Source organism: Corynebacterium sp. MSK218 (genome assembly GCF_030232655.1).
GTDB lineage: Bacteria > Actinomycetota > Actinomycetes > Mycobacteriales > Mycobacteriaceae > Corynebacterium.
In genome coordinates this window covers 1-115343 of record NZ_JASPGN010000005.1, presented here as the reverse complement: position 1 = coordinate 115343, position 115343 = coordinate 1, and the positions used below count along the sequence as shown (strand labels likewise).

Annotated in this window: 105 protein-coding genes, 8 tRNA genes and 1 pseudogene (1 of these 114 running past the window's edge); 82 read left to right on the top strand and 32 right to left on the bottom strand. The window is 59.2% G+C overall.

Annotated elements, in window-relative coordinates; genetic code table 11:
- From QP922_RS05600 to dxs, 4 genes are all read left to right on the top strand, one after another.
- On the top strand, positions 1-308 hold the 3' end of the coding sequence (locus QP922_RS05600) for a DUF3710 domain-containing protein (protein ID WP_284808254.1). The gene continues 601 nt to the left of window position 1, outside the view; the window shows 308 of its 909 coding nt (coding positions 602-909); its start codon lies beyond the left edge, outside the window; its stop codon occupies positions 306-308.
- Positions 309-335: 27 nt separating this feature from the next.
- Positions 336-1106, top strand: coding sequence for a DUF3159 domain-containing protein (locus QP922_RS05595; RefSeq protein WP_502869588.1), 771 nt, complete (start codon positions 336-338; stop codon positions 1104-1106).
- Positions 1099-2409: a class I SAM-dependent RNA methyltransferase gene (locus QP922_RS05590; RefSeq protein ID WP_284808253.1), complete on the top strand. Its 1311-nt coding sequence runs from the start codon at positions 1099-1101 to the stop codon at positions 2407-2409. Before QP922_RS05595 ends, QP922_RS05590 begins: the two co-directional genes overlap by 8 nt.
- Before the next feature lie 99 nt (positions 2410-2508).
- Positions 2509-4425 (top strand): 1-deoxy-D-xylulose-5-phosphate synthase, encoded by a 1917-nt coding sequence (dxs, locus tag QP922_RS05585; RefSeq protein WP_070672054.1) that lies wholly within the window; start codon positions 2509-2511, stop codon positions 4423-4425.
- On the opposite strand, the gene QP922_RS05580 is transcribed toward dxs, so the two are convergent.
- Together QP922_RS05580 and QP922_RS05575 are read right to left on the bottom strand one after the other, a co-directional pair.
- The gene (locus tag QP922_RS05580) at positions 4422-5654 is read right to left on the bottom strand and encodes an HRDC domain-containing protein (protein WP_284808252.1); all 1233 of its coding nucleotides are present in this window, start codon (positions 5652-5654) and stop codon (positions 4422-4424) included. The two genes, dxs and QP922_RS05580, sit on opposite strands and share 4 nt — an antisense overlap.
- 37 nt (positions 5655-5691) lie before the next feature.
- Positions 5692-6357, bottom strand: coding sequence for a DUF3000 domain-containing protein (locus tag QP922_RS05575; RefSeq protein ID WP_070672050.1), 666 nt, complete (start codon positions 6355-6357; stop codon positions 5692-5694).
- A 125-nt stretch (positions 6358-6482) separates the two neighbouring features.
- On the opposite strand from QP922_RS05575, the gene hemQ reads away from it, so the two are divergent.
- Positions 6483-7184, top strand: coding sequence for a hydrogen peroxide-dependent heme synthase (gene hemQ / locus QP922_RS05570; RefSeq protein ID WP_284808251.1), 702 nt, complete (start codon positions 6483-6485; stop codon positions 7182-7184).
- A 33-nt stretch (positions 7185-7217) separates the two neighbouring features.
- On the opposite strand, the gene msrB is transcribed toward hemQ, so the two are convergent.
- From msrB to QP922_RS05550, 4 genes are all read right to left on the bottom strand, one after another.
- Complete coding sequence (gene msrB / locus QP922_RS05565; RefSeq protein WP_070672046.1) at positions 7218-7631, bottom strand: peptide-methionine (R)-S-oxide reductase MsrB; 414 nt, start codon at positions 7629-7631, stop codon at positions 7218-7220.
- On the bottom strand, positions 7628-8824 hold the full coding sequence (locus QP922_RS05560; RefSeq protein ID WP_284808250.1) for a glycosyltransferase family 87 protein: 1197 nt from the start codon (positions 8822-8824) through the stop codon (positions 7628-7630). Before QP922_RS05560 ends, msrB begins: the two co-directional genes overlap by 4 nt.
- 11 nt (positions 8825-8835) lie before the next feature.
- Positions 8836-9486, bottom strand: a complete 651-nt coding sequence (locus QP922_RS05555; RefSeq protein ID WP_284808249.1) for a dihydrofolate reductase family protein — start codon at positions 9484-9486, stop codon at positions 8836-8838.
- 129 nt (positions 9487-9615) lie between these two features.
- Positions 9616-9690: transfer RNA gene (locus tag QP922_RS05550), tRNA-Val, on the bottom strand.
- Positions 9691-9906: 216 nt separating this feature from the next.
- On the opposite strand from QP922_RS05550, the gene QP922_RS05545 reads away from it, so the two are divergent.
- The 16 genes from QP922_RS05545 to QP922_RS05470 all read left to right on the top strand — a co-directional run bounded on the left by QP922_RS05545 (position 9907) and on the right by QP922_RS05470 (position 21591).
- A tRNA-Gly gene (locus tag QP922_RS05545) sits at positions 9907-9982 on the top strand.
- Positions 9983-10021: 39 nt separating this feature from the next.
- Positions 10022-10093, top strand: a tRNA-Val gene (locus QP922_RS05540).
- A gap of 43 nt (positions 10094-10136) precedes the next feature.
- Positions 10137-10212: transfer RNA gene (locus QP922_RS05535), tRNA-Gly, on the top strand.
- A 31-nt stretch (positions 10213-10243) separates the two neighbouring features.
- Positions 10244-10314 (top strand) — tRNA-Cys (locus tag QP922_RS05530).
- Positions 10315-10346: 32 nt separating this feature from the next.
- Positions 10347-10418: transfer RNA gene (locus tag QP922_RS05525), tRNA-Val, on the top strand.
- A 44-nt stretch (positions 10419-10462) separates the two neighbouring features.
- Positions 10463-10538: transfer RNA gene (locus tag QP922_RS05520), tRNA-Gly, on the top strand.
- 185 nt (positions 10539-10723) lie between these two features.
- Entirely contained in the window at positions 10724-12811 is a 2088-nt protein-coding gene (locus tag QP922_RS05515) for a vWA domain-containing protein (RefSeq protein ID WP_284808248.1), read from the top strand.
- 192 nt (positions 12812-13003) lie between these two features.
- The gene (locus tag QP922_RS05510) at positions 13004-13591 is read left to right on the top strand and encodes a copper resistance CopC family protein (RefSeq protein WP_284808247.1); all 588 of its coding nucleotides are present in this window, start codon (positions 13004-13006) and stop codon (positions 13589-13591) included.
- Positions 13592-13667: 76 nt separating this feature from the next.
- Entirely contained in the window at positions 13668-14339 is a 672-nt protein-coding gene (locus tag QP922_RS05505) for a copper chaperone PCu(A)C (RefSeq protein WP_284808246.1), read from the top strand.
- A 19-nt stretch (positions 14340-14358) separates the two neighbouring features.
- Positions 14359-15630: a Dyp-type peroxidase gene (locus tag QP922_RS05500; RefSeq protein ID WP_284808245.1), complete on the top strand. Its 1272-nt coding sequence runs from the start codon at positions 14359-14361 to the stop codon at positions 15628-15630.
- A 94-nt stretch (positions 15631-15724) separates the two neighbouring features.
- A complete protein-coding gene (thrS, locus tag QP922_RS05495; RefSeq protein WP_284808244.1) occupies positions 15725-17788 on the top strand; it encodes a threonine--tRNA ligase in 2064 nt (687 codons plus the stop codon).
- A 65-nt stretch (positions 17789-17853) separates the two neighbouring features.
- Positions 17854-18432, top strand: coding sequence for an ATP adenylyltransferase (locus QP922_RS05490; protein ID WP_284808243.1), 579 nt, complete (start codon positions 17854-17856; stop codon positions 18430-18432).
- Complete coding sequence (gene pgsA / locus QP922_RS05485) at positions 18425-19051, top strand: phosphatidylinositol phosphate synthase (protein ID WP_204099980.1); 627 nt, start codon at positions 18425-18427, stop codon at positions 19049-19051. The genes QP922_RS05490 and pgsA overlap by 8 nt, the downstream gene beginning before the upstream one ends.
- A gap of 38 nt (positions 19052-19089) precedes the next feature.
- Entirely contained in the window at positions 19090-19995 is a 906-nt protein-coding gene (locus tag QP922_RS05480; protein WP_284808242.1) for a phosphatidylinositol mannoside acyltransferase, read from the top strand.
- Positions 19996-20013: 18 nt separating this feature from the next.
- A complete protein-coding gene (locus tag QP922_RS05475) occupies positions 20014-21132 on the top strand; it encodes a glycosyltransferase family 4 protein (protein ID WP_284808241.1) in 1119 nt (372 codons plus the stop codon).
- Positions 21133-21591 carry a hypothetical protein gene (locus QP922_RS05470; RefSeq protein WP_284808240.1) on the top strand — a complete coding sequence of 153 codons (459 nt, stop codon included), beginning with the start codon at positions 21133-21135 and terminating at the stop codon, positions 21589-21591. It abuts the gene before it with no gap.
- Here QP922_RS05470 and QP922_RS05465 read toward each other — a convergent pair.
- Together QP922_RS05465 and QP922_RS05460 are read right to left on the bottom strand one after the other, a co-directional pair.
- Positions 21588-22766, bottom strand: a complete 1179-nt coding sequence (locus QP922_RS05465; protein ID WP_284808239.1) for a glycosyltransferase family protein — start codon at positions 22764-22766, stop codon at positions 21588-21590. The two genes, QP922_RS05470 and QP922_RS05465, sit on opposite strands and share 4 nt — an antisense overlap.
- Positions 22767-22836: 70 nt before the next feature.
- On the bottom strand, positions 22837-23319 hold the full coding sequence (locus QP922_RS05460; protein WP_284808238.1) for a DUF3817 domain-containing protein: 483 nt from the start codon (positions 23317-23319) through the stop codon (positions 22837-22839).
- A gap of 105 nt (positions 23320-23424) precedes the next feature.
- Here QP922_RS05460 and QP922_RS05455 point away from each other — a divergent pair, with 105 nt between their 5' ends.
- On the top strand, positions 23425-24291 hold the full coding sequence (locus tag QP922_RS05455) for an acyl-CoA thioesterase (RefSeq protein ID WP_284808237.1): 867 nt from the start codon (positions 23425-23427) through the stop codon (positions 24289-24291).
- 113 nt (positions 24292-24404) lie between these two features.
- Positions 24405-25160: a YebC/PmpR family DNA-binding transcriptional regulator gene (locus tag QP922_RS05450; protein ID WP_070672020.1), complete on the top strand. Its 756-nt coding sequence runs from the start codon at positions 24405-24407 to the stop codon at positions 25158-25160.
- Positions 25161-25172: 12 nt separating this feature from the next.
- On the opposite strand, the gene QP922_RS05445 is transcribed toward QP922_RS05450, so the two are convergent.
- On the bottom strand, positions 25173-25871 hold the full coding sequence (locus QP922_RS05445) for a nitroreductase (protein ID WP_284808236.1): 699 nt from the start codon (positions 25869-25871) through the stop codon (positions 25173-25175).
- Between the two features lie 104 nt (positions 25872-25975).
- Between QP922_RS05445 and ruvC the strand changes: the two genes are divergently transcribed.
- The 11 genes from ruvC (at position 25976) to QP922_RS05390 (ending at position 39366) form a co-directional block, all read left to right on the top strand.
- Positions 25976-26590, top strand: coding sequence for a crossover junction endodeoxyribonuclease RuvC (gene ruvC, locus QP922_RS05440; protein WP_070672018.1), 615 nt, complete (start codon positions 25976-25978; stop codon positions 26588-26590).
- Between the two features lie 9 nt (positions 26591-26599).
- The gene (ruvA, locus tag QP922_RS05435) at positions 26600-27205 is read left to right on the top strand and encodes a Holliday junction branch migration protein RuvA (protein ID WP_284808235.1); all 606 of its coding nucleotides are present in this window, start codon (positions 26600-26602) and stop codon (positions 27203-27205) included.
- 13 nt (positions 27206-27218) lie between these two features.
- Positions 27219-28304, top strand: a complete 1086-nt coding sequence (gene ruvB / locus QP922_RS05430; RefSeq protein ID WP_284808234.1) for a Holliday junction branch migration DNA helicase RuvB — start codon at positions 27219-27221, stop codon at positions 28302-28304.
- 39 nt (positions 28305-28343) lie between these two features.
- Positions 28344-28676 carry a preprotein translocase subunit YajC gene (yajC, locus tag QP922_RS05425; RefSeq protein WP_070672010.1) on the top strand — a complete coding sequence of 111 codons (333 nt, stop codon included), beginning with the start codon at positions 28344-28346 and terminating at the stop codon, positions 28674-28676.
- A 162-nt stretch (positions 28677-28838) separates the two neighbouring features.
- The gene (secD, locus tag QP922_RS05420; protein WP_284808233.1) at positions 28839-30734 is read left to right on the top strand and encodes a protein translocase subunit SecD; all 1896 of its coding nucleotides are present in this window, start codon (positions 28839-28841) and stop codon (positions 30732-30734) included.
- Positions 30735-30737: 3 nt separating this feature from the next.
- Positions 30738-31874 carry a protein translocase subunit SecF gene (secF, locus tag QP922_RS05415; protein ID WP_284808232.1) on the top strand — a complete coding sequence of 379 codons (1137 nt, stop codon included), beginning with the start codon at positions 30738-30740 and terminating at the stop codon, positions 31872-31874.
- 3 nt (positions 31875-31877) lie between these two features.
- Positions 31878-33491, top strand: coding sequence for an ABC transporter substrate-binding protein (locus tag QP922_RS05410; protein ID WP_284808231.1), 1614 nt, complete (start codon positions 31878-31880; stop codon positions 33489-33491).
- Positions 33488-34042, top strand: a complete 555-nt coding sequence (locus QP922_RS05405) for an adenine phosphoribosyltransferase (protein ID WP_284808230.1) — start codon at positions 33488-33490, stop codon at positions 34040-34042. Before QP922_RS05410 ends, QP922_RS05405 begins: the two co-directional genes overlap by 4 nt.
- Positions 34043-34076: 34 nt before the next feature.
- Positions 34077-36371 (top strand): RelA/SpoT family protein, encoded by a 2295-nt coding sequence (locus tag QP922_RS05400; RefSeq protein ID WP_284808229.1) that lies wholly within the window; start codon positions 34077-34079, stop codon positions 36369-36371.
- Between the two features lie 169 nt (positions 36372-36540).
- Entirely contained in the window at positions 36541-38700 is a 2160-nt protein-coding gene (locus QP922_RS05395) for a bifunctional metallophosphatase/5'-nucleotidase (protein ID WP_284808228.1), read from the top strand.
- Between the two features lie 114 nt (positions 38701-38814).
- A complete protein-coding gene (locus QP922_RS05390) occupies positions 38815-39366 on the top strand; it encodes a DUF421 domain-containing protein (RefSeq protein WP_070671996.1) in 552 nt (183 codons plus the stop codon).
- 156 nt (positions 39367-39522) lie between these two features.
- Here the strand turns inward: QP922_RS05390 and QP922_RS05385 are convergent, their stop codons facing one another.
- The 4 genes from QP922_RS05385 to QP922_RS05370 form a co-directional block, all read right to left on the bottom strand.
- On the bottom strand, positions 39523-40662 hold the full coding sequence (locus QP922_RS05385) for an HNH endonuclease signature motif containing protein (RefSeq protein ID WP_284808227.1): 1140 nt from the start codon (positions 40660-40662) through the stop codon (positions 39523-39525).
- A gap of 91 nt (positions 40663-40753) precedes the next feature.
- Positions 40754-41005, bottom strand: a complete 252-nt coding sequence (locus tag QP922_RS05380) for a hypothetical protein (RefSeq protein ID WP_039675689.1) — start codon at positions 41003-41005, stop codon at positions 40754-40756.
- A 38-nt stretch (positions 41006-41043) separates the two neighbouring features.
- A complete protein-coding gene (locus QP922_RS05375; protein WP_070669993.1) occupies positions 41044-41445 on the bottom strand; it encodes a hypothetical protein in 402 nt (133 codons plus the stop codon).
- 287 nt (positions 41446-41732) lie between these two features.
- A complete protein-coding gene (locus tag QP922_RS05370; protein WP_284808226.1) occupies positions 41733-42593 on the bottom strand; it encodes a peptidylprolyl isomerase in 861 nt (286 codons plus the stop codon).
- A 102-nt stretch (positions 42594-42695) separates the two neighbouring features.
- On the opposite strand from QP922_RS05370, the gene tpx reads away from it, so the two are divergent.
- From tpx to hisS, 3 genes are read left to right on the top strand one after another with little or no spacing between them, the layout of a single operon-like run.
- Positions 42696-43193, top strand: coding sequence for a thiol peroxidase (gene tpx, locus QP922_RS05365; RefSeq protein WP_284808225.1), 498 nt, complete (start codon positions 42696-42698; stop codon positions 43191-43193).
- Complete coding sequence (locus QP922_RS05360; RefSeq protein WP_284808224.1) at positions 43194-43838, top strand: MBL fold metallo-hydrolase; 645 nt, start codon at positions 43194-43196, stop codon at positions 43836-43838.
- Positions 43839-43843: 5 nt separating this feature from the next.
- Entirely contained in the window at positions 43844-45121 is a 1278-nt protein-coding gene (hisS, locus tag QP922_RS05355) for a histidine--tRNA ligase (RefSeq protein ID WP_284808223.1), read from the top strand.
- Here the strand turns inward: hisS and QP922_RS05350 are convergent.
- The 6 genes and pseudogenes from QP922_RS05350 to ypfJ all read right to left on the bottom strand — a co-directional run bounded on the left by QP922_RS05350 (position 45118) and on the right by ypfJ (position 51829).
- Positions 45118-46527: an L-serine ammonia-lyase gene (locus tag QP922_RS05350; protein WP_284808222.1), complete on the bottom strand. Its 1410-nt coding sequence runs from the start codon at positions 46525-46527 to the stop codon at positions 45118-45120. The genes hisS and QP922_RS05350 overlap by 4 nt on opposite strands.
- Positions 46528-46595: 68 nt before the next feature.
- Positions 46596-47276, bottom strand: a complete 681-nt coding sequence (locus tag QP922_RS05345) for an FMN reductase (protein ID WP_284808221.1) — start codon at positions 47274-47276, stop codon at positions 46596-46598.
- Positions 47277-48106 (bottom strand): annotated as a pseudogene (locus QP922_RS05340) (LLM class flavin-dependent oxidoreductase). It lies immediately after the preceding gene.
- A 45-nt stretch (positions 48107-48151) separates the two neighbouring features.
- On the bottom strand, positions 48152-48874 hold the full coding sequence (locus QP922_RS05335; protein WP_284808220.1) for a CBS domain-containing protein: 723 nt from the start codon (positions 48872-48874) through the stop codon (positions 48152-48154).
- Between the two features lie 107 nt (positions 48875-48981).
- A complete protein-coding gene (locus QP922_RS05330; RefSeq protein ID WP_210388144.1) occupies positions 48982-50571 on the bottom strand; it encodes an inorganic phosphate transporter in 1590 nt (529 codons plus the stop codon).
- A gap of 364 nt (positions 50572-50935) precedes the next feature.
- Entirely contained in the window at positions 50936-51829 is an 894-nt protein-coding gene (gene ypfJ, locus QP922_RS05325) for a KPN_02809 family neutral zinc metallopeptidase (RefSeq protein WP_284808219.1), read from the bottom strand.
- A gap of 204 nt (positions 51830-52033) precedes the next feature.
- Between ypfJ and aspS the strand changes: the two genes are divergently transcribed.
- From aspS to nusB, 15 genes are all read left to right on the top strand, one after another.
- A complete protein-coding gene (gene aspS / locus QP922_RS05320; protein WP_284808218.1) occupies positions 52034-53857 on the top strand; it encodes an aspartate--tRNA ligase in 1824 nt (607 codons plus the stop codon).
- A gap of 227 nt (positions 53858-54084) precedes the next feature.
- Positions 54085-55242 carry a phosphotransferase family protein gene (locus QP922_RS05315; RefSeq protein ID WP_284808345.1) on the top strand — a complete coding sequence of 386 codons (1158 nt, stop codon included), beginning with the start codon at positions 54085-54087 and terminating at the stop codon, positions 55240-55242.
- Positions 55242-56600: a replication-associated recombination protein A gene (locus QP922_RS05310; protein WP_284808217.1), complete on the top strand. Its 1359-nt coding sequence runs from the start codon at positions 55242-55244 to the stop codon at positions 56598-56600. Before QP922_RS05315 ends, QP922_RS05310 begins: the two co-directional genes overlap by 1 nt.
- A gap of 67 nt (positions 56601-56667) precedes the next feature.
- On the top strand, positions 56668-59355 hold the full coding sequence (alaS, locus tag QP922_RS05305; protein WP_284808216.1) for an alanine--tRNA ligase: 2688 nt from the start codon (positions 56668-56670) through the stop codon (positions 59353-59355).
- Positions 59356-59384: 29 nt separating this feature from the next.
- A complete protein-coding gene (gene ruvX, locus QP922_RS05300; protein WP_070670019.1) occupies positions 59385-59933 on the top strand; it encodes a Holliday junction resolvase RuvX in 549 nt (182 codons plus the stop codon).
- 22 nt (positions 59934-59955) lie between these two features.
- Positions 59956-61149 (top strand): endolytic transglycosylase MltG, encoded by a 1194-nt coding sequence (gene mltG / locus QP922_RS05295; protein ID WP_284808344.1) that lies wholly within the window; start codon positions 59956-59958, stop codon positions 61147-61149.
- Between the two features lie 5 nt (positions 61150-61154).
- On the top strand, positions 61155-61955 hold the full coding sequence (locus QP922_RS05290; RefSeq protein ID WP_284808215.1) for a shikimate dehydrogenase: 801 nt from the start codon (positions 61155-61157) through the stop codon (positions 61953-61955).
- A gap of 73 nt (positions 61956-62028) precedes the next feature.
- Positions 62029-62421 (top strand): A24 family peptidase, encoded by a 393-nt coding sequence (locus QP922_RS05285; RefSeq protein WP_284808214.1) that lies wholly within the window; start codon positions 62029-62031, stop codon positions 62419-62421.
- A 51-nt stretch (positions 62422-62472) separates the two neighbouring features.
- Positions 62473-63684 carry a chorismate synthase gene (gene aroC, locus QP922_RS05280; protein WP_284808213.1) on the top strand — a complete coding sequence of 404 codons (1212 nt, stop codon included), beginning with the start codon at positions 62473-62475 and terminating at the stop codon, positions 63682-63684.
- On the top strand, positions 63681-64190 hold the full coding sequence (locus QP922_RS05275; RefSeq protein WP_284808212.1) for a shikimate kinase: 510 nt from the start codon (positions 63681-63683) through the stop codon (positions 64188-64190). The genes aroC and QP922_RS05275 overlap by 4 nt, the downstream gene beginning before the upstream one ends.
- Before the next feature lie 41 nt (positions 64191-64231).
- Positions 64232-65302 (top strand): 3-dehydroquinate synthase, encoded by a 1071-nt coding sequence (aroB, locus tag QP922_RS05270; protein WP_284808211.1) that lies wholly within the window; start codon positions 64232-64234, stop codon positions 65300-65302.
- A gap of 43 nt (positions 65303-65345) precedes the next feature.
- Positions 65346-65771: a type II 3-dehydroquinate dehydratase gene (aroQ, locus tag QP922_RS05265; protein WP_284808210.1), complete on the top strand. Its 426-nt coding sequence runs from the start codon at positions 65346-65348 to the stop codon at positions 65769-65771.
- Positions 65772-65815: 44 nt separating this feature from the next.
- A complete protein-coding gene (locus QP922_RS05260; RefSeq protein ID WP_284808209.1) occupies positions 65816-66907 on the top strand; it encodes a M24 family metallopeptidase in 1092 nt (363 codons plus the stop codon).
- A gap of 124 nt (positions 66908-67031) precedes the next feature.
- Positions 67032-67595 (top strand): elongation factor P, encoded by a 564-nt coding sequence (gene efp / locus QP922_RS05255; RefSeq protein ID WP_039675637.1) that lies wholly within the window; start codon positions 67032-67034, stop codon positions 67593-67595.
- A 1-nt stretch (position 67596) separates the two neighbouring features.
- Complete coding sequence (gene nusB / locus QP922_RS05250; protein ID WP_284808208.1) at positions 67597-68157, top strand: transcription antitermination factor NusB; 561 nt, start codon at positions 67597-67599, stop codon at positions 68155-68157.
- A 58-nt stretch (positions 68158-68215) separates the two neighbouring features.
- Here the strand turns inward: nusB and QP922_RS05245 are convergent, their stop codons facing one another.
- The 6 genes from QP922_RS05245 to QP922_RS05220 form a co-directional block, all read right to left on the bottom strand.
- A complete protein-coding gene (locus QP922_RS05245) occupies positions 68216-68980 on the bottom strand; it encodes an amino acid ABC transporter ATP-binding protein (protein WP_284808207.1) in 765 nt (254 codons plus the stop codon).
- Entirely contained in the window at positions 68980-69918 is a 939-nt protein-coding gene (locus tag QP922_RS05240; RefSeq protein WP_284808206.1) for an amino acid ABC transporter permease, read from the bottom strand. The genes QP922_RS05245 and QP922_RS05240 overlap by 1 nt, the downstream gene beginning before the upstream one ends.
- A complete protein-coding gene (locus QP922_RS05235; protein WP_284808205.1) occupies positions 69911-70792 on the bottom strand; it encodes an ABC transporter substrate-binding protein in 882 nt (293 codons plus the stop codon). Before QP922_RS05235 ends, QP922_RS05240 begins: the two co-directional genes overlap by 8 nt.
- 3 nt (positions 70793-70795) lie before the next feature.
- Positions 70796-71611, bottom strand: a complete 816-nt coding sequence (locus QP922_RS05230) for a DUF368 domain-containing protein (RefSeq protein WP_070670044.1) — start codon at positions 71609-71611, stop codon at positions 70796-70798.
- A 142-nt stretch (positions 71612-71753) separates the two neighbouring features.
- A complete protein-coding gene (locus QP922_RS05225) occupies positions 71754-72041 on the bottom strand; it encodes a hypothetical protein (RefSeq protein ID WP_284808204.1) in 288 nt (95 codons plus the stop codon).
- 66 nt (positions 72042-72107) lie between these two features.
- Positions 72108-72184, bottom strand: a tRNA-Leu gene (locus tag QP922_RS05220).
- A 134-nt stretch (positions 72185-72318) separates the two neighbouring features.
- On the opposite strand from QP922_RS05220, the gene polA reads away from it, so the two are divergent.
- Positions 72319-74982 (top strand): DNA polymerase I, encoded by a 2664-nt coding sequence (gene polA / locus QP922_RS05215; protein WP_284808203.1) that lies wholly within the window; start codon positions 72319-72321, stop codon positions 74980-74982.
- A 3-nt stretch (positions 74983-74985) separates the two neighbouring features.
- On the opposite strand, the gene QP922_RS05210 is transcribed toward polA, so the two are convergent.
- Together QP922_RS05210 and QP922_RS05205 are read right to left on the bottom strand one after the other, a co-directional pair.
- Complete coding sequence (locus QP922_RS05210) at positions 74986-75456, bottom strand: RDD family protein (RefSeq protein WP_284808202.1); 471 nt, start codon at positions 75454-75456, stop codon at positions 74986-74988.
- A gap of 46 nt (positions 75457-75502) precedes the next feature.
- The gene (locus tag QP922_RS05205; protein WP_284808201.1) at positions 75503-76243 is read right to left on the bottom strand and encodes a class I SAM-dependent DNA methyltransferase; all 741 of its coding nucleotides are present in this window, start codon (positions 76241-76243) and stop codon (positions 75503-75505) included.
- A 229-nt stretch (positions 76244-76472) separates the two neighbouring features.
- Here QP922_RS05205 and rpsA point away from each other — a divergent pair, with 229 nt between their 5' ends.
- Positions 76473-77936: a 30S ribosomal protein S1 gene (gene rpsA, locus QP922_RS05200; RefSeq protein ID WP_070670054.1), complete on the top strand. Its 1464-nt coding sequence runs from the start codon at positions 76473-76475 to the stop codon at positions 77934-77936.
- A gap of 119 nt (positions 77937-78055) precedes the next feature.
- Positions 78056-78658 (top strand): dephospho-CoA kinase, encoded by a 603-nt coding sequence (coaE, locus tag QP922_RS05195; protein ID WP_284808200.1) that lies wholly within the window; start codon positions 78056-78058, stop codon positions 78656-78658.
- On the opposite strand, the gene QP922_RS05190 is transcribed toward coaE, so the two are convergent.
- Entirely contained in the window at positions 78655-80025 is a 1371-nt protein-coding gene (locus QP922_RS05190) for a glycoside hydrolase family 183 protein (protein WP_284808199.1), read from the bottom strand. The genes coaE and QP922_RS05190 overlap by 4 nt on opposite strands.
- Positions 80026-80129: 104 nt before the next feature.
- Between QP922_RS05190 and QP922_RS05185 the strand changes: the two genes are divergently transcribed.
- The 4 genes from QP922_RS05185 (at position 80130) to QP922_RS05170 (ending at position 83690) form a co-directional block, all read left to right on the top strand.
- Positions 80130-80492 (top strand): DUF4259 domain-containing protein, encoded by a 363-nt coding sequence (locus QP922_RS05185; RefSeq protein WP_284808198.1) that lies wholly within the window; start codon positions 80130-80132, stop codon positions 80490-80492.
- A gap of 21 nt (positions 80493-80513) precedes the next feature.
- The gene (uvrB, locus tag QP922_RS05180) at positions 80514-82613 is read left to right on the top strand and encodes an excinuclease ABC subunit UvrB (protein WP_284808197.1); all 2100 of its coding nucleotides are present in this window, start codon (positions 80514-80516) and stop codon (positions 82611-82613) included.
- A 75-nt stretch (positions 82614-82688) separates the two neighbouring features.
- Positions 82689-83138, top strand: coding sequence for a universal stress protein (locus QP922_RS05175; protein ID WP_070670064.1), 450 nt, complete (start codon positions 82689-82691; stop codon positions 83136-83138).
- 111 nt (positions 83139-83249) lie between these two features.
- Positions 83250-83690: a universal stress protein gene (locus QP922_RS05170; protein WP_070670066.1), complete on the top strand. Its 441-nt coding sequence runs from the start codon at positions 83250-83252 to the stop codon at positions 83688-83690.
- 76 nt (positions 83691-83766) lie between these two features.
- Here the strand turns inward: QP922_RS05170 and QP922_RS05165 are convergent, their stop codons facing one another.
- The 4 genes from QP922_RS05165 to QP922_RS05150 all read right to left on the bottom strand — a co-directional run bounded on the left by QP922_RS05165 (position 83767) and on the right by QP922_RS05150 (position 88769).
- Complete coding sequence (locus QP922_RS05165; protein WP_284808196.1) at positions 83767-84777, bottom strand: App1 family protein phosphatidate phosphatase; 1011 nt, start codon at positions 84775-84777, stop codon at positions 83767-83769.
- A gap of 10 nt (positions 84778-84787) precedes the next feature.
- On the bottom strand, positions 84788-87007 hold the full coding sequence (locus tag QP922_RS05160) for a HelD family protein (protein WP_284808195.1): 2220 nt from the start codon (positions 87005-87007) through the stop codon (positions 84788-84790).
- 163 nt (positions 87008-87170) lie between these two features.
- A complete protein-coding gene (locus QP922_RS05155) occupies positions 87171-88094 on the bottom strand; it encodes a DoxX family protein (protein ID WP_284808194.1) in 924 nt (307 codons plus the stop codon).
- Positions 88095-88166: 72 nt separating this feature from the next.
- Entirely contained in the window at positions 88167-88769 is a 603-nt protein-coding gene (locus tag QP922_RS05150; RefSeq protein ID WP_284808193.1) for an MBL fold metallo-hydrolase, read from the bottom strand.
- Between the two features lie 76 nt (positions 88770-88845).
- Here QP922_RS05150 and uvrA point away from each other — a divergent pair, with 76 nt between their 5' ends.
- The 23 genes from uvrA (at position 88846) to tyrS (ending at position 114918) form a co-directional block, all read left to right on the top strand.
- A complete protein-coding gene (uvrA, locus tag QP922_RS05145; RefSeq protein ID WP_284808192.1) occupies positions 88846-91683 on the top strand; it encodes an excinuclease ABC subunit UvrA in 2838 nt (945 codons plus the stop codon).
- The gene (locus QP922_RS05140; protein ID WP_284808191.1) at positions 91680-92690 is read left to right on the top strand and encodes a serine hydrolase; all 1011 of its coding nucleotides are present in this window, start codon (positions 91680-91682) and stop codon (positions 92688-92690) included. The genes uvrA and QP922_RS05140 overlap by 4 nt, the downstream gene beginning before the upstream one ends.
- Positions 92691-92956: 266 nt before the next feature.
- Complete coding sequence (gene infC / locus QP922_RS05135) at positions 92957-93478, top strand: translation initiation factor IF-3 (RefSeq protein ID WP_080550383.1); 522 nt, start codon at positions 92957-92959, stop codon at positions 93476-93478.
- Between the two features lie 36 nt (positions 93479-93514).
- Positions 93515-93709, top strand: coding sequence for a 50S ribosomal protein L35 (rpmI, locus tag QP922_RS05130; protein ID WP_284808190.1), 195 nt, complete (start codon positions 93515-93517; stop codon positions 93707-93709).
- 57 nt (positions 93710-93766) lie between these two features.
- Positions 93767-94150 carry a 50S ribosomal protein L20 gene (rplT, locus tag QP922_RS05125; RefSeq protein ID WP_005323264.1) on the top strand — a complete coding sequence of 128 codons (384 nt, stop codon included), beginning with the start codon at positions 93767-93769 and terminating at the stop codon, positions 94148-94150.
- A 214-nt stretch (positions 94151-94364) separates the two neighbouring features.
- Positions 94365-96029, top strand: a complete 1665-nt coding sequence (locus QP922_RS05120; protein ID WP_284808189.1) for an alkaline phosphatase — start codon at positions 94365-94367, stop codon at positions 96027-96029.
- Between the two features lie 128 nt (positions 96030-96157).
- Positions 96158-96958, top strand: a complete 801-nt coding sequence (locus QP922_RS05115; protein WP_284808342.1) for a TrmH family RNA methyltransferase — start codon at positions 96158-96160, stop codon at positions 96956-96958.
- Positions 96959-97055: 97 nt separating this feature from the next.
- A complete protein-coding gene (gene pheS / locus QP922_RS05110) occupies positions 97056-98102 on the top strand; it encodes a phenylalanine--tRNA ligase subunit alpha (protein ID WP_284808188.1) in 1047 nt (348 codons plus the stop codon).
- A gap of 27 nt (positions 98103-98129) precedes the next feature.
- Positions 98130-100652, top strand: a complete 2523-nt coding sequence (gene pheT, locus QP922_RS05105) for a phenylalanine--tRNA ligase subunit beta (RefSeq protein WP_284808187.1) — start codon at positions 98130-98132, stop codon at positions 100650-100652.
- A gap of 150 nt (positions 100653-100802) precedes the next feature.
- Complete coding sequence (locus QP922_RS05100) at positions 100803-101255, top strand: hypothetical protein (RefSeq protein ID WP_070670084.1); 453 nt, start codon at positions 100803-100805, stop codon at positions 101253-101255.
- A gap of 175 nt (positions 101256-101430) precedes the next feature.
- On the top strand, positions 101431-102474 hold the full coding sequence (gene argC, locus QP922_RS05095) for an N-acetyl-gamma-glutamyl-phosphate reductase (RefSeq protein WP_284808186.1): 1044 nt from the start codon (positions 101431-101433) through the stop codon (positions 102472-102474).
- Positions 102475-102528: 54 nt separating this feature from the next.
- Positions 102529-103686 carry a bifunctional glutamate N-acetyltransferase/amino-acid acetyltransferase ArgJ gene (gene argJ / locus QP922_RS05090; protein WP_284808185.1) on the top strand — a complete coding sequence of 386 codons (1158 nt, stop codon included), beginning with the start codon at positions 102529-102531 and terminating at the stop codon, positions 103684-103686.
- A gap of 20 nt (positions 103687-103706) precedes the next feature.
- Positions 103707-104642 carry an acetylglutamate kinase gene (gene argB, locus QP922_RS05085; protein ID WP_284808184.1) on the top strand — a complete coding sequence of 312 codons (936 nt, stop codon included), beginning with the start codon at positions 103707-103709 and terminating at the stop codon, positions 104640-104642.
- Positions 104639-105817 (top strand): acetylornithine transaminase, encoded by a 1179-nt coding sequence (locus QP922_RS05080; RefSeq protein ID WP_284808183.1) that lies wholly within the window; start codon positions 104639-104641, stop codon positions 105815-105817. The genes argB and QP922_RS05080 overlap by 4 nt, the downstream gene beginning before the upstream one ends.
- Positions 105814-106731, top strand: a complete 918-nt coding sequence (gene argF, locus QP922_RS05075; protein WP_284808182.1) for an ornithine carbamoyltransferase — start codon at positions 105814-105816, stop codon at positions 106729-106731. The genes QP922_RS05080 and argF overlap by 4 nt, the downstream gene beginning before the upstream one ends.
- Before the next feature lie 5 nt (positions 106732-106736).
- Positions 106737-107222 carry an arginine repressor gene (locus tag QP922_RS05070; protein ID WP_039675572.1) on the top strand — a complete coding sequence of 162 codons (486 nt, stop codon included), beginning with the start codon at positions 106737-106739 and terminating at the stop codon, positions 107220-107222.
- A 77-nt stretch (positions 107223-107299) separates the two neighbouring features.
- A complete protein-coding gene (locus QP922_RS05065; RefSeq protein WP_070670097.1) occupies positions 107300-108514 on the top strand; it encodes an argininosuccinate synthase in 1215 nt (404 codons plus the stop codon).
- 7 nt (positions 108515-108521) lie between these two features.
- The gene (argH, locus tag QP922_RS05060; RefSeq protein WP_284808181.1) at positions 108522-109946 is read left to right on the top strand and encodes an argininosuccinate lyase; all 1425 of its coding nucleotides are present in this window, start codon (positions 108522-108524) and stop codon (positions 109944-109946) included.
- A gap of 124 nt (positions 109947-110070) precedes the next feature.
- Entirely contained in the window at positions 110071-111198 is a 1128-nt protein-coding gene (locus QP922_RS05055; RefSeq protein ID WP_284808180.1) for a hypothetical protein, read from the top strand.
- Positions 111199-111234: 36 nt separating this feature from the next.
- Complete coding sequence (locus tag QP922_RS05050) at positions 111235-112800, top strand: vWA domain-containing protein (protein ID WP_284808179.1); 1566 nt, start codon at positions 111235-111237, stop codon at positions 112798-112800.
- A gap of 36 nt (positions 112801-112836) precedes the next feature.
- On the top strand, positions 112837-113430 hold the full coding sequence (locus tag QP922_RS05045; protein ID WP_284808178.1) for a hypothetical protein: 594 nt from the start codon (positions 112837-112839) through the stop codon (positions 113428-113430).
- An 11-nt stretch (positions 113431-113441) separates the two neighbouring features.
- Positions 113442-113621 carry a Trm112 family protein gene (locus QP922_RS05040; protein WP_284808177.1) on the top strand — a complete coding sequence of 60 codons (180 nt, stop codon included), beginning with the start codon at positions 113442-113444 and terminating at the stop codon, positions 113619-113621.
- Positions 113622-113658: 37 nt separating this feature from the next.
- On the top strand, positions 113659-114918 hold the full coding sequence (gene tyrS / locus QP922_RS05035; RefSeq protein WP_284808176.1) for a tyrosine--tRNA ligase: 1260 nt from the start codon (positions 113659-113661) through the stop codon (positions 114916-114918).
- Positions 114919-115343: the final 425 nt, after the last annotated feature.

The following is a 115343-nucleotide window of genomic DNA, read 5'->3' as shown; positions in this document are numbered from 1 at the left end:
GTCTCACGCTGGCAGCCCCAGCGGGGAAGGAAGAGGAGCTGGCTAAACTCGGCCGCGAAGTCGTTGCCCGCACCTTCATCTACCGTGGTGAGGACCCGATCCTTGCGGGTAGCTCCCTGCCCGTGATGTTGCCGCAGCAGCTGGCGGAACAGGTTTCGCAGGCTCTTCAGCAGCGCCAGCAAGAAGCGGCGGCCAACAACGCAGACGCCGGCTCCCCAGAAGCTTCCAACAGCCGCGAGAACGAAACTTCTGCCGAAGCGCAGGCTCGCGAGCAGCTGAGTGAGCTCGACGATACGGATAAGAACTAACCCCACCGACAAGGACCACTCACCACCGTGACCACACCTAACCCTGACGCGGATAAGCATGAGGCCGCTACAACTCTGGACAACGAAGGCACTGCGTTGGACACATCGCAGGAAGAGTTGGCGACGGCAGAGCCAGAAGCTGAACCTTCCCTTTTGGAGCAGATGGGCGGACTAACGGGCCTGGTCTCAGCGACCCTGCCGGTCCTCGTCCTCATCCCGGTGAATAACGTTTGGGGCTTGGGGCCAGCGCTCATCGCTGCCTTGGGCGTGGCGTTGCTTATTAGCGTGTGGCGCCTCCTGCGCAAGGAAACTCTCCAGCCGGCCTTGTCGGGTCTGCTCGGAGTAGGTATTTGCGCGGGCATCGCGTGGTTTACAGGGGATGCCAAAGGTTACTTCCTTTACGGAATTTGGATGTCATTGGCGCTCTTTATCGTCGCGGTGATATCCATCATTGCGCGCTGGCCATTGGTTGGCGTGGTGTGGAAGGGCCTCAACGGCGATGACATGAGTTGGCGGACGATTCCGAAGGCTCGCCGCGCTTATGCGTGGGCTACGGCCGGCTGGGCTGTGGTTTTCATCGCCCGGTTCGCTGTGCAACGCGCGCTGTACGATGCCGACGCGACGACCACCCTAGGTATCGTCCGCATCATCATGGGCTGGCCGCTGACCGGTGTCGTCACCCTGCTCACCGTGTGGATGGTGCGCCGCGCCAATGCGGCCGTGGACGAAGCGTCAGAAAACACCGAAGACGCCATTACTGAGGACGCCACCACTGAGAAAGAGACCATCGATGACTAATCCTGACGCCACCGCATCTGCCGCTGAAGCGGCTCAACGCGTCACAAAGGAGCAATCCTTCGATATCACCATCGAGCGGATGGCGCATGGCGGAGTCGGCATCGGTGCCGCACCGGATGGCCGTGTGTGCTTCGTTGCGGGAGGCTTTCCCGGAGATCGTCTCACCGTGACCGCACGGAAGGTCAAGAAGGCATTTATAGAGGCAGAACGTGATGCGGTAATCGAGCCAGGGGAGTACCGCGTGGAGTCCTCGTGCCCGGCAGCACAGCAAGGAGCCGGTTGTTGCGATTTCGCCGAATTGGACCCAGCCGCAGAACCGGGAATCAAGGTTGAGGTCTTGCATGACCAAATTCGCCGCGTTGCGCGGATTGAGCACACTCCCGAGGTTGAGAGCATCGACTTAGAACCGCAACGAGGATGGCGAACTCGGGTACGGTTGGGCGTCGACAAGCAGGGGCGTGCTGGTACCAGAAAACGTGGTTCGACCGAACTCATCACGGACGTTGCCTGTAGCCAACTAGTGCCAGGCCTGGTCGACGGTCTCGTTGGCCCTGATGCCCGTACCTTCACACCTGGTGCGGAGGTCATTGCCGTTATGGACAGCGACGGCAACCGCCACGTCGTCGAGTCTCGTAAAGCACCGCGCGGACGCCGCATCGAAACCGTGCGAGAGGTCATTGAAGCCCCGACAAAGAATGTGGTGCAACGTGCGGATGGCCACGAATTCCATTTCCCGCCCACGGCATTTTGGCAGGCACATATCGCAGCGCCTGATACCTATACCCGTATTGCACGTGAGTGGCTCGCACAAGCGAGCGGTGATTCTGCGCAGCGAGACGACGCACGAGTGGATGCCAACGAACCGATCGTGGCCTGGGATCTCTATGGCGGTGTGGGGCTGTTTGTACCAGCTCTAGCGGAGGTCACGGCCCCGCAGCGAGGACGGGCCACGGTGTATTCCGTTGACTATTCGCCCGCAGCTTCTGGCTCGCAACCAGGCCTTGAGGGAATCGATGTGGAGTTTCGCACCGCCAAAGTCGAGGAGATTGCGGCCCAGCTACCGAAGCCAACCACTGTCATTTTGGATCCTCCGCGCACCGGTGCAGGAGCAGACGTTATCGCTGCGGTAGCCACGGCGGAGCCACGCAACGTGCTGCACGTTGGCTGCGACCCCGCCACCTTTGCCCGTGACCTGGCTTCGTGGTCGGAACACGGCTACCGCCTACACCGCTTAGCCATGGTCAACGCTTTCCCGGGAACCCATCATTTTGAGACTTTGGCACTCCTCGTCCCTGCGGCCTAACGCGGATGAGATGCATGGACTAGTGATTGTCGTGTCACGTACATAAGCGGGTACGGTGGTAAGGAAAGTACGAACGATGAAGGGGTTGACGGCAGCGCTATGAGCATTCTGGATTCCATTGAATCGCCAGCCGATCTCAAGGCTCTGAGCAAGACGCAGCTGGCCGAGCTCGCGGCGGATATCCGCCAGCGCCTCATTGAGAAGGTATCTGTCACCGGTGGCCACCTCGGCCCGAATTTGGGCGTGGTTGAGCTCACCGTGGCGATTCACCGCGTTTTTGATTCCCCACGAGACCCCATCGTCTTCGACACTTCCCATCAGTCCTACGTGCACAAGATGCTGACCGGCCGCACCGCGCAGTTCGATACACTGCGACAGAAAGGTGGCTTGTCTGGCTACACCGACCGCACTGAGTCAGAACATGACTGGACCGAGTCCTCGCATGCGTCTGCTGCACTGTCCACGGTGGATGGCCTCTCTAAGGCCTTCAAGATTCGCGGTGAATCGCACCGCAACGCTGTGGCAGTCGTGGGCGATGGTGCTTTGACCGGCGGCATGTGCTGGGAAGCACTGAACAATATTTCCGCTGATAAAGACCGCAACGTGGTCATTGTGGTCAATGACAATGGTCGTTCTTATTCGCCCACTATCGGCGGTTTATCAGAAAACCTAGGTCGTATCCGTGCACAGCATGGGTATGACGAGTTCATGGAATTGGGCAAAAAGCGCCTAAAGTCCATGGGCTGGGTTGGTGAGCGTACTTTTGATGCCCTTCATGCCATGAAGGAAGGCGTTAAATCCACCGTGATGCCCACGGAGATGTTCCCAGAGCTCGGAATCAAGTATGTCGGCCCTATTAATGGCCACGACATTGATGCCGTTGTCCGTGCGCTGAGCTATGCCCGCGATTATGAGGGACCCATCATCGTCCACACGGTGACGGAGAAGGGGCACGGCTTTGCTCCGGCTGTCAATGAGCCGAAGGACCAGATGCACTCCACTGGTGCTATTGACCCGGTTACCGGTGTGTCCAAAGGCCAGAAGCAGCCGGGGTGGACCGCAGCCTTCTCCGAAGAGCTTATCAAGGCCGGACAGGCCCGTGAAGACATTGTGGCAATTACGGCAGCGATGGCTGGACCTACCGGTTTGGCACCTTTCCAAGATGAATTTCCGGACCGCTTCTTTGACGTCGGAATTGCTGAGCAGCATGCTATGGCCTCTGCTTCCGGTTTGGCTTTGGCCGGGATGCACCCGGTGGTGGCGGTGTATTCCACCTTCCTCAACCGCGCGGTGGACCAGGTCATTATGGACATTGCCTTGCTCAAACAGCCGGTGACCATCGTGCTCGATCGCGCGGGCGTGACCGGTTCCGATGGCCCGTCGCACAATGGCGTGTGGGATATGGCGTTTATGAGCATTGTGCCGGGTATGCGCATTGCCGCGCCACGTGATGGTGCTCGGCTCCGCGAGCTCTTCAACGAGGCTATCGCTATTGATGATGGCCCCACTGTCGTCCGGTTCCCCAAGGGCAATCTGCTTGAGGATACAGATGAACTCAAGCGCTTGGATGATGGCGTGGACATCCTGCGCTATTCCGACGACGCTGACGGCGCGGCGACCGATGTTCTGATTGTCTCTGTCGGCGCTATGAGCACCCGTTCCCTGGGTGCTGCTGAACTGCTTGAGGCACGCGGCTTCAACGTCACGGTGGTGGACCCGCGGTGGCCAGTGCCCGTTCCGCAGTCCATTGTGGCGCTCGCTGCCGACCATGACCTTGTCGTGACTGTCGAAGACGGCGTGCTGCGCGGCGGCGTGGGCTCCATGGTCGCTGAGGCTCTTGATGCAGCAGACGTGGATACTCCGGTGCATCGCCTCGGCATACCGAGCACCTTCCCGCGCCACGCCAGCCGTGGAGAAATCCTCGAAGAGTTCGGTATTACCCCGCAAGGCATTGCGCAGTCGGTCGAGGAGTGGGTTGCTGTGCGCAGCGACGAGGAAGGCTCAGGCGAGGCCTAACCACGGAAGGCGTGGAGGCCGTCTGCGATGAGCGGGGCGGCAAGCTCTACTTGCCACTCGCGGGCGCCTTGGGAGAGCAGGAAACCTGGAATGTCCTCCGAACCAGAAATCTCACCGGCCACTCCGCCTTCAGGTCCTAGGGCAGCCCATACGGCTGCGCGGACCAGGCGGGGCTTGAGGATGAGCTCGTAGCTCATGGTGAGCTCGTCACCAAGTTCTTCAAAGCTCCCGCGTATGTCTTGATATACCGACCAGAGCTCGGGGAACTCGCGGGTAAAGACCGATTTTGAGGGCACCGGTTGCGGGCTGCGTAGCTGTACCGGCCACTCTTCTTTGGGGCGCTCTAGCGCCGTGGTGACGGCATCGAGCCACTGCAGCGTCGCTCCGCCGCGGCGACGTGGAAAGCCCTTGACTTTGTTGATCTCGTAGGGCGTGGTGGGAACGCGGCGCGCGATCTCCACGAGCACGCGATGGGGAAGCAGACGATTGGGAGCGATGTCCTGCGAACGCGCACTAGATTCGCGGCGTTGCCACAGCTCACGGGCTACGGCAAGCTGCTCGCGTGAACGCAGGGAAGATATGCCTTTGAGCTCGCGCCACGAACGAGGCTCTGGTGCGGTGATGCCAGCATGTTCAGCAGCGATGTGGTCGAATTCTGCGTAAGCCCAGTCCAGCTTCTCCTCCTCTGCGAGGATGTCGCGCAATGCTACTGCTAGTTCGTTGAGAAGCTCGACGTCGAGTGCAGCGTAATTGCGCCATTTCTGTGGAATGGGAGTTTCGGACCAGTCGGAATCGCCGTATCCTTTTTCCAACTCGACGTCGAAAAGCTCCAGCACCATGGCACCCAGGTTTGGGTGGGCAAAACCTGCGAAGCGGGCGGCTAGCTCTGTATCGAAAAGCGTTCCCGGGTAGAGTCCCAACCACGCCAACGAGGGAAGATCAGAAGGCGCGGCGTGGATAACCCAGTCTTGGCCAGTGAGAACGGGGGCGAGTGCGGCGCTAAACTCCGCGCGGCGATTCTCTGGGGCCAGCAAGACCGTTCCCGCACCTTCCCGGCGAATCTGCACGAGGAAGGCGCGGTCATCGAAGCGGTAGGCGGAGGCACGCTCGGTATCGATAGCAAAAGGGCCAGTACCGGCTGCTAGCAGGTCAGCAGCTGCGCGGAAGTCACGCGGGGAAGTGAGGACCTTCGGAGTACCATCTTTGGGCACTTGGCGCAGTTCGGTCATCCCTGAGCCTCCTCAGTGAAATTGTGTTTCGCAGTGCTTAGCGGCCGAGCTCGGCCACGCCCTCCGGCGGCAGGCCGGCCACGAGAGCAAGAACCTGGGAAAATGCTTCGACGTGAGGTGCCAAGTCGAGTCCCTCAGCAGTCCAGGACGCACGCATCTCAAGCTGGTAAGCGCGCGGTGGGCCGCCGATTTCACCAAAGCGCACCGAGGAGGTTGACGTTACGGTTCCACCCAGATTGGTGTGGGTAGCCTCGCGAAGCTCGAGGGATTCGGTGAGCCACTCCCAGGCGACGTCGGGAAGCAGCGGATCGCCTGCTACCGAATCCTCCAGGTCAGCCTGAATGTAGGCGACCAGACGCATGGCACCTTCCCACGCTTCTTCAGCGCCCGGGTCGTGGAGAAGGATGAGACGACCGAAGGCATCGCCCTCGGAATCGGTAGGAACGATGTCTGCGTCGTGGTGTCCGCGCTCAACCTCCAAGCCAATGGCATGGCTAAACGGCGCGAGGCGCTGTGGAGGACGGATGGTGCCCAACGTGATCTCAGGGCGCAGCTGCGCAGCATGGAGGGACTCAACGGCCTCTGTGAAAGCGGCCGGAGTCGCCGGCTCTGCAGACTGGGAGCCGTTGGCGGACGAAGCACGGTCATGCAGGTTGGTCGGTGCCCCTGCCAAGGTGCGCGAAGAAACGTCGGAATTGCTCACGGGAAACAACGTATAAGTTCTGTGCCGCAAGCGGGGGAAGGCGCGCCGTGGGCTAGTGGCGCACGGCAAGGTCTACAACTTATGATGGATAGGAATTTTAGTCGCTTCCGAGCAAGGAGAAAAGCATGTCGAAGGTCAACTTCAACGAGCTCAATAAGGTCCAGCGGTATTCGCAGCACGCAGTGTTTCAGGTTATTCCTGGCGCGCTGGGTACCGAGCGTGAGCAGGCCATTGCGCAGGCGCAGAAGTTCTTTGCTGACCTTGAGCAGGCCGGCGTCGTGACCGTGCGCGGCATCTATGACCTGTCCGGCATGCGCGAGTCTGCTGACTTTATGATTTGGTGGCATGCGGAAGAATTCGCCGACATTCAAAAGGCGTTCGCTGATTTCCGCCGAGAGACCGTCCTGGGTCAGGTGTCTGAGGTGACGTGGGTAGGTAATGCCTTGCACCGTCCGGCGGAGTTCAACAAGTCCCACCTGCCGTCCTTCATCATGGGTGAAGAACCAGGCGAGTGGATTTCTGTGTACCCCTTCGTGCGCTCTTATGACTGGTACACCATGGATGAAGAAAAGCGCCGCCGCATCCTCATGGAGCATGGCATGCAGGCCCGAGACTATCCGGACGTTCGCGCGAACACCGTGCCGGCCTTCGCTCTTGGTGACTACGAATGGATCCTTGCCTTTGAGGCTCCTGAGCTGCACCGCATCGTCGATCTGATGTACCTCATGCGTTACACCGAGGCGCGCCACCACGTGCGTGAGGAAATCCCGTTCCACACGGGCCGCCGCGTCAAGGATGTGGCAGAGCTTATCGCGATTTTGCCTTAAGGGCAGCGATAGCGCCGATAGCCGGTTGACGGTTTAGCCTTCGACCGGCTTTTCTTCGAGGGTAAGGCAGATGGAGTTGATGCAGTAGCGCAGGTCGGTAGGGGTATCGTAGCCTTCGCCTTCGAAGACGTGGCCCAAGTGCGACTCGCAATTGGCGCACAGCACCTCGACGCGGCGCATGCCAAGCGAGTTGTCTTCGCGCTCGATGATGTTGTCTCCCGCCAAGGGGGAGAAGAAGGACGGCCAACCGCAGTGTGACTCGAACTTTTCGGTAGATCGGAAAAGCTCGGTGCCGCAGGCCTTGCAGGAATACACACCTTCGGTGGTGGTGTTGGTGTATTCGCCAACGTGAGGGGGCTCGGTACCGGCCTCACGTAGGACGTAGTATTCCTCGGCGGTGAGGCGCTTGCGCCATTCGGTATCCGCAATGAGCTTGAAATCGGTCATGCGGGGATTTTATCGCTTATGCTCGCCTTCCGGCCACCATCGCGTTCAGACATCCACCAGCCGACCACCGACGCAGCAGTGACCACAATGAGCAAACCCCACCCGATGGTGGCGATGAACACACTCATCCAATGTGCGGCGGTGGGCATGCTTGTCGACGTCCACTCGAACGGCACCAAGAATAAAAATGCCGCCAACCATGCGCCCCACGTGTGGAAAACCGAGCGATGCAACAGAACCGTGAACATCATGGGGAAAAGCCACATGGAGTAGTACTGCTGTCCTAGCGATGACAGGAAAAAGATTCCCGCCATGATGATGCCGGTGGTGCTCAGTGCCCAGAATTCGGGCTCGGAGTCGCGCCAGCGCAGCAAACCCAGGATGGCCACGGCGCACAAGACAGCGAACAGCAGCCATATGGGGTAGTAGAGGCCACCTGGCATATCGAAGTAGGCCCGTACACCCGGCCACGAGGCATTCGCGTAGTCACGTGTCGTGGAAAGATAGGGCAGAAGTTGCTCGCGGAATCCCTCAGCGCCCGGAATGAGCGGCCAGGCGATGAGGTTGGCAGTGATGGGCACGGCTAGGCCGAGGCCCAATGCCCACCACCGGGTGCGCACGAGTGCGAGGAAAAGCAGCGGCGCGAATTGGGGTTTGACCAGAATGGCTAATCCGAGACACAGGCCTGCTGCCCAGCCGTGCTTTTCCACAAGGACGAGAAAGGCTGCCATGGCCAGCAGCAGTAGGCCGTTGATGTTGGTGAACACCAAGGTGTTGATGACGGACTCGGAGGCAAAAGCAGCCGCGATGCTGATGGGCAATACTGGGCCGCGCAGGCTGTGGCCCACATAACGAGTGAGGAGCGCCAGTGCGGCGATGATGGCCACAGCATTGGCGAGGATAAAGGCGTAGCGTGCGTGCTCCTCAGAAACGATACCCATGGGGGAGAGCAGTGCCGTTGCTCCTGGGGTGTACAGGTAAAGCGGTTCTACGGAGTAATAATCCTGCTCATATACTGGCGCACCATCCCAGAAGCGGCGAATCGCGCGATACACCGTGCCGAAGTCATCCGTGACCGTCCCGGTAAAAGCAAGGACGACAACGCGGTGAAACACAAGAACGACGGCTGCCGGCCACGCGGCGGCTGTCCACAGTCGGGCAGGGGGCGGGGGAGAGGAGGCCAGAGAAGTCACGGCAAGAGAGTTTACGGGGTTGATATGCGCCGGTAGCGCAGAAACACCGTGCTGTCGACAGGCGTGACGTTCTCGAGCTCTAAACGAAGTGCTGGCGACGTCGCGCTGCCGTCGACAACGGGTTTTTCCACTGAGGGTGACAAATGCGGATCCATTGTTAGGTACAGCTTGTCCATAAGCCCAGCTTCGATGAAGGCTGAATAAACCGACGGTCCACCTTCGCAGGATATTCGTGTGGCGCTGCGTGCACGAAGGGCTTCGATGGCCTCAGTGACCGTGCCAGTGCCAGTGCTCACAATCTCCGCACCAGCTGCAGCCAAGGCGCATGCTTCTGCGGAGTCCGCACGTTCCTCTGGGGTGAGGATAATGGGACTGCCGGCGATGAATTCCTCGAATCCCTGAAAATTGAGGGAGTGGCTGAAGACGGCGAGGCGCGTGCTTGTCGACGCCTCATACCCTTCCGCCTTCACCGTGCCCGAGCCAACCACGGCAACGTCGGCCCACTCGCGTAGCGCGGCGAAGAGCTTGGCATCGGCGTCATTGCCCATAGGGTCTGACGTTCCGTCAATAGTGGCCGAGCCATGGAGAGTGCTGACTGCGATAAGGCGAATGCCCTCACTATCGGGGCCTAGCAACGTGTCAATGAGTGCGGTGTCATCCATGACGCCCGAGGGTACGTGGGCTAGCTGCGGCCAGCTACTTTGTATCCATGGTCCAGCTACTCTGTATCCATGTTGTCCCCACATGCCGTACTACAAAAACAACAAAACCCGCAGCATAGCTGCGGGTTGTGGTGGTTCTAGCTGGGATCGAACCAGCGACCTTTCCGGTGTGAACGGAACGCTCTCCCACTGAGCTATAGAACCTCGGTGCAGCCCTTAAGCTACACCGCAGTTGGACTAACCCCCTAATCGCCCAGCTCAACCAGATTTTCGCCGAAAATGAGTCTCAATCACATCGGTGTAATCTTCGCTCTTTGGTAGTTGGTGGAATTATTGCCGTGGGCTGCGGATTTGGAAACTGGGACGGTGCACGATAATGTCTTTACTCGCACCACGGCACACTAGCCGGGAAGATGCAATGCGGATGTAGCGCAGTTGGTAGCGCATCACCTTGCCAAGGTGAGGGTCGCGAGTTCGAGTCTCGTCATCCGCTCCAAGACCTCCACTTAGTTGGATGGCCTTGACAATTACATAAGCGCGATTAGCTCAGTGGGAGAGCGCTTCCCTGACACGGAAGAGGTCACTGGTTCAATCCCAGTATCGCGCACACGGACTTCTTAGTCCTAGAAAACCGGGCCTGGTTTTCGAATGCGGATGTAGCGCAGTTGGTAGCGCATCACCTTGCCAAGGTGAGGGTCGCGAGTTCGAGTCTCGTCATCCGCTCCAGCACATGTAGTGTGTGAGGCGGTATCGCCACGGTGGAATGGCCGAGTGGTGAGGCAACGGTCTGCAAAACCGTGCACACGGGTTCGATTCCCGTTTCCACCTCAAACTGTTAGTGCCCACTCCATGGGCACTGCGCGCGTTTAGCTCAGCGGGAGAGCGCTTCCCTGACACGGAAGAGGTCACTGGTTCAATCCCAGTATCGCGCACAAGGTTTCCTTAGGGAGACCGTGGCAAACTTAAGGTTTGCCACGCGGATGTAGCGCAGCTGGTAGCGCATCACCTTGCCAAGGTGAGGGTCGCGAGTTCGAGTCTCGTCATCCGCTCCACGCATAGGGCGTCTTTTCTACTGAGGGAAAGGCGCCCTAAATTTTTTCTCACGTACTCGCGTGGGCATCGCGCGCCGTGTGGGGTACGAGTAGGGGGAGCCTTCCCCGCAGCCGAGCCCGCTTCCGTGTCTTTATCTATGGTGTTAGTCACAACCATCTCGGCTCAAGGAAGTGGACACCCTTTCATGACATCTCTGCCCACACGCACAACACCAGTCCAGCGATTGCTGGCTCTTTTTTCTGTGACGGTACTGGTTCTTCTGGGCGCACTCGGGACAGCAGGTATTCCTGCCCGTGCGCAGAACCCCACCGGTGTACCTGGTTCGGATTCTCCGACATCGGAATCGCCTTCTGCTCCTCCCTCCGAGGATGCTGCCCCCGTTGAGGAAAATAGTGGCGCAACGATGTTGGTCTTGGACTCGTCAGGATCGATGAATGTGCAGGATGCTGGTGGTCAGACGCGTCTTGACGCAGCAAAAGACGCTACCAAGAGCTTTGTGAATGAGTTGGGCGGAACAATTCCGCTGGGGCTTGTTACCTACGGCGGAACGGTTGATGAGGCCCCAGAGAATCAAGAAGAAGGCTGCCGCGACATTCACGTTGTGAGCGGACCTAAGGAGGACGTCGGGGATTCCTTCACCGGCCCGATTGATGCACTCCAGGCAAAGGGGTATACCCCGATTGGTGATTCTCTGAAGAAGGCTGCCGAGGAATTGGGTGGCCAGCACGGCACCATCGTGCTTGTCTCGGATGGAATCGACACCTGCGCACCGCCGCCAGTATGTGAGGTGGCCAAGGAACTCCACGAGCAGGGCATCGACCTAGTCATCAACACCATCGGCTTCAATGTCGATGAGGAGGCACGCAAGGAGCTGTCCTGCATCGCAGATGCTGCAGGGGGCGAATATCTCGACGCCGATGATGCAGACTCACTAGCAGCAATGATTAAGAAAGCCGCTGGGCGTGCTGCGGATATTTATGAGTCCAACGTGGAACAAATCGAGGGAAGCGAAGACATTTCAACGCCTACGGAGCTGCCGCGTTGGGAGTCCGGGGAGGACTTCATCTTCCGTGCTAAGTTGGATGCCCCGCCGAACGGCGGCGAAGACACCCACAAGGATTTTCACGCTGAGTCGTGGTCCATTCCCGTCAAACCAGGGGAGCGGTATGTAGCGACGATGTACAAGACTTTGGACGGCGCGGTGGTTAAGCCGCGAAGTCTCGGAATGAAGATTTTCTTTGGTGACGGTTCCGAGCCACCGACCGGTAATCATGGAGGTGAACAAGGCTCCATTGAGTGCACTGCTGATCAGGACAATTTCCATACCTCCATTCGCACAGATGCTTTGCCGAGCGCAAGCGCTTTTACGCGAGAAATGGGCTCCGAAAAGTGTCCAGATGACGAGATTGTCTTGACCGCGATGCGAGCGATGACCTACAAGGCAGAGGAGCCCCTAGACGTGGAAATCCTCCTCCGCCGAATAGATCCTGTCTCCAACCTCGATGATCTGGAAAGCGGATTAGACAGCGAGATAGAGGGCGAACTGCACGCAGATTTTGAAGGTGCCGAGAAGGTTCGCGCAGCAAGCTGGTTCGGAAACGCCGTTGAGCTGGAAAGCGGAGACACCATCGAGACCGACATTGTGCGAGGGGAGGCACAAGTTTTCAAGGTTCCCATGAAGGAAGGACAGCAGCTTGCCGCTGCCTTGAAAGTAGGCGAGATGTCTGATGAGAATGCCTTGAAGTACTCGTCCCTGAATTTGGAGATTCTTAACCCCGCGCGCGAGCGAGCTGGTGACAACGATTATATGTCGGCGTTGAACGAGGGCCAAGAAGTTGCAGCACACTCAGTTATACCGACGGCCTTCGCTAACCGTTTCGGTCAAAGTCAGGCAAACGGGCAAGGAGCTCAAGCTAACTGGTTGGAGGGTGACTATTACATCTTGGTCACCCTGGATGCAGGTACGGGGTCCGAAAAGGAGGATGAGGTATTCGATGGCAAGCGAGACACGGCGAAATACGCTCTCACAACAAAGGTGCTGGGGGAACCAATCCAAGGGCCAATCTATGAGCCCGTTAAGGACAAGACTGAGGCTCCGAAGGACGACGGTGGCGACGCAGTGAAGGACCAATCGGACCAAGCCGCTGGCGCCGACGAGGATAAAGGCATAGGGCTTGGCATGCTTGGCTATCTGTTGGCTGCAGCGCTGGGCATTATCGCTCTTGCCGTAATTATCCTGATGGTTATCCTTCTGCGCGGTCATCGCCGCTAGAAGGACCCCGGCAAACCGGGCATAGCTGCTGTTGAAGGAGAGACAGGGAACTTTTCTGCCACGTGCAACGACTACTTGATAACCTCGCGCACGTGTCGCGGGGTAAGGATTAGCTAGCGCGTCCCTCCCGGCTATAGGATGAGGGAATATCCATCAAAAGTTTCATCCGACCAACAAGGAGTTGTCCGCACGATGCAGCTGCGTCAGGTCTCCACCGCCCTCGCCGCCGGAACCACAGGCCTCATTCTTGGCCTTTCTGCGCCGATGGCGGTGGCCCACGATTCGGTTATTGGCGGCAACGTGGTGAGTGATACCCCGCTTGAAGAATTTCCGCGTGAGATCACGCTGGAGTTCTCCGGAATTCCAAAGGACACCTTCAACACCTTCGCTGTCAGTGACCAAGGCTCGGGCGAGGTGCTTTTCGACGCCGAACCGACCATCAACGGCCGCAATCTCACCGTTGAGGTTCCTGACAACATCGAGCCTGGTGATGGTGATTACCAGGTGGGATTCCGTATCACGTCCTCTGATGGACACTCCACGCTTGGTTCGGTGGAGTTCAGCGTTGCTTCCGGTGTTGATGCTGCAGCTGTAGGGAATTCCACCGGCAGCGCCGGCGACGCCGACAACAGTGATAGCCAAGAAGGTGACTCTGATGCACCGCTCGGCGCCCTATCGGGGCCGGCTAAATGGATTGTCGGCCTCGGTGCGGTACTCGTCGTGGTGGCGATGGTCTTCGTCTTCAGTGCGAAGACACGCCGAGCGAATGGTGACTCCTAAGAAACATATCAACGCGCTAGCGGCCTTGACTTTCCAATTCCTGGAGAAATCCCCTTAGTACAGAAAGGCATGTTCCATGCTGATGTCCCGTACCGCCCTTCGTGCTTCCGTGGCGGCCCTTGCCGCAGCTAGCCTGGCTTTGACTGGTTGCTCTAATAGCGAGGAAGACTCAACCGCAGCGTCCACGGAGGCTGCCTCGAGTGCTGCTGCGACAGTCGAAGAGTCGGCGTCCGCCAGCTCAAGCCAGGCCCACGATGCCAACGAGGAAGCTGTGACCTTCGAAGATGGCGTCGTGCGTGCGATGGAAGAAGGCTCTGATATGACCGCCATCTTCGGCACGCTGCACAACACCACCGACAAGAACATCTCGGTCGTGGGCTTCACCTCCTCTATTGAGGCAAAGCAGTACCAGATTCATGAGGTCGTCGATGGCGTCATGCAGGAAAAAGACGGCGGTTTCGATATCCCTGCCGGCGGGTCTGTGAAGCTGGAGCCAGGCAGCTACCACTTCATGCTGATGGGCGTGGCTGAGCCGATTATGGCTGGTGAACACGTGACGATGACGTTGGAGCTTGGCGACGGTTCCACGGTCGAACTCGGCGACATCCCTGTGCGTTCCATCGGTGCAGGCGACGAGAACTATGGCGATATGGGCCACATGGATCACGGCGACCACATGGAGCATGGCGACCATATGGACCACAGTGACCACATGGAGCATGGCGACCATATGGACCACAAGCACTAAATACAGAGAGAAGGACACAATGAGCGGGTTCGAGGAACCTGTCAGCCGGCGTGGATTGCTTGCCGGAAGTGCCGTGGCTGCCAGTGCAATGGCACTGGCTAGTTGCGCACAGGCCGATACTGATACCTCCGATACTGCAGGTCAACAAGACACAGAGCGAGCAGGTGACGCTGGCAGCACAGGGCCGAGCGCGGCCGAAGACACCATGGGCGGTGACATCGTCGCTTTCGATGGTAAACACCAAGCCGGAATCCAAACTCCAGTTCAAGCACACGTTGAACTGGTGGGCTTCAACCTCAGGAAGAATGTTGGTGCTCGTGGAGCAACGGCCCTGATGCGTTTGTGGACCGAAGATGCGCGCCGGCTGTGTACCGGGGAAAACCCACTCGGCAGTCTCGAACCCGAACTTGCTGTGACCCCCGCCAACCTCACCGTCACGTGTGGGTGGGGAGAGCGCTTTTTCAATGCGGTGGACGTCGCCAAGCCCAGCTGGCTCCGCGATGTTCGCACCTACGAGCACGATGACCTGCGCCCAGAGTGGGGGCAAACTGACATCGTTCTCCAGATTTGCAGCGATGACCCGCTGACCGCAGCGCATGTGCTCCGGCACATGACGCGTGCTGGCAAAGACTACGCCGAAGTCGCCTGGGTACAGCAGGGCTTTAGTCACGCCTATGGTTCCGCACCGAAGGGCACAACCGCCCGCAATCTCTTCGGACAAAAAGATGGCACGGTTAATCCGCGTACGGACGAAGACTTCGCGGAGCAGGTTTGGATTGATGAAGGCACCTTCGCTGGTGGCAGCGCCATGGTGGTGCGCCGCATCCACATGAACCTTGATTCGTGGGAGCAACTCGACCGAGCTGGGCGTGAAACTGCTACTGGGCGCACGCTTGATACCGGCGCACCGCTGGGAGCGCAGGAGGAGTTCGACCCGGTGGATCTTGATGCCCGCAATGAGTTCGGGCTTAAGGCCATCGACGAGAACTCTCACGTCGCCCGCGCTCATCCACCGGCCGACCACCCAGAACAGAAGATCCTGCGCCGACCCTTCAACTACAACCTCCCGCCAACGCCAGAGACCACCGAACGCGGGGAGCTCAGTAATGCTGGTCAGATCTTCATCTGCTATCAGAAGGACCCGACGAAGCAATTCGAACCTATCCAAGCGCGCCTTGATGAAGCTGACCGGCTCAACGAGTGGATTACTCACATTGGCTCGGCCATGTACTACGTGCCTGCCGGTACTGAGGGCGAAACCTTCTGGGGCGAGTCGCTGATCCGCAGTTAGCAGGGGTAGACTAAGCCGCTGTAACTTTCTCAATGAGTGCTGCTCGGCCAGGTATGTCGAGCGGCGCGTGAGCGCAAAAGGAGCGCAACAAGTCATGGCGGAAATGATTCCAGCAGTCCCGGTCAACTATGAGCCGATTACGGTGCCGGCCGGAACTGCCGTGGGTGCGGCAATGCGCGAGCATGACCTGCCCAACAAGGGCCCCGAAGCAGTCGTCGTTGTTCGTGGTGCTGATGGCACCCTCTACGACCTGTCCCACACCCCGGAGACTGACGCCGAATTCACTCCCGTAGCCGCTTGTGAAGAGGATGGTCGCGCTGTCATCCGTCACTCCTGCGGTCACGTCATGGCCCAGGCTGTGCAGGCCGAGTTCCCGGGCACCAAGCTGGGCATCGGCCCTGCCATTGAGAACGGCTTCTACTTCGACTTCCAGACCGCCGAGCCCTTCACTCCGGAGGATCTCAAGGCGATTGAGAAGCGCATGAAGAAAATCATCAAGGGCGGCCAGCGCTTCGAGCGCCACGTCTACGCTACTACCGAAGAGGCCGAAGAGGCCCTGGCCAACGAGCCCTTCAAGCTGGAGCTGGTTCAGGACAAAGGCAACGTAGATCCAGATTCCGATGAGGCCGCCGAGGTTGGTGCCGGGGATCTGACCCACTACGACAACGTCAACCCACGCACCGGTGAGGTGGAGTGGTTTGATTTGTGCCGTGGACCGCACGTTCCAACCACCAAGTACATCCCGGCCTTCACCCTGACGCGTTCTTCTGCCGCCTACTGGCGTGGTGACCAGACCAAGGCCGGTCTTCAGCGTATCTATGGCACTGCCTTCGAATCCAAGGAAGCGCTTGAGTCCTACAAGACCATGGTTGAGGAGGCAGAAAAGCGTGATCACCGCCGCCTCGGTGCGGAGCTGGATCTGTTCTCCTTCCCGGATGAGATTGGCTCCGGCTTCCCGGTCTTCCACCCCAATGGTGCGACCGTGCGCATGGAGATGGAAGAGCACTCCCGCCGCCGCCACATCGCGGACGGCTACTCCTTCGTCTCCACCCCGCACCTGACCAAGGGTGATCTGTTCAAGAAGTCTGGTCACCTCGACTTCTACGCAGACGGTATGTTCCCGCCAATGCAGCTCGACGGCGAATGGGACGAGGACGGCAACTGCACCAAGCAGCCGCAGGACTACTACGCCAAGCCGATGAACTGCCCGATGCACAACCTCATCTTTGCCTCGCGTGGCCGCTCCTACCGTGAGCTGCCGCTGCGCCTCTTCGAGTTCGGTACGGTTTACCGCTACGAGAAGTCCGGCGTCATCCATGGCCTGACCCGTGCGCGCGGCTTTACCCAGGATGACTCCCACATCTACTGCACCCCCGAGCAGCTCGAAGAGGAGCTGACCAAGGTGCTGGAGTTCATCATCTCCTTGCTCAAGGATTACGGCCTGGATGACTTCTATCTCGAGCTCTCCACCAAGGACCCCAACAAGTACGTTGGCTCGGATGAGATTTGGGAGCGCTCGACGAAGATCCTGCAGTCGGTAGCAGAGAAGTCTGGCCTCGACTTGGTCCCGGACCCAGCAGGCGCGGCTTTCTACGGTCCGAAGATTTCTGTGCAGGCACGCGATGCCATCGGCCGTACCTGGCAGATGTCCACCGTGCAGCTGGACTTCAACCTCCCGGAGCGCTTCGAGCTGGAGTACACGGCGTCGGACGGCACCAAGCAGCGCCCCATCATGATCCACCGCGCCCTGTTCGGTTCTATTGAGCGTTTCTTTGGTGTGCTCCTTGAGCACTACGCTGGCGCTTTCCCGGCCTGGCTGGCCCCGCACCAGGTTGTGGGCATCCCAGTTGCCGATACTTTTGCGCCGCACCTGGAGGAGGTCTGCGCCGAACTGCGCAAGCGTGGACTGCGCGCTGACGTGGATACCTCTGATGACCGCATGCAGAAGAAGATCCGCAACCACACCACCGGAAAGGTTCCTTTCATGCTCTTGGCCGGTGAGCGCGACGTCGAAGCCAATGCGGTGTCCTTCCGTTTCCTCGACGGCACCCAGGTCAACGGCGTGCCAGTGGAAACCGCTGTGGATGTCATTGAGGCGTGGGTTCGCGAGCGCAACAACGAACAGCCAACCAAGGACAGCATCGTCGAGCGCGTCTAAACAGTTTTCCGAGACGACACGTCAGGCAGGGGAGCCTAGACCCCACAGAAAGGACGAAACACAGAGTGGAAGAGTACGTCGATACCGGCCTGGGAACCCCCGACCGCTTGGAGCGCCTGTGGGCGCCGTACCGCATGAGCTATATCAAGCGTGAGGGCGGTGCCGGCGACGTGCCCAAGACCGCTCGTAATCCTTTCGTTGAAATTCCGCAGATGTCGGACGAAGAGGGGCTCATCGTGGCTCGCGGTGAGCTGGTGTACTGCGTGCTTAATCTGTATCCCTACAACGCAGGCCACATGATGGTCATCCCGTACCGTCAAGAATCTGAGCTTGAGAATCTCACCGAAGAAGAGTCCCAGGAACTTTTCCGCTTTGCCCAGGCTGCCATTCGGGTTCTCAAAAAGGTTTCGGGCCCTGACGCGGTCAATGCTGGGTTTAACCTGGGACGCGCCTCGGGAGGATCTGTGGGTCAGCATCTCCACATGCATATTGTGCCGCGCTGGAGTGGAGACTCGAATTTCATGACTATTGTGGATGGAGTTAAAGTGCTGCCGCAGCTCCTCAAAGACACCCGCTCTCTGCTCGCACAGGGGTGGGCGGAGCTCGCTGACGAGGGACTCATTCCAGGAGAAGCACATGCTTAGTGTTCATGGGCGCAAGCCCGCCGCCGTGGTCGTGGTACCGGTGGCCAAGCTCTTTCTCAAGATGGGCTTGACCCCGAATGCGGTAACCGTGGTGGGCACCATCGTCACCATCGCCATCTCGGTCATCCTTATCCCGCTCGATCACCTTTTTGCTGCTGCTATTCTGTCCGGCCTGTTTTCTGCGTTCGACATGCTCGACGGCACAATGGCTCGCCTGACTACTGGCGGATCGAAGTTTGGCGCAACGCTGGATGCCTCATGTGACCGCATCACCGACGGCGCACTATTCGCCGCCATTGCCTATTGGATGGTCTACATTGACAATGCCCATCCATTGAACTTCGCCGCCTGCATGATTGTGCTGGTCAGCTCCCAGGTCATCTCTTATGTCAAGGCCCGTGGAGAAGCTTCCGGCTTTAAGATGGTCGGCGGTCTCGTCGAACGCCCCGAACGCCTTATCCTCGGCCTGGGTGGCGTGGGCCTCGAGGGGCTCGGCGTTCCCTATGCGCTGGAGATTGCGTTGTGGTTGCTGGCCGTGGGGTCGGTGTTCACGATCTACCAGCGCATGCGTCAGGCAGCACGCCAAGACACCACATCTCGGTTTATGAAGGACCTGTAGACCCTTAAGCCCCCATTCCCAAGGAGGGAGCATCTACCATGGCACGTGTGAATCGGGAGAACCTTACTGCTGCCGCATATATTGCTTGCTGGAAGATTGTGCGTTATCTTCCACAGCCGGTTGCTGCGTGGTTGTTTGAACGCGGCGCCGACTATGCCAGCGACAATGGTGCGGGGATGGAACAGCTACGCCAGAACCTCAGCCGTGTGGTGGGCCCAGAGAATGTCACCCGGACGTTGGTGCGGGACTCTATGCGATCCTATATGCGCTATTGGCTTGAGGCTTTTCGCCTGCCTGCCATTCACGCGGACCCGTCCTTACATGAGCAGCTTCTCGCTGGAATGAAAGGCAAAGAACATTCGGATGCGTCCATCGCGTCCGGCCGTGGAGTCATCTTCGCTTTGCCGCACTCGGGAAACTGGGACATGGCAGGTGTGTTCTGTGTGAACCACTATGGAGGGTTCACCACGGTGGCGGAGAGACTGAAGCCGGAGGCGCTTTTCGACGCCTTCGTGGACTACCGTGAGAGCCTCGGCTTCACCGTCCTGCCCTTGACCGGAGCCTCGTCCTCACCTTTCCCGCGTCTCAAAGACGCCTTAGAGCGTGGCGGTGTTGTGTGCCTTCTGGCTGAACGGGACCTTACCCGCACCGGCGTCACCGTGGATTTCATGGGGGAGGAGGCTAACGTGGCGGCTGGCCCGGCCCAATTGGCCATCGAGACTGGTGCGGCGCTGCATGTCGTGCATTCCTACTTCGACGGCGATGGCTGGGGGCTTTCCGTGAGCCCTGAAATAGAGGTCACAACGCTGCAGGAAACCTGCCAACGGATGGCGGACGGCTTTGCCGAGAATATCCGTGAGCATCCGGAAGACTGGCACATGCTGCAGCCACAGTGGAATGCGGACGTTGAACGTCGTCGCCGCAGGCAACTAGACAGGAAGTAGGCAAGAGAAGGACCCATCATGCGCATCGGTATTGTCTGTCCCTACTCTTTTGACGAGCCCGGCGGAGTTCAGGCCCACATCCTTGACCTGGCTACTGTCTTCATCGAGCAGGGGCACGACGTGCAGGTGTTGGGGCCGGCGGCGTCAAGCACGCAGGTGCCTAGCTTTGTCCACAAAGGCGGCTGGGCAATCCCGATTACCTATAACGGATCCGTGGCCCGCCTCGCTATCGGTCCGCACGTGGGCCGCAATATTAAACGTTTCATCCGGGAGGGGCAGTTCGACGTCCTTCATATCCACGAACCCAATTCGCCGAGCTACTCCATGGCAGCGTTGGCTATGGTCCAGGGGCCCATCGTGGCGACTTACCATGCGTCCGCCTCGAGTTCGCTGGTTCTCACCTTGGTCAAACCTATGCTTCGCCCGTACTTGGAAAAGATTCGCGGCGGAATTGCCGTGTCTGAGATGGCGCGGCGCTGGCAGGTGGAGCAGTTGGGTGGCGATCCCGTTCTTATCCCGAATGGCGTGGATACCTCGGTCTATGCCCGCGAACGCGCGCAAGCTAAAGACAACGCACAGCGCCGCGAAGGTGGTAGCGAGGAACCAGTGGAAATCGTGTTCTTGGGGCGACTTGATGAACCGCGCAAAGGCTTGGACATTCTGCTTGAGGCCCTCACACTTCTTCCCGAGAAGGTGCGCGTGACTGTCATGGGCGGTGGCCACCCACGTAGTGTTCCCGGCGTGGACTTCGTTGGCCGCGTTAGCGATGCGGAGAAGGCCGCCATCCTTGGGCGAGCGGATATCTATGTTGCCCCCAATACAGGAGGGGAGAGTTTCGGCATCGTGCTCGTGGAAGCTATGGCGGCGGGATGTGCTGTGGTGGCCTCAGACCTTGAGGCTTTTGCCGCGGTGTGCAATATCGAATCGGATTCTCCCGCGGGCGTGCTTTTCCGCAACGGGGACGTTACGGACCTTGCGCGAGTGCTTGAGGAGCTCGTGAGAAGTCCCGACAAGCGCGCGGCCTTGACTCGGGCAGGCGAGCAACGCGCTCGTGAGTACGACTGGGACCACGTTGCCGCAGCCGTGATGCAGGTCTATGAAACTGTGGCTGATGGAACGAAGGTACGGGTGAAATAGATGGCTATTGAACTCGTCATTGTCTTAGGCGTGGTGCTCGTTATCGCCATGTGGGCACTGTTGACGGCACAGCGCCTCAACTCTCTACACATCCGTACCGACGCGGCCCTCGCGCAGCTTGAGGCTACCCTCGACCGTAGAGCGGCGGTGGTCAGTGCGCTTGCTCCGGAGCTCGAGCACCTTGCGGCGCGCGCTGAGTCCACGGACTTGACCCAGGGTCATTTCGATGAGCGCACGACGCGTGAGCGGGAGCTATCTGCAGCGATTGCGCAGCGCTTTGATACCCGCCCTGCCTTGCTTGCCGACGCCGAAGGGCGCATCCACCTTGCTCACCGCTTTTACAACGAGGCTGTGAGCGATACCCGCGCACTACGCCTGCGTCCAGCGGTGAAGTGGCTGCGCTTGGGTGGCACAGCCAAGCTTCCGGAGTTTTTCGAGCTCAGCCAGATCGACGTTTAAGCTGCTCGTGCTGACCGCTCCGCGGCACGTGCGGCGGTGAATTCAAGGCGATGCCACATGAGGGCGGTCACAGTCATGCTGAGAATCAGCAGGTTGCGCACCACAAGCGCGTAGACCGGCCGCAGATTCTCACCTAGGTGAAGCCATACGTAGTCATAACCATAGGGATAGATATACGTCCCCAGTGCTGCAGCGGCTACCGCGAGAATGGCCATGATGGCGCGCAGCCCAGTGCGGTCGGGCGCCAACCGTTTTTCTTCTGGTGTCTCCCGGGGAATCTCCGCGCGGACAGCTACCGCGAGGATGGGGCCGAGCCACACGATGTACTGCGGTGAGAAGACCTTATTGGTTGCAATGAGCAGAAGAATTGCGGCAACAAAGAAGACAACGGTGGAATGAGCATCCCAGCCACCTCGCAGGAAACGAGAAGCGGCCACAGCGACCATCCACACCAGGGCACACACCATGGTGATGGTGCTGAGCGCTAGGGCAGTATCTACGCTAGGGCCGGTGATTTCATAACTCTTGGAGGCGGCATAACCTATTTCCCACGTCTCCGGGTGACGGTGCGCCTGAAGAACGTGCCACGTAGCCGCAAGAGACTCGATCTGAAGCCCCCGCTCCTCCTGATAGGACAGGGGAGACACAAGCCTATCCACGCTGGTCAGCGCTGCAACAGCCAGGCATATTCCGACAATAGTTCCACAGAATGCGGCTAGGCGTTGCCAGGTTGAATGTGAGCGAGCAGCCCCTACCAGGCCCGCGGCCAGTACGCCCGGCCAGAGCTTAACGGTGGTGGCCCACGCGAGGAGCGCAGACGCTATGCGTGGATGAGTAGCGAGGAGCGCGCCTGCGCCGGCGACGAGGAGCGCTGGGTACAAGTCAAGGCGCCACACAAAGACATGTCCGGCCGCCGTGCCGAAGAAAACCCAGAACCATGCGGCGGCAAACACAGAGCGCCGACCGTCATTGTTACGGAGGAGGAGAGCGAGGAAGAGGGCGTCAGCTAGCAGCATCATGACCGTAAAGGCCACGCGGTAGTTATCGGCGTTATCCCCGGTAAGCCATGCCAGGACAACGCTTGGCCACGTGCCCGGCTGCGGGTATTCCGTCATCGCGGAACCATCGTCGCCGTAGACGCCTTCGAGGTAGTAGTTGAGGTCTCCGCTTGGCATCCTATTGCCTAGGAGCATGGAAATGAGCAGGACGCGGGCAATAGCCCACCCAGCCCAGACGGCGGGTACTTTAGCGATTGTTTTCAATGGCGGACTCAACGTCGACGGGTGGACCCAGCATCAGAAGGATGCTGAAAACTATGGCTACGACAATGAGGCCAATGATGGCGGTGCGCACTGGATGGCGCACGGCCTGCGCGAGAATCGTGTCGAAGAAGCCCTGCGGCTGCGCATCGTCGGCAAAGCGCCACGGCCCATCAACGAACCCGCGCTTGGATACCCAGATAGCAAAGGGCAGCGCAGCGAACGGAATAACGGTCACTACCAAACCGAGGATGCCAATGCCTATTGGCCAGCGGTTATTAATCCACACCAGAGCGGTCATGAGCAAGAAGCACAGGAAACCAAAACCGTGGATTCCGCCCGCGCAAGGGGTAAGTGCCTCGGTGGTGCCGGAGTACTTGAGGATCATGGAGAGTATGAGTAGCGCCCATGTAAACATCTCCAGATAGGCGGCCACGCGGTGCACGCTGTGTGGGGTAGTTGACGTCATGCGGAACATACTACGCACTAACTCCGTAGGAGTTGAACCCTGTGAGTAGGATGGACGAGGTTAGTGTGGTGCGCGCCATAAGGAACAGATGAGGAGGATGACAGCATGGCATCGGTGGCACAGGCGGTCGATATCGAGCAGGTAGGTGAGGATGTTTTCCGCAGCCCTGTTGTGCCTTCCCGCATTGAGCGCACCTTTGGCGGTCAGACCATGGCGCAAGCACTCTACGCCGCGCAGCTCACCGTCGAAGATAAGCTGGCCCATTCACTGCACTGCTACTTCGTGGGGCCGGGGGATTCGAGCCAACCGGCAACTCTCCACGTCGAGCGTGTGCGCGATGGCCGCTCTTTTGCCACCCGGCACGTGCGCGTCTTTCAGGATGAGCGCCTTATCTTCCTACTCATCGCCAGCTTTCATAAGAACGGCGACACTGGTCCGGAGCACCAAGATCCAATGCCGGTGGTGCCCGCGCCGGAGACAATTACGGAGTCACCATACGCCACGCGCATCATTCTGAAGGAGTGGGAAGATTGGGACGTGCGTCTTGTCCCGGAAAAGGATCGTGATCCCACCGCTGCGGAAACGACGGGCGCGGGGTTTCGGAATATCTGGTTCCGTAACACGGGAGCCGCGCTTGCCGACGCCCCCTCCCAGGCCCTCCATCAGGCCGCACTGGCCTACATGTCGGACATGACTCTAATCCGCACTGCTCTCCTCCCGCACCAGGGTGACCGCATTCAGCTGGCGAGTCTTGATCACTCCCTGTGGTTCCTGCGCCCAGTGCGTGCAGATGAATGGATGCTCTATTCCCAATCGTCTCCTTCAGCACATTGCGGTACTGGTCTGGCACAAGGCAAGATTTTTAACCAACGCGGTGAACTGGTCGGCATAGCAATGCAGGAGGGGTTGACCCGAACGATGCGGGAGGACGTCGACGGCTCGACCGCCAACGGCAATTGGCAGAACGTCTGAGCCGACCGCGTCAGCAGACACCGTATTGGTGGCTGAGGCACCCCGAGTAATGCTGGCGGCGGCAGGGCCGTATAATTGCACCAGTTTCACACAGCCACTTCGAAAGGGATGACATGTCAGGCCACTCCAAATGGGCAACGACGAAGCACAAGAAGGCTGCCAACGACGCCAAGCGCGGCAAGGAATTTGCCAAGCTGATTAAGAACATCGAGGTGGCGGCACGCACCGGCGGTGGCGATCCCGCTGCTAATCCGACCCTCGATGACATGATTAAGAAGGCTAAGAAGGCCTCTGTTCCTAATGACAACATCGAGCGCGCCCGCAAGCGCGGTTCCGGCGAAGAGGCCGGCGGTGCTGATTGGGAAAACGTTATGTATGAGGGCTACGGCCCGAATGGCGTCGCCATGCTCATCGAGTGTCTGACGGATAACCGCAACCGTGCGGCGACAGAAGTGCGCACCGCGATGACGAAGAATGGCGGTAACTTGGGCGAATCTGGCTCTGTGGCGTACATGTTCTCCCGCGTCGGTCTGGTCTACGTGGAGAAGGGCGAGCTCAGTGAGGATGACATCCTCCTCGCTGTTCTGGAGGCAGGCGCCGAAGAGGTCAATGATAACGGCGAGAAGTTCGAAATCACCTGCGCTCCCGGCGATATCACCGCCGTGCGTGAGGCGCTGGTCGAGGCAGACATCGAGGTTGATGACACCGATACCGATTTCCGCGCCTCCGTTGATGTCCCGCTGCAGGCAGACGATGCGCGCAAGATCTTCCGCCTCATCGATGCGCTCGAGGACTCCGACGATGTCCAGAACGTCTACACGAACATGGACTTGAGCGACGAGGTCCTCGCTGAACTCGACGCCGACTAACCTCGGCGCTGACTACTTCCTCAACTCCAGGCCGTCGATGCCGTGCACCGTCACGGTTTCGGACAGTGGTGCGCGGCCCGGATTGGTGTTGAAGACCGGGCTAGTCTCATCGGCCTTACCGAAGGTAATGGCGGTCACTAGCTTCTGGTCCTCATCCACGCCGAGGAAGTCGCGGACGGTGGGCGCGAGCAAAGACACCATGCCCTGCGGCACGCCGTGGTAGCCGTGTGCTGTTAGGGAAAGCAGGAAATTTTCTGCGTACGTACCCTGATCGAAGGACGCGCGGATGCGGTCACCCAAGGGTGGGATGAACAGTAATGCGGTGTGGGGTGCGCCGAAGAAGCGCAGATTCTCCCTCACGAATTCCTTGCGGCCCTCGGCGTCTTCGCGTGCGATGCCGATAAGGCCGTACATTTTTGCAGCCAAGTGCTGGGAGCGCTTGGGGTGAATTCCCTTACCGTAGTCAATGGTGAAATCCGGGTTGAGGCCGTTGGTATCGAACTCCTTAATGAGTTCCGCGCTCAACTCCTTGAGTTTCTCGCCACCCACGAGGTGGACGTTCCACGGCTGGGTGTTGGAGTTGGAGGGGGCGGATTGGGCGTCGATAAGCACCTGCTCAATGACCTCAACTGGGAGGGGCTCCGGTAAGAACGCGCGCGGGGAGTGGCGGGAGCGGATGAAATCAGACAATTCTTGTGAATGTGTTGACATGCGGGCCACTGTACGCGCTTTAATCATGAGAGCGAACCGCGGTGGAGGGTGTAGAACACGTGTGTGTACACTAGCTCGTGGTGGTACACGGTAAGGAGGCCGCGGTGAACTTGGAAGGCTTGCGCGTAATGGGCATTGACCCAGGTCTAACGCGCTGCGGTCTGTCCGTTGTCCAAGCAGGGCGTGGGCGCGCGGTTATCCCCATTGCCGTGGGAGTTGTGCGCACGCCCAGCGATAAGGATTTGGGAGAGCGTCTCCAGCGCCTTTCAGTGGCTGTGCGAGAGTGGATGGATGACTACCAACCACAGGTGGTCGCTCTCGAGCGCGTATTCGAACGCGGTGAAGTCTCCACCGTCATGCAGACTGCCCATGCAGTGGGCGTTCTCGTCCTTGCCGCGGCCGAGCGAGACATCCCCGTGCACATGTACACCCCGTCGGAGGTGAAGAAGGCTGTGTCCGGAAACGGGCGCGCGGACAAGAAGCAGATGACTGCCATGATTACCCGTATCCTGGGGCTCAGTGAAGCTCCGAAGCCGGCGGACGCGGCCGATGCTTTGGCGCTAGCGGTGTGCCACTGTTGGCGCGCTCCGGCATTGGCGTGGGTAAATGGCAGTGATCCCAGTGCCGGGGTAGGCGCCGGCGCGCGCACCAGCGGGGTACGGGGAACCTCGCCCCGCACAGCATCGGTCTCCCGTACGCCCTCAACTACTACGAAGTAAGGAAAAGCCATGATTGCGTCCCTGCGCGGAACCGTCCTTGATATCCAGCTTGATCACGTCGTGCTCGAGTGCGCTGGTGTGGGTTATAAGGTGCTGGCCACGCCGACGACGCTGGGAACTCTCCAGCGTGGGGAAGAAGCCCAGGTCATGACAACGTTGGTGGTCAAGGAAGATTCCATGACACTCTATGGCTTTACCAGCACCGATGATCGCGATATGTTCCATGTGCTGCAGACGGTGTCTGGGCTGGGGCCGAAGCTGGCGCTGGCGGCCTTGTCCGTGATGGGCGCTGGGGATTTGGCACAGGCGATTGCGGGGGAGGAGTCCGCGCGCCTGCAAAAGATTCCGGGCGTGGGCAAGCGCATGGCGCAACGCCTCGTGCTGGAGCTCAAGGACAAGGTGTCAGGTTTTGCGCCGGCGCTTTCCGACGTCCCACCGGCCGCCCCCACAGCCACCGGCCCCGTTGTGGACGATGTTGTCGAAGCACTGGTGGGCCTTGGCTTTAGCGACAAGGCCGCACGTCCCGTTGTTGAGGCCGTGGCTGCGGAGCAGCCTGATGCGGCGACACCGGTTGTGTTGCGTGCAGCGCTGAGCCAGCTGGGCGCGAAGAAGTAGGAGAGCGGCTGTCATGTCTGATGTAGAACGCACTGAATTCAAGCTCCCTGACGGGATGAATCTGTCTGCCCCACCGCAGCGTAACCAGGACGTCGATGCGATAGAGCAGCAGGGAGAGCACGACATTGAACGCTCCCTGCGCCCGAAGTCTCTTGATGAGTTCATTGGCCAACCTAAGGTGCGCGAACAGCTCTCACTCGTGCTCAACGGCGCGAAGAATCGCGGGGTAACTCCGGACCACGTGTTGCTCTCCGGGCCGCCGGGTCTGGGAAAGACGACCATGGCGATGATTATTGCCCAGGAACTGGGCACCTCTTTGCGCATGACGTCCGGTCCGGCACTGGAACGAGCGGGAGATTTGGCAGCGATGCTGTCGAATTTGATGGAAGGCGATGTCCTTTTTATCGACGAGATCCACCGCATCGCGCGGCCCGCAGAGGAAATGCTCTACATGGCCATGGAGGATTTTCGCATCGATGTCATCGTGGGCAAGGGCCCTGGTGCTACGTCGATTCCCTTGGAGATCCCGCCCTTCACCTTGGTAGGTGCCACGACGCGTGCCGGAATGCTCACCGGCCCGTTGCGTGACCGTTTCGGCTTCACCGCGCAAATGGAGTACTACGACACCGCGGATTTGACCAAGGTCATTACGCGCGCGGCGACCATCCTCGATGTCGATATTGACCCGGATGCCGCCGTGGAGATTGGCTCGCGCTCTCGCGGTACCCCGCGCATTGCGAACCGTTTGCTGCGCCGTGTGCGTGATTATGCCGAGGTGAACGGCGACGGTCATATTGATGTTGAGGCGGCACAAGGAGCGCTAGAGGTCTTCGATGTCGATGAGCGTGGACTCGACCGTCTCGACCGAGCTGTCCTCGAAGCCCTCATTAAAGGCCACGGCGGCGGGCCCGTCGGTGTTAATACCTTGGCTATTGCGGTGGGTGAGGAGCCCTCCACCGTGGAAGAAGTCTGTGAGCCTTACCTCGTGCGCGCTGGCATGGTGTCCCGCACCGGACGTGGCCGTGTTGCCACCGCGGCGGCGTGGCAGCATCTGGGCCTTGAAGCCCCAGACGGAGCGCTCGGCGGCGGGTTGTTCTAATTGGCCCGTCAGGCAGGGTTTCTGGCACACTAGCCACTTATGAATGGTACTCAACTAGTTCTTCTTCTCGTCCTCGCTGTCCTCGTCATCCTGCCGAGCTTCATGACAATGCGCGCACAGCGCAAGCGTCAGAACCAGATGAAGGAGCTGCAGTCTTCCCTGACTCCCGGCCAGAACGTCATTACGGCAGGTGGCTTGCACGGGACGGTCGTCGAGAAGCATGGCGAGCAGATTGATCTGCGTGTCAAGGACGGCACCGTCATGACCTTCGACACCATGGCGATTGTGCGGTCTGCCGATACCGCCGAGGGTGTGGCGGGGGCCGATACGACGGCCAACGACGACAACGACGAGCGCTTTCCCAAGCTTTAAATTTAGTTGCGCTCGTCACATCGCGGGCGCCTCACCTTAAGCCTGTTAAGGAAAACAACAGTCCATGACGTACGATGATGGACTGTGCTTTAGTCATGGTGCGTTCATCGACGCCATGACCTTTGAGTTTTAGCCCTGTTCCTCACAACACAGGAGATCTTTGTGTCCGCATCGAAACGTGGCGGTGTCAACACCAGCCAACGGCAATGGCCCAAGCGCGCGCTGGCGCTCTTCGCGCTCATTGTCATCCTGATTTATGCCCTCATTTTCTTGACCGGCAACAAGTCGGCCACACCTAAGCTGGGTATTGACCTGCAGGGCGGTACCCGAGTGACCCTCGTGCCCCAAGGCGAGGAGCCAACCCAAGAGCAGTTGCAGCAAGCGCGCACCATTTTGGAGCAGCGCGTGAACGGCATGGGTGTTTCTGGCTCTGAGGTCGTCATCAACGGTTCCACCCTGGTCATTACCGTGCCGGGTGAGGATGCCTCCCAGGCCCAGGCAGTGGGCCAGACCTCCCAACTTCTCTTCCGCCCGGTAGGCGAGCAGCCGATGCCGGACCTGGGGAAGCTGGAGAAGACGATGACGGACATGGCCAACCGCTGGGTCAAATACGGCATTTCTACCCCGGAGCACGCCAATGAGGCGCTGGCATCTATCCACGAGGCGCTCAACTCCGCGAACGACCCTGCCGCTGAGGGCGAGGACGCAAAGAAGAAGGACGACAAGAAGTCCAAGGCTCCTACCGTGACTGAGAAGCCGCTGCCGGAGCCGGCTAACTCCGTGGAGGAGACTGAGCGCCGCGAAAAGGTCAACGACGTGCTTCTCAAGGACCGTCAGTCGGAGGACCCGACCGCGCAGACCGCGGCACTGGGCCTGATGTCTTGTGACGCCGAGACGGACGCGCTGGCTGGCACCGATGATCCGGCTAAGCCGCTCGTGGCCTGTGATTACTCTAATCAGCAGCCCTACCTGTTGAACCCCGCCCCGCTTCTCGACGGCATCACGGACCCTAACGGCACCCGCTTGACCGGTAACGAGATTGATACCGACGCGCCGATTACCGGTGGTCTGAACCCGCAGACCGGTCAGATGGAGATCGGCTTTGCCTTCAAGACGGGTACCGGCCCCAACGGTTCCCAAACCTGGGCCACCCTGACTCAGGAGAACCTGCACAAGCAGGTCGCTATCACTCTGGACTCCGCTGTGATTTCTGCTCCGGTTATCCAGGGCCCAACCCCGGTGGGCTCAGCTACCTCCATTACTGGTGACTTCAGCCAGGAGGAAGCCCAGGGGCTCGCGAATAACCTTCGCTACGGTGCGCTGCCGCTGTCCTTTACCGGTGCTAATGGCGAGTCCGGCGGAACGGTCGAGACGGTGCCGCCATCACTGGGTAAGGCCGCGCTCGAAGCTGCCCTCATCGCCGGCATCGTTGGCTTTATCCTCGTTGCTGCCTACGCCATCTACTACTTCCGTGCCCTGTCCTGGGTGTCGCTCTTCCTACTCGTCGTTACGGGCGTGCTGACCTATGGCGCCCTGGTTCTCCTGGGCCGCTGGATTGGCTACTCCCTTGACCTGTCTGGCATGGCTGGTCTGGTCATCGGTATTGGCGCAACGGCCGACTCCTTCGTGGTCTACTACGAACGCATCAAGGATGAGTTGCTGGAGGGCCGTACGTTCCGTTCCGCTACCCGTACCGCATGGGAGCGTTCGCGCTCGACGATTGTCACCGGTAATGCTGTGACACTCATCGGTGCGGTCGTGGTTTACTTCCTGGCTATCGGCGAGGTCAAGGGCTTCGCCTTCACGATGGGTCTGACCACCGTCTTCGACCTCCTCGTGTCCTTCCTAGTCATGGCTCCGCTCATGCAAATCGTTGGCCGCCGCCCAATGTATGCGAAGCCCTCCATGAATGGCCTGGGCGGCATCTACAATCTGGTGGAGGAACGCCGAGAGCGCGGCTACTACGCCAAGAAGACGGAGAAGGCTGACACTACCGCTGGGGATGCTCAGGGGAGCGTCGCCAAGCCCATCGCGACTGCTACGGACGAGGAGAAATAAACCATGGCTGTCGATACCACCACTCGCAAGATTTCCCGCATGGACCGCCTCTACGAGGATGAGGGCGGATTCGATTTCGTTGGTCGCTCCAAGACCTGGTACACCATCGCCGGTGTTCTTCTCATCGCCTCGATCCTGGCGATTGCCATCCGTGGCTTTACCTTGTCCCTCGACTTCGAGGGCGGCACCAAACTCACCATGCCGGCAGGCGACCTCACCACAGAGCAGATTGAAGAGACCTTCACCGAGTCCACCGGCATCGAGCCAGAACTGGTGCAGATTGTCGGCGCGGGTTCCTCCGAAACCCTCGAGGTCACCTCGGAGCGCCTCTCCGCAGAAGAGGTGAACCAGGCACGCCAGGCCATCTTTGAAAAGTTCCAGGTCAAAGATGAGACCGGCACGCCAAGCCCCGATGCCATCGGTTCCTCCACTGTCTCCGAATCCTGGGGCTCATCGATTACCCAGCGCATGATCATCGCCATGCTCGTCTTCTTCGTCGTGGCAACCATCTACGTGGCCGTGCGTTTGCAGCGCGACATGGCATTTGCCGCCATTCTCGCGCTCATCTTTGACGGTGTCTTTATCGCCGGTATTTACGCCCTCTTCGGCTTTGAGGTCTCCCCGGCGGTCATTATCGGTCTGCTGACCGTGCTGACCTTCTCCCTCTATGACTCCGTCATCGTCTTTGACAAGGTGGACGAGAATACAACCGGCCTGGAAGGCCAACGCTCCAAGACCTATGCCGAGCTCACCAACCTGGCCATTAACCAAACGGTCATGCGCTCGATTTCGACGTCCGTGATTTCCGCACTGCCCATCATCGCGCTCTTCATCGTCGCCATCTGGCTGATGGGTATCGGCACCTTGCGTGACCTCGCGCTGATTCAGTTCATCGGTGTCATCGAGGGTATTTTCTCCTCCATCTTTTTCGCCACTACCTTGCTCGTGACCTTGGCTAACAGACGCAAGAGTGTGAAGAAGCACAACGAGGTTGTAGCGGCCTACCGGGCGGAGGGCTCGCACGCAGTAGACACTAACGTTTCCAGTGAGAAGTCCCTTCGCACCGTGGCGTCCCCGGCAAAGGCATCGCAGCCCCGTACCGAGGAGTCTGGCGGCGCCTCGTGGCGCCCCGGGCGCTAAATCATGCGTTACTCATTAGGGGCGGCACTGCTCGCAGTAGCAGTAACCGCCTCCGCATGCGGGGAAGGCCGGGACGCAGCGCTTGACGACGTCCCCCCAACCCCCTCTTTCGACCTCCTCACCGATGTCCGCTTGGCCAGCACCAACGCGGCAACGCCGTGGGGTGATGCCATGGGCGCGTCACAGCTTGCTAGCCGCATATATCCAGCGATGTACGTCCCAGGGCCAGCCGGCCAAATGATTCCGAACTCGGATCTGATCCACGCTGAGTATTACCCCTCCGATGCGGAGCATCCGGGTGCACACGTGGATTTCAAGATTACGGACCAGGCTAAGTTCTCTGATGATGTTCCGGTCACGTGCGATGACTACTTGCTGTCCTATACCGCGGGCCTGCTTAACCAAACCTTCGGATCTCGCCTGCCGTTGGTAGAGGATATCGCCGCGATGGAGTGCGCTCCAGAGTCAAAGGAATTCACGGTCTGGTTCAACCCTGATTCTGGTTCGCGCTGGCGGTATCTTTTCGGCCCCGGCACCGTTCTTCCTGCACATGCGATTGCGCAACGCTCAGGGTTGAACGTGGAGGAACTCAACGCCGCATTGCACGCACAGGATCCGTCGATGCTTGAGCAGGTGGCCCAGATCTGGCGCGACGGTTTTTCCACCGAACCTGGGCACTTTGACCCCGAATTGCAGGTGTCTTTTGGCCCCTATGTCATCGACCGCGTGGAAGACTCGGGCGCCGTCGTGTTAAAGGCCAATGACTCCTACTACGGCGACAAGCCTGAGCTCGAGGAGGTCGTGGTCTGGCCCGATACTGCCGAGGCCACCGCGCTTCTCGAGTCCGATGAATTACGCGTTGCAGAATCCCACCTCAAGGAACCCTCCTGGTTGGATCGCAATGCTGAAGGTAATCCTTTCGACGTCACTCCGGTAGTCGGTACCCTTACCGATACCTTTAGCTTCTCCGACGCTGGGCTGTTTTCTCAGCCGTGGGCACGTCAGGCTTTCGCTGCTTGCGTGGATACCGAGCGCCTTGCGGACGCAGCCAGCCGGCAGTCGGGAGTGGAGGTTCCCGCGGTCCACGTTCGCACCGTACCGCACGATGATCCGGTGGCGGCGCAGATGGCGTCGATAAGCAGGGTGCCCATTGAGCCAGCGGTCGCAGGAGGCCTGGCAGGGACCACCATCGGCGTGGGGTACTTGGCCCCCAATCCACGCTACGAGGCCATGTTGGAGGAACTCCGTGCAGTGTGCGAGCCTTCTGGAATTACCATTGAGGATCGCTCCGGAGACCGCGTTACTCGCGCCGATCTTGCTGCGGACCCTACCACTGGACTTCCCGGCATCGATGTCTACTTAGGTCCCGTGGACCCGTTGCGCGAATACTCTGCCCCGACATCCAGCGTGAAGAATTCGCGTGCCTTGCGCGAGCTGGAGCAACAGCTCTGGGAGGAGTTGCCGTCGATCCCGGTATCGGCCCAGCCCCGGAGTTTCATCGTTGACCGCGCTGTTTCGGGCGTGGTGCCCTACACTGGCCCTGCCGGCATCGGGTGGAATCTCGACCGCTGGAGTGATACCCGAAACCAAGAAACCGAAGCAAAGGAAGAGTCGTGAGCGAAATTTACGCCGCAGCAGCACAAGCCTTGAAAGACAAGGTTCGCCTGGTCCAGGACTTCCCAGAGGAAGGCATCCTGTTTGAGGATCTCACCCCGGTCCTGGCGGATGCTGCATCTTTTACTGCCGTGGTCGATGGCTTAGCGGAAGCCTGCAAGGAACTGGGCGCCGACATGGTTGGCGGGTTGGATGCACGTGGTTTCTTGCTCGGCTCCGCCGTGGCCTACAAGCTTGAGATGGGAATCTTGGCCATCCGTAAGAAGGGAAAGCTGCCGCCGCCGGTGCTTACTCAGGAATATGAGCTGGAGTACGGTAAAGCGGCCCTGGAGATTCCGAATAGTGGTATTGACATTAAAGGCAAGCGCATCGTGCTTGTCGACGACGTCCTCGCCACCGGCGGCACCCTGTATGGCGCCAAAATGCTGCTTGAAGCAGCCGGGGCTGAGGTCGCAGGCAACGTCGTCGTGCTGGAGGTCAACGGATTGCAGGGACGTCAACGCCTCGAAGGAACACCCTTGGTTGTGCTGAACCAGATGGGGGCGGCGGACTAAGCTTGTATGCCTAAGCGATTGTGCGGAGGCATACATGACTGAAAAGCAGGACAAGGCTGCATGGCGGCCGAGCGGCGTGCGCGGTATGTCCGCACGTCTAGCAAGGTCGTTGACCGGTGGCCGGGTCAAGATCAATCCGGCACTGGACCCGTTGATGTCGATTCACCGGGAGTTTCACCCGAAGGCGGATGCTGAGCTTCTCAACAATGCCTATCGGACGGCCGAGCGCTTGCATGAGGGCGTATTCCGCAAATCTGGAGAGCCCTACATTACCCACCCGTTGGCCGTGGCAACGATTGCTGCGGAGATCGGCATGGATACCACTACGGTGGCCGCGGCGTTGCTCCATGATACCGTGGAGGACACCGACTACTCCTTGGAGGACCTCACCCGAGATTTTGGTCCGGAGGTCGCCCGGCTTGTCGACGGTGTCACGAAGCTCGACAAGGTTGCCCTCGGTGCCGCTGCGGAGGCCGAGACGATTCGCAAGATGATCGTCGCGATGGCCACGGACCCGCGTGTACTCGTCATCAAGGTGTGCGATCGTCTCCACAACATGCGCACGATGCGTTTCCTTCCGCCGGAAAAGCAGGCGAAGAAGGCGCGCCAAACCCTTGATGTTATTGCGCCTTTGGCTCATCGCCTGGGCATGGCGAGCGTGAAGTGGGAGCTGGAGGATTTGGCTTTCGCGATCCTGTATCCCAAGAAGTACGACGAGATTGTCCGCATGGTGGCGGACCGCGCCCCCTCGCGCGACCGCGCGCTCAAAGAGATCACGGCTCAGGTAGGCCAAGCCCTCAAAGACAACGGCATTGAAGCCGAAGTCATGGGCCGCCCGAAGCACTACTGGTCGATTTACCAGAAGATGATCGTGCGCGGCCGCGACTTTGCTGAGATCTTCGACCTCGTGGGTATCCGCATCTTGGTCGATGATATCAATTCCTGCTATGCCGCCATCGGTGTTGTGCACTCGCTCTACCAGGCGCTTCCGGGACGCTTCAAGGACTACATCTCCTCACCGCGTTTTGGCGTGTACCAGTCTTTGCACACCACGGTGATTGCAGCAGGTGGATCCACACTGGAAGTCCAGGTGCGCACGCACGAGATGCACTACAACGCCGAATTCGGTGTGGCGGCGCACTGGCGTTACAAGGAAACCAAGGGAAAGAACTCCGGCCACCAAGAAGAAGTGGACCAGATGGCGTGGATGCGCCAGTTACTCGACTGGCAGAAGGAAGCCGCCGACCCCAACGAGTTCCTCGATTCGCTGCGCTATGACCTAACCACCAAGCAGATTTTCGCCTTTACCCCCAAGGGGGACGTGGTGAATCTTCCGGCCGGTTCCACTCCGGTTGACTTCGCTTACGCGGTGCACACGGAGGTGGGGCACAGGTGTATTGGCGCTAAGGTCAATGGCAAACTGGTTGCCCTTGAATCCGAGCTTAAATCTGGTGACAAGGTAGAGATCTTTACCTCCAAGGACCCGAACGCGGGCCCATCGCGCGACTGGCAGGATTTCCTCGTCTCACCTCGTGCGAAAACGAAGGTCCGGCAGTGGTTTGCCAAAGAGCGTCGAGAAGAGCACCTTGAGGCTGGCCGCGACGCGCTCGCCGCCGAGGTCCAGCGTGGGGGCCTGCCCATGCACCGCCTGTTTACTGCTAGCTCTATGAAGCAGGTAGCTGAGCAGTTGCATTACCCAGACGTCGATGCGCTCTACACCGCGATTGGTGCGGGACATGTCTCTGCGCAACACGTGGCCAATCAGCTCATGGCGCTCTTCGGCGACCAGGACGATGCCGTTGATGCCTTGGCTTCCCGCACCCCGCTCAGCGAGATTGAGAACTCCCGTGCACAGCACACCAAGGACTCCGCCACGGGTACGGGCATCCTCGTGGAAGGCAGCCCCGATGTCATGGCGAAGCTAGCTAAGTGCTGCCAGCCTGTCCCGGGTGATGCCATCTTCGGCTTTGTTACCCGCGGCGGGGGAGTCTCCGTCCACCGCGCCGATTGCACCAACGCCGAGAAGCTCAAGTCCGAGCCGGAACGCATGATGACGGTGGAGTGGGCCGGCGGACCTAAATCCTCAGGTGCTTTCTCCGCCACTCTTCAGCTCGAGGCCCTCGACCGTCAAGGCTTGCTGTTTGAACTCACCCGCATCTTTAGTGAGCAGAGCCTTAACGTGTTGTCCATGACCTCAAACCGGGGCGACGACCATATCGCCACCGTTCGCTTTACCTTCTCCGTTTCTGATACCAAGCAGCTCGGCCAGCTCATGACCACGCTGCGCAATACCGAAGGCGTCTTTGACGTTTACCGCGTAACCGCATAGGTCTCTACCCCCGTCAGGGGGTCGAGCTTAAACCCTTGCTGTCCCCTGGGTAACGCGTGGATGAATGTTGGGTGAAGGGGCTGGTGGAGGCGTCGTGAAGCACTGCGTCATTGTGACCGATGCGTTATAAACACGAGAGTAAGATTCCTCTCATACCCAGGAGACTCCCGTGAATTTCCGTCGCTTTGGTCAGCTACTGGCCGCCACCACCGTTACCGCCGTTGCCGTCTCTGGCGCGCCTGCGTTCGCCGCTGAGGCCGACCAGGTGACCATTTCCGTCACCAACTTCACTGACTTCCACGGCCACCTCGAGCTGGCTGAGAAGTTTGACAAGGACACTAAGGAATTGAGCGGTTACACCGAGATGGGCGCTGCCCGCATGGCTGCCCTCATCAAGTACGTCAACAAAGACCAGGAGTACGCTCTGACGTCCTCCGGTGACAACGTGGGCGGCTCCGCTTTCGTATCGGCTATTTCTGGGGATAAGTACACCAACGAGGCCCTCAACACCATGAACCTCGATGTCACTGCCGTGGGTAACCACGAGTTTGACAAGGGCACTGAGGACCTGATGGACCGCATCGTCAAGGAGTCTGACTTCCCGATCATCGGTGCGAACGTGACCAAAGACGGCAAGCCTCTCCTCGAGCCTTCCTTCGTGAAGGAAGTCGATGGCGTGAAGATCGGCTTCGTCGGCACCGTCACTGAGAACACCAAGTTCAAGGTATCCGCCGCCGCCATTCCGGGCATTGAGTTCACCGACCCAGTTAAGGCTACGAATGAGGAAGCCACCCGTCTGAAGGAATCCGGCGAGGCCGACGTTGTTGTCGCACTCATGCACGAGGACGCACAGCAATTTGCAGAGGGCTTCAACAAGGACGTCGACCTGCTTTTCGGCGGCGACACCCACGTGAAGACCCAGGGCGAGGTCGCCCGTGAGGGCGCACTGCCGCTGTACTGGGCACAGGGCTACGAGTACGGCAAGGTGCTTAACGACGCCGACATCACCTTCGACAAGGCTGAGAAGAAGATCACCAAGGTCGATCTCACCCAGTACGACGTTGCGGATGCAGAGACTTTTGAGCTTCTCCAGGGGCTGGAGGATGATGCAGAGGTTGCCTCCGTTGTCGCCGAGGCCAAGAAGGTAGCTGACGAAGAGGGCTCCAAGACCGCTGGCACCACTGAAAAGGCAATGTACCGCGGTTCTAACGATGGTGAAGATACTGGTACCAACCGCGGCGTGGAGTCCACCCTCAACAACTTCATTGCTGATGGTCAGCGCTACGCTATGTCGAAGCAGACCAACAAGGAAATCGACCTTGGCGTCATGAATGCCGGTGGTGTTCGCGCTGACCTCAAGGAAGGCGACGTCACCTACAAGGACATCTTCGCTGTCCAGCCTTTCGGCAACTCCGTCATCACGGCTGAGGTTAGCGGTGAAGACTTCATCAAGGCACTGGAGAATCAGTGGAAGCCGGGTCAGTCCCGCCCGCGCCTGGCTTTGGGCCTGTCCAGCAATGTTTCCGTGGTTTATGACCAGAAGGCTGAGCAGGGCAAGCGCGTCAAGTCTGTCACTATCGACGGCGAGCCTATCGACCCGAAGAAGAACTACAGCGTTGCTCTGTCTTCCTTCCTTGCTTCGAGCGATACTGAGGAAGGCGGTGACGGCTTCTTCGTGCCGGGTTCCATCAAGAACCGTAACGACGTCGGTTACATGGATACCCAGGCCATGATTGACTACATCGCTTCTGGCGAGTCGAAGGTACGCACCAGCCAGGGTCAGATTGGCGCTCACATCGAGGGAGACCTGAAGCCGGGCAACGAGATTACCGTGGAGCTGTCCTCTCTGAACTACTCCAACGCTGAGGAGCCGCAGGCAAAGAAGGCTACCGTCAAGCTTGGTGACGCTACCGTTGAGGCTGATATCGATAACGCTGCGCAGGACGGTGACGCTGGTTTCGGCGAGCGCGGTCGCGCAACCGTCAAGCTCACCATCCCGGAGGGTCTTGAGGGCGAGCAGAAGCTGACCATCACCACTGATGCCGGCACTGAGGCTGTTCTTCCGGTTACCCTGGAAGGCAAGGCTGAGGACAAGCCGTCTGAGACCCCGGCGCCGACGACTGAGCCGACTGTTGACCCGAAGCCGTCCAAGGAAGCTAGCTCCAAGTTCGATGGTTCTTCCTTCGGCCTGGGCCTTGGCTTGGGTATCACCGCCTCTGTTGCAGCCGCAATCGCAACCGCTCTGGCTACCGTCGGATTTGCTGCTAACGCTCTTCCGGCCCCAATTAAGCAGATGATTGAGCAGCTGCGCAAGCAGTTCAACATCTAAGACAGAATCTTTAGTAAAGCCCACACTTCGGTGTGGGCTTTTTCAATGGGCGATTGACAGGAAAAGGTAAGGTAGAGCGTCGTGGAGACCTTGAGGCTTTTTGGACGCGAAGCGATGTATCAGCTGGGTATCGAACCTCACCGCATTCCAGTGGTGATGTTCGCGACCCTCGGCATTTACCTAGCCTTCATGATTCTGGTCAAGCTCTTTGGCAGCCGTGTGCTCACGTCCATGACGGCGTCGGATGCGGTCATCATTATTATGTTCGGCGCGGTCGCTGGCCGCGTAATTATCGGCAACCCACCGACGCTCGCGGCCGGCATCATTGGCCTTTTTACCCTCATGCTTCTCGAGGCGGCTTTCGGTACCTTCCGACAGTTTGTTAAGTGGTCGAAGTTTATTGACCGTCGCCCTGTTCTGCTGGTTTATAAGGGGGAGCTGCAGGAAGACAATATGGTTTTCGCCCACATCACGGAGCGAGACGTTAATTCGGCGGTGCGCAAAGCCGGTCTTGGCCGCCGCAACGACGTGCAGCTGATGATCCTGGAACCCACAGGACACATTTCAGTCATTCGACGAGGCCAGCTCGTCGACGCCTCTGTATTCAAAGACGTACTCGGTTCCGAGCGCATCGAAGAAGTCGAAGAGGACGGCTCCAACAATTAGGGCAGCTTCCGACAACACGGACGCACCCGTCAACCTTCCTCTGGTTGGCGGGTTTCGTCGTCTCTGCATTTGCCTGGTTAGGTGCAGGATCGCCGGTGTGCCCGCTGACCGTGGTGTGGTCGGCGGGTTTAGGCGCGGGCGCGTGCGTGCAGGCGGTTAGCCTGCACCCGGCGGATCGGGTGATTGGCTTGTTCCTGGCGGTGGGTCGGGTGGTTGCCCTGTTGTTTGTCGTGCTGCTTTCTCAGAAGCGAGTCTTGCTATCGCTTCTTGGTATTCGGGCATGGCGGTAATTGGCACACCCCAGGGCGGGATGTAGCTCACCCCAGTATTCAACCGGAACATGTAACCACGCCCAGTGGGGCGTTTAGGGTCATCGTCGTTAATGCCGTTGTGGTAGGCGCATAGGAAGGTGAGGTTCTTGAGGTTGGTAAAACCTCCTGCTTGCCAGGGGATGAGGTGGTGGACTTCGCAGTAATCAGCTGGTTGGTTGCAGCCGGGCCTAGAGCAGGTTTGGAATTCAGCTGCCAGGCTGATGCGTTGCTTCCAGCTGGCATGCCGCTGAATCCTATAAGAGTTAACCGGGCCTACAAGGGGGTGGATGATGGTGGCGTAGCCAATCTCAGCAAACTTATAGGCCAAAAAGTCTGCCCCGCTCATGCGCCCGCCGTTGGTGAGGTTAAGTTCTATTTCCTCCCCATCACCGTTAATAATTTGGTCGAGCTCGTTGAGGGTGACAACGACTTGAGCATGTACGGCAGGTTTGGTGCCAATACCGCCGGTGACAATGACGGTGCGGGCAGCCTCAAGCAGGTTTGTTTTATTAACGGATTCTAGCGTTCCGCGGATATCAGCGATGACGGTCGGGGCGTCGGTGATGGTGATGGAGTTCGGCCCCTTAGAACGGTAGGTGAAGCGTACCCCGGGTTTAGCCACACGTTTGGCACGAAGCTCCTTCAAGCGCTTGGTGGCGACGTGGCGGATACGGTGGGCGGGGGTGCCGGCAAGCTTGATGCGTAGGTTCCAGGCATCGAGGTCCTTTTTGACTTTGGCGGTGTAGGACTCAATCAGGGTGAGAATGCTAAGGCTATGTTGTTGTGCCACCGCGGCAGCACGGGCTTTGCGTTGTTTGCCGGTGAAGCGGGTTTGCCCGAAGTAGGTGCGGTGAAGGTGGGCAAGTTCTGTGGCATCGGCTGGGTCGGCGCCGAGCGTGCGAAGCTCATCGGGTGAGCCTGTTGCTTGTTCCACTAGCGCGATCCCCGAGTTGCGGTAGTGGAAGTAGGTTTCTAATACCCCCATGGCCACGAAGCTTAAAACAGACCCACCAACCCCGCAACTCGAAAACGAAAAAATCCCCCGCGCGCAGCGGGGGATTAAAAGGCTTAAGGCCTTACTTGCCAGCCAGCTTGTCGCCGAGACGCATTGCATCATCCATGGCGCCAATGATGGAGGTGAGGACCTTGATCCACTCGCGGATCTCCTTCGGGCTTACGTTGCCCTCGTCGTCGGAGGAAAGAGCGAAGAAAGCTGCGGAGGAACCGTCCTGCTCAGCCGGAGCAGCGGTGGCAACAGCGGTGCCGGAGAAAGCGATGGTTGCAGCGGTAGCAGCAGCAACGATGGACTTACGGGAGAAGAACTTCATGATGGAGTGTCCTATCTTTATCGAGCGGGAGGAAGAAACTACTTGGCCTTCGGGCCGAAGTACTTGGTGTAGAAGGCGAAGACGGTGCCGAGGGCGCCGATGATGGCGGTGAAGACGGCGATCCAGTCGCGGATTTCCTTCGGCTCCATATCGGTGATGGAGGAACCTTCATCCTCGGAGGAAGAGGAGGACTCGTCCTTCTTCTTGTTGTTTGAATCGTTCTCGTTGGACTCGGACTCGTCCTTCTTCTTGTTGTTGGACTCGTTGGTCTCCTTGTCGGAGATGGTGATCGTGTCGTCCTCGGAGGTGGTGGTGTTCTCGGTAGCGGTGGAGTTGGTCTCCTTGGTGGTGGTCTCAGCGGAAGCAACGGACACGCCGGTCAGGGAAACGGTTGCTGCAGTTGCAGCGGCTACGAGTGCCTTACGGGAGAAGAACTTCATTCTCGTTCCTTTTATATCTCGGGAATTTCAAAGACCTCACAGATGCTACTGAGACTAGAGTTGATATGCAAGAGATTTGTCAAAAAGTTCTTCACTCTGTGAATCAACTGCCCGCATGATGTGAGCTGGGCTTTCCAATTGAGCTCGGAACAGCTTAGGTTAATGCGAGGTAAAGGAACAGCTCAAGGCTAAGAAATTCTCAGAAGAGAAATGATACTGGCTTTAACAAAGAAGAACCCCCGCTCACACTTGGGAGCGGGGGTTAACCACCGTATTGGGGGTAAACGCTAGCTTTCGATGGTGGCCTTGGTGATGCGAACCTCTTCAGCGGGTTCGCCATCCCCGGCGCCATCCTTGACACCCTTTTCAGCAATGGCGTCGATAGACTTCTGGCCCTTGTCGGTGAGGTTTCCGAAGTACGTGTAGGCCGGTGGCAGCTCAGAGTCCTTGTAATTGATGAAGAACTGGGAGCCGTTGGTATCTGGCCCAGCGTTAGCCATGGCGAGGGAGCCCTTCGGGTAAAGGACATTCTGGCTGAGAGCAGCGTCGTCAGCCTCATCAGTTGGGTACTCGTTGGCGAACTGGAAACCCGGACCGCCAGCACCCTGGCCGGTCGGGTCGCCACACTGCAGGACAAAGATTCCGCCATCGGTCATGCGGTGGCACACGGTGTCGTCGTAGTATTCAGCCGAAATCATGTCCGTAATAGCGTTGACCGTGCAGGGAGCCAGGGAACGATCGAGGGTCATCTCGATGTCGCCCTGCTTGGTAGCGAAGTTAACGGTTACTTCACCTTCGGCCGGAATGTCCTTGCCTTTAGGGGTGGCGACGTCACGGGCGGCGTCACCGGTCTCTGTGTATTCACAGGTCACGGTTTTGCCGAGGGGCTTTTCACGCTTGCCGCTTAGCGCCTCAGCGGTCAGGGCCTCAGACGTGGTTTCAGCTGCTGAGGTCTCCTGCGCTTGAATCTCTTCCTCATCACCTGAACGCGTGGCGAGGAACCAGATTCCGCCGACGAGAGCAATAATGACAACGGCTGCAGCAAATACAACGCCCAGCGGACGGGTCTTCTGCTTGCGGTCGCGGGACTTCAGCTCGCGATCGAGCTGGTTGAGCGCATCGTCCATGCGCTGACTGTTGGTAGGCACCTTTGTTTCCTCCACAGGGGTCTGATTTTTCGACTTACTCATCTTAACCGCACGAGGGTTCTTCATGGCGCGCCGCCCCGCCCGTCAGTACCCTTGGGTGACATGGCTACTGTTAATTTTAAGAACGAACCTACTCAGACCAATGGAGAGTTGCCGAAGGTCGGAGAGGCCCTCCCAGATTTCACCCTCGTTGGCACTGACCTGGAAGAGGTCTCCAAGGCCGACTTCGCTGGCAAACGCTTGGTGGTCTCGTGCTTCCCGTCCCTGGACACGGGTGTGTGCGCGGCGCAGCTGCGTACCTTCAACGAGAAGGCTGCCGGTTTGGACAACACCGTCGTCCTGTCGGTCTCTCGCGACCTGCCCTTCGCTCAGGAGCGTTTCTGCGCGGCAGAGGGAATCGAGAACGTGGTGAGCGCTTCGGATTTCCGTTCGGACTTTGCTGACAAGCTTGGTCTGGTTTTGGAAGGTTCCCCGCTCAAGGGCTTGTTTGCTCGCGCGGTCATCGTGACCGATGAGGACCACAACGTGGTCTACACCGAGCTCGTTCCGGAGGTCACCACCGAACCGGACTATGACGCCGCGCTGGCTGCTCTGAAGTAGATGACTACACCGGAGATCTTCGGCTTCGCCGCGGGCCCATACAAGACCAACACGTATGTTGTGTCTCATGAATCCCGGGCTTTCATCGTGGACCCCGGGATGCATACCCACGAGCGCCTCGTGCAGCTCGCAGGGGAGAAGGGACTGGAGTATGAGGCAGTCGTGCTTACCCATGGTCACATTGACCACACAAGGGATGCGGCAGAGTTCGACCTGCCGGTGTATATCCACCCGGATGACGCCTTCATGCTTGTCGACGGCTCCGGGGTATCCCCCCAGTCCCAAGTACTGTTCGATTGCGCCTCGATGAAGCAGGTCGCCGAGCGTCGCGACCTCATCGGCGGTGAGACACTGTCCTTGGCCGGCCTAGATTTCAACCTTGTCCATGCACCGGGACATTCGCCTGGCTGCGTCATGCTGGTGAGCGAAGAGGTTGCACTGACCGGTGATGTGCTCTTCAAGGGCTCGATTGGCCGCACGGACTTGCCGCATTCAGATCATGCCGCGATGCAGCGTTCGTTGCGCGGGCCGGTGTGGGAACTTGATGACTCTCTCGCGATTCTGCCCGGCCATGGTCCGACATCGACGATGCGTCGAGAGCGAGCGACCAATCCGTTTCTCATCGCAGCGGGGGATGTACTCTAAAGGGCGTGAGTGATAAGAAGCAGTTCAAAGCCCTGTCCGCGCCCAAGGGCGTGCCGGACTACGTCCCGCCGCAATCGGCCACGTTTGCCAAGGTGCGTGAGACTTTCGTGCATCAGGCACACCTGTCCGGCTTCCAGCACATCGAGCTCCCCGTCTTTGAGGACACGTCGTTGTTTGCCCGTGGCGTGGGCGAATCCACGGACGTGGTGTCCAAGGAGATGTACACCTTCGCCGACCGCGGAGACCGTTCCGTCACCCTGCGCCCAGAAGGTACGGCAGGTGTCATGCGCGCGGTCATTGAGCACAACCTGGACCGTGGCCAGCTGCCGGTGAAGCTCAATTACTTCGGTCCCTTCTTCCGCTATGAGCGTCCGCAGGCCGGCCGCTACCGCCAGCTGCAGCAGGTGGGCGTGGAGGCTATCGGTGTGGATGACCCCACCCTGGATGCGGAGACTATTGCGTTGGCGGATCGTTCCTACCGCAGCTTGGGGCTGAGCCAGTTCCGCTTGGAGCTGACTAGCCTGGGTGACCACGAATGCCGCCCAGCCTACCGCGAGAAGCTGCAGGATTTCCTGTTCAAGCTGGACTTGGATGAAGAAACCAAGGCGCGTGCGGAGCTCAATCCGCTGCGCGTGCTTGATGACAAGCGCCCGGAGGTTCAGGAGCAGCTTGTCGACGCCCCCCTGATGCTCGACCACCTCAATTCCGAGTGCCGCGAGCACTTCGAGACCGTCACGGGCTTACTCGATGACATGGGGGTTGCCTACACCATTAACCCGCGGATGGTGCGCGGCTTGGACTACTACACCAAGACCTGTTTTGAATTCGTCCACGACGGTCTAGGTGCGCAGTCTGGCATCGGCGGCGGTGGCCGTTACGACGGGCTCATGGCCCAGTTGGGCGGTCAGGAGCTGTCCGGCATTGGCTATGGCCTGGGCGTGGACCGCACGGTGCTCGCGCTTGAGGCAGAGGGTGTGTCCCTCGACGGTGTCGACGAGCGCGTCGCAGTCTTCGGCGTGGCCATGGGTGCGGCTGCTAAAAAGAAGATGGCAGTTATCATCAATGAACTGCGCAAGGCTGGCATCTCTGCGGACATGTCCTTCGGTGATCGCGGCCTCAAGGGTGCGATGAAGGGGGCGGACCGCGCCAATGCGCGCTTCGCCCTAGTCCTCGGTGATCAGGAGCTCGAGGCCGGCACCGTGGCCCTCAAGGACCTGGCCGCGCATGAGCAGCACGACGTCCCGGTGGGGGACGTCGTCAAGCAACTGCGCGAACTGGTTTAGCACTCCACCTGGGAGACGCTGAAGCCCATCGTCTTGGCCAGGCCACCGAGTGAGGTCTCCTTGTACTTGGAGAGCATATCGCGTCCGGTCTCGGCCATTGTTTGTACGGCGTTGTCGAGGGTGACGTAGTGCGTGCCCTCGCCCATGCGGGCTAGGCGTGCGGCGTTGATGGCCTTGACCGCGCCGATGGCGTTGCGCTCGATACAGGGAATCTGCACGAGGCCGCCGACTGGGTCGCAGGTTAAACCGAGGTTATGCTCGAGCGCGATTTCGGCGGCATTTTCCACCTGTGCGGGGGTCGCACCGAGGAGCTCGGCCATGCCGGCCGCAGCCATGGAGGAGGCGGAGCCGACCTCGCCTTGGCAGCCGACTTCTGCGCCGGAGATAGAGGCGTTGGACTTAATGATGATGCCGATAGCACCTGCGGTGAGCAGGTAGCGGCGGGCATCAGCACGGGTAAAGTCACATTGGAAGTCGCGGGCGTAGTGCAACACGGCGGGGATAATTCCGCATGCGCCGTTGGTGGGGGCGGTGATGACGCGGCCGCCGGCGGCGTTTTGCTCGTTGACAGCTAGTGCGTAGAGGTTAACCCATTCCATTGCGGAAAAACCGCAGGACTCATCGTCCTGTTTGGCCAAAAGTTGTTGATACATACCGGGCGCACGGCGGTTCACACGCAGGCCACCAGGCAAGATTCCCTTAGTGGAAATTCCCTCAGTCACGCATTCACGCATGATGTCCCAGACGAGGTCGAGGTGCTTGTAGACGTAATCCAGCCCGCCCTCATCACGGTGGAGAACAGCCTCGTTGGCAGCAACGATCTCCCAAATGGCCTTGTCATGGGCTTCGCACAGATGCAGCAGGTGCTCGCCGGATTGGAACTCATAAGGAACCGTATCCTCGGCGGTCGCCGCGGCGACGCCTGCGGGCACACCGGTGTCCGTCTTAAGCTCGGCATCGAATTCCGCGCGCGACAGGATAAAGCCACCGCCGACGGAGAAGTACTCCGCATTCTCGGCGAGAAGCGAGCCGTTCTCGTCCCACGCTGTAAAGATCAGGCAATTCGGGTGCTCTGGTACCGGCTCATTGTTGAATTCGATGCTGTACTTTACCTCACCTGCGGGGCCAGAGATGGTGCCTTCCGAGGGGATGAAGGCGTCGGCGCGGGGTTCGGCGTCGAGCGGTACGCTGAGTGGTTCCCACCCAGCCAAACCGAGGATGACGGCGCGGTCGGTGGCGTGGCCACGGCCGGTAGCGGATAGGGAACCGCGCAGCTCGGTGTGGACCTTTGCCGGGCGCTGGTCAAGCGTTTCGATAAAGGCTTTCGCGGCACGCATAGGGCCCACAGTGTGTGAGGAGGAGGGGCCGATTCCAATGGAGAAAATATCGGTCACGCTAATAGTCATTAAGACCTCCTTAGGTGGCATTCAATAAGTATCGATTCACGATAGTACCGAGTACCATGGCCGGCTGCTTAGCCCGGTTGGCCGTTGTGGTCAGCAAGGAGCGCACGGAATCCCGTGGGGTCGGAATCACTGTCGGAAGCTGCGTCGATGCCGGTTTCTGCCGAGGATTTGTCGTCCATTGGACCTGCCAGGCCGGCGACGCGGTCGAGGGGACGGACCATCAAGTCAGCCAACTCGCGCGCGGCGCGCTCGATGCGTTGTTCATTGCGCGCGCCTTCCGTCGTGCCATAGTCTTCCGTGGCATGGAAAACCCCGGTTGGCACCACGGTGGCGTGCAGATAGTTAAGGAGCGGGCGCAGCGCGTAGTCCAACACCAGCGCGTGCCGGCTGGAGCCGCCCGTCGCAGCGATGAGGGTAGGCAGACCGTTGAGAGCATGCGGCTCCAACGTATCGAAGAACATCTTGAACAGGCCTGAATAGCTGCCCTGGAAGACTGGACTCACGGCGATGAGGCCATCTGCCTGCATAACGGCGGATTTCGCCTCCTCAAGGTGTGGGGTGGGCGAGACCCAGTTGGTCATAGCGTCAGCCAGCTCTCCGGCCAGCTCACGCAGCTCCACCACAGTCACATCCACGCCTTCGCCCCGGGCGGTGATCTGGGAGGAGGTGGCGGCGGAGAGGGCGTCGGCAAGCGCACGCGTCGTGGAAGGCGAGGATAGACCTGCCGTGACGACAACCAGTGAACGCAATTATTTCTCCTCTCCAGGGCTAACCAATGCATGCGGGATGTACGAGGCGAGCGTAGCGTGCGTCGGCGGGTCAGAGGGTACGTGATCTGGGCGGCGCTGCTCAAAACGGCGGCGCAGTTCCGGAACCACCTGCGTGCCGAGAATCTCAATCTGCTTGAGCACTACCTCCTGCGGCAGGCCTGCATGATCGATGAGGAAGAGCTGGCGCTGATAATCGCCGACCCAGTCGGCAAACTGGACTGTGCGCTCCACCACCTGTTCCACTGTGCCCACCGTCAGCGGGGTCTGCGCGGTGAACTCCTCCAGCGAGGGGCCGTGGCCATAGACCGGGGCGTTATCGAAGTAAGGGCGGAAACAGTCCTTGGCTTCCTGCTCCGTGGAGCCGATGAAGGCCTGCCCGCCCAAGCCCACGATCGCCTGGTCTGCCCGACCGTGGCCATAGGATTCATAGCGGTTGCGGTACAGGTTCACCATTTTTGCGGTGTGTTCCTTGTTCCAGAAGATGTTGTTATGGAAAAAGCCGTCGCCGTAAAAAGCGGCCTGCTCAGCAATCTGCGGGGAGCGGATGGAGCCGTGCTACCCGAAGGGCGGGATGCCGTCGACAGCTGCAGGCGGGTAGTCTTGGCCGCGATGTAGGCCAAATGCGTCGTGGGCGCGGAGGACACGAAAGGCGGATTGTGGTGCTCGCCCGTGGCGATAACGTCGAGACCTACCTCCTCCGCCTTGAGCGCGATCTCAGTAATGGCGCGGATGCGCTCGGCCTCGGTGGGGGTAGTTCCGGTCGTGGGGTCTTGCGTGACGTCACCCACGGTAAAGATTCCGAATTGCATGCCAAGCTCCTTTCTATGACATGACAACAAGGGTGGGGTGAGGGATTATTCCCACTCGAGGGCGTCGACAAGCACAGCAAGGTCCGCCGGTGTAGCGATGGCCACTGGGCGCTGCGAAGGTTTGCCGTTTTCAGTGAGGAGAACCGCGCTGGGGTGCGTGCCGTCCTTGGCCGGTTCGGTGAGTGCATCGACGACCTCCTGCGCCGTGGCAGCGCGGGGCAGGAACTCGGCGCGGTCCTTGCGCTCCGTCATGGCGAGCACTGTGCTTACCGATGCTGCACCAATCGCCCCATCATCACCTAAATCTGCCGCTACCCACCGCGCGATGGCATTGGTGGTCAGCAGTGCAGTAAACGTACCGGAGTCATAAATGGGGATTTGCGAGTATCCGGTCTTGTTGATGAGGGAGAGGGCGTCGAGGATATCTGCGTCAGGCTCGAGAATCGTCACCTCGTTGTGCGGCAAAAGCGACAGCGCACTGGGCGGGTCTGTGAGCAGGCGTTGAAGGTTCTCCAATTGGTTGACGACTTGTGGGTGCGGGGTAGCAATGGGCTCGTCGTCGTAGTAGCGGCCATGCGCGATGGCGTTGCGCAGGTTGGAAATATCTTTGAGCTGCTCCGCTTGGCGCTTGCTGAGGAGGTGTTTGTCGTGGGCGCGATCGACCATCCACCAGAAGGAATCTGAATTCTTCGCGCCAATGGCCTGGCGCAGGAACTGTTCAATGTCGTTGAAGGCGGCGAAGAAGCGCGCCACGGGGTTCTCGCTCATAGAGACCCAGTGTACGGATAGCGGTGCAGGTGGCATGTCCCGAAAACGGCGACACCGCCGCGAGAACCGGTGCGGATTCGCGGCGGTGTGCAGGAAGGAGCGGTAGCTTAGAAGACTACGCGCAGGATGGAGACGGTCACGGCGGCGATAGCCGCGGCGGCCGGCAGGGTGATGACCCACGCCAGGGCGATGGGCTTCATCAGATTCCAGTTGGCGGCACGGTTGACAATGCCCACGCCCAACACAGCACCAATGAGGATGTGCGTGGAGGAGACCGGCAGACCCAGCAAAGACGCGGCCATGACCACGGCGGCAGCTGCCAGCTCAGCAGCGAAACCGGAGGACGGGTGCATCTTGGTCAGGCCAGAGCCAACGGTCTGGATAACGAAGCGGCCAATGAACCACAAACCGGACACCAAGGCAATGCCCATGGCAATCATGACTGGTAGCGGCACGGACACCTCGTCCGAAATTTGGTTGGTTTGCATCACGTCAAAGACTGCGGCAAATGGGCCAATAGCGTTAGCGATATCGTTCGAACCGTGGGAGAACGCGAAGGCAGACGCAGTAAAGACCTGCATCCAAGAGAAGAGAAGGAAGGTCGAACGAGATAGGGACTTGTTCTTCAGGGAACGAGCGAAAATGAACACGGCCATCCAGACCGCCGCACCGACCATGCCCATGACGAGGAGGTTCTGCAGGGTGGAGAAGTCCACGCCGGTGTGCTTAAGTCCCTTGAACAGCACCATCGCGGAAATGATGATGGCGCCCAGAGCGGCGAGCAGTGGCACCCAGTTTTCCAAGGCCTTGTGCGCGTGAACGTCATCCAAGTCCTTGTTGATTTCGTGCAGGTCGCGGTAGTATTCGGACTCCAGAGCCTCGGGATCGTAATCATCCTCGGACGTCAGTGCTGCGTCACGAGCCATGGCGTTGGTGTAGGAAATCTGCTGCAGCTCGTTCATGCGCTCGAAGCGGGTCTTGTGCTCCTTACGCAGCTCCGCGCGGCGGGTCTTAATCTCACGCAGACGCCCATCAGCAGCCTCGTTGTAGACGAGGATGGAGCTCTTAATCCACTTGAACAGCAGGTAGGCCGCGATGCCGCCGAGAACTGGGGAGAGAACCCACGAGAAGGCAATGGTGCCGATACCGCCCCACTGCACCATGTCCATTCCGCCCTTGCCGGTGATGAAGCCGACGGTCAGTGCAGCGCCGACGATGCCGCCAACGATGGAGTGGGTCGTCGAAACCGGCCAGCCCATGCGGGTAGCGACGAGAAGCCAGATGGCGGCACCGAGGAGCGAGGACATCATGATGTATACGAACTCCATCGGGTCCAAACCGTCGATGGCATCCAGGTCAACGATGCCGGAGCGCACGGTATCCGTCACCTCGCCACCGGCGAGAATGGCGCCGGAGACCTCGAAGACGGCCGCAACAGCAAGGGCCTGTTTCATGGACAACGTGCCGGCACCCACGGAGGTGCCGAAGGAGTTGGCGACGTCATTGCCACCGATGTTGAAGGCCATGAAAAGGGCGAAGATAATGGCAGTGACCAAAAGGATGCGGTTGGCGCCTTCGGCAACCTCGCCGTTGCCCCAAATGATAAAGAAGATGAGAGTTACGGCGGTGAGAACGCCGAAGAACAGGTGCCAAATCCAATCTCTGTTCTTTCCGTTCACGGTCTCGAGGTCCGGCATCGTCGGTGTGGCGGTGCTCAAAACGTCGGTCCTTTCTGAAAAACAGAGCCTAGCGAGGTAATCCGCAGGCTCAATGAAGCATTAAAAGATAGAGCGGTACCCACCACGAACGGGCGGGAACCTGGATAGCGTAAGAAACCCAGGTGGCCGAAAGGTGAACGACTTATGACTGCAGTCCTAAATCTTATAGAGTCAATGACCAAGCCCCTGCGTGCGGCTCAGCGTACGCGTTGGGAAGCCTCTTTTACGCAAAAAATGTGCACAGCCCTGCATTAACAGGGGTGTGCACAGTGTGGGGAGCGGTGGGCATGCGCTGTCGCGCGGCCCCATCAGCGATGCCACATGAGGTGTGGCTCGTTACCTTTTAGGACTTGTATACTCCACGTTCCAACGTGTCGCACTGCTCCATCTTGCCGGACTCGTAGCCTGCCAGGAAGTACTTGGCACGGTCCTCGGAGGAGCCATGCGTCCACGTATCCGGGCGTACCTCGCCGCCGGAACGACGCTGAATGTTGTCATCGCCCACCGCGCGAGCAGTGTTAACAGCATCGGTGACCTGTTGTTCAGTGATGGTTTCCAGGAGGGCATCATCACCCTCGTCGGCGTAGTGTGCCCACAGGCCTGCGTAGCAATCTGCCTGCAGCTCGATCTTGACCGCGTTGGAATCCTCACCGGGGTCGTTGTAGTTCGAGAGGCTGAGCGTTCCCTCTAGCTTCTGAATGTGATGGCCAAATTCGTGGGCGACGATGTACATCTGTGCCAGCGGCGCATTCTCGCCTCCGAAGTTGCGAAGCTGATCAAAGAACGCGGTGTCGAAATAGGCAGACTCATCGGCAGGGCAGTAGAAAGGGCCAGTGGCACCGGAAGCCTGGCCACATCCAGAGACCGTCGTGTTGTTGAAAATGACGCGGCCTGGCTCGGAATATTTCAAGCCAGCCTGTTCCGGAAGCTGCTGTGCCCAGACCTTATCCACGGATTGTGCCGCAAACATGACACGACAATCGTCGTACTTGTTGCCGTCCTCTGCGGTCTGGCAGTGTGCGAAGGCATCCTCGCCGCCTTCTTCGGGGCCCACCTGTGTCTGGTCGGGCTGTGTTTGATCAGTGGTGAGTACTCCCGGGTCGCCGCCAAGCAGGAGGTACAGACCAATAAGGAGGAGGGAGCCGACGCCACCGCCGGTAGCAATCATTCCGCCACGGCCGCCACCGCCTGAGCTGGCTCGCTTGCCGTCGAAACTTGCTCCAGATTTGAAAGTCATGGAACAGATTCTGCCACACCCCGGGCAGCTCGGCTGTGCTTCATGGGGAGCTGCGTCATAACGGAGCCTGTGCCCCCAGCGCTGAGCCCGTCCGCTAGGAGCGGTAGACTTGGGCTGTTCAAATTCTTGTGCTCCTCGGCGCGTGCTGTTTACGCGTGGCGTGGGTGGGCACGAGCGTCAACAATAAGAAGGGATTGAACGAACGTGTTGCGTACACATTTGGCAGGCGAACTGCGCAAGGAGATGGCGGGGGAGACCGTCACACTGACTGGTTGGGTGGCCCGCCGCCGCGACCATGGTGGTGTTATCTTCATCGACCTGCGTGACCGCTCCGGCGTTGCCCAGGTCGTCTTCCGCGAGACCGAGGTGGCGGAACGCGCTCACGACCTGCGCTCTGAGTACTGCGTGAAAGTCACGGGTGTAGTTGAGCCCCGCCCAGAAGGCTCCGCAAACCCGAACCTTGCGTCTGGTGAGATCGAAGTTAACGTCACCGACCTCGAGGTGCTCAACAAGTCTGCAGCGCTTCCGTTCCAAATTGATGATCCGTCTTCCTCCGGCGAGGTCGGCGAGGAAACCCGCCTGAAGTACCGTTACCTGGATTTGCGTCGTGAGCGCCAGGCTAACGCCTTGCGACTGCGTTCTGCCGCCAACCGTGCTGCCCGCCAGGTGCTGGATAGCCACGACTTCACCGAGATTGAAACCCCGACGCTGACCCGCTCCACCCCGGAAGGCGCACGTGACTTCCTGGTTCCGGCGCGTCTCAAGCCGGGCAGCTGGTACGCCCTGCCGCAGTCCCCGCAGCTGTTCAAGCAGCTGCTCATGGTCTCCGGCATGGAGCGCTACTACCAAATCGCTCGCTGCTACCGCGATGAGGACTTCCGTGCTGACCGCCAGCCCGAGTTCACTCAGCTCGATGTGGAGATGTCCTTCGTTGACCAGGACGATGTCATCGCCTTGGCAGAAGAGATTGTTTCCGCTCTGTGGAAGCTCATCGGCTATGAGATCAAGACCCCGATTCCGCGCATGACCTATGCCGATGCCATGAAGTACTACGGCTCTGACAAGCCGGACCTGCGCTTTGACATCAAGATCGTGGAATGCACCGACTTCTTCAAGGACACCACTTTCCGCGTGTTCCAGAACGAGTACGTCGGCGCAGTCGTCATGGAAGGCGGTGCCTCTCAGCCGCGCCGTCAGTTCGATGCTTGGCAAGAATGGGCTAAGCAGCGCGGAGCCAAGGGCCTTGCCTACATCACCATAGCGGAGGATGGCACCTTGGGCGGTCCGGTGGCCAAGAACATCACCGATGCCGAGCGTGAGGGCATCGCAGAGCACGTTGGTGCCAAGCCGGGTGACGCTATATTCTTCGCTGCAGGCGACACCAAGTCTTCCCGCGCCCTGCTCGGCGCAGCCCGTGGTGAGATTGCGAAGAAGCTGGACCTCATCAAGGACGGCGACTGGGCCTTTACTTGGGTTGTTGATGCGCCGCTCTTTGAGCCTTCCGCTGACGCCACCGCGTCCGGCGATGTCGCTCTGGGCCACTCCAAGTGGACCGCTGTTCACCACGCCTTCACCTCCCCGAAGCCGGAGTACCTCGATACCTTCGACAAGGAGCCGGGCGAGGCCCTGGCGTATGCCTACGACATTGTCTGCAACGGCAACGAGATTGGCGGCGGTTCCATCCGTATCCATAACCAGGACGTGCAGAAGCGAGTCTTCGACGTGATGGGTATTGGTGAGGAAGAAGCCCAGGAGAAGTTCGGCTTCCTGCTCGACGCATTCCAGTTCGGTGCACCGCCGCACGGCGGCATTGCCTTCGGCTGGGACCGTATTGTCTCCCTGCTGGGCGGCTTTGACTCTATCCGTGACGTCATTGCCTTCCCGAAGTCCGGCGGTGGCGTTGACCCGCTGACCGACGCCCCCGGTACCATCCCGGCTGCGCAGCGCAAGGAAACCGGTGTCGATTTCAAGCCGGAGAAGGCCGCCAAGGCTGATAAGGCTGCACAGGCTGAGACCAAGGCAGAATAGGCCGCTATCGAGGGAGGGCTGTGAGCGCAGCCCTCCCTGACAATCACGTGGAAGTCCTAAGGCCACGTTCGCAGCGAGGGGTGCATCCTTGCTGATGGTGCTCGCCGTGCCTCGTGGCTGCAAGGCGAGTATCATGGTTGGGCCAATGACGAGTGGAGGCAGACAAGCCAGTGAATGCTGTGGAGCAGGAATCAGTCAAAAGCAGCGTGGTCGAGGAAGCATCGCAGATGCTGTCCCGCCGCTTCGGCGGTGAGCCGGAACTGAGCGATATTGAAACCCTCAGCGGTTCCGGCAACGCCGTCGTGCTGCGCGCACGAACCACGCCGAGTGCCTTCTTCCCTCACCGCTCGGTTGTCATCAAATACAACCCAGTGACCGGCCACTCCATCGACGACGCCGCACTCTTGCGCGAGGTAGTGGCGTATCAGTTCACCACCTCACTGTCGGAGGAGGTGCGCCCGGGGCCGGTGCTGTTGGCACATGACGTCGACAAGCGCATTCTCGTGCTGTCTGATGCTGGCGATGGCGATACTCTTGCCGATACCCTCACGCGAAGTGGTGAGGACGAGCGCCGCGATCTGCTCCGCGGGCTCGGCAGCGCGCTTGGCAAGATGCATGCGGGAACAGCAAGCCGCAAAGAGGATTATGACGCGCTGCTCAATCGTCAACTGCGCAAGCACCCGGAGTATGCAGAACACCAGGCACTGCGTGATGACTCCTTGCAAAGCTCGATTCTCATCGGCGCCGATATCCTCACCGAAGCTGGTCTAGAACTCCCGGAACATGTGCTTGAGTTGGCCCGCACGGCTACCGGGAACCTGAGCTCGGGACGAATCCGTGCCTTTACCCCCTTCGACCTGTCCCCGGACAACATCATTGTCGGGCAAACTCTGACCTTCTTGGATTACGAGTGGGCAGGTTTCCGCAACGTTGGCTTTGACGTGGCTTGCGTGGTGGCGGGCTTCCCGCAGTTCCTTTTCACACGCCCTATTAGCGACGACGAGGCAGAGGTTTTTATCCACGCGTGGCAACGTCGCATCGTCGATGTCTGGCCGCAATTGGCGGATGAGCAAACACTGCATGAGCTGCTTGTTGCCTGCCTAATCGGCTGGGCTTTCTCCAGCGTGACTACGATGTACGCTGGCGGCATTGAAGGGGTGGTGGCGTTGTCGGAAGGCAATGCAGATATCAATCATGACCCGCAGCGCTCACTGCTGCGACCGTCAGATCGCGGCCCCTTCACCGAAGATGAACACCTTATTCGGCGCGACCTGTACGAGACCTTTGAGGCACTGTCACGTTTTGCCGCACTGTGCCCCAATGACGTGTGCGCCGACGTTGCAGAGTTTAGCGGCCGCGTTGCTCAGCGTTTACAGGATTCCTAATGGATCAGGGCTCCCTCTTCGGCGATGATGCCGCTACGCACCGACCCGCCGCTGCTGGCGCGGACATGTTTGCTACGCATTCGGGCTCACCCCTCGCCGCCCGTATGCGACCGCAGAGCCTTGAAGAGGTAGTGGGACAAGAACACCTCCTAGAACCGGGCACACCTTTGCGCCGCCTCGTGGAGGGCTCTGGAGAGGCCTCCGTTATTCTCTATGGGCCTCCTGGCACAGGTAAAACCACCCTGGCGTCCCTCATCGCGTCATCCCTGGGTGATAACTTCATTGGCCTTTCAGCGTTGGATTCTGGTGTCAAGCAGGTCCGTGAGGTTATTACCCATGCTCGGCGTGAGTTAATTGAGGGCCGCCGCACCGTCCTCTTCATCGACGAGGTTCACCGTTTCTCCAAAACTCAGCAGGATGCGCTACTTGCTGCCGTCGAGAACCGCACTGTTCTCCTCGTGGCTGCTACCACGGAGAACCCCTCCTTTTCTGTCGTAGCGCCGTTGCTGTCGCGCTCCTTGCTCTGCCATTTGCAGCCGCTTGATGATGCTGCCCTGCGTACCCTCGCCGAGCGAGCTCTCACCAGCGAGCGCGGATTGGGTGGGCGTATCACTGCAAGTGACGAAGCCTTGGATCAGCTCGTGTTGCTGGCTGGGGGAGACGCGCGCCGCACGTTGACCTACTTAGAAGCCGCGGCGGAGGCTGTACCGGATGGCGGGGAGCTGACAAGTGAGGTTCTCACCGCGAACGTCAATCGCGCAGTCGTGCGCTATGACCGCGATGGCGACCAGCACTATGACGTGGTATCCGCCTTCATCAAGTCCATCCGCGGCTCAGATGTCGATGCAGCTTTGCACTACCTTGCCCGGATGGTGGAGGCAGGCGAAGACCCGCGTTTTATTGCTCGCAGGCTTATCATCCATGCTTCTGAGGACATCGGTATGGCGGACCCCACAGCCCTTCCCACTGCGGTGGCTGCCGCGGAGGCCGCAGCGCTCATCGGCCTGCCAGAGGCCCGCATACCGCTGGCCCAAGCCACCATCCACCTGGCTACCGCGCCAAAGTCTAATTCCGTTGTCAATGCCATCAATGCAGCGCAGGCCGATGTTCAAGCCGGCAAGATTGGTCATGTACCTGCCCATCTGCGCGATGGCCACTACGAAGGGGCTAAGCGCCTAGGCAATGCGGTGGGCTACATTTACCCACACGATGATCCCCGGGGAGTCGTCGCGCAGCAGTACTTGCCGGATGCGCTTGGTGACGCCACGTATTATCACCCCACCGACCACGGCGCGGAAAAGCGCGTGCATGACTATTTGGGAAGATTGCGGGACATCATTCGGGGGCGGCGTCGATAAGCACGCCCCACGACGGGTAAAGTTGAGCGCTGACTAGAAACGACTCAACAGTGAAGGACTTTTGCTCGTGAAGACTCATGAGATCCGGGAACGTTTTACCCAGCACTTCGTCAAGGCCGGCCACGAAGCCGTGCCCAGTGCGTCGCTGATCCTGGATGACCCGAACCTGCTCTTCGTCAACGCCGGCATGGTTCCCTTCAAGCCCTACTTCCTGGGCCAGCAGAACCCGCCTTTTGCCAATGGCACGGCTACCAGCATCCAGAAGTGCGTGCGCACCTTGGACATCGAAGAGGTCGGTATCACCACCCGCCACAACACGTTCTTCCAGATGGCGGGTAACTTCTCCTTTGGGCAGTACTTCAAGGAAGGTGCAATTACCCACGCCTGGACGCTGCTGACAAACTCAGTCGAAGATGGCGGTCTGGGCCTTGACCCGGAGCGTCTGTGGGTCACCGTCTATCTCGACGATGATGAGGCAGCCGATATCTGGCACAACAAGATTGGTGTTCCACGCGAGCGTATTCAACGCCTCGGCATGGAAGATAACTACTGGTCCATGGGTATCCCTGGACCGTGCGGTCCATGTTCGGAGATTTACTATGACCGCGGCCCGGAGTACGGCAAGGACGGCGGCCCTATCGAGGACGATAACCGCTACATGGAGATCTGGAACCTCGTCTTCATGCAGAACGAGCGCGGCGAGGGCATTGGTAAGGGCAACTTTGAAATCGTCGGTGAGCTGCCCAAGAAGAACATCGATACCGGTATGGGAATCGAACGCGTCGCCTGTATCCTCCAGGGCGTGGACAACGTCTACGAGACGGACCTGCTGCGCCCAGTCATCGACGTAGCTGAAGAGCTTACCGGCGCGAAGTACGTTCCGGACGCGCCGAAGGAAGACCTCATCCGCTTCCGCGTGGTGGCTGACCATTCGCGTACCGGCATGATGCTAATCCTCGACGGTGTGACCCCAGGCAATGAAGGCCGCGGCTACATTCTGCGCCGCCTGCTGCGCCGTATTATCCGTTCCGCCAAGTTGCTCGGAGCTCAGGGCGAAACCATGGAGCGCCTGATGAACACCATCATGGACACCATGACTCCGTCCTACCCCGAGATCGCAGACAACCGCGAGCGTATCCTGCGCGTTGCTGTGGCGGAGGAGAAGGCTTTCCTTAAGACCCTGGAGTCCGGAACCAAACTCTTCGACGAAGCCGTGGACGAACTCAAGAACACTTCCCGCGCGGCCACCCCCAAGGTGCTGTCCGGCGAAAAAGCTTTTGAGCTGCACGATACTTATGGCTTCCCTATTGACCTGACCCTGGAGATGGCCCAGGAGGCAGGACTGAGCGTGGACATGGATGGTTTCGATGCCGCCATGGGCGAGCAGCGCCGCCGCGCCAAGGCCGATAGCCAAGCTAAGAAGCACGGTCACGCAGACCTCTCGCTCTACCGCGACTGGGTGGATAACAATCCGACTGTCTTCACCGGCTACGAAACCCTTGAGTCTGATGCCAAGGTCATTGGTCTCGTTCGCGATGGCGAAAAAGTCTCCGAAGTCCAAGCGGGCGACACTATTGAGGTGATTTTGGATCAGTCGCCGCTCTACGCCGAAGCCGGAGGCCAGACCGCTGACCGCGGCCGCATCCTCGCGGGGGAGACCCTGCTTGAGGTCAACGACGTCCAGAAGGTGGGCAAGAAGCTGTGGGTACACAAGGCCACCGTGACGTCCGGTGGGCTCGAATTGGGCAGCGGTGTTACCGCCGAGGTGGATGAGCAATGGCGCCACGGAGCTGTCCAAGCGCACTCCGCAACGCACCTCATCCACGCTGCCCTGCGTCAGGTGCTGGGCCCCACCGCAGTCCAGGCTGGCTCCTTGAACCGGCCGGGTTACCTGCGCTTTGACTTCAACTACACCGAGCAACTCACCGCGGAACAGCTGGAGGAGATTGCCCTGGTGACCAACCAGGCCGTAGACCAGCACTTCCCGGTCCACACCATCGAGACCACCTTGGATAAGGCTAAGGACATGGGCGCGATGGCGCTCTTTGGTGAGAACTATGGCTCCGAGGTCCGCGTTGTGGAGATGGGCGGCCCGTTCTCCATCGAACTCTGTGGTGGTACCCACGTGACCAACACGTCCGAAATCGGCCCAGTCTCCGTATTGGGTGAGTCTTCCGTGGGCTCTGGCGCGCGCCGCATCGAGGCCTACTCTGGCCTGGATGCTTTCCGGTACTACTCCAAAGAAACCGCTTTGGTGGAAGGCGTATCCCGCGAGCTTAAAGTTCAGACGGAGGACCTCCCAGAACGTATTGCGCAGCTCACCGAGAAGCTCAAGGCAGCAGAGAAGCAGATCGCCGACCTACACAAGGCCCAGCTCATGTCTCAGACCGCGGACATGATTGCAGGAGCTACGGACGTTAATGGTTTCTCCGTCATTTCTGTCAAGCTTCCCAATGGCGTTAACGGTGGCGATTTGCGCACCTTGGCATCCGATATCAAGAACCGCCTGGGTGACACTGCCGGCATCGTGGTCCTCGCCTCTGAGAACGAGGGTGGCAAGATGCCGTTCATCGTCGGCGCTACCAAGGCAGCCAATGAGCGCGGTGTCAAGGCTGGGGACCTGGTGAAGACCATCTCTGGCTATGTCGACGGCAAGGGCGGCGGCAAGCCTGACATGGCCCAGGGCTCCGGTGCCGACGCCGCGGGTCTTGACGCGGCCTTCAACGCTGTGCGCGACGAGCTGTCTGCCCTGTAATCGCCGCCCCAGCCCTGAGGAGGAACTGCATGGCCGTTGAGCCGGACAAACCTGGAGTAGAGGACCCAGGCCCAGGCCGCCGACTGGGTCTCGACGTCGGTACTGTGCGTATTGGCGTTGCTGTCTCAGACCGCGAAGCCCGCTTGGCCATGCCAGTGGAAACCGTGCGGCGCGAAACCGGTTTTAAGGACCGTGATCAAGGCGATATTGATCGCCTCCTTCAGCTCATCCGAGAGTACGACGTTGTGGAGGTGGCCGTTGGCTTGCCGCGCGATCTCAAGGGCCATGGCTCTAAAAGTGTGAAACATGCCAAGGAAATCGCGTTTCGTATCCGCCGCCGCTTGGCAAAAGATGACACCATGAAGACACCTCCGCCCGTGCGCATGGTGGATGAGCGCCTCACCACGGTGGTAGCCACTTCTGCGCTTCGGGCCTCTGGTGTATCAGAGAAACGTGGCCGCTCGGTTATTGACCAAGCAGCTGCGGTGGAAATTTTGCAGTCCTGGCTGGATGCGCGCGACGTCGCGTTGAACGGCCACCAGCCTTCACATCTAGGAGACGAAGTACGTGAGCCGTAACCCTTCACGCATCGGACGCTCGATGGAGCCCCACCACGTCAAACGCCGTCAACGCGGTATGGCTGTGCTCATTGCCAGCCTGGTTCTTATTATTGGAGCCCTTGGCTACATCGGATTCCGCCTTTTAGGAGGAGGTAGCAGCTTGGATTATGAAGGCCAAGGCAATGGTGCGGTTCAGCTCGTTGAGGTTCCGGAAGGATCGTCAATGAGTGAGCTTGCCCCAGAACTTGCGGAAAGAAACGTGGTCAAGACCCCGGAAGCCTTCTCGTCGGCTGCCAATAGTAACCCGCGCGCTGGCCAGATCAAGCCAGGTTTTTACCGCCTTCAGGAAGAGATGAGCGCGAAGTCTGCAGTTGAGGCTCTGCTGGATGACGCTAACATGGTCGACCTGCTCGACGTCCAAGGAGGAGCCACGCTTCTCGACGTCAACGTGGTCGGCGGCGATGTCCGCTTTGGTATCTACTCGCTGATTTCCCAAGTTTCCTGCAAGGAGGGCGAATGCGTTTCCGCTGAAGATTTGGAGAAGATCGCCGCAACCGTGGATCCGGCAGAGCTGGGAGCCCCAGAGTGGGCCTTGGACGCTGTTCGTGCCCGTGGGGAGGACCCGAAGCGTCTTGAAGGACTTATCGCACCTGGCCAGTACGTTCTCGATCCGAACATGGATGCCCAGGAGATCCTCACTGACCTCGTTACTCGCTCGACTAAGAAGTACAATGACACCAACATTGTCGAGCGCGCTAAGGCCATCGGTTTGACTCCGTATGAGTTGTTGTCCTCTGCTTCTCTGGTGGAGCGCGAATCCCCGGCAGGGGAATTCGACAAGGTTGCCCGAGTCATCCTCAATCGCCTGGATGAACCTATGCGGCTTGAGATGGACTCCACGGTGAACTACGGCCTTGAGGACGTTGAGCTGGCTACCACCGATGATGATCGCCACCGCGAGACGCCATGGAATACCTACGCTAAGGACGGGCTTCCGGATACTCCGATTGCATCGCCATCCAATGAGGCTATTGAGGCAATGGAAAACCCGGCGGAGGGCAACTGGCTCTTCTTCGTCACTGTTGACAGTGAGGGCACCACGGTATTTACCGATAACTACGATGAGCACCTAGCTAACGTCGATGACGCGGTACGCTCCGGCATCCTCGATAGCCAGCGCCAGGCCGAGGGTGCTGGTGCTGCACCAGACGACGCACCCGCAGAGGAACAGTAAGTCCGATGCCTCGCGCCGCAGTCCTGGGCAGCCCCATTGCCCACTCCCTGTCCCCGGTCCTCCACAATGCGGGCTATGCCGCGTTGCAGCTTGAGGATTGGGAATACACGAAGTTCGACGTCACTGACTTGCCGGCCTTCTTGGAGACGGTGGGGGAGGAATACCGCGGCTTTTCGGTGACGATGCCGCTCAAATTCGATGCCCTGAAGTGTGCGGACATTGTGAGTGAGCGTGCTGAGCTCATTGGCTCAGCCAACACCCTCGTGCGTACTGATGACGGGTGGCGTGCGGACAACACAGATACCGAAGGTGTGCTTGGTGCACTTGCGGAACTGCTCGGAGAATCAGAACCAACGAACGCCCTGCTCATAGGCGCTGGTGGTACCGCTCGTCCAGTCCTGTGGGGGTTGGCCAAGCGCGGCGTCACGGACGTCACGGTGCTCAACCGCTCAGATCGCCTCGCGGAGTTGCGCCCGCTTGCCGACGCCCTCGGGCTCACCCTCCGGGCCGTCACCTTCACCGAGGACCTCGTGGGCGTAGCACGTTCGGTCGATCTCATTGTGTCTACCGTTCCCTCGGCGGCGCTCGACAGCCACCTCACGCAGCTGGCAAAGGCCCCTGTCTTTGACGTCATTTATGATCCCTGGCCCACGCCGCTCACTGTGTATGCGGCAGCCGATGGTTTTGCCACTGTTGGCGGTCACATCATGTTGGCGCATCAGGCCTTCTCGCAGTTCGAGCAGTTTACAGGCCATACTGCTCCCCGCACAGAGATGCTTGCGGCTCTCAACGCCGCGTTGGCCTAGCCTTCTGGCTCTAGCTTTCAAGCACTCGCCTTCTGGCGAGCATACGGAATCCACACCGGGTACGCTCGCTGGCATGGGGGTTCTAATATTCCTGGCGTGGGGGTGCGCCTTAATCATCTATGACATCCGTTTCAAGCGGCTGCCCAACTACCTCACACTTCCTGCAGCGCTGGTATCGCTGTGGTGGTTCAGTCCAGCCGGGTTGATATGGCCCGGGCTCTATATCGTGCTGGCGCTGGCCACACGAGGCGGCAGTATTGGAGGCGGGGATCTCAAGCTGGCGATCCCGCTCGGCATGGCGACAGCTCACGTTGGGGGAGTGATAGGGGTTGTGGGGGCGATGATGGGGGCGTCGATAAGCACGGTGCTGTGGGGCCTTGTGATGCGGGATCGCGCACCTGCACACGGGCCTGGCATGCTCATCGCCGCAGCGCTTGTCATGATTTTTAGCCCCGACACGGTGTGATACGCAGCCCAGTGGCATCAAATACATACCTGGCGTGCGATAATGTTGCGCATGCTTCGTTGGACTACCGCAGGTGAATCCCACGGCCAAGCGCTCATCGCCTTGATGGAGCACATGCCGGCGGGGGTGCCTGTCTCTAAGAATGACATCGCTCTCCAGCTCTCTCGTCGTCGCCTTGGTTATGGTCGTGGCGCCCGTATGAAGTTTGAGGCTGACGATCTCACCCTGCTTAGCGGCATCCGCCACGGACGAACCCTGGGCAGTCCCATCGCCATCATGATTGGTAATACGGAATGGCCGAAGTGGACCACCATCATGTCTCCAGATGCGCTGGATATGGAGGATCCGGAGGTAGTCAAGGCCATGGACTCGGGCCGTGGCGCCCCCTTGACGCGCCCGCGCCCAGGCCACGCTGACTTCGCCGGAATGGTGAAATTCGGGCACGACGAGGCTCGCCCTATCCTGGAGCGTTCCTCTGCCCGTGAGACAGCTGCTCGTGTGGCGGCCGCGACCGTAGCCCGCAATTTTCTGCGCGAGACCCTCGGCGTTGAAGTGCTCTCCCATGTCATTTCCATCGGCGCTTCTGAACCTTACGAGGGGCCGCACCCCAGCTTTGATGCCCTGGAGGATATCGATTCCTCTCCGGTTCGTGCCTTCGATAAGGCCGCCGAGGAGTCCATGATTTCTGAGATCGAAGCTGCTAAGAAGCAGGGCGATACCCTCGGCGGAATCGTGGAGGTCATCGTTGAAGGCCTCCCCATCGGTCTTGGTTCCCACACCTCCGGCGAGGACCGCCTCGATGCGCAGCTTGCGGCTGCTCTTATGGGTATCCAGGCCATCAAAGGTGTCGAGGTAGGTGATGGTTTCGAGGAAGCCCGCCGTCGCGGCAGTGAAGCTCACGACGAAATGGTGCGCGCGGATGGTGGCGTGGAGCGCGAAACCAACCGGGCTGGCGGCCTGGAAGGTGGAATGACCAATGGTCAAACTTTGCGCCTGCGCGCGGCGATGAAGCCGATTTCCACTGTGCCGCGTGCACTCAAAACTGTCGATATGACTACGGGCGACGCCGCGACAGCTATCCACCAACGCTCAGACGTGTGTGCCGTGCCGGCAGCCGGTGTAGTGGCTGAAGCCATGGTGGCGCTCGTACTGGCGCGGGCTGTGCTGGAGAAATTCGGCGGTGACTCCTTGGAAGAGACCAAGCGCAACATCGCTTCATACCAGGAGTATGTAGCCCGCCGCCTAGAGTGGGGTGAAGCATGAGTTCTCCGCACGTTGTCCTCGTTGGCCCACCGGGTTCCGGGAAGTCCACCATTGGCCGCCGCCTTGCCCGGGCGTTGAATTGCGAGCTCGTGGATTCAGATGAGCTCATTGAAGCTCGCTTCGGCAAGCCTTGCGGTGCGGTCTTCTCTGAGCTGGGTGAACCTGCTTTTCGGGAGGAAGAAGCTGAGGTTGTTCGTGAGGCATTGACCACCAAAGGCGTGGTCAGCCTCGGCGGCGGTGCAGTGCTTACTGAGTCCACACGCACGTTGCTGGATAACCTCAACGTGGTTTTCCTCGATGTCACGCCGGAAGAAGGCGTGGCACGCACCTTGGGCGATAGCAACCGCCCAGTTCTCGACTCCGCAGATCCCCTCGCTCATTATGCCCAGCTGCTCGAAACCCGCCGTCCGCTCTATACGGAGGTCGCTGATCTCAAGGTTCGCACCGGCGTGCGCTCCCCGCAGCAGGTGGTGGGCGATATTTTGAGCTTCCTCGAATCGCTGTAATCTTCTCCCCGCGCCCGCACTCACCAAGGAGCGTTCCCATCATGCACACCATCCCGGTCAACGGACCCTCGCCCTACGAGGTCACCATCGGCACGGATTTGAGCCAGAGCATCGTGGAGCGCGCCGCGTCCATTGGTGCGGCTAAGGTAGCTATCATCCATCAGCCGCCACTCGCTGCTGCAGCCGAAGCACTAGCTGCTGCTGCAGCCGGGCGTGGGCTAGCGGCCACTCTGGTGGAGGTACCTGACGCTGAGGCAGCTAAACAACTCGACGTCTTGGCGCGCCTCTGGGATGAGTTGGGTACGGCCGGATTTAGCCGCCGCGATGTCGTCGTCGGTCTTGGCGGTGGAGCCGTGACGGACCTCGCTGGTTTCGCCGCAGCGACATGGATGCGCGGTATCCCCGTCATTCAGGCACCGACGACACTCTTGGCCATGGTGGATGCGGCAGTGGGTGGAAAGACAGGTATTAATACCTCCGCCGGAAAGAACCTCGTAGGTGCCTTCCACGAGCCGGACTCTGTGTTTGTGGATCTGGACCGCCTGCGCACCCTGCCGGAGGATGAAATCGTGGCGGGGTCAGCCGAAATCATCAAGACCGGCTTCATTCACGATCCCTTGATCATTGAGCGATACCTCGATAATCCAGCGTCTTGCCTTGATCCGGACGGTTTCCTGCCAGAGCTGATTGAACGTTCTATCGCTGTGAAGGCGCACGTTGTGGGCCAAGATCTCAAGGAGTCTGGCCTGCGGGAAACCCTCAATTACGGCCATACCTTCGGCCATGCCGTAGAGCGGCGCGAGAAATACATCTGGCGCCACGGACGCGCGGTCGCAGTGGGCATGATGTTCATCGCCCACCTATCGCATGCTCGCGGTCTCATGAGCGCTGAGCTGGTTCAGACTCATCGCGATATCCTCACTTCCGTAGGTCTGCCCACGTCTTATGAGCAAGGACACTTCGAGGAGTTGCTAGACGGGATGCGCCATGACAAGAAGAACCGCGGCGGCCAGATTCGCTTTGTAGCCTTGACTGGTATCGGTGAGACTACCCGCATCGAAGACGCATCCGACGATGAGTTGCGTGCCGCTTACGCTCAACTCAACGTCTAAACCGAGTTAAAGACCTAGCCCACCGCACCTGCAGGAGAATGCCATGACCATCCTCGTTCTCAACGGCCCCAACCTCAACCGCCTAGGAAAGCGCCAGCCGGAAATCTACGGCAGCGAAACCCTCGAGGACATCGAGAAGCGTATGCGCGAGGCAGCAGGGCAGGAGGAGATTATATTCTTCCAGTCCAACCATGAAGGTGAACTCATCGACCACGTGCACGGCGCGGCGGATGAGGGCTGGCCGGTCATTATTAACCCCGGCGGCTTTACCCACACCTCTGTTGCACTGCGCGACGCATTGGCGGAAGTCGCCGACGGCGCAGGTTTCGTTGAGGTGCACCTTTCCAATGTGCATGCACGTGAAGCCTTCCGTCAGCATTCGTACCTCAGCCCCATCGCCCGTGGCGTTATCGCCGGTCTGGGTTCCTATGGTTACATCGCGGCTCTGAGGTACTTCGTGGCGGATTAGCTATCATGGAGTATCGCCTTTAGGAAGATTGGAGTGGTTCTCTCATGGCACTAGCCGATACTCGCTTTAGCAACCGCCGCCGTAAGCTGGCCTCAACGCTGGCTGGTCAGCGCATTGACGGCGTAGTGATTACGCACTTGACGCACGTGCGCTACCTGACGGGCTTCTCCGGCTCCAATGGTGGGCTGCTGCTGCGCAAGGATCTCTCCGCCCTGATGGCTACTGATGGCCGCTACACCACCCAGATTGCTGATGAGGTTCCGGATATCGAGGCAGTGCTGGGCCGCGACGTAGGACCACACCTTCTTAGCCAACTAGACGGTGAGATGCGTGTGGGGTATGAGGCGGATTATGTGAGCGTGGCGCAGCTCAAGCGCATGGAAGAGGCGGCGCCGGAAGGCGTCACATTGGTGCCGGTAAGCGGGGTTATCGAAGATATTCGCCTCATCAAGGACCACGTTGAGCTGCAGAAGCTCGAAGAACTTGCCGCCTTGGCTAACCAGGCTCTTACCGAGCTCATCGAGGCAGGAGAGGTTGCCGCTGGCCGCACTGAGCGCCAGGTTGCCGCGGACTTGGAGTACCGCATGCGCATGCTCGGCTCGGAGCGCGTTAGTTTCGATACCATCGTGGCTTCTGGTGAAAACTCCGCAAAACCCCACCACGGTGCTGATGACCGCGAGCTACGCAATGGCGACCTTGTCACCATAGATTTCGGCGCTCACCTGCGTGGTTTCAATTCAGATTGCACCCGTACCTTCGTTATCGGCGAGGTGTCTGACTTCGCGCAGGAGATCTATGACATCGTCCTGCGCGCCCAGGAGGCGGGCGTCAAGGCGTCGGTACCGGGAGCCGCGCTTGTCGACGTCGACGCGGCATGCCGCGACATCATCACTGAGGCAGGCTATGGCGAGTATTTCGTTCACTCTACTGGCCACGGTATTGGCCTCGATGTACACGAGGGGCCATCGGCCGCGAAAACTGGTAAGGGCGAACTGGCCGAGGGGATGACGCTGACCATCGAGCCGGGCATCTATGTCCCAGGTAAAGGTGGAGTACGCATCGAAGACAGCCTCATCATCACCTCCGGTGCGCCGAAGATTATTACCGCCTACCCGAAGGACCTGCAGGTCCTCTAGTCCCAGCCGCCATGGGGCGGCAGGGACATTCCAGCGGCCCTACCTACAGTGCCCACATGCCGTACGGTATGCTTAGACACTGTTTTCATAGTTTCTACTTCAATGTATTCAGGAGAGTCATTTCATGGCAGATACCACTGACTTCAAGAACGGCCTCGTTCTGAAGATCGACAACAAGCTGCAGCAGATCGTTGAGTTCCAGCACGTAAAGCCGGGCAAGGGCCCTGCCTTCGTGCGCACCAAGCTCAAGGATGTCGTCTCCGGCAAGGTGACGGATAAGACCTTCAACGCTGGTGTCAAGGTGGAAACCGCTAACGTAGACCGCCGCGACATGACCTACCTGTACAACGATGGCCAGAACTACGTCGTCATGGATGACAAGACCTACGAGCAGTTTGAGCTGCCGTTTGACAAGTTCGGTGACGCCGGCAAGTTCCTGTTGGAGAACATGCGCGTACAGGTCTCCTTCCACGACGGCGAAGCTCTCTTCGGCGAGCTGCCGATTTCCGTTGACCTCAAGGTCGAGCACACTGAGCCGGGTCTGCAGGGCGACCGCTCCAACGGCGGCACCAAGCCGGCCACCCTGGAGACCGGTGCTGAGATCCAGGTTCCGTTGTTCATTGAAATCGGCAACATCCTGAAGATCGATACCCGTACTGGCGAGTACCTCTCCCGCGTCAACAACTAAGATGACCCAGCCTGAGCCGAACTATAAGCGCCACACGGCGCGCTACCGTGCGCGCCGCCGTGCCGCCGACATCCTCTTCGAAGCTGAGTCGCGCGACGTTGACCCAGTGGCCATCGTCGATGACCGCGTGGTCCTAGCCCGCGACCCAGAAAACGGTGTTGCTCCCATCGCTGACTACACCCGCGTCATTGTGACGGGTGCTGCTGAGGAGCTCGACGCCATCGACGAGGCCATCGCCCGTTTCCTCTCCGATGAGTGGTCACTGGAGCGTATTCCCGCAGTCGACCGTGCGATTATGCGCGTAGCCGTGTGGGAGATTCTCTTCAACGAGGACGTACCGAACGCTACTGCGCTCGTCGAAGGCGTGGAGCTTGCTTCGGAGTACTCCAACAATCAGGCCGCGCCGTACATTCACGCGGTGTTGGACGATGTTATCCAGGCACAGTCTGCTGATAACCCGATGACATCCCACACTGATCAAGCCGAGGATGAGGACGCCGAAGAACCTGCGGACCCGACAGGGGACCTCGCCGAAGAGTCGTCAGATTCTTCCGATTCTTAAAAGCAAAAGTCCGGCCAGATCATGAGGATCTAGCCGGACTTTAGTCGTTGTATTCCACTTAGAGCAGCGAGGACAGGAAATCCTTAGTGCGCTGGTGTTGCGGGTTGTCCAAGACCTGCTCTGGAGTGCCACACTCGACGACGGTGCCGCCGTCCATGAAGAAGATCTTGTCGGCAACCTCACGTGCGAAGCCCATTTCGTGGGTAACCACGAGCATGGTCATGCCATCGGCAGCAAGCTCCTTCATGACGCGCAGAACCTCGCCCACGAGCTCGGGGTCAAGGGCGGAGGTGGGCTCGTCGAAAAGCATGAGCTTGGGCTCCATGGCCACAGCACGGGCAATGGCGACGCGCTGCTGCTGGCCACCGGACAGCTGTACCGGGTAGGCGTCTGCCTTGTGAGCAAGCCCGACCTTGTCCAGCAGCTCCATGGCGCGGTCTTTGGCCTGCTGGGGATTCTGCTTTTTGACCTGGACGGGCGCTTCAATGATGTTCTCGAGAACTGTGCGGTGACTAAACAGGTTGAACTGCTGGAAGACCATGCCGATGTCTTGACGCTGAGCGGCAGCTTCCTTTTCGGAGATCTCATAAAGCACGCCATCGCGCTCGCGGTAGCCGATAATTTCTCCGTCAATGTAGAGACGTCCAGCCGTCACCTTTTCCAAGTGGTTGCAGCAGCGCAAAAAGGTGGACTTACCCGAACCAGACGGGCCCAGCAGACAGGCAACCTCACCGGGCATGACGGTGATGTCAATTCCTTTGAGCACCTCCAGCTGGCCGAAGGACTTGCATACGTTCTGCGCAGAAATCATGGGAGTCGTCATTACTTCTTAACCTCCGGGATGACGGACACGTTGCGGGGGATGGTACCTTCGGCGTCGGCAAGCGCGGCGAGCTGGCGGCCAGTAAGTTCGCGCGTGGCTCCGCGCTCAAAGCGGCGCTCGAGGAAGTATTGGCCCACCATGAGCAGGGAAGTGATGACGAGGTACCACGTGGCAGCGACCATGAGGAGTGGAATAGGCTCGAAGAGTGCCGCCGAGATATCCGTGGCACGTCCAAAGATCTCTGCCGTGTAGGGAATGGCCACAACCAAAGAAGAGGTCTTGAGCAAGGAGATGAACTCGTTGCCGGTCGGCGGGATGATGATGCGCATGGCCTGCGGCAGAACCGTGCGGCGCATGGTCATCCACCAGCCCATTCCCAGCGCCTTGGATGCCTCCTTCTGGCCCTCCGGAACCGAGGAAATACCGGAGCGCACAATCTCAGCCATGTAGGCAGCCTCATTGAGGCCTAAGCCCAGCACCGCGAGCAGGAAAGCGTTGGTGAGCACGGCGGTAAGAGAAATCTCCGTAAAGCCCAAGTTGATGGATTGGTAAAGGGCAGACAGCAAGCCCCAGAACACCAGCTGGACATAAATGGGAGTGCCACGGAAGAGCCACAGGAAGACCCAGGACACACCCCTGAGCACCGGGTTAGGGGACATGCGCATAACGGCAAGGGCGGCGCCACCCACAACGCCAATGATCATGGCCAAGATAGTAATGGCGATGGTGTGCAGGGCCGCAGTGGCGATGCGGGTATCGAAGAGATATTGCGCATACGTGCCCCATCCAAAGGCCTCATTGCGGGCCGAGGCAATGATGAACCAGACGGCCAAGAGGATAAGAACACCAGCGAAAACCCAGCGCCATGGGTGGCGGAGCGGGCGGGCCTCGATTTTAGGTGGGGGTGTAGGGGATGCCGGAGAGGAAGAGTTAGTCATTGATCGGCCTTTCATTAATCATGGCGTGCTCGACGAGGCCGTCGTCGACGCCCCATTGTTGAAGTATCTCTGCATAAACGCCGGTATCGATGAGGTGCTGGAATGCCGCGGCCACAGCTGGACCTAAGTCGGAGTCTTTAGGCACGGCAAAGCCGTAAGGGGCGGCATCAAACATCTCGCCGACCATCTCCATGCGACCATCCGAGCGGTTCACCGACCACGCAGAAACAGGGGAGTCGGCGGAAAGTGCATCGGCGCGGCCCATAAGCACGGCGAGGGCGGCGTTATCGCTCGTGTCATACGGCAAAATGGTGAGGTCACCGTCGCACGCTTCCTGCTTAGGTCGAAGGTCATCTGTCTCCGACACAGTGGTGCGCTGTACCGCGACCGTGAGGCCGCAGGGGTTGGAGGGGTCGACCTCGCGGGGCCCATCGGTAAGGGCGGCCCACTGAATACCGGCGTAGAGAATATCGACGAAGTCAAAGTTCTCTCGGCGCTCGGCAGTGTCTGTAAAGCCAGAACCGCCGAGGTCAACCTGGCCTGACTGGACAGCCGGGAGAATCATGGAAAAGTCTTGCTCGACCGGCTGAAATTCTAAGCCCAATACCTGAGCGACTGCATGCGCCAGATCCATTTCGAGCCCGATGATGGTGCCATCCGAGTCTTTGAACTCAAAAGGTGCGAAGGGTGGGTTTGTGCCTACGGTGAGGACACCGTCGGCGTCCTCATACATGGCAGCGATTTCAGGTACTTCGTCGACGTTGGGCGCGGTCCACCCCTCCGGAAGTGCGGGTTCCTCATTGGTGACGCAGCCGGAGAGCATGGCTGTCACCGCCAGTCCAGCAGCGCCCACGATGGCTGCGGTCTTCTTCATGGTTTAACTCTCTTGATAAGTTGCGGCCTTGCGCCTATCCACAACGATGAAAATGGACACGATAACAGCGCCGATGACGAGCATGAGCAGAATCATTGGCGTGGATGCGTCTTGCTCAGCACCCCACGGCCACAGTGCGCGCAAGGAGCCAAGCATGAAACCTGCCATGGCTGCGAGGGTGGGATTACGGTGATTATCCAGAAGGTAGTTGAGAACCTTGACAAATGCCGCAAGGCCGCACACCGCACCCAGCGCGAAGACACCGACGGTGACCATGTCACGGTCCGACACTGCGCCGATGACCGGCTCGTAAAGGCCCATGGTTAAAAGGATGAGGGAACCCGACACGCCAGGTAGAACGAGTGCGCAGACAGCGATCATTGCGGCGAAAAAGACCACGATGAGGTTGGGATCCTCCACGGGGGTGGAGGTAAAACCTGTGACAAAAAAGATCGCGACGGTGGCGATGACAAACGCGACGATGGATCCCGGCGAAAAGCGCGACATCATGCTCAGCGGCACGATGATGGATACGGCAACCATGCCGAGAAACAGAGCGTGGGAGAGGGACACTTGGCCCTCTACGAAGTTGTGGAGCAGTGTGGAGAAACCGAAGACAGCGGCGAACATGCCGACGGCGACGGACAGAAGGAATCCCCACTCGACCTTTTTGAAACGGCCGGAAATGAGGTCATTGGCGTTGTGCAGGGCGCGTTCATAAATACCGACGATGAGCGCGACGGTTCCACCGGAGATCCCGGGAACCAGCTCGGCCATGCCAATGAGGGCGCCGCGAATGGCGTTGAGAATAAAGTGCATAAACCGAAATTATCGTTGACCACCCCCGCGGTGGGAATGCCGTGCCGTGGGGAGAGGAGGTGAGCAGATGACGCCCTATTCTTTCACTGAACGCCAGACTTATGCAAATTATTCACTCAAAGGAAGGATATGCGCTCCCGGCTTAGAAGGGCAGGCGCTTGGCCAGCTCGCCGTACAGGGATCCAATGACAGCGAAGGCGGCAAGGCCGATGAGGCCGTCCAACAGGACAACGTAGAAGCGGTTGAGATCTGGGTCGTTGGAGGACGCTGCTGTTTCACGAAGCTTCTGGTAGTAGGAAGAGTCCTCAGCCTTGGAAGAGATAGCGGAAGAGTTGGTGGACTTCACGCTCGACTCCGCAGCAGTGGCTGCGGCGGTGCCAGAAAAGGTAAGTGCAACTGCGGTGCTGAGAGCGATGATAGTGCGACGCATAGGGAGGGAGACCTTTCGATAGGGAAAACGCTAACACCCCACAACATACTCTGTCGTGGGGTGGAGTGGTGCCCCTGGTGAGACTCGAACTCACACTACACGGGTTTTGAATCCGTTGCCTCTGCCAATTGGGCTACAGGGGCGCACTGGCAAAGATATTAGCGCAGCCGACTAACACAGACCTAATTGCCTGCCCGCGCGCGGTTTGAGAGCGGTATGAGTAGGCCTTGGGCTACCGAATGAGGGCGAGCGGTGGCGCGTCACGCAACACGTTAGGATGGGCTGGGTGACTACTTCTCAGCCCCGACTTTTGCTTATCGACGGCCACTCCATGGCCTTCCGCGCATTTTATGCACTACCAGCGGAGAATTTCTCCACCTCGGGAGGTCAGCATACCAATGCGGTGTATGGCTTCTTGTCCATGCTGGCCAATATTCTCAACGAGGAGAAGCCCGATTTCGTTGCAGTGGCTTTTGATGTCGGCCGCAAGACATTCCGTACCGAGATGTTCCCGGACTACAAGGCGCAGCGAGAGGCGGCCCCTGAGGAGTTTCGCGGCCAAGTCGAGCTCATCCGCGAGGTCTTGGGCACGCTAGGCATCACGACGTTGTCGCGTGAGAACTTTGAGGCCGACGATATCGTGGCCACGTTGTCTACGCAGGCAGGATCTGACTATGAGACCCTGCTGGTGACGGGTGACCGCGATTACTTGCAGTTGGTTGATGAGTCCACGACGGTTCTGTACCCGATGCGCGGCGTGTCCACCCTGCATCGCTTTACCCCGGCAGCGGTGGAAGAAAAATACGGCTTGACCCCGCAGCAATACCCGGACTTTGCCGCCCTGCGCGGAGACCCGTCTGACAACCTGCCTAGTGTGCCGAAGGTGGGGGAGAAGACCGCTACGAAGTGGATTACGCAGTATGGTTCCCTCGAGGAGCTCATTGCCCATGCCGAAGAGATTAAGGGCGTGGCCGGCCAGAACTTCCGTGACCGCATCGAGCAGGTCAAGCTTAACCGTCAGCTCACACAGATGGTGACGGACATGGACCTTGAGGTGGGGCCAGCAGACCTGGCTTTCAAAGGGACAGTAGCTAGTGAAGTCGCCGCGCGTTTTGATGAGTTGGAGTTCGGCACTAATCTGCGCGAGCGTGTGTTGAGTGTCATTCCGCACGACGCTGATGCTGAGGCCGCAGCGGCAGAAGAATCGCCCAAGGTTGCAGTGTCCATTACTGACCAGCCTCTCGCCGAATGGCTCAAGGAAGGCGACAGTTTGCGCAAGCACGTCGCGGTCTTTGTGCAGGGCGATGGAACTCCGGGCGCTGGTGATGCGGCAGCGCTAGCGCTTGTCGACGAATCCTTTGAAGGCCTCCAGCTCGAACTTGCTGATCTCAGCGCGGAGGACGACGCAGCGCTTGCCGAGTGGCTGTCCTCGGATGCGCCGAAGTACTTCCATGAGGCCAAGGAAGCCTTCCACATGTTGGCCGGACGTGGCATCGAGCTGCGCGGCATCGCACATGACACTGCCCTCGCCGCATACCTCCTGCGGCCGGGCCAGCGCACGTACGAGCTGAGTGACGTCTACCAACGTCACCTGAAGAAGTCTTTGGGGCAGGCGAGTGAGCAGCTCTCTATCCTTGATGACAATCCACTGGTAGACCAAGCAGGGGCGATTATGGAACTTGCTGCGGAGCTCACGACCCAACTGCAAGAGATCGATTCCTTCGAGCTGTATACCGACCTCGAGCTACCGCTGGTGCCCATCCTGGCCCGTATGGAGGCTGCCGGCATCGCCGTGGACAAGGACATCCTGGAAACCCAGCGTGATGCTTTCATTGAGCAGGTCAACGAACAGGAGCGCGCTGCACGTGAGCTGGCGGGGGATGACTCCCTCAACCTGAACTCGCCGAAGCAGCTGCAGGCAGTGCTTTTCGAGACCTTCGATATGCCGAAGACGAAGAAGACCAAGACCGGCTATTCCACCGCCGCCAAGGAAATTGAGCAGCTGGCTGCTAGCCACCCGCATCCTTTCCTCGACCATCTCTTGGCGCACCGCGAGTACCAGAAGATGAAGACCACGCTGGAAGGCCTCATCAAGACGATTCAGCCGGATGGCCGCATTCACACCACCTTTAACCAGACGGTGGCTTCCACCGGCCGTTTGTCCTCGACGGAGCCCAATCTGCAGAACATCCCGGTCCGTACGGAAGCTGGCCGCCAGATTCGTTCTGCCTTTGTGGTGGGCGAGGGCTTTGACACGCTAATTACCGCTGACTATTCCCAAATTGAGATGCGTGTGATGGCGCACCTCTCAGCGGATCCGGGGCTCATTGAGGCCTATCGAAAGGGAGAGGACCTTCACAACTTTGTAGGTTCGAGGGTCTTCGACGTGCCAGTCGATGAGGTCACGCCAGAGCTGCGCCGCCGCGTCAAGGCCATGTCCTATGGCTTGGTATATGGTCTGTCGGCCTATGGCCTATCGCAGCAGCTGGGAATTCCGGCTGGTGAGGCCAAGCAGATTATGGAGAGCTACTTCGAGCGCTTTGGTGGCGTGAAACGCTACCTCGACGAGGTGGTGGTCCAAGCCCGCAAGGACGGCTATACCTCAACAGTCTTTGGTCGCCGTCGCTACCTGCCGGAGCTCAACTCCGACAACCGTGTGGCTCGCGAGAATGCCGAGCGCGCTGCACTCAATGCCCCGATTCAGGGCACGGCGGCTGACATCATCAAGGTGGCCATGATTCGCGTGGACAAGGCACTTGAGGGCATGGAGTCACGCGTATTGCTCCAGGTCCACGATGAACTTGTCGTTGAGGTCGCAGCCGATGAGGCGGAAAAGGTGCACACCATCTTGGAGCGCGAGATGGACAAGGCTATCGAGTTGACGGTGCCGTTGGAGGTTTCCGTTGGCCAGGGCAAGAACTGGGATGCGGCCGCCCACTAGGCCCTAGGTCAATCCCACCGCACGTTCATCCTCAGTGGGCGTGCGGCGCTCCACGAGGCAGCCCGCCAACAGGTCGAAGGGCGTTTGGCCGATCAGAATGACGCTAAGGCCCAAAATGGCGAGAATGATGCCCTCGACCATGGGCAGCCCGGTGAGCGCTAGCAGCGTGAGCAACAGCCAGCTGTTGCGGATAGCGGCGCTGGCAATGCCGGGACGTTGCGCAATAACCTCCAGTTTGAGAGACCACTTGCCCAGCGAAGTCTGCTTCGTGGTTTCGACCCACACGCGGTAGATATAGAAAACTCCAGCAAGGGCCGCGATGTCGTAGATTTCGCCGGCGCGACCAGTCAGTATGCCATCGGTGGCGAGGTTGGTGAGCCATTTGATGACGAGGATGATAGCGGCGGCGAGGAAGGCATCGATCCACCACGCCACCACGCGGCGCAGCACAATGCCGAGGCGTTCTAGAACCATGTCTGCCAGCTTACGTCCCCGCACCCCCTGTCCTTGCTGTGGGGAGTTACGGGTGGGCATCGACGGCCTGGCAGGCGAAAATCGCGGTTCCGGGGAAGAGTGCGCCGCGCTCAGGCGACCACTGTCCCCACGTGATGTCGAGGCCCTCTGGCCACTCTGGTTCTATCAGATTAAGAATCTGAAAGCCCCCGCGGACCTGGAGAGCGCGCAGCCAATCACCCAGGGTGCGGTGAAACTCAGCGTAGGTGAGCTCACCATCAGAGTTCTGCTCGAGGTACGCGCGGTCGAAGTAGGACAGCTCTGCTGTGAGATTAGCCGGATCGTCGGGGAAGACCCAGCGCATTGGGTGCGGCACTGAGAAGACGAATCTGCCGTCGGCACGAAGGACGCGGTGCACCTCAGCAAGCGCCGCATCCAGATCCGCAATGAAGGGCAGTGCCCCGAAAGCGGAAAAGACAACGTCAAAGGCCTCCCCGCGGTAAGGAAGTGTCAAGGCATCAGCTTGAACAAGTGGCAGCCCGGGGTCGGCATGGGAGAGCATTCCGGCGGAGAGATCGAATCCCGTCGCAAACCCTGCACGTCCTTGCAGCCACTGCGTGCAGGGCGCGGAGCCGCATCCGAGTTCGAGGACGGTGGCCGAGGAGACGTCGCCAAGCAACCGCGCCTCAGCCTCATGCAGCATCTCCGGGCACCAATAAAAGGATGAAAGATACTCCGGGTGGGTAGCGTGATACGAGTCAGCATCGGAGTCCCAAAAGGCGCGGTTGGCCGCTGAGGCAGAAAACATAGGTCCTTTCGCGTGGCACATTTGCCCTTGTAGCTGCATGGATGTAGTGTTGGACGAGCGTGTCTATGACTCGGGACGAACTGGGCTACTGTAGGAGAGTTCAGCCGGACCGCGAGTCGGGATTGAAATCCATCTTAAGCCTTGCGTATTTTCGCTGCTTAATGACGCTTTTCAAGAGACGCGTAACTGTCCAATCACGATCTCCTACGTCACTTCGGAGCATAACTACATGCCAACTTCTAACACCCCTCAGGTTGCGATCAACGACATCGGAACCGCAGAGGACTTCCTCGCAGCTGTCGACGCCACCATCAAGTACTTCAACGATGGTGACATCGTCGAGGGCACCGTGGTCAAGGTTGACCACGACGAGGTCCTGCTCGACATCGGTTACAAGACCGAGGGCGTCATCCCGTCCCGCGAGCTTTCCATCAAGCACGACGTCAACCCGGATGAGGTTGTCGAGGTCGGCGACGAGATCGACGCACTTGTTCTCACCAAGGAGGACAAGGAAGGCCGTCTGATCCTGTCCAAGAAGCGCGCACAGTACGAGCGTGCTTGGGGCGCCGTCGAAGAGCTGCACGCCAAGGAAGAGCCGGTTACCGGTACCGTCATCGAGGTTGTCAAGGGTGGTCTCATCCTCGACATCGGCCTCCGTGGCTTCCTCCCGGCTTCCCTCGTTGAGATGCGCCGCGTTCGCGACCTGGAGCCGTACATCGGCCAGGAGCTCGAGGCCAAGATCATCGAGCTGGACAAGCAGCGCAATAACGTCGTTCTGTCCCGCCGTGCTTACCTCGAGCAGACCCAGTCTGAGGTCCGCTCCGAGTTCCTGCACCAGCTGCAGAAGGGCCAGGTCCGCAAGGGCGTCGTCTCCTCCATCGTCAACTTCGGCGCCTTCGTCGATCTCGGCGGTGTCGACGGCCTGGTTCACGTTTCCGAGCTGTCCTGGAAGCACATCGACCACCCATCCGAGGTTGTCACCGTGGGCGACGAGGTCACCGTCGAGGTTCTCGACGTCGACCTGGACCGCGAGCGCGTGTCCCTGTCCCTGAAGGCAACCCAGGAAGATCCGTGGCGCGTCTTCGCCCGCACCCACGCTGTGGGCCAGATCGTCCCGGGCAAGGTCACCAAGCTCGTACCGTTCGGCGCCTTCGTACGCGTCGAGGAGGGCATCGAAGGCCTCGTCCACATCTCCGAGCTGGCTCAGCGCCACGTGGAGGTTCCGGACCAGGTTGTCACCGTTGGCCAGGAAGTCATGGTCAAGGTCATCGACATCGACCTCGAGCGTCGTCGTATCTCCCTGTCCGTTAAGCAGGCAGATGAGGACTACACCGACGAGTTCGATCCGTCCAAGTACGGCATGGCTGACTCCTACGATGAGCAGGGCAATTACGTCTTCCCCGAGGGCTTCGATCCGGAGACCAACGAGTGGAAGGAAGGCTTCGACGAGCAGCGCCAGGCTTGGGAGGCTCGCTACGCCGAGTCCGAGCGTCGCTTCAACCTGCACACCGCTCAGATCGAGCGCAACCGTGCAGCAGCTGCTGAGGCCGCTGAGTCCGCTGCGGACAACTCCAACTACTCCTCCGAGTCCCAGGATGCAGCTCCGGCATCCGAGACTGAGGCAGAGGTTGGCGGTTCCCTCGCATCCGACGAGCAGCTCGCTGCTCTGCGCGACAAGCTCGCAGGCAACTAAACCCAACTCGTCGACGCTCCACGTTTCGTGCGCGTGAGCGTTTGAGTTCACAAGGCCGTCTCTCCCCGCACTGCGGGAGAGGCGGCCTTGGTGCATCTACTGGCGTATCGTGGGCCGGTATGAAACTCATTGGACTCACCGGTGGAATCGGAAGCGGCAAATCCACAGTGGCACAGTTGTTGGAGGAGCAGGGCTGGGTGCTTGTCGACGCCGACCGGATCGCCCGCGACATCGTCGAACCTGGTCAGCCCGCTCTAGCGGAGCTGGCGGAGGCTTTTGGGGAGGACATTTTGCGTGCAGACGGCACGCTCGATAGGGGCCTGCTCGCCTCCCGTGCCTTTGCAAGCCGGGAGAAGACCGACCTCCTCAATTCCATTACCCATCCACGTATCCACGAGGAAACTCAAGCTCGTTTCGACGCTGCCCGCCGCGCAGGTGAGGAGTTTGTCGTCTACGACATGCCTCTGTTGGTGGACAACGGACTGCATAAGGACATGGACGCCACCATCGTCGTGGATGTCGACGTGGAAAGACGCGTGCGCCGTTTAGTGGAGTTTCGTGGACTTGAGGAGGACGATGCACGCCGCCGCATTGCGGCTCAGATTCCCGATGATGTTCGTCGTGCTGCGGCCGACCTCCTCATCGACAACAACGGCCCCCGCGAAGCACTGGACGCGCACGTTTTGGAGGCCGTTGAGGAGCTGAAGCGTCGCTTTAGCTAGCGCGTTTCTACGACGTCAGAGACGGCAATGTGGTCGTTGTTCTCCATGTCCTCGCCCACGAAATCGAGGTCGGTGCGCATGAGCATGGTGTTGTAATCGCGCCAAGAAGTCAGCGTGTAGTAGAGGTGCTGGTCATCTTGGTTAGGCAGAACATAAGGCGCGTACGTGTCATTCAGTGGCTCGCCACTAATGACCTTGGCCGTGGATTCGTCGACAAGCTTGCGGCGTGCGGACCACGGGCCCTCGGGGGAATCTGCTGTGCGCATCACAATTCCTTCGCCCTCGACGCCGTACATCGTGACGAACTTTCCTAGGTAGTCGTTGTAGGCTACGGAGAGCTCAGAGACCTTGCCGTCCAGCACGACGCTCGCCTGGGATGGATCCTCCACCCAGGAGCCGTCAGCGTAGTAAGCGAAGGCATCTTCGTTGGGGAACTCAGACTTAAGTGCGCGGGAGAGGTACGCCGGCCCGCGGCGGCCTTGCCCGGTGGTGAAGCGGTAGACGTAGTCGCCGTGTTCGACGTAGGCCGACTGCTGGAGTTTCTCAAAGCCGTCCTGGTAGTTTGCCCCGCCGGGGATAGGCGCGTTCGCGCCGTGGCTGGCATTGGTGCGGGTAGCTTCCGGAACCGCGTGCCACGTGACGCCGCCGTCGGTGGACTTCACCGTTGCGGCATAGTTGGTGGACCAGCCGGTCTTCGGGTCATGCCAGGAGCGCACCGACATGTAGTCGATGTAGTGCACACCGTCGACCGCAATGCCAGCAGTTGGGATGGTCGTGCGCTCACCGTTCATGTCAGCATCACCGACTTTTTGGGAGGGAATGAATTCCTTGGCACGTCCGGAGCCTGACCAGCCGCTGTTGGTCAGTGCTTCATCGAGACGCAGCCCGTCGCCGTAATCCTGGTCGGTGGTCCGCAGAATGACATTGGAACGCCAGCCATCGCCTTCGCCGACACAATCCATGGTGTCTCCAAAGACATAGTAGGAACGCCCATCACCATCAGCGTAGGCAATGCCGAGGTCCGTACCGGAGACGTCGAAGTCCAGGTCGGTACGATTGGGCGAGCCTGCGCCGGTGATGAGCTGCATGATTTGGGTAGGGCCGCCGGTGATTTGACGCTGGTTATAGTTGCTGCGCTGGCCACTAGTGGAGCGCTCGGACTGCGACGGCTTGGACGAGCCATTGAACAGCGCACTTAGTCCGCCCAATGAGGAACCACCCGCGGGACCAGCCGGCTTCGAAGTGAAACTGCCGGACTTGGAGTATGGCGTGCAGGGAGCAGCCAGGGCGTGTGGGGCTTGGGCAATGAGGGCAACGGGGAGGAGAGCGGTGACGGTTACCGCACTAGCAAGGGAACGAAACTTCATGCCTGCCGATTCTAAAGCAGCGCAGCAACATTTAAAGGACTTGGTAGACAAAATTTACTTTTCGCTCCCGCTTCGTTCATATTCACTGCTTAGTCTCATCCTCCATGGGAACCTGGGATGTTGGACCATTCGATAATCACGCCGCGTGCGCAGTGCTCGCGGACATTCGTGATGGCTCCTTCGATCTCGAGAACTTCAAACGCAGCTGTGTAGACACACCCCTCGATGTTGATGATGCGGAAGTCATCATTGCGCTCGGAGCGCTCGCCACGACGCCGCCCGATAAACTTCCCGCCGGCTTGTGCCTCGATGATGTGCGCCAGCTGCGTACCCCGCAAACGAAGGCTTGGTTGCGCAAGCGAATGAATCGAGCGATGGAACCTGATTCCTCTCCGGTGTATGCCCTCTGGGAGACCACGGGTGAGCTGGAGGACTGGCTGCGCTCGACGCGTGCCGCCTTGCCCTAAAGACGCGTTAGACTGGTCGGCATGGCTTTCGCTGCTGAACATCCCATCCTGCCCGTTTCTGAACACCGCCCCGTCGGTGAAGTCGAGCGCCGTTCCGGCGAGTTCAAGGTCGAATCAGAGTACCAACCCGCTGGTGACCAGCCAGCAGCTATTGCAGAACTAGATGAGCGTCTCACGCGCGGCGAGCGGGACGTTGTCCTCATGGGTGCTACCGGCACGGGTAAGTCCGCTACTGCCGCGTGGCTGATCGAGAAGCAGCAGCGTCCCACCTTGGTCATGGCGCCGAACAAGACACTGGCAGCGCAGCTGGCTAACGAGCTGCGCCAGCTGCTGCCTCACAATGCCGTCGAGTATTTCGTGTCCTACTACGACTACTACCAACCTGAGGCCTACATCGCGCAAACCGATACCTACATTGAGAAGGATTCCTCGATCAATGAGGACGTGGAGCGCCTGCGCCACTCCGCCACCTCGGCGCTGCTCTCGCGCCGTGATGTCGTCGTGGTGTCCTCCGTCTCGTGCATTTATGGTCTCGGTACTCCGCAGTCCTACCTGGACCGTTCCGTAGTGCTTGAGGAAGGCGAGGAGATTGACCGTGATCGCTTCCTCCGCCTGCTCGTTGATATTCAATATGAGCGCAATGACGTGGGCTTTACCCGCGGTACCTTCCGTGTCAAAGGCGACACAGTGGACATCATCCCTGCCTATGAGGAGCGCGCGGTGCGCATTGAATTCTTCGGCGATGACGTGGATGAGCTCTACTACATTCACCCGCTGACGGGTGATGTCATCGAGCGAGTCGACGAGGTTCGTATCTTCCCAGCGACCCACTATGTCGCTGGACCTGAACGCATGGCCCGCGCCATCGAAGACATCAAGGAAGAGCTGGCGGAGAGACTCGCGGACTTGGAAAACCGCGGCAAGCTGCTCGAGGCACAGCGCCTACGCATGCGCACTGAGTACGACCTCGAAATGATTGAGCAAGTTGGCTTCTGCTCCGGAATTGAGAACTACTCCCGCCACGTCGATGGCCGCCCAGCCGGCTCGGCACCAGCAACGCTGTTGGATTACTTCCCCGAAGACTTCCTCACTATCATCGACGAGTCCCACGTCACCGTGCCCCAGATTGGCGGCATGTTTGAGGGCGACATGGCCCGCAAGCGCAACCTCGTGGAGTTTGGCTTCCGCTTGCCTTCGGCGGTGGATAACCGCCCGTTGACCTTCGATGAGTTTGAGGACCGCGTGGGACAAACCGTGTACATGTCGGCGACGCCTGGTGATTTTGAGATGACGGCCTCCGGCGGCGAGTTCGTGGAGCAGGTCATCCGCCCGACCGGTCTGGTGGATCCGAAGGTGACGGTGAAACCCACGAAGGGACAGATCGACGATCTTATTGACGAGGTCCGTGCCCGCACCGCCAAGCAGGAGCGCGTCCTTGTTACTACCTTGACCAAACGCATGGCGGAGGACCTGACCGACTATTTGCTGGAGCACGGCATTAAGGTGCGTTACCTCCACTCGGATATCGACACGCTGCAGCGCGTGGAGCTGTTGCGGCAGCTGCGCTTGGGAGAATTCGATGTGCTCGTCGGCATCAACCTGCTGCGTGAGGGACTTGACCTCCCTGAGGTGTCCCTCGTGGCCATCCTCGATGCCGATAAGGAAGGATTCCTGCGCTCGACAACATCCCTCATTCAGACCATCGGCCGTGCCGCTCGAAATGTCTCCGGCGAGGTCATCATGTATGCAGACAAGATTACGGACTCGATGCAAGAAGCTATCGAGGAAACCGAGCGCCGACGCGAGAAACAGATTGCCTATAACACCGAGCACGGCATTGATCCTCAGCCATTGCGCAAGAAGATCGCGGATATTCTCGACCAAGTCTATGAGGACGGTGACGGCGCCGAGGATGGTGCAGATGCGGATCCGACGGCAATCGTCGAGAAGCGCGATGTGTCCTCCATGGCGGCTGATGAGGTGCAGGCGCTTATCGACGATCTCACCGCCCAAATGCGGGACGCCGCACGCGAGCTCAAGTTCGAGTTGGCTGGCCGTCTGCGCGACGAGATCGCGGATTTGAAGAAGGAACAGCGCGGCCTCAAGGAAGCGGGAATTTAGGCGAAAATGAGCGCACTCGTCGTGGACTCACGTGCCATACTAGAAACAGATTAAACGCTACTTATAAGGAGAAATATGCTGAGCTACAACGTTATCGCCGTCGGCACCGACGGTTCGAAGACCTCCCTGCGTGCGGTACAGTCCGCCGCATCGATGGCCCGTGCCTACGACGCCACCCTGATCATCGTTTCTGCGTTCTACAACCACTCCGGTTCCATGTTGGGTGCCCCGAACTCGGAGGATGCTCGCTTGCCAGTGGTCAGCGAGGAGATGTCCGAGAGCTACCTCAATAACGCTGCTGAAATTGCGCACAATGAGGGAGCGAAGCATATCGACATCATCGCTAAGTCGGGCGACCCTGTTAACGCCCTCATCGAGGTGGGCCGCGATTACAACGTTGACCTGTTCGTCGTGGGTAATAAAGGCATCCATTCGGTGCGTGGCCGAGTCTTCGGTTCAGTGGCGACGGAATTGACCCGCAAGGCGCATGCAGACGTCGTTGTGGTCAACACCACCGAGGACTAGGTTCTAATCGACGTCGTGGCGCTCGCGTTGTTAGACTAGCGGGTGCGCGAAAACTTTATTTGATTGTCAACCGAGCCCCGTGTGCGTGAGGGCTCGCGAAGAAAGGTCATCATGAGCGATTACAACAAGATCGTGGTCGGTACCGACGGTTCCAAGTCCTCCCTGCTTGCAGTGGAGCGCGCTGCCAAGATCGCTGCAGCCTTCGATGCCACCCTCATCATCGGCTGTGCATACTACGAAAACCAGGAGCAGGCGTCCAAGACTCTGCGCCAGGATTCCGTAACCATCCTTGGTGATGAAAAGGCTCAGGCAAACCTCACCGCTGGCAAGGAGCACGCGGAGCAGTTCGGTGCGACAAAGGTCGAGACCGCTGTCCGCCCGGGCACCCCGGTTCAGGCACTGATGTCCATTGTCAACGACAACAAGGCTGACCTGCTCATCGTGGGTAACCGCGGCATCAACTCTCTGACCGGTCGCCTGCTGGGTTCCGTTCCGGCTGATGTGGCTCGCCAGTCTGACTGCGATGTGATGATCGTCCACACCGTCAGCTAAGACGCATTGTCAAGCGCGCGGTTCCCCCTCCCTTCGGCTAGGGGGAGCCGCGCACTTTGTTTTGTGGAAGGCAAACCTACAGACGGAGGGTGCGGAAGGCACGGGCGAGAACATGACCATCGGCACCTTGAATGAGCGGGATGTCAAAAGACCCCGTCTCGTTTGCCTTGACCAGCGGTGCTAGCGAGCCGTGGGAGAGCAGTTGCTCTTGCGGCGAAAGATTGCGAATCGCCACTGCTGCCACTCGGTCTGGGTGTTCGGCTACTGCATCGGCGTAGGTCAAGGGATCGTGCTGGCCGTCATCGCCAATGAGCAGCCACCGTAATTTCGGGTAGGCAATGAACAGATTGCGCAGTTGCACACGTTTGTGTTCCTGACCGTTGCGGAAGAGCCCTGTAGGGGTAGGGCCCCAGTCCGTAAGCAAGAGCGGGCCACGCGGGAAGCCATTTTCCTCCATGAAGGTCACCAAGGTGTCATACGTGTTCCACGCACCAGTAGAGAGGTAAATGAACGGCACTCCGGGGTGCTCTTCAGCGACCTTCCGATAAAAGCGGGCCATACCCGCTACGGGAGTGCGCGTATCGGTGCGCTTGACCCACGAGTTCCACGCAGCGATCATGGCACGCGGCAGCCACGTCACCATGATGGTGTCATCAATATCGCTCACCACACCAAGCTCGGTGTCTTCCCCCACGATGAGCACATCCGCGGTAACTTCATCTGCGCCTTTCGCACGGATGGTGACCTCGTGCCAACCGGGCACGAGGCCGTGATTGTGGACGAGGACGTCAATATAGCCGTTATGGTTGGTCGTACCTGTCACTGTCTTTCTACCGACGGTGACCTCCACCTCATGGCGCGGTACCTGAATGGTGAAGAACTGGCGGTAGCCGCGCTGCGCCCATGTTCCAGAGTTTTCCGATTCGGGATCGTGCATCAGCACGCGGCCCAAAACGTGCACAAAGTCGGCATTACCGTACCCAGAATAGCCAGTGACGGAAGGCCGCCATCCTTGACGTGCCGAACGCTTTAACGTGAAGGAATTGGTGGAGAATTCTATCTTGCGGGCGATATCGGAAAGTGCCATGCGCACCAGATTATCGGAAAACCTCCGAGTAGCGGCCGGAGATGGTCAACGACTGCGTCGCGCGGGTAATGGCCACATAAAGGTTGTGCATTCCTTGGGGCGAGGCTGCCACGATGTCATCGGGGTGGACTACGTTGACGTGGTCAAACTCGAGGCCTTTGATTTCCTCCACATTGTCCGCGGTAATGACCGCATGTAGGCGGCCTTCAGAATCAGTGAATGTCCCTGGTGTGTCCCGTACCGTATCCTCGCTCATGTGGCTGCTACGCCACATGACGTCGACGCCATCGCGTACGGCAATACTAGGCGTGGCCCCCGGGTTGATCTCTTCCAAAAGTTGATTGGCCAGCTCCGTGATGGGGCGTGGCGTGCGGTAATTGACCGTGAGGCCGTGCTGCCGGAAGCGATTGCCCACAAATGGTTCGAGTGTTTCTTCCCATTCATCGACGCCGGCTGGGGAGCCGGTCTGAGAGGTATCGCCGACGAGCGTCATCCACCGCGACGGGCTGCGGCGGAAAATCATGCGCCACTCCATCGGGGTTAGCTCCTGTGCTTCGTCGACAATGACGTGGCCATAGGCCCACGTGTAGTCCTCGCGTGCGCGCTGTGCTGTCGTGCGGGAATCGCGTACCTCCTGGCGGCGGGCGAGGTGCTCGGCATCGATAACGTCGTGGGCGGAGAGAATCTCCGCCTCGAACATGTCGTCATCATTATCTGTGGAATCGGAGGAGCTCAAGATATCTAGTGCATCCTCGGCCTCGGCCACCTGTTCACGCCACTGCTTATCCTCGGCGGCGCGCTCAGCCTCCGGATCCGGCATGCCGATGAGGACCGCGAGTTCGTCGAGAAGCGCAGCGTCCGACGGCGTCCACGCAGTTCCGTCCTCACGGTAGAGAGCCTCACGGGTTTCATCATCATATGCGCTAGCAGCGGAGTCGATACGTGCAGTGCTGCTGAGCAGCTCCGCAAGCACCTCCGTGGGGGACAGGTGCGGCCAGAACTCCTCGATGAGTTCTGCGACGAGTGGCTCTTCAGCCAAGTCATCGTGGAGCTGGTCCACGTCCGCGCGGGAGAGCAGATTCTCCCCACCCAGCGGATCCTCACCGATGCGCTGCGCCATGTGTTGCGCTAAAGATTCGATGAGATGCTCAGCAAACGCTGCCTGGGCATCGTTATGGGGCTTGCGGGAGCGCCGGGCACGGGTACGAGCCGCCTTGACCATGTCTGCGGTGACGATGAGCTCGAGGCCATCGATATCAACGGCGCGAGGTTCGTCCGGAAGACGCTGGTAGTCCTTGACCGCATTCGACAGAATTTCCGCCATGGCTTCAGAGCCCTTGATCTCGCGAGCCAGCAAAGACTCCGAGTGGGTAGCGTCGATGCCAGGGAAAAGGGAGGCAATGGTGGATAAGACGACACCGGTCTCACCGAGCTCCGGCAGCACTCGGGAGATGTACTCGAGGAACGTGGAGTTGGGCCCCACGATGAGCACACCTGTAGCGGCGAGCTGTTCGCGGTAGGTGTAGAGCAGGTACGCTACTCGGTGCAGCGCCACCGCCGTCTTGCCGGTGCCAGGGCCGCCTTCGACGACCATGACACCACGGGTGCTATCGCGAATGATCTCATCCTGTTCGCGTTGGATGGTCTCCACGATGGACGGCATGTGCCCGGTGCGGGCACGGTGCATGACGTGGTGCAGGGCAGATTCGCTGGCCACATCGCTGCTTTCAATGCTGGCTTCACCTTCCAAAACTTCATCACTAATGCCGGTGACGGTCCGGCCGGTCGTGCGGATATGGCGGCGCGCGTGCACGCCCTCCGGGTGCGCGGTGGTAGCGAGGTAGAAGGGGCGGGCCATTGGTGCGCGCCAGTCCAGAAGAAGCGTGCGATAGTCCTCTTCGCGGGCATCTAGGCCCATGCGGCCGATGTAGCGGCGATCCAGACCTTCTGGGGTGGGGTTATCACCTGGGGCATCGATATCGATGCGGCCGAAGACGAGGCCGAGTTGGGCGACATTGAGCCGGTCAAGCTTCGCCTGCAAACCGTGATACTCCGTTTCACGGCGCACGAGTGCATCCGCGTCCGGCGTATGCGGGTCCACGGCTGCCTGCACCTCATTGAGGCGCTCATTCGCTGACTGCACCTCGTTGTCGAGGCGTGCAAAGAGGCCATCGACGTATGACTGCTCGGCGGAAATCTCGGTGTGAGTCGCAGTTGAAGATTCAGACACAAGGCTCCTTGGACGCGTATGACGGCTTCTCGTGGAACAGAGGCGCAGAGAGGGACATGAAAAAAGACAACGGCCCAGCATACTCGCTGAGCCGTTGTCCTCTCCACCGCACTGAGAAGTGCAGTGATTGTGCTGGGGACTATCCGCAGCTTAGGCGTGGCGTTTAGAAACGGTCACCGAACTTCGCGAAGGCCTTGTCCAGCTTCTTGGTGGCTTCCTTCTGCAGCTTGTCGGCACGCTTGCGGGCCTTCTTCTGCGCACGCTTGCTGTCGACGTTGTCGACCTGCGCCAGGGCAGCATCAGCGCGATCCTGAGCCTTGCCAGCGGCCTTCACCAGACCCTTGCGAGCGGTTTCGGTGTTGTCACGAGCAGCATTGAGCCAGTCATCCTTGTTGTCATCGAAGAACTCGCGAGCGGTCTCAGCGGTTTCTTCGACGAAGGAGCGGGCGCTATCGAGGAAGTCACGGCCGGTGGACTCCCAGTCATCACGGTTGTCCTCGACGTAATCCTTAGCGGACTCGAACCAGTCATTGGCCTTAGAGGTGACTTCAGAGGAGATGTCGCTGGCGCGGTTGGACACGTCCTCCGCGAACTTCTGCTGCTCAGACTTACCCGGTAGTGCGGCCTGAATCTTCTTATTGGCGCGCTCGGAAGCCTTAGCGGTACGCCAGCGCAAGGAAGGCTTGCCCTCGGTGTCCTGGGTAACGATGGCGAGGGCACCCAGCAGAGCAGTATTGGTGAGGAAGTTAGTGCGCTGGGATTCCTTTTCCTCCTTGGAATCAGCGGACCAAAAAGCATTGCCCACGAGGTTCGGAACGTGGGTCAAAGCCAGCACAGCAGCCGACGTGCGCGGAGCTTTACCCAGAGCCAGGGTGGTACCGGCAGCAGTCTTGGCGCCGCCCAGCGCGCGGGTAACGAGCTCCGGATCATTGGGGATGTAGCCTGCGTACTCTCGGGGCAGCACCTTGCGAAGACGCTTGAGCACGGACTCGGTGTCCGCGACGTGCTCCGAGGTGTTGCGGAGGGTATCCACACCATCCCAGACAAACACGGAGGCCAGCATAGGACGGGCAAGCTTACGAATCATGACGTGCTCCATTCATTAGATATATAAAGACGTTCGCCACACTATAGTACGCGGATTAAACAACAATCGCTGCTACCACCGGCGCTCCCACCACTCTTCCAAGTGCGGGCGCTCAGCACCCAAGGTGGTGGAGTCTCCATGTCCGGGGCGAACGATTGCCTCGTCCGGGTAGACATCAAAAATCCTTTGGGTGACATCCTTGTAGAGGCGCACGAAGTCTCCCTCCGACGTCGTTTTTCCCACGCCTCCAGGGAAGAGTGAATCGCCGACGAAAAGGTTCGTCACACCATCGATCTCGACGGCAATTGCGGCGCCACCGGGAGTATGGCCCCTGAGGATAAGGACGGGGAACTCGTGCCCGGCGAAGGGGAGAGTATCTCCGTGCTCCAGTTCTACGTCGACAGGCGCTGGGAGGGCGGGGGAGTCGAGGAAGGATGCGTAGTGAGTCGCCCCGGTCTTGTCCAAGACCTCTTCGAGAGCGCGGACGTGGTCCCAATGACGGTGTGTGGTGAGCACAGCGGTGATGGTGACCCCATGGTCTTCAGCGAGGGAGAGGAGAGCGGGGGCGTCCGCTGAGGCGTCGACAAGCAACGCCTCATTACCTGCACAGAGCAGGTAACACTGGTTGTCCATCTCGGAAACGGAAATTTTATGAAGTTCAACCGCGTTGTTCATGTATCCCACCTTACGGGTAGATTCTGATCCAGAACTCCCATAGCCAATATTTACTTGCGTAGGAAGGCAACAATCAGTGGCTGATCGTTTGGTCGTACGAGGCGCACGTGAGCACAACCTCAAAGGCGTGGATATCGATATCCCGCGCGACAAGCTCGTGGTGTTTACCGGCTTGTCGGGCTCAGGCAAGTCCTCCCTAGCCTTCGACACCATTTTTGCCGAAGGCCAGCGCCGCTACGTGGAGTCCTTGAGCTCCTATGCGCGCATGTTCTTGGGCCAGATGGACAAACCGGACGTGGAGTTTATTGACGGGCTGTCCCCGGCTGTCTCCATCGATCAGAAGTCCACCAATCACAACCCGCGCTCCACCGTCGGTACGATTACGGAAATCTACGACTACCTGCGCTTGCTCTTCTCTCGTGCAGGTACCCCGCACTGCCCGGAATGTGACGCGGTTATTGAACGCCAAACTCCGCAACAAATCGTGGACGAAGTGCTGGGCCAAGAAGAAAAGCTAAAGTTCCAGGTTCTGGCACCGGTGGTGCGGCGTCGCAAGGGCGAGTTTGTGGATTTGTTCAAGGACTTGGCGGCGCAGGGCTACTCCCGCGTGCGCGTCGATGGTGAGCTGCATCAGCTCAGCGATCCGCCCCAGCTCAAGAAACAAATCAAGCACGATATCGACGTTGTGGTGGACCGTCTGCAAGTCAAGGCTTCCCAGAAGCAGCGCCTTACTGACTCGGTAGAGACGGCGCTGCGGCTTGCCGACGGCCTCGTGACCCTCGATTTCGTCGACCGTGAAGAGCTGACCCACACCTACTCGGAGAAGGCCGCCTGTCCGAACGGCCACACGCTGACAGTGGAAGAATACGAGCCGCGTGCCTTTTCCTTTAACGCACCTTTCGGTTCCTGCCCGGCCTGTGATGGCCTAGGCACGCGCCTTGAGGTGGACGTAGACCTGCTCATTCCGGACCCGGATGCCCCAGCGGTGGAGGCTATTCAGCCGTGGACCTCGAGCCCGAATTCACGCTACTTTATCAAGCTAGTGGAAGGGCTGGGTAAGGCCTTGGGCTTTGATCCCAAGACTCCAGTTTCAGAGCTCACAAAAGAGCAGCGCCACGCCCTGATCTACGGATCCGACGTCGAAGTGACGATGCGCTACAAGAACCGCTACGGCCGTCAGCGCAACTGGTCCGCACCTTTCGAAGGTGCCATTGGCTTCTTGGAACGCAAGTTGGAGCAAACGGATTCCGAATCGCAGAAAGACCGTCTGCTGCAATACACGCGCCGGGTACCGTGCCCGACCTGTGGTGGTACCCGCCTGAAGCCGGAGATTCTCGCCGTGCGCTTGGCCTCGACCGCACATGGTGAGCAGTCCATTGCTGGCTTGAGCTCGCTGTCCATCGAGGACGCCGCGGAGTTCCTCGATTCGTTGGTTCTGGGCCACCGTGAAGAAATCATTGCCGGTGCTGTGCTCAAGGAGATTCAGGCACGTCTGCGATTCCTGCTCGACGTGGGCCTGAACTACCTCACCTTGGACCGCGGCGCCTCGACGCTTTCTGGTGGTGAGGCGCAGCGTATTCGCCTCGCCACTCAGATTGGCTCGGGCCTGGCGGGAGTGCTCTATGTGCTAGATGAGCCGTCCATTGGCCTCCACCAGCGCGATAACCAGCGTCTCATCAAAACATTGAAACGCCTGCGCGATATCGGTAACACCCTCATCGTGGTTGAACACGATGAGGACACCATCCGGGAGGCTGACTGGCTGGTAGACGTCGGACCCCGTGCTGGCGAATTCGGCGGCCAAGTGGTCTACCAAGGCGAACCTGCCGGAATTGAGAAGGTGGAGGAGTCCCTCACCGGACAGTATCTCTCTGGGCACAAGGAACTCGCCGTGCCGGATTCGCGCCGAGCGATTGACCGTGACCGTATGCTCAAGGTGGTCGGCGCGCGCGAGAATAACCTGAAGGGGATTGACGTGGAGATCCCTCTGGGCGTCCTCGTGTGTGTGACGGGTGTGTCCGGTTCGGGTAAGTCCACCGTGGTTAACCAGATTCTGGCCAAGACCCTGGCGAATAAGCTCAACCGTGCCCGTCAGGTACCAGGCCGCGCCAAGCGCGTGGAAGGCACTGAGCACTTGGACAAGCTGGTGCAGGTGGATCAGAGCCCCATTGGCCGTACACCGCGCTCCAACCCGGCAACGTATACGGGTGTCTTTGACAAGATCCGTAACCTCTTCGCCGAGACCCAAGAAGCGAAGGTTCGTGGCTACAAGCCGGGACGTTTCTCCTTCAACGTTAAGGGCGGGCGCTGCGAGGCGTGCCAGGGTGACGGCACCATCAAGATTGAGATGAACTTCTTGCCGGACGTATACGTGCCGTGTGAGGTATGCCAGGGTGCGCGCTACAACCGTGAGACACTCGAGGTTCTCTATAAAGGCAAGAACATCGCCGAGGTCCTCGACATGCCCATTACGGAGGCAGCCGAGTTCTTCGAACCGATCACATCTATCCACCGCTACCTCAATACCTTGGTCGAGGTGGGATTGGGCTATGTGCGTTTGGGGCAGGCTGCTACGACCTTGTCGGGTGGCGAGGCCCAGCGCGTGAAACTGGCCTCCGAGCTGCAAAAGCGCACAAAGGGTCGCACGGTCTATATCCTCGACGAGCCGACCACCGGTCTGCACTTTGAGGATATTCGCAAGCTCATGCTCGTTATCCAGAGCCTCGTGGATAAAGGCAACTCGGTCATCATCATCGAGCACAACCTCGATGTCATCAAGGCTGCCGACTGGATTGTGGATATGGGTCCGGAGGGTGGCTCCGGCGGCGGAACCGTCGTGGCTCAGGGCACCCCGGAAGACGTGGCCCAGGTTGAAGGTTCCTATACCGGCAGCTTCCTCAAGGAGGTTTTGTGACCTTCAGTAGAAAAGAACGCGGTTGCCTTGGCGCCGTTCTGCTCGCTGTGGGCCTTGCCACTAGTGCGACTGTCAGCGGTTGCTCAAAGCCGGACGAGGGCCCTCAAAGCGCTGAAGCGACCTCCGAGCAAGACGCTAAGGGATCTGAACAAGCCTCCAACTATGATCTGAAAGTTGCTTTGCGCAACGTGATCAACGAAGTTGAGAGCGAATACAAGGAGTACGACATCAAGGCTGGTGTCGCTGTGGCCGATAGCGCTGGTGTCGTGCAGGCGGGCGTGCCGGGAGAGGAGCCGACGTGGTCCACGGTCAAGGTTCCGATCGCCATCGCGGCGCTTCGCGACGGTGCAAGTCCCGACCTAGTGGACTTGGCCATCAAGGAGTCAGACAATGATGCCGCCTACGCCTTGTGGTCCCATGTGCAATGGAACGAAGGCGATGCCAGCAGCTCACTGAAAGACCTTCTGGATGATTATGGCTCCACTGGTGAACTGGAGGAACCATTTGGGTATTCGCGCTGGTTGCTCAAGGACCAAGCGTTGTTTGGCTCACACCTGCCGTGCATACCTGAAGCGGAGTACGTCTACGATGCCATGGATGAGATCGTAGAGTGGCAGGACAACGGTTTAGATAAATTGCCCAACACTCGTGCCAAAGGTGGTTGGGGTCTGTCTGAGGAGGACAACGGCTATACACACCGCCAGGTGGGTGTGCGTGATGCCGGCAGTGACGGCTCGATTGGCCTTGCCATCGAGGTCACCATGCCCGGTGAGAGTGCCGAAAAGGCTATCCCTGCATTAAACGTGCTGGCTGCTGGCGTGGATCGTTCCGTTACAGAAGCCCTGGATGCGGGGGCGCTCACGCCTGTGAAGGAGTGTGAGCCGAAGTCTACGGCTTCCGCGAGCGCTACGACGAGTACCACAGCGACGGTGAGCAGCTCGGCGTCTACACGGGACACCGCTACTAGCTCGGCGACACGCACCTCGACACAGCGATTTGGTTCCTAGCTCAGTGGGTGTTAGTGTTGTGGGCACTACCGCCCGTAGCGCCTCCTCCAGGAGGTACTTGGGCCGCAAGCGGAGTTTCTCCCACCCGAAGCCGCGTCGCTCACGAGATTATGCTCAGTGCGAACGCAGGATAAAGGTAAAAGAGTAGGCGCCACGTCAGTGGTGCGTACTTGTTAGAGACTCCCGGTTGCCAGTGGCACCCGGGATTTATTCGTTTGTGGTCACGGTAGGCGCACTACTAGCCCCCACAATCGAGGAGAACCACAATCAGCGCTGAAGCTCGCATTAATGAGCGCATCCGAGTACCCGAGGTCCGTCTTGTTGGCCCCGGTGGTGAACAGGTGGGTATCGTCCGCACTGACGATGCTCGCAAGCTCGCATACGAAGCCGACCTTGACTTGGTCGAGGTTGCACCGAATGCGAAGCCGCCCGTAGCCAAAATTATGGATTACGGCAAGTTTAAGTACGAGCAGGCCCAGAAGGCCCGCGAGTCCCGTAAGAACCAGCAGCAAACTGTGGTGAAGGAACAGAAGTTCCGTCCGAAGATTGATGATCACGATTACGAGACCAAAAAGGGCAACGTGGTGCGCTTCCTGGAGAAGGGTTCCAAGGTCAAGGTGACCATCATGTTCCGCGGTCGTGAGCAATCGCGTCCGGAACTGGGTTTCCGCCTGTTGGAGCGTTTGGCTGACGACGTCGCTGAAGTTGGCGTCGTGGAGTCGCGCCCCAAGCAGGATGGTCGCAACATGACCATGGTCCTGGGACCTGTCCGCAAAGGCAAAAAGTAGACCACGCTCCACTTAGGATTTAAGGATTTAATTCTCATGAAGCAGAAGACTCACAAGGGCACCGCCAAGCGCATCAAGGTGACCGGCTCCGGCAAGCTGCGCCGCGAGCAGGCAAACCGCCGCCACCTCCTCGAGGGCAAGCCGTCCAAGCGTACCCGTCGTCTGAAGGGTGACGAGGACGTCGCTCGTGCAGACATCAAGCGCGTCAAGCGCCTTCTCGGCCGCGCATAAGTCAGCGCCGAACTCCCCATCCCCACACACTCACAATCAAGATAAGGAAGTATTACTGTGGCACGAGTAAAGCGCTCAGTTAACGCCAAGAAGAAGCGCCGCGCGATCCTGAAGTCCGCCAAGGGCTACCGTGGCCAGCGTTCCCGCCTCTACCGCAAGGCTAAGGAGCAGTGGCTGCACTCCATGACTTACGCTTACCGCGATCGTCGCGCCCGTAAGTCCGAGTTCCGCAAGCTGTGGATCCAGCGCATCAACGCTGCTGCTCGTATGAACGACATCACCTACAACCGTCTCATCCACGGCCTGCGCCTGGCTGAGATCGAGGTCGACCGCAAGATCCTCGCTGAGCTTGCTGTCAACGACTTCGAGGCATTCTCCGCTCTGTGTGAGGCTGCTAAGGCCGCACTGCCGGAGGACGTCAACGCTCCGAAGGCTGCTTAAGCACCTAACATAGAAGCGTTACCGAGCCCACCGCTCCCATCGTCGGGAGTTGGTGGGCTTTTGCGTTGCACGGTGAGGGGGAGCGGCGGGATGGAGGAGCAGTTTTCTATTTATTCATCTCTTATATACAGTCGTGACGCTGAGCAGTCATGAATAAAAACTATTGTGTCGTGTGTTCATTGCTCGTCTATGTTTCACAAAGAATCTTTCACTGATGACACTCTCGCGTCTTGCCACCGCCGCCGTGGCTGTTGTTAGTACTGCATCCGTCGCATCCTTGGGCGTTAGTCCTGCCTGTGCTGCGGAAAGTGCGCACAATGGCCCCAAGAATATCATCTACATGATTGGTGATGGTATGGGCTACGGCCACCTGGCACTCACCAACCTCTATGAGACTGGCCAATCCAAGTACCTCGTTGACGGCGCCTTTGGTGACGAGAATCTGAAGGAAAAGGATGGCGACACCGTCCAGTCCTACGAGGAATTTAACCGCTTGTCTATGGCAACCTTCCCGATGGGTGGCTCCTATGACCCGGAGCAGGCGTGGAAGACCCACGAGTACGTTATGGAAGGCAAGATTACGGACTCGGCCGCGGCAGGCAGCGCGATGGCTACTGGCGTGAAGACGAACAATGGAATCCTTGGTATGTCGCACTACGGCATGAAGGAAGAAAACATGTCTGAGCGCGCTAAGAAGCAGGGGAAGTCTGCTGGCGTTGTCTCCTCGGTTGCCTACTCTGAGGCGACACCCGCTGCATGGGCAGCACACAACATGGACCGCGACAAGTTGCAGGACATCACCAAGGAGATGCTGGACAGCGACCTCGACCTCGTGATGGCGGCCGGACACCCCTTCTACAACAACGATCACGAGAAGCTCGATACTCCGGACTACAGCTTCATCTACGAGGATGATTACGCCAAGCTTTCCGAAGGCAAGACGGACTGGAACTACTTCGAATCCAATGATGACTTCAAGAGCATGGCTGACGGTGACGTCGAACCAGACAAGAAGTACTGGGGCATCGCTCAGGTAGGCTCCACCCTCCAAAATTCCCGAACTGGCGAGGCAGAGGCACCCTATTCGGATGAGCTCAACGATGTCGTTGATCTGCCAACTATGACCACTGGTGCTCTTAATGCCCTTGGCCAAGACGAGGATGGCTTCTCCGTCATGATTGAGGGCGGTGCTATCGACTGGGCTGGCCACGGCAACAACCCAGTCCGCGATATTGAAGAGACGCAAGACTTCAACAAGGCTGTCGATGCGGCCATCGAATGGGTAGAGAAGAACTCCTCTTGGGAAGACACCTTGCTCATCGTGACCGCTGACCATGAGACGGGTTACCTTTCCGGCGCCAATGAGGTGCCGACGGAAAAGAACCCAGAGGCCGATAACAAGTTCAACGCTATGGCAGGTGCCAAGGATGAGGTGGCGCGTCACGGCTGGTACTCCGGTCAGCACACCAACCAGCTCGTCCCGTTCTTCTTCAAGGGCGCGGGTGCTGAGGACATCAAGGCGCATGCGGCCGGAACTGACCCGGTCCGTGGTGATTTCATTGACAACACCACGGTGGCGAACTTGGTCTTTGACCAGTGGTGGATCAGCGATGCCGACACACCGAGCGAGGATTCTACGACTGAGAATTCTCCTCAGCCGGCACCGTCTGACGACAACAAGCCCTCCGAGCCCTCCAAGGAACCAAAGCCGAGGAAGGACGCTGGGAGCAGCAAGAACTTCGGTGCTGGTGTTGCCACAGGCATGGGCATTCTTGCCGCCGTTGTAGCCGCACTCGCTGCGTTTGGGCAGCAGATGGGTCTGGTCAACGTCAATGTGAAGGCATTGACTGACCTGGCGAAGCGCATCGGACTGCGCTAAGTCGCGCATATAATTGCGGGGGACGGTGCTAGGCGCAGTCCCCCTTTCTCTTACCCGCAGCTAGTGCGCAGCCCACGTGAGTGGAGGAGAACTTTTCAATGGCAAGGTCGGTGGGTACCGTCAAAGCTATGGATCTAGATTTCTCGTCGGCATTTACTGAACGCACTCCACGCGTGGTCAACGCCGCCAAATTGCATCGCGCGGCCAATCGAAGGAAGGCCGATCGCTTCATCATTGAAGGCGAGAACGCTGTGGACGCAGCCGTGTCTACAGGAGCGGCGACAGATGTCTTCGTCACAGAGAAGGCAGCCGAGCGCTTCGCGCACATCGTGACCACGTGCAGCTACATGGACGTGTATGTGCACCCGATTACTGACAAGGCCGCGAAACATCTCTCGGATACGGCGACGAGCACTGGACTCTTTGCAGTGTGCCGCCCAGTTTTGTGGACCGCGGGCAAGATTTTGGCAGGAAAACCGAAGCTGGTATCTGTCCCGGTACTGACCTCTGAGCCCGGTAACGCGGGAACTCTGATTAGAACGTCCGATGCCATGGGTGCTGACGGAGTTATCTTCGCCGGTGACACCGTAGATCCTTTAGGTTGCAAGGTAGCGCGAGCTTCAGCAGGTTCGCTCTTTCACATTCCAGTGGCACGAGACCCCAACATCAAGGACGTGCTGGGTAAGTTGCGTTCTTCAGGAATGCAGGTGCTAGCTACGGCTGCTGATGGTGAGGTAGATCTAGCCGATGCAGACCTGTCACAGCCTACGGCGTGGCTGTTCGGCAACGAAGCGCATGGCTTGGGCGACCTTAAGGATGAGGCGGATATGCGCGTGCGCATTCCCATCCTTGGCCGAGCTGAATCCTTGAACCTCGCTACGGCAGCCAGCATCTGCCTCTACGAATCCGCTAAGCAGCAGTCCAACTAGCCCCGTCGGCGCGCGAGGGCTGGTGGGCACAGGTGTCAGGCTGCACGGTAAGATAGCTCCCGTTAGTTTTCGTGCGAGAAGAAGGTAATTTAGGCACGTGTCCGACACACCTCAGATCGAATTGACCGAAGAGGCCCTCGAGGCAGCCGCGGAGAAGGCCATTGCCGCCTTCGAAGCTGCACATGACCTTGAAGAGCTCACTGCCGCGCGCCGCGAGCATCTCGGCGACAGCGGCTATATTCCGCAAGCCCGTCAGTCCTTGGGGCAATTGCCCAAGGATCAGCGCAAGGATGCTGGCCGCGCGGTAAATATGGCCCGCGGCAAGGTAGAGAAATCCTTTGCACAGATTCGTGAAATCCTTGAGCAGGAGGCCCGCGCTGCCCAGCTTAAGGCGGAGAAGGTTGACGTCACCATCTCGACGACCCGCGCGCAGACCGGTGCGCTGCACCCCATTACTGCGTTGTCGGAGCGCATCGCCGACATCTTCGTCGGTATGGGATGGGAAATTGCTGACGGCCCCGAGGTGGAAGCCGAGTACTTTAATTTCGATGCCCTGAACTTCAAGCCGGACCACCCGGCACGTACCCTGCAGGACACCTTCCATGTGGGAAAGGAAGGTTCCAAGCAGGTGCTGCGCACGCACACCTCTCCGGTGCAGGTCCGCACCATGTTGGACCGCGATGTACCTCTCTACATCGCGTGCCCGGGCCGAGTCTTCCGCACCGACGAACTGGATGCAACCCACACTCCGGTTTTCCACCAGGTGGAGGGCCTTGCCGTGGATAAGGGCCTGACCATGGCGCACCTGCGCGGCACCCTCGAGCACCTAGCTAAGGTCCTTTTCGGACCGGACACCACCACGCGCATGCGCGTCAATTACTTCCCATTTACTGAGCCCTCCGCAGAGGTTGACGTGTGGTTCCCCAACAAGAAGGGTGGCGCCGGCTGGATCGAGTGGGGCGGCTGCGGCATGGTCAACCCCAACGTGTTGCGCGCCGTAGGCATCGATCCGGAGGAGTACACCGGCTTCGCCTTCGGCATGGGCCTTGAGCGTACCTTGCAGTTCCGCAATGGCTTGACCGATATGCGTGACATGGTCGAAGGCGATGTCCGCTTCACCCTGCCCTTCGGCGTGCAGGCATAAAAACCCAGAAAGGATAGAAAAGAAACAATGCTTATTTCCCAAGACTGGGTTACCCGCATCCTGGGCTCCGCACATTCCGGCTGGACCGTGCCCTCTGAGGATCTTGATTCCGGCTTCGTCCGCGTGGGCTTTGAAACCGAAGGCTACGAGGCGCTCCCGGAGACCACTGGCCCGCTTGTCATTGGCCAAGTTGTCGAGATCGAAGAACTTACCCAGTTCAAAAAACCTATCCGCTACTGCCAGGTCAATGTTGGCCAGGCCAACGGCACGGGTGAGCTGCAGGGCATTATCTGTGGTGCCCGCAATTTCCGCCTCAACGACTATGTCGTGGTCTCTCTCCCGGGAGCTGAACTGCCGGGCGGCTTTAAGATTGCCGCACGTGAAACCTATGACCACATTTCGAATGGCATGCTCTGCTCCGCCGCTGAGCTCGGATTCGGCCCTAAAGCTGATGGCATCATCGTCCTTGGTGATGACGTCGCAGACAAGGTAGGGGAGGACGCCCGCCCGATTATCGGTTTGGCCGACACTGCCTTCGACGTCAACATCACCCCAGACCGCGGTTATGCGCTCTCCGCCCGTGGCCTTACCCGTGAAATTGCCTCGGCCTTCGATCTCACCTTCCCGGACGTGGCTCAGGACCCGAGCGTGGCCGGTGTTGATACCTCGGCAGTTCCGGAGGTACAGGGCACGCTTATCGACGTTGACTTGCGTGACGAGACTAAGGCCCAGCGTTTTGGCCTGCGCAAGGTATCAGGCATCGATCCGACTGCACGCACCCCGTTCTGGATGGAGCGCGAGCTCATGTTGTCCGGTCAGCGCAGCGTCAACGTAGCTACCGATGTCACCAATTACGTCATGCTGCTCCTTGGCGCCCCGATGCATGCCTTCGACGCCAACGTCGTGAGCGGTGATCTTGTGGTCCGTAATGCTGCGGAAGGGGAGAAGTTCGAAACACTCGACCACGTCAAGCGTGAGCTGTCTGCTGGTGATGTGGTCATCTGCGATGACAACGGTATCCAGTCCCTGGCTGGTGTTATGGGCGGTACGACCTCCGAGATCTCTGATGAGACCACGGACGTCTACTTCGAGTCCGCTATTTGGGATCCGATTACTGTGGCCCGTACGTCGCGCCGCCACAAGCTGTCATCGGAGGCCTCCCGCCGCTTCGAGCGTGGTGTTGACCCGGCCATCGTGGAAATTGCCCTCGACGTGGCCTGTGCGCTGCTGCAGCAGATTGCCGGTGGCACTATCGAAGCTGGCCGTACGTTGGTCGGGGACGTCGCCAAGCGCGAGCCCATTAGCCTGCGCGTCACTAAACCCAGCGAGTATGCCGGTGTGGAATATTCCCGCGAGACTGTCGTGGCGCGTCTTGAGGAGGTTGGCTGCACTGTCGCCGATAACGGTGAGACCCTCGAGGTTACCCCGGCGACGTGGCGTACGGATATCTCCATGGACGTGGACCTCATTGAGGAAGTACTGCGTCTCGAAGGCTTGGAGGATATTCCAACCGTGCTGCCTACCCCGGCAGGTGGTCGCGGATTAACCCCAGCGCAGAAGCGCCGCCGCGCCATCGGACACGGTCTGGCTTATGCCGGCTATGCCGAAGTGCTGCCGTCACCGTTCATTGCCAACGACACCTTTGATACCTGGGGTCTTGACAAAGACGATGCTCGCCGCCAAACCGTTGCGGTACAAAACCCGCTGGAGGCAGACAAGGCAGTGCTGTCCACAACTCTGCTTCCCAACATGCTGGAAGCCATCGCCCGCAACGTCGCCCGTGGCCGTCACGACCTTGCTCTCTTTGGTCTCCAGCAAGTGGCCTTTAAACGTGCCGAAGCCTCCCCGATGCCGTCGGTGGAGTCGCGCCCGTCTGATGAGGTTGTCACTGAGTTGCTTGATTCCCTGCCGGAGCAACCGCTCCACGTTGCCACCGTGGCCACCGGCAACATCGAGCACGAAGGTCCGTGGGGAGCAGGACGTGCCTACAGCTATGCCGATGCCATCGAGTCCGCCCGCCAGGTGGCTCGTGCCGCTGGTATTGATGTAACCGTAAAGGCAGCGGAACAGCTGCCGTGGCACCCGGGCCGTTGTGCAGCCATCGTGGTGCGTGGAACTGACGGCGAGGAGTCCATCGTGGGTTACGCTGGTGAATTGCACCCGCAGGTCCTTGAGGCACTTGAGATTCCGGCACGTACCTGTGCCATGGAGCTTGATGTCACTGCGTTGCCTCTGGATGAGAAGTTCCCGGCACCGGTTCTGTCCTCGTTCCCAGCGCTGCACCAGGACATTGCTCTGGTTGTCGACGAAGAGACCCCTGCCGAGCAGGTTCGCCTTGTGGTCGAAGAAGGTGCGGGCGAGCTGCTGGAATCGGTGGAGCTCTTCGACGTCTTCCGTGGAGAGCAGCTCGGTGAAGGCAAGAAGTCCCTGGCGTTCCAGCTGCTCTTCCGTGCTGGTGACCGCACGCTGACGGACGATGAAGTTAACGAGCACCGTCTTGCCGCTGCGGAGCTGGCCAAGCAGCGCTTGGGTGCAGAGATGCGCGCCTAGCGCATTGTGTTAGCTGTTCAAGTGAGGCGGCTGTACGCAACGCTGAGGACACGGTAGGTCGGGGAGCGATCCCCCTCCTGTGGCGTAGGTGTGGGCTGCGCCATAACCTAAGTGGCGCAGCGTTTCCACACTGAAAGGATTATCCTCACTATGCGATTGATTTCTCGTCTTGCTGCGACTGCCGCAATCGGCAGTGCTTTGGCTGTGGCGCCTCTGGCCTCAGCCAACCCCACACATGGTTTCTCTAACGCCGATGGCACGGTAACCTGTGATGCCACAAACGTCGATGGTACCTACATCAGCTGCCTATCCTCTGGTGCACGTGCCACCCGTCCTGAGTGCAACCCGCCGAACGAGTTGGTTCCGCAGTTCAGCTACTATGCCGGCCGATCCCATGCCGGTTGCTGGAACCAAGGCATGATGGCTGAACAGTTCAAGCACCTGCAGCCAGGCCAGATTCACCAGTTCAACGAGGTGACCGTCGTAGCTGATAACCAGGGTGGTCTGCACTTTGTGGGTCCAAAGGGCTACCTGGGTTACGCCGGTAAGAAGGCGGTCTCGGGACCTGAAGGCATGGGTTCCATCTCTTCCCGCGCCCTCTAGTCGCCCCTTATTCATTCCCTATTCCTTCACGCCCTTCCTTTCCTTTAGCAACACCCGGAAAAATCCACGCTCAAAGTGGGGATTTCCGGGTCTTGCTGATCCTAAGATGGGGAAGTAGGAATCTCATTCGCTGAATAACATACAGTCCACTGCATTGTTTGCTATGGTTGGCGACATGACTATTTCAGTAGCAATCGCAGGAGCCACAGGGTACGCAGGCGGCGAAATCCTGCGTCTGTTGCTTTCCCATCCGGCCTACGTGTCTGGTGAGCTGCGTATCGGCTCACTCACCGGACATTCCAACGCCGGGCAACGAGTATCTGAACTTATGCCGCATCTGCCGCAGTTGTCGGATCGCGTCATTGAGGACACCACGCCGGAAACCCTCGCGGGTCATGACATCGTATTTCTCGGTCTGCCCCATGGTCACTCAGCGGAGATTGGACGCCAGCTAGGGGAGTCCGTCACCGTGATTGACTGTGCGGCAGATTTCCGCCTGCGCAATAAAGCAGATTGGGATGCCTACTATGGCGGGGACTATGCCGGCTCATGGCCTTATGGAATTCCGGAAGTCCCCGGAAACCGTGAGAAACTTCAGGGCAGCAACCGAGTGGCCGTGCCGGGGTGTTTCCCCACCGCGATTACCCTGGGTGCTCTGCCGGCAGTGGCGAAGGATCTCATCAAACCAGAGCTTTCCATCATTGCCATCACGGGTGTGTCCGGAGCGGGTAAGAAGGCATCTGTTGCCCAGCTGGGTGCGGAAACCATGGGCAACCTCAAAGCCTATAAACCAGGTGGTACCCACCGTCATACACCCGAGGTGGTCCAGAACCTGCAACCTTTTACCGACGAGACTGTGTCGGTGAGCTTCACTCCCGTTCTCGCCCCGTTGCCCCGCGGCATCTTGGCAACGATTACAGCGCCGCTCAAGGGGGACGTCGATAAGCGCAGCGTCCATCAGGCCTTCCGTGACTTCTATGTTGACGAGCCTTTCTGCCACGTCTTGGACGAAGGTAAGCAGCCAGAGACTCAGAATGTCGTGGGCACCAACATGGTTCATATCCAGGCGCACGTGGATGAGAATGCACAGCGCCTGATTGTTACCGCTGCGCTGGACAATCTGTGCAAAGGCACCGCGGGTGCAGCCGTCCAGTGCATGAACCTGACCCTGGGCTGGGACGAAACCCTTGGTCTCCCGCAAGCTGCCGTGGCACCTTAAGCCTTACCGCAAAGACTCGACTACTACCTCTCACGTAACCAAGGAGACACACTGATGATTACCGCCCCCGCTGGTTTCATTGCTGGAGCAACAACTGCTGGAATTAAGCCCTCCGGCAAGCCTGATATGGCGCTCGTTATTAACCAGGGTCCCCATTTCGATGCTGCGGCCGTGTTTACCCGAAACCGCGTGGTTGCTTCCCCCGTGAAGCTTTCCCGCGAGGCGGTGGCGAATGGACAACTACAAGCGGTTATTTATAATTCGGGCAATGCCAACGCCTGTAATGGCGTTCAGGGCGACAAGGATGCTGCGGCCATGGTGGCGGCGGTATCCCAACGAACTGCCATCCCGGCGGCTGACATCGCTGCATGTTCGACGGGTCTGATTGGTGAACTGCTGCCGATGGAGAAGGTGCTGGCCGGTATTGATGTCGTGGCAGGAAACCTCGGTGCGGATAAGGCGAATGGGCACGCGGCCGCGGAGGCCATCATGACGACCGATACGGTGGTCAAGGAAGCGACCTTTTCCGGCAACGGCTGGTGCATAGGTGCGATGGGCAAAGGCGTGGGCATGATGGCGCCGTCTCTTGCCACAATGCTGGTGTGCCTGACTACCGACGCCCGCGCTAACGCTGAAGCCCTGCAGTCAGCGCTGCGTAAGGCGTGTGACCTGACCTTTAATACGCTGGATGTGGATGGTTCGACCTCGACCAATGACACGGTCATCATTATGGCTTCGGGTGCATCGGGAGTGGAACCCAGCCAGGAGGAATTGGATGCTGCGGTTTTGGCTGTGTGTTCCGATATTGCGGATCAACTGCAAGCCGATGCCGAAGGCGTAACCAAGCGCGTCAAGATCACGGTGGAAGGCACAACTAACGACGAACAAGCACTCAACGCGGCGCGCACCTTGGGACGCGACAACCTCTTCAAGTGCGCCATGTTCGGCTCTGATCCGAACTGGGGCCGCGTACTTGCGGCAGTCGGCATGGCGGACGCAGACATGGACCCAGACAATATTTCGGTGTTCTTCAACGAGCAAGCGGTGTGTATTGGGTCCACCGGTGCGCCCGGTGCCCGCGATGTGGACCTTTCCGGCGCAGACATTGATGTCCGCGTAGATCTCGGCAGTGGCGGACCAGGTTCGGCTTTCGTGCGGACGACTGACCTTTCCCATGATTACGTGGAGATCAACTCCGCGTACAGCTCGTAAAGGCCTGACGAGGAGGACTGATGATTCAAGGATTAACCAATGCGGACCGCGCCACCGTTCTCGCGGAAGCGCTGCCGTGGCTGCAGCATTACCGCGACAAAATCGTCGTGGTGAAGTACGGCGGTAACGCCATGGTGGATGAATTGCTGAAAGCAGCCTTTGCCGCTGACATGGTATTCCTACGTACCGTCGGTGCGAAGCCTGTTGTGGTGCACGGCGGTGGTCCGCAGATCAATGAGATGCTGGGCAAGCTGGGCATTGAAGGCGAATTCAAAGGTGGGTTCCGAGTCACTACGCCAGAAATCATGGACGTGGTGCGCATGGTGCTCTTCGGTCAAGTGGGACGGGGCCTGGTCAACCTCATCAACTCCCATGGTCCCTATGCCGTGGGCACGTCCGGTGAGGATGCAGGATTGTTTAGTGCCCGCAAGCGCCTCGTGGACGTCGATGGCGTGCCGACCGACATCGGAATGGTGGGTGAGATCGTCGACGTTAACCCTGACGCCGTCAAGGACATTATCGAAGCTGGGCGGATACCGGTGGTCTCCACCATTGCGCCCGGTCAGGATGGCGAGGTCTACAACATCAATGCAGACATTGCGGCGGGTGCCTTAGCCACAGCATTGGGCGCAGAGCGCCTCGTCATCCTCACCAACGTGGAAGGGTTATATACCGACTGGCCCAACCGCGATTCACTGGTGTCCAAGATTGAAGTTGAGAAACTCAAAGCGCTGCTGCCGGGGCTGGATTCAGGAATGATTCCGAAGATGGAGTCCTGCCTGATGGCGGTGGAGGGCGGTGTTAATGCCTCCCATGTCATCGACGGCCGCATTGCCCACGCCGTGCTTCTGGAGCTGCTCACCATGGGCGGTATCGGAACGATGGTGTTGCCGAATGAGTACAAACGCGAGGATTACCCCGAGGGAACAGTCTTTAGGAAGGACGATACACAGTGACTGAGCACAAGAAACTCACTGAACGGTGGGGCGAGGTTCTGAGCAACACCTATGGCACTCCGCCGGTAGCCTTGGTATCCGGTCGCGGATCCACAGTCACGGACGAGGACGGCAAGGACTATATCGATCTGCTGGCGGGCATCGCGGTGAGCTCCTTGGGCTATGCCCACCCCGCCATTGTGGAAGCAGTAAGCACACAAGTAGCCACCCTAGGGCATGTATCCAATCTCTTTGCCAGCCCTCCCGTGGTAGAAACTGCCACCAAACTCCTTGAAAAGGTGGGGGACAACGATGCCCGCGTGTTTTTCTCCAATTCAGGCGCTGAGGCCAACGAAGCGGCCTTCAAGCTCGCACGCCTCACTGGCCGCCGCCGCATTCTCGCGGCACACCACGGTTTTCATGGCCGCACAATGGGATCGCTGGCTATGACAGGGCAGCCGGGCAAGCGCAAGGCCTTTGAACCTTTTCCGGGCGGGGTGGAGTTCTACACCTATGGTGATATTGACTACCTCACTACGTTGGTAGAGCAAGACCCAGAGAACACTGCCGCTATCATTCTGGAGCCTGTACAGGGAGAGACCGGTGTGATTCCAGCACCTGAAGGCTTTCTGACTGCGGTGCGAGAGCTGTGTGACCAGCACGGCATCCTCATGATCGTCGATGAGGTGCAGACTGGTGTGGGGCGTACCGGAGACTTCTTTGCTTTCCAGCACGAGGATGTCCTCCCCGACGTCATCACTATGGCCAAAGGTCTGGGCGCGGGTATGCCGATTGGCGCCACGATTTCACGTGGTCAAGCGCAGGGACTGTTGAGCCCTGGAAGTCACGGAACCACCTTTGGAGGAAACCCGGTGTCCTGTGCGGCGGCATCGGTGGTACTGGACTGCGTGGATGAATCCTTCCTCGCTGAGGTCACGCGAAAGGGCCAGTGGTTGGCCCGCGAGGTAGGAAACTCCCCAGTGGTCTCCTCTGTGCGCGGTCGAGGGCTTATGCTAGGTGTTGTATTAAATAAACCGGTAGCGAAGGAGGCTGTGGCCGTGGGATTACAGCACGGACTCGTCCTCAACGCGCCAAGCAGCGAGGTCGTGCGTTTGACCCCGCCCCTAGTGATTACCGATGATGAACTCGCGCAGGCAGTTGAACGCCTGCATAAGGTATTGGAGGAAGTTGGATGAGTCCACGCCATTTCTTGGCTGATGACGACCTCACACCGCAGGAGCAGGCCGAGGTTCTTGACCTGGCCCTAAAACTGAAGCAGGACCCCTTCTCATCGCGCCCGCTTGAAGGGCCAAAGTCGGTCGCGGTGCTGTTTGACAAGACGTCGACGCGCACACGCTTTTCCTTCGAAGCTGGAATTGCCGCATTAGGCGGCCACGCCATCGTCACCGAAACCAAGTCCACCCAGATGGGCAAAGGCGAGACCTACCAGGACACTGGTGCGGTGCTATCCCGTTTCGTGGAAGCCATTGTGTGGCGCACCTACGAGCATCAGAATCTGCTTAACATGGCGGAAACCGCCACTGTTCCCATCGTGAATGCTCTCTCCGATGACCTGCATCCGTGCCAGATTCTGGCGGACTTGGTGACGTGCCGCGAAAACTTCGGAAACCTAGCCGGCCGCAAGGCCGTGTACTTGGGCGATGGCAACAACAACATGGCGAATTCCTACATGCTCGGCTTTGCCACGGCTGGCATGGAGATGGCCATCGTTGCTCCTCAAGGTTTCCAGCCGCAGCAGAAGTTTGTGGACCGTGCGCGCCAACGCGGTGACGTGACGGTGACCGATTCCCTGGAGGCGCTGGAGGGCGCCGACGTGGTCATTACGGATACGTGGGTATCAATGGGCCAGGAGTATGACGGCAAGGATCGCCGGACCCCGTTCCTGCCATATCAGGTCAACGCTGAGGCTATGGCCCGCGCCAAGGATGACGCCATCTTTTTGCATTGCCTGCCGGCGTACCGTGGAAACGAAGTGACTGCTGAGGTTATTGACGGCCCTCAGTCCCGTGTTTTCGACGAGGCGGAAAATCGCCTTCATGCCCAGAAGGCGCTGTTGGTATGGCTTCTGGCACATCAGGAGGAGAACTAAAACCTATGACCACCACGCCCACGACTCGCAATGCGCGCCAAGCCAAGATTCTGGAAATCCTGGACCGTACTCGGGTGACCAGTCAGGTGCAGCTCTCAGAGCTGCTTCTCGACGAAGGGATTGACATCACCCAAGCCACCCTGTCCCGCGACCTCGATGAATTGGGCGCCAAGAAGGTCAAACGGGATGGTGGCCGCTCCTTTTATGTCGTGGGCGGAGAGCTGGAGCAATTCGAAGACCAGCTCAATGGCCCGCGAGAAAAGTTGCGTCGCATGCTCGACGAACTGGTGGTCTCCCATGACTACTCCGGGAATATTGCGATGCTGCGCACGCCAGCTGGTGCGGCGCAGTACCTTGCTTCGTTCATTGATCGCGTGGGTTTGCCCGATGTTGTGGGCTGTATTGCTGGCGATGACACCATCTTTATCCTCGCACGTGAGGACGTAGGCGGTCGCGAGCTGGCGGAGAAACTCACCAACCGCAGCATTTAACATTTATACGAACGTCTGTATAATATAAATTCGATCGACGTGATCGCACCCTGTATGACTCTAAGGAGTAACTCACTATGACTGCACGTGTTGTGCTTGCCTACTCTGGCGGACTGGATACTTCCGTTGCCATCCCTTACCTGGCCAAGATGACCGGTGGTGAGGTTATCGCCGTGTCCCTCGACTTGGGCCAGGGCGGCGAGGATATGGAGTCCGTGCGCCAGCGTGCTCTCGACTGTGGTGCTGTCGAATCCATCGTCGTTGACGCCAAGGACGAGTTCGCCGAAGAGTACTGCCTGCCTACTATCAAGGCCAACGGTATGTACATGAAGCAGTACCCGCTGGTGTCTGCCATCTCTCGCCCCCTCATTGTCAAGCACCTCGTGGAGGCTGCACAGGAGCACGGCGGTACCCACGTATCACACGGCTGCACCGGTAAGGGCAACGATCAGGTCCGCTTTGAGGTGTCTTTCCGTGCACTCGACCCGGCTCTGGAGATCATCGCGCCGGCTCGTGATTACGCCTGGACCCGTGACAAGGCTATCGCCTTCGCCGAGGAAATTAACCTGCCGATCGAGCAGTCCGCTGCCTCACCATTCTCCATTGACCAGAACGTGTGGGGCCGCGCGGTCGAGACCGGATTCCTCGAGGATCTGTGGAACCCGCCGACAAAGGATCTCTACGCCTACACCGAGCAGCCGGACTTGGGCAACGCTCCGGACGAGGTCACCATTACCTTCGACAAGGGTGTCCCGACTGCCATCGACGGCAAGCCGGTCACCGTGCTCGAAGCCATTGAGGAGCTCAACCGCCGTGCCGGCGCCCAGGGCATTGGCCGCCTCGACATGGTGGAAGACCGCCTCGTGGGGATTAAGTCCCGCGAAGTCTACGAGGCCCCAGGCGCCATGGTGCTCATCAAGGCCCACGAGGCTCTCGAAGACGTCACTGTCGAGCGCGAGCTGGCTCGCTACAAGCGCCTGACGGACGCCCGCTGGTCTGAGGAGGTCTACGACGGCCTCTGGTTCTCCCCGCTAAAGCGCTCCCTCGATGCCTTTACCGAGTCCACCCAGGAGAACGTGACCGGCGATATCCGCATGGTTCTCCATGCCGGCACCGCCACGGTAAACGGACGCCGCTCCGGCCAGTCCCTGTACTCTTTCGATCTGGCCACCTACGACACCGGCGATACCTTCGACCAGACCGCAGCCAAGGGCTTTGTTCAACTGCACGGTCTGTCTACTCAGATCTCCAACCAGCGTGACCGCGACGGCGGATTCCCCACCGGTAAGTAAGGAAACAATGCACAAGACCAATGAGGGCGCCCTGTGGGGCGGCCGCTTCTCGGGCGGCCCCTCTGAGGCGATGTTCGCCCTGTCCGTATCTACCCACTTCGACTGGGTTCTTGCCCCGTACGACGTGTTGGCTTCCAAGGCTCATGCCAAGGTACTGCATAAAGCCGGGCTGCTCTCCGACGCCGACCTGGACACCATGCTCGCCGGCCTCACCGAGCTAGGGGAGAAGGTGGCCTCTGGCGAATTCAGTCCGCTGCCTACCGACGAGGATGTCCACGGCGCTATGGAACGCGGGCTTATCGACATCGTCGGACCTGAGGTCGGTGGCCGTCTGCGTGCCGGCCGCTCCCGCAACGACCAGGTGGCAACCCTGTTCCGTATGTGGGTCCGTGACGCTGTGCGCGACATCGCCCTTCAGGTCGCCGACTTGGTCGATGCACTCGTGGGGCAGGCGGAGGCTCATCCGGATGCGATTATGCCGGGCAAGACGCACTCCCAGGCGGCTCAGCCGATTCTTCTTGCGCACTCGCTGCTAGCCCATGCCCAGCCTTTGCTGCGCGATATTGAGCGCCTTCAAGATTTGGACAAGCGCTTGGCGGTCTCGCCATATGGCTCCGGCGCGCTCGCGGGTTCTTCGCTGCACTTGGACCCTGAGGCTATTGCTGAAGAGCTTGGCTTCGACTCTTCCGCCGAGAACTCTCTCGACGGTACTGCCTCCCGCGACTTCGCGTCGGAGACGGCTTTCGTTCTTACCCAGATTGCCGTAGACATGTCTCGCCTTTCGGAGGAGATCATCTACTGGTGTACTCCGGAGTACGGCTACGTCACGTTGGATGATGCTTGGTCTACGGGTTCGTCGATTATGCCGCAAAAGAAGAACCCGGATGTTCCGGAGCTGACCCGTGGCAAGACGGGCCGACTCATTGGCAACCTCACTGGTTTGTTGTCCACGCTCAAAGCGCAGCCGCTGGCCTACAACCGTGACCTGCAAGAAGATAAGGAACCCATCGTGGATTCCGTGGCGCAGCTTAACCTGCTCCTTCCGGCCATGACTGGCCTCGTGGCCACGCTGACGTTTCACGAGGATCGTATGCGTGAGCTGGCCCCGCGTGGTTTTACCTTGGCTACTGACTTGGCTGAGTGGATGGTGCGCCAGGGTGTGCCTTTCCGTGAAGCCCACGAAGCTTCCGGCGCCTGCGTCCAGCTGGCGGAAGCCCGCGGCGTGGACTTGGTGGATCTCACGGATGAGGAGCTGCAGGGCGTCGACAAGCGCCTGCTCCCCGAAGTGCGTGAGGTGCTCACCATTGATGGGGCAGTGGCATCGCGCGCTACCAAGGGCGGCACCGCCGGTGTACGTGTAGCCGAACAGCGCGAGCGCGTGAAAGAGCTCTCCGCTGAAGCACGTGAGTGGGCAACAACTCCGCTGCGCTAGGCACAACAGTTTCTGCAACCGCATGGTCTTTTCGGCCATGCGGTTCTTTTGTTGGGGGACTTTTGTGGGGGTGAGTGCGTGTGAAGTTCAGCGACGGTGCCTATCACTCTTTATGATTTAGGTCATGAGCAGCCCATCGTCGAAAGGACGCAGCAAGTCTTTTGTGGCCGCCGTGGTTTTCCTTGTGATCGCTGTGGTGTCCATCGTCATCGGGCGCGGGGGAATCTCCATGCCGAGTTTTGGTAGCTCCGGGGACATGAAGCACATTACGGGTGCTATTAGCCCCGAGCAGGAGATCTTTTTCAAGGATCCGGACACGATTCAGGCTCTGAAGAAGCACGATATTGAGCTTGAATTCGATGTGTATCCGGCACAGGAGATGATGGAGCTCATGGATGGCTCAGGCAAAGAATATGACTTTTATATGCCAGAGCTCGACGGCGCAGCCCACACTCTTGAAACCTGGGGCGTAGATTCGGCAAGCACGGAGCGACATGGCCGAACCCACGAGGTTTTTTCCACTCCGCTAATCGCACTCGTGCATAGCGACCTCCTCGAGGATATGAAATCGCACGACCTGGTGAAAGAGACCGGTGGCCAGAAGTCATTGAACCTGTACACGCTCGTGGAGATGTCCCAGAACGGAACCCGGTGGCGGGATATTAGCCCCTCCTTTGGCTCGCCCCGTGTTGTGGACGTGGCGGTTCCAGGGGTAACCGAGTCGAATGCTGCGCTGCGCTATGCCAGTGTCGTGCGTGAAGCGGGTTTGGCAGTGGCCGCACAGGAACAGGGAAGTGGAGACCTTACACAGTTAGACGAGCAGGCGCAGGAGAGTATGCACCGTCTTATCGCGGACCAAGGCTACGGTGAGACCACGTCCCAGGGAATGCTTGATGCTTTCTTGCGTGTAGGCAAAGGCGAGATGCCGATGGTGCTGACTACCGAGGAGCAGTATCTGCGCCTTGTGAGTGGTGGCAAAGTGATGTCGCAGTACACGCCGTTGGTGCTGGGGCCGCCGGCGTCGCTTAACAGCACGGTGGTACCCCGCACGGACAAAGGGGAACTGCTAGCCGAGGCACTGGAGGATGATTCTGCCCAGGAAGCAGCAGCCCAGCTTGGTCTACGGACGAAGACTGCTAGCTTCTTTGCACGATTTGCCGAGAAACAGGATTATGACATTCCCGTGATGGTCAATGAAGACAGCCCACAAATGTGGGACTATTACGACGAAATCCTGCAGGAATTCGGCTAGGAACCGGCAGTGAAATCATCAGGAAGGTTGATGCACATGTTTCGCTCACTAAAAGTTCTGGTTGCTGTAATGAGCGCGATGGCTTTGACGGCATGCGGTTTGGGCGACCTGCTCGACGAACCACTAACCCCAGGCTCCGGTTCCAATTTCAGTGGAGGCCTCAATATCGTGGCGGCTACGGAGCTAACGCCATTGGAGCCTGTGTTTGACGACGCCTCCCGAGACCTCGGCTTCGATATCTCCATGACGACCGAAGACGGCACGCTCGCCAATTCCCGCAAGCTGAAGCAGGGCGGGTTCGATGGTTCCTACGATGCCACCTGGTTTGCCACCAACCGCTATGCGCGCATTGTTGGCGCCGACAGTAAGCTTGGCAAGGAATTCAGTGTCGCGCGTTCCCCGGTTGTTCTTGGTGTGCAGTCCTCTGTGGCCAATGAGAAAGGCTGGACCACCACGCAGCCAACATGGCAGGAAATTGCGGATTCTGGCATTACCTTCGGTATGACTGATCCGACGACGTCGAATTCGGGTTTTTCGGCGCTGTCTGCGGCGACAACCGCGTTTGCTGATACCGGCCGTGCTCTTTCAGAAAAGGACATCCGCCAAGCCACGGGTAAGGTGCAAAAGCTTTTTGCTAACCAGACCTTGACGTCGGGCTCCTCCGGTTGGCTGGCGGATCGATTCCGGGAGCACCCAGAGCAGGTAGACGCCATTTTCAACTATGAGTCTGTGCTCTATCAGCTGAAAGATGAAGGCGCAGACCTCGAAGTGGTTATTCCCTCCGATGGCGTTATTTCTGCGGACTACCCGTTGTCTGCTCTGACTAGTTCGCAGGATAGCGATGCCGAAGGCAAGGTGCAGGCCCTAGCTGAATGGTTTGGTGAGCACCCAGAAAAGCTCAAGGATTACCACTTGCGAGTCGATGACTCTGACCTACCTGGAACGGTCTTTGAGCTGCCGTACCCGGCAAATGAGACGACCGTGGATGCCCTTGGAGACGCGTTTGCGCACGAGCTACGCAACCCCGGTAATACTGCCTTGGTCCTGGATACATCGGGTTCGATGGAAGGTAAGCGCATTGACCTTCTCAAGAGCAGCCTGCGCCCGCTTATCGACGGCTCCGCTGACGGAACCCCAGATGGTGAAGGTCAAGTAGCTTTCCGAAACCGCGAACAGATCAAGCTCATCCCGTACTCGTCCGAACCGCAACAGCCCACGCGCGCACGAGTGGACAAGGATAATCCGGCGACCACAAAGGAACTTGCTGACCGCGTTGACCGCCTTGTTGCCGATGGTGATACTGCCACTTTTGAGGCTGTCCTCAATGCCTTGGATGAGGTGGATACCACCAATGGTGATATTGGAACGGTGGTCCTCATGACGGACGGCGAGGTAACGCGCGGGCGTACATTCGCCCAGTTCAAGAACGACTATGATAAGCTTCCTCCGGAGAAGAAGGAGATCCCTGTCTTCGTCATCTTGTATGGTGAAGCCAATATCCAGGAGATGCAAGAACTGGCAGAACTCACCGGCGGTAAGACCTTTGATGCGCTCAACGGCGACCTAGCTGCTGCCTTCGAAGAGATTCGCGCCTACCAGTAGACCCACTCCGCCTATTCCCAGGAGGATCTCAATCCCATGAATGCCCTGAACTCACGCAAAGCCATCGTTGGTGTTGTGGTGACCGCACTCGTTGTGGTCTTGCATGTTCTTACCGGTGGTGGCCTGGGCTTCCTGTGGCCCGTTGTGGCCGTCTGCGCTGGAGCAGCAGCAGGACTGGTAACACCCCCGAAACAGCCGAAGGCTATCGAAGCTCCGAAATCGGGCCCGGGGGAACTCACCAGTACTTTGGAGGAAGTTCGGTATGCCTTGGGGCGTCGCCAAGTACCTGGCCCCGTACAACGCGCTTGGGACTCGTTTGATGAATCGGCGCTGTGGGTTCTGAATAATTGGCGCCGCCTTAATGATGCGCCGCACCAGCAAGCGCTGGTGCGTGACATGATCGAAGAACACTCCACGGAACTAGTCAAGTCCTACCTTGAGGTCACGGATTTGAAGAACCCTGCAGCGGTGAAAGAGATGAGCGAATCGCTCGACATCCTTGGTCGAGAGATGCAGGAAATTCGCGACGCCATCTCTCAAAACTCGGTGCGTAACCTACGCAACCATTCCATGGCGCTCAAACTCGAATATGGCGGGACCCTTCCCTCCATCGAATCTAAGGAGGTGTAGGGTTAGCGGTTATGAGTCTCGATCCGAAGCTGCTTGACATATTGGTGTGTCCACAGGATAAAGGTCCGCTGAACTATCTGGCCGAGGAACAGGTCTTGGTGAACGAACGCCTTGGCGTGGCCTATCCCATTGAGAACGACATTCCCGTCATGCTGGTAGACCACGCAGTTCCGTGGCCGGCTGAAAAGTAGCTCTTAGAGCACGGAATTTACATCTAAAGGAGACTTCATGAACATTATTGATGAGCTGCAGTGGCGCGGACTCATTAACCAATCCACCGACCTCGACGCACTCCGCGAGGCCTGTGAAGAGCCGATTACCCTGTACTGTGGCTTTGACCCCACCGGCGATTCTCTGCATGCCGGGCACTTGGTACCGATGATCATGCTGCGCCGCTTCCAGGAAGCTGGCCACCATCCCATCGCTTTGGCCGGCGGTGCAACGGGGCAGATTGGTGACCCGCGTGATGTGGGGGAGCGTTCCATGCTCTCGCAGGAGACCATTAACGAGAACATGGTCGCTATCAAGAAGCAGCTGCGCCAGTTCATTAACTTCGAGGGCGAGAACGCTGCGACCATGGTCAACAATGCTGACTGGACTTCGCAGATGTCCGTCATTGACTTTCTGCGCGACGTAGGCAAGAACTTCTCGCTCAACACCATGCTGGACCGCGATACCGTAAAGCGCCGCTTGGAGTCTGACGGTATTTCCTACACCGAATTCTCCTACATGCTCCTGCAGTCCAACGACTACGTTCACCTGCACAATGAGCTTGATTGTGTTCTGCAGATTGGCGGTGGTGATCAGTGGGGCAACATCGTCTCCGGTGTTGACCTCAACCGTCGCGTTAATGGTGCCAAGGTCCACGGTCTCACTGTTCCACTCGTGACAGATGCGCAGGGGCAGAAGTTCGGCAAGTCCACAGGTGGCGGCAAGCTATGGCTCGACCCAGAGAAGACCTCTCCGTACTCCTGGTACCAGTACTTCCTCAACGCTGGCGACTCCGTTGTCATTGACTACCTGCGGTGGTTTACCTTCCTGAGCCAGGAAGAGATCGCTGAGTACGAGCAGAAGGTAGCCGATGAACCTTTCCGCCGTGAAGCTCAGCGCCGTCTAGCCCAAGAGATGACCACCCTTGTTCACGGCGAGGAGGCTACGAAGTCGGTCGAGCTCGCTGCACAAGCACTCTTCGGCAAGGCGGAGCTTGCTGACCTCGATGAACAGACTTTGGCCGGTGCGTTGTCGGAAACCACCGTGGCCGAGATTGCTTCTGGGGAACCGCGTACCATCATTGACCTGTTGGTCGCTGCTGGTCTGGCTGACTCCAAGGGAGCTGCCCGCCGAACCGTGAAAGAGGGCGGCGCCTACGTCAACAACCAGCGCATTGAGGCTGATGACTGGGAGCCGGGCAAAGATGATCTTCTTCACGGCGCTTGGCTGGTCCTTCGCCGCGGCAAGAAGAACTTTGCCGGCGCCAAGCTGGGTTAACTAGTACGCGCATAGTCGGCCGACCATAGGAAGGTCTGCTTACCGAATTTCGAATCCCCGCTGCTTAGCGCAGCGGGTTTCATAGTTTTCAGCACGATATCCCATCGTTTGTGGTCTAGAGTGGGCTGGCGCCGGCGCTAATGGACTCCACAGTGAAAGCTCAAAATCCATGTTGAGCAGGAGATTTGTTGAAAGATGAAGTCGTGCGTATATTTATCCCAGTCGCCGCGACAAGCGGATGACACGGAGATTAACTCCTAGTTGACAAAGGATAAACTTGTTGGCTAGAGTATGAACTCCAGCCGCTCAGAGCAGTGAATATAATCTTTCACCTGCGAAGAACGTGCGGATGATGTGTGAGAACTCAATAGTGTGCCAATGTACTTTTTTGTGTTGGTTGATTGTAATCATTGTTGGCCGTGATG

Bases quoted from the DNA above. Each gene is read 5' to 3' on its own strand.
- uvrB (WP_284808197.1), top strand. From the start codon at position 80,514: ATGGCTTTCGCTGCTGAACATCCCATCCTGCCCGTTTCTGAACACCGC.
- QP922_RS05455 (WP_284808237.1), top strand. From the start codon at position 23,425: ATGGCATCGGTGGCACAGGCGGTCGATATCGAGCAGGTAGGTGAGGAT.
- rpsA (WP_070670054.1), top strand. From the start codon at position 76,473: ATGCCAACTTCTAACACCCCTCAGGTTGCGATCAACGACATCGGAACC.
- msrB (WP_070672046.1), bottom strand. From the start codon at position 7,631: ATGACCGATTTCAAGCTCATTGCGGATACCGAATGGCGCAAGCGCCTC.
- efp (WP_039675637.1), top strand. From the start codon at position 67,032: ATGGCAGATACCACTGACTTCAAGAACGGCCTCGTTCTGAAGATCGAC.
- nusB (WP_284808208.1), top strand. From the start codon at position 67,597: ATGACCCAGCCTGAGCCGAACTATAAGCGCCACACGGCGCGCTACCGT.
- QP922_RS05225 (WP_284808204.1), bottom strand. From the start codon at position 72,041: ATGCGTCGCACTATCATCGCTCTCAGCACCGCAGTTGCACTTACCTTT.
- argH (WP_284808181.1), top strand. From the start codon at position 108,522: ATGCACAAGACCAATGAGGGCGCCCTGTGGGGCGGCCGCTTCTCGGGC.
- QP922_RS05245 (WP_284808207.1), bottom strand. From the start codon at position 68,980: ATGACGACTCCCATGATTTCTGCGCAGAACGTATGCAAGTCCTTCGGC.
- QP922_RS05555 (WP_284808249.1), bottom strand. From the start codon at position 9,486: ATGGATGACACCGCACTCATTGACACGTTGCTAGGCCCCGATAGTGAG.
- QP922_RS05470 (WP_284808240.1), top strand. From the start codon at position 21,133: ATGGCTATTGAACTCGTCATTGTCTTAGGCGTGGTGCTCGTTATCGCC.
- QP922_RS05120 (WP_284808189.1), top strand. From the start codon at position 94,365: ATGACACTCTCGCGTCTTGCCACCGCCGCCGTGGCTGTTGTTAGTACT.
- mltG (WP_284808344.1), top strand. From the start codon at position 59,956: ATGGAGCCCCACCACGTCAAACGCCGTCAACGCGGTATGGCTGTGCTC.
- QP922_RS05040 (WP_284808177.1), top strand. From the start codon at position 113,442: ATGAGTCTCGATCCGAAGCTGCTTGACATATTGGTGTGTCCACAGGAT.
- QP922_RS05500 (WP_284808245.1), top strand. From the start codon at position 14,359: ATGAGCGGGTTCGAGGAACCTGTCAGCCGGCGTGGATTGCTTGCCGGA.
- QP922_RS05185 (WP_284808198.1), top strand. From the start codon at position 80,130: ATGGGAACCTGGGATGTTGGACCATTCGATAATCACGCCGCGTGCGCA.
- QP922_RS05170 (WP_070670066.1), top strand. From the start codon at position 83,250: ATGAGCGATTACAACAAGATCGTGGTCGGTACCGACGGTTCCAAGTCC.
- ruvB (WP_284808234.1), top strand. From the start codon at position 27,219: ATGTCTGATGTAGAACGCACTGAATTCAAGCTCCCTGACGGGATGAAT.
- QP922_RS05460 (WP_284808238.1), bottom strand. From the start codon at position 23,319: ATGACGTCAACTACCCCACACAGCGTGCACCGCGTGGCCGCCTATCTG.
- dxs (WP_070672054.1), top strand. From the start codon at position 2,509: ATGAGCATTCTGGATTCCATTGAATCGCCAGCCGATCTCAAGGCTCTG.
- QP922_RS05350 (WP_284808222.1), bottom strand. From the start codon at position 46,527: ATGACTATTAGCGTGACCGATATTTTCTCCATTGGAATCGGCCCCTCC.
- ypfJ (WP_284808219.1), bottom strand. From the start codon at position 51,829: ATGACTTTCAAATCTGGAGCAAGTTTCGACGGCAAGCGAGCCAGCTCA.
- ruvA (WP_284808235.1), top strand. From the start codon at position 26,600: ATGATTGCGTCCCTGCGCGGAACCGTCCTTGATATCCAGCTTGATCAC.
- QP922_RS05480 (WP_284808242.1), top strand. From the start codon at position 19,090: ATGGCACGTGTGAATCGGGAGAACCTTACTGCTGCCGCATATATTGCT.
- QP922_RS05285 (WP_284808214.1), top strand. From the start codon at position 62,029: ATGGGGGTTCTAATATTCCTGGCGTGGGGGTGCGCCTTAATCATCTAT.
- QP922_RS05505 (WP_284808246.1), top strand. From the start codon at position 13,668: ATGCTGATGTCCCGTACCGCCCTTCGTGCTTCCGTGGCGGCCCTTGCC.
- hemQ (WP_284808251.1), top strand. From the start codon at position 6,483: ATGTCGAAGGTCAACTTCAACGAGCTCAATAAGGTCCAGCGGTATTCG.
- QP922_RS05230 (WP_070670044.1), bottom strand. From the start codon at position 71,611: ATGCACTTTATTCTCAACGCCATTCGCGGCGCCCTCATTGGCATGGCC.
- QP922_RS05510 (WP_284808247.1), top strand. From the start codon at position 13,004: ATGCAGCTGCGTCAGGTCTCCACCGCCCTCGCCGCCGGAACCACAGGC.
- QP922_RS05100 (WP_070670084.1), top strand. From the start codon at position 100,803: ATGCGATTGATTTCTCGTCTTGCTGCGACTGCCGCAATCGGCAGTGCT.
- argJ (WP_284808185.1), top strand. From the start codon at position 102,529: ATGATTACCGCCCCCGCTGGTTTCATTGCTGGAGCAACAACTGCTGGA.
- QP922_RS05150 (WP_284808193.1), bottom strand. From the start codon at position 88,769: ATGAACAACGCGGTTGAACTTCATAAAATTTCCGTTTCCGAGATGGAC.
- QP922_RS05445 (WP_284808236.1), bottom strand. From the start codon at position 25,871: ATGTCAACACATTCACAAGAATTGTCTGATTTCATCCGCTCCCGCCAC.
- QP922_RS05330 (WP_210388144.1), bottom strand. From the start codon at position 50,571: ATGCCGGACCTCGAGACCGTGAACGGAAAGAACAGAGATTGGATTTGG.
- QP922_RS05335 (WP_284808220.1), bottom strand. From the start codon at position 48,874: ATGAGCGAGAACCCCGTGGCGCGCTTCTTCGCCGCCTTCAACGACATT.
- polA (WP_284808203.1), top strand. From the start codon at position 72,319: ATGGGCTGGGTGACTACTTCTCAGCCCCGACTTTTGCTTATCGACGGC.
- QP922_RS05400 (WP_284808229.1), top strand. From the start codon at position 34,077: ATGACTGAAAAGCAGGACAAGGCTGCATGGCGGCCGAGCGGCGTGCGC.
- thrS (WP_284808244.1), top strand. From the start codon at position 15,725: ATGGCGGAAATGATTCCAGCAGTCCCGGTCAACTATGAGCCGATTACG.
- QP922_RS05375 (WP_070669993.1), bottom strand. From the start codon at position 41,445: ATGAAGTTCTTCTCCCGTAAGGCACTCGTAGCCGCTGCAACTGCAGCA.
- QP922_RS05450 (WP_070672020.1), top strand. From the start codon at position 24,405: ATGTCAGGCCACTCCAAATGGGCAACGACGAAGCACAAGAAGGCTGCC.
- QP922_RS05070 (WP_039675572.1), top strand. From the start codon at position 106,737: ATGACCACCACGCCCACGACTCGCAATGCGCGCCAAGCCAAGATTCTG.
- QP922_RS05390 (WP_070671996.1), top strand. From the start codon at position 38,815: ATGTATCAGCTGGGTATCGAACCTCACCGCATTCCAGTGGTGATGTTC.
- QP922_RS05175 (WP_070670064.1), top strand. From the start codon at position 82,689: ATGCTGAGCTACAACGTTATCGCCGTCGGCACCGACGGTTCGAAGACC.
- QP922_RS05515 (WP_284808248.1), top strand. From the start codon at position 10,724: ATGACATCTCTGCCCACACGCACAACACCAGTCCAGCGATTGCTGGCT.
- QP922_RS05385 (WP_284808227.1), bottom strand. From the start codon at position 40,662: ATGGGGGTATTAGAAACCTACTTCCACTACCGCAACTCGGGGATCGCG.
- aroQ (WP_284808210.1), top strand. From the start codon at position 65,346: ATGACCATCCTCGTTCTCAACGGCCCCAACCTCAACCGCCTAGGAAAG.
- QP922_RS05205 (WP_284808201.1), bottom strand. From the start codon at position 76,243: ATGTTTTCTGCCTCAGCGGCCAACCGCGCCTTTTGGGACTCCGATGCT.
- pgsA (WP_204099980.1), top strand. From the start codon at position 18,425: ATGCTTAGTGTTCATGGGCGCAAGCCCGCCGCCGTGGTCGTGGTACCG.
- aroC (WP_284808213.1), top strand. From the start codon at position 62,473: ATGCTTCGTTGGACTACCGCAGGTGAATCCCACGGCCAAGCGCTCATC.
- argC (WP_284808186.1), top strand. From the start codon at position 101,431: ATGACTATTTCAGTAGCAATCGCAGGAGCCACAGGGTACGCAGGCGGC.
- QP922_RS05475 (WP_284808241.1), top strand. From the start codon at position 20,014: ATGCGCATCGGTATTGTCTGTCCCTACTCTTTTGACGAGCCCGGCGGA.
- tyrS (WP_284808176.1), top strand. From the start codon at position 113,659: ATGAACATTATTGATGAGCTGCAGTGGCGCGGACTCATTAACCAATCC.
- aroB (WP_284808211.1), top strand. From the start codon at position 64,232: ATGCACACCATCCCGGTCAACGGACCCTCGCCCTACGAGGTCACCATC.
- QP922_RS05050 (WP_284808179.1), top strand. From the start codon at position 111,235: ATGTTTCGCTCACTAAAAGTTCTGGTTGCTGTAATGAGCGCGATGGCT.
- rpmI (WP_284808190.1), top strand. From the start codon at position 93,515: ATGAAGCAGAAGACTCACAAGGGCACCGCCAAGCGCATCAAGGTGACC.
- QP922_RS05410 (WP_284808231.1), top strand. From the start codon at position 31,878: ATGCGTTACTCATTAGGGGCGGCACTGCTCGCAGTAGCAGTAACCGCC.
- QP922_RS05235 (WP_284808205.1), bottom strand. From the start codon at position 70,792: ATGAAGAAGACCGCAGCCATCGTGGGCGCTGCTGGACTGGCGGTGACA.
- QP922_RS05275 (WP_284808212.1), top strand. From the start codon at position 63,681: ATGAGTTCTCCGCACGTTGTCCTCGTTGGCCCACCGGGTTCCGGGAAG.
- QP922_RS05310 (WP_284808217.1), top strand. From the start codon at position 55,242: ATGGATCAGGGCTCCCTCTTCGGCGATGATGCCGCTACGCACCGACCC.
- QP922_RS05360 (WP_284808224.1), top strand. From the start codon at position 43,194: ATGACTACACCGGAGATCTTCGGCTTCGCCGCGGGCCCATACAAGACC.
- QP922_RS05240 (WP_284808206.1), bottom strand. From the start codon at position 69,918: ATGACTAACTCTTCCTCTCCGGCATCCCCTACACCCCCACCTAAAATC.
- QP922_RS05155 (WP_284808194.1), bottom strand. From the start codon at position 88,094: ATGATTCGTAAGCTTGCCCGTCCTATGCTGGCCTCCGTGTTTGTCTGG.
- coaE (WP_284808200.1), top strand. From the start codon at position 78,056: ATGAAACTCATTGGACTCACCGGTGGAATCGGAAGCGGCAAATCCACA.
- QP922_RS05465 (WP_284808239.1), bottom strand. From the start codon at position 22,766: ATGCCAAGCGGAGACCTCAACTACTACCTCGAAGGCGTCTACGGCGAC.
- QP922_RS05115 (WP_284808342.1), top strand. From the start codon at position 96,158: ATGGATCTAGATTTCTCGTCGGCATTTACTGAACGCACTCCACGCGTG.
- QP922_RS05165 (WP_284808196.1), bottom strand. From the start codon at position 84,777: ATGGCACTTTCCGATATCGCCCGCAAGATAGAATTCTCCACCAATTCC.
- yajC (WP_070672010.1), top strand. From the start codon at position 28,344: ATGAATGGTACTCAACTAGTTCTTCTTCTCGTCCTCGCTGTCCTCGTC.
- QP922_RS05590 (WP_284808253.1), top strand. From the start codon at position 1,099: ATGACTAATCCTGACGCCACCGCATCTGCCGCTGAAGCGGCTCAACGC.
- argF (WP_284808182.1), top strand. From the start codon at position 105,814: ATGAGTCCACGCCATTTCTTGGCTGATGACGACCTCACACCGCAGGAG.
- argB (WP_284808184.1), top strand. From the start codon at position 103,707: ATGATTCAAGGATTAACCAATGCGGACCGCGCCACCGTTCTCGCGGAA.
- tpx (WP_284808225.1), top strand. From the start codon at position 42,696: ATGGCTACTGTTAATTTTAAGAACGAACCTACTCAGACCAATGGAGAG.
- QP922_RS05290 (WP_284808215.1), top strand. From the start codon at position 61,155: ATGCCTCGCGCCGCAGTCCTGGGCAGCCCCATTGCCCACTCCCTGTCC.
- QP922_RS05380 (WP_039675689.1), bottom strand. From the start codon at position 41,005: ATGAAGTTCTTCTCCCGTAAGTCCATCGTTGCTGCTGCTACCGCTGCA.
- QP922_RS05190 (WP_284808199.1), bottom strand. From the start codon at position 80,025: ATGAAGTTTCGTTCCCTTGCTAGTGCGGTAACCGTCACCGCTCTCCTC.
- pheT (WP_284808187.1), top strand. From the start codon at position 98,130: ATGCTTATTTCCCAAGACTGGGTTACCCGCATCCTGGGCTCCGCACAT.
- QP922_RS05065 (WP_070670097.1), top strand. From the start codon at position 107,300: ATGACTGCACGTGTTGTGCTTGCCTACTCTGGCGGACTGGATACTTCC.
- QP922_RS05580 (WP_284808252.1), bottom strand. From the start codon at position 5,654: ATGACCGAACTGCGCCAAGTGCCCAAAGATGGTACTCCGAAGGTCCTC.
- ruvX (WP_070670019.1), top strand. From the start codon at position 59,385: ATGGCCGTTGAGCCGGACAAACCTGGAGTAGAGGACCCAGGCCCAGGC.
- QP922_RS05055 (WP_284808180.1), top strand. From the start codon at position 110,071: ATGAGCAGCCCATCGTCGAAAGGACGCAGCAAGTCTTTTGTGGCCGCC.
- QP922_RS05045 (WP_284808178.1), top strand. From the start codon at position 112,837: ATGAATGCCCTGAACTCACGCAAAGCCATCGTTGGTGTTGTGGTGACC.
- QP922_RS05315 (WP_284808345.1), top strand. From the start codon at position 54,085: ATGCTGTCCCGCCGCTTCGGCGGTGAGCCGGAACTGAGCGATATTGAA.
- QP922_RS05260 (WP_284808209.1), top strand. From the start codon at position 65,816: ATGGCACTAGCCGATACTCGCTTTAGCAACCGCCGCCGTAAGCTGGCC.
- secF (WP_284808232.1), top strand. From the start codon at position 30,738: ATGGCTGTCGATACCACCACTCGCAAGATTTCCCGCATGGACCGCCTC.
- QP922_RS05210 (WP_284808202.1), bottom strand. From the start codon at position 75,456: ATGGTTCTAGAACGCCTCGGCATTGTGCTGCGCCGCGTGGTGGCGTGG.